General features: G+C 60.0%; 107 protein-coding genes, 3 tRNA genes and 1 pseudogene (2 of these 111 cut by a window edge). 58 read left to right on the top strand and 53 right to left on the bottom strand.

The window, feature by feature from the left end:
* On the top strand, positions 1-922 hold the 3' portion of the coding sequence (locus ACK3EW_RS08225) for a DUF6456 domain-containing protein (RefSeq protein WP_493809189.1). The gene continues 119 nt to the left of window position 1, outside the view; the window shows 922 of its 1041 coding nt (coding positions 120-1041); its start codon lies off the left edge, out of view; the stop codon is at positions 920-922.
* A 191-nt stretch (positions 923-1113) separates the two neighbouring features.
* The gene (gene lipA, locus ACK3EW_RS08230; RefSeq protein WP_085630037.1) at positions 1114-2064 is read left to right on the top strand and encodes a lipoyl synthase; all 951 of its coding nucleotides are present in this window, start codon (positions 1114-1116) and stop codon (positions 2062-2064) included.
* Between the two features lie 113 nt (positions 2065-2177).
* On the opposite strand, the gene ACK3EW_RS08235 is transcribed toward lipA, so the two are convergent.
* On the bottom strand, positions 2178-3062 hold the full coding sequence (locus ACK3EW_RS08235) for a cytochrome c (protein ID WP_493809190.1): 885 nt from the start codon (positions 3060-3062) through the stop codon (positions 2178-2180).
* 9 nt (positions 3063-3071) lie between these two features.
* Entirely contained in the window at positions 3072-3536 is a 465-nt protein-coding gene (locus tag ACK3EW_RS08240; protein ID WP_493809191.1) for a c-type cytochrome, read from the bottom strand.
* Between the two features lie 97 nt (positions 3537-3633).
* On the opposite strand from ACK3EW_RS08240, the gene ACK3EW_RS08245 reads away from it, so the two are divergent.
* Positions 3634-4530, top strand: coding sequence for a LysR family transcriptional regulator (locus ACK3EW_RS08245; protein WP_493809192.1), 897 nt, complete (start codon positions 3634-3636; stop codon positions 4528-4530).
* On the opposite strand, the gene ACK3EW_RS08250 is transcribed toward ACK3EW_RS08245, so the two are convergent.
* Together ACK3EW_RS08250 and hpt are read right to left on the bottom strand one after the other, a co-directional pair.
* Positions 4527-4712 (bottom strand): hypothetical protein, encoded by a 186-nt coding sequence (locus ACK3EW_RS08250; protein WP_493809193.1) that lies wholly within the window; start codon positions 4710-4712, stop codon positions 4527-4529. The genes ACK3EW_RS08245 and ACK3EW_RS08250 overlap by 4 nt on opposite strands.
* Entirely contained in the window at positions 4709-5251 is a 543-nt protein-coding gene (hpt, locus tag ACK3EW_RS08255; RefSeq protein WP_493809194.1) for a hypoxanthine phosphoribosyltransferase, read from the bottom strand. Before hpt ends, ACK3EW_RS08250 begins: the two co-directional genes overlap by 4 nt.
* Positions 5252-5323: 72 nt before the next feature.
* On the opposite strand from hpt, the gene ACK3EW_RS08260 reads away from it, so the two are divergent.
* The gene (locus ACK3EW_RS08260) at positions 5324-5767 is read left to right on the top strand and encodes a type II toxin-antitoxin system RatA family toxin (protein ID WP_493809195.1); all 444 of its coding nucleotides are present in this window, start codon (positions 5324-5326) and stop codon (positions 5765-5767) included.
* A gap of 81 nt (positions 5768-5848) precedes the next feature.
* On the opposite strand, the gene ACK3EW_RS08265 is transcribed toward ACK3EW_RS08260, so the two are convergent.
* The 4 genes and pseudogenes from ACK3EW_RS08265 to ispF form a co-directional block, all read right to left on the bottom strand.
* The gene (locus tag ACK3EW_RS08265; protein WP_493809196.1) at positions 5849-7027 is read right to left on the bottom strand and encodes an ammonium transporter; all 1179 of its coding nucleotides are present in this window, start codon (positions 7025-7027) and stop codon (positions 5849-5851) included.
* Positions 7028-7142: 115 nt separating this feature from the next.
* Positions 7143-7658 carry a CinA family protein gene (locus ACK3EW_RS08270; RefSeq protein ID WP_493809707.1) on the bottom strand — a complete coding sequence of 172 codons (516 nt, stop codon included), beginning with the start codon at positions 7656-7658 and terminating at the stop codon, positions 7143-7145.
* 2 nt (positions 7659-7660) lie between these two features.
* The gene (locus ACK3EW_RS08275) at positions 7661-8149 is read right to left on the bottom strand and encodes a phosphatidylglycerophosphatase A family protein (protein ID WP_493809197.1); all 489 of its coding nucleotides are present in this window, start codon (positions 8147-8149) and stop codon (positions 7661-7663) included.
* Positions 8146-8625: pseudogene (gene ispF, locus ACK3EW_RS08280) on the bottom strand (2-C-methyl-D-erythritol 2,4-cyclodiphosphate synthase); the annotation flags it as partial. The pseudogene ispF and the gene ACK3EW_RS08275, both read right to left, overlap by 4 nt.
* Positions 8626-8847: 222 nt before the next feature.
* Here ispF and dusB point away from each other — a divergent pair.
* The 6 genes from dusB to ACK3EW_RS08310 all read left to right on the top strand — a co-directional run bounded on the left by dusB (position 8848) and on the right by ACK3EW_RS08310 (position 17246).
* Complete coding sequence (gene dusB / locus ACK3EW_RS08285; RefSeq protein ID WP_493809708.1) at positions 8848-9789, top strand: tRNA dihydrouridine synthase DusB; 942 nt, start codon at positions 8848-8850, stop codon at positions 9787-9789.
* Positions 9786-10895 (top strand): two-component system sensor histidine kinase NtrB, encoded by a 1110-nt coding sequence (locus ACK3EW_RS08290; RefSeq protein WP_439121275.1) that lies wholly within the window; start codon positions 9786-9788, stop codon positions 10893-10895. Before dusB ends, ACK3EW_RS08290 begins: the two co-directional genes overlap by 4 nt.
* Positions 10895-12265 (top strand): response regulator, encoded by a 1371-nt coding sequence (locus tag ACK3EW_RS08295; RefSeq protein WP_493809198.1) that lies wholly within the window; start codon positions 10895-10897, stop codon positions 12263-12265. Before ACK3EW_RS08290 ends, ACK3EW_RS08295 begins: the two co-directional genes overlap by 1 nt.
* Before the next feature lie 144 nt (positions 12266-12409).
* On the top strand, positions 12410-14662 hold the full coding sequence (locus tag ACK3EW_RS08300) for a sensor histidine kinase NtrY-like (RefSeq protein ID WP_493809709.1): 2253 nt from the start codon (positions 12410-12412) through the stop codon (positions 14660-14662).
* Positions 14663-14687: 25 nt separating this feature from the next.
* Positions 14688-16103 (top strand): nitrogen assimilation response regulator NtrX, encoded by a 1416-nt coding sequence (gene ntrX, locus ACK3EW_RS08305; RefSeq protein WP_493809199.1) that lies wholly within the window; start codon positions 14688-14690, stop codon positions 16101-16103.
* 42 nt (positions 16104-16145) lie between these two features.
* Positions 16146-17246 (top strand): formylglycine-generating enzyme family protein, encoded by a 1101-nt coding sequence (locus tag ACK3EW_RS08310; protein ID WP_493809200.1) that lies wholly within the window; start codon positions 16146-16148, stop codon positions 17244-17246.
* Positions 17247-17691: 445 nt separating this feature from the next.
* On the opposite strand, the gene ACK3EW_RS08315 is transcribed toward ACK3EW_RS08310, so the two are convergent.
* Positions 17692-19626 (bottom strand): PAS domain S-box protein, encoded by a 1935-nt coding sequence (locus ACK3EW_RS08315; protein WP_493809201.1) that lies wholly within the window; start codon positions 19624-19626, stop codon positions 17692-17694.
* A 669-nt stretch (positions 19627-20295) separates the two neighbouring features.
* Between ACK3EW_RS08315 and trkA the strand changes: the two genes are divergently transcribed.
* The 4 genes from trkA to hflX all read left to right on the top strand — a co-directional run bounded on the left by trkA (position 20296) and on the right by hflX (position 24824).
* Positions 20296-21672, top strand: a complete 1377-nt coding sequence (gene trkA, locus ACK3EW_RS08320; protein ID WP_493809202.1) for a Trk system potassium transporter TrkA — start codon at positions 20296-20298, stop codon at positions 21670-21672.
* Between the two features lie 4 nt (positions 21673-21676).
* Positions 21677-23191, top strand: a complete 1515-nt coding sequence (locus ACK3EW_RS08325) for a potassium transporter TrkG (RefSeq protein ID WP_493809203.1) — start codon at positions 21677-21679, stop codon at positions 23189-23191.
* A 122-nt stretch (positions 23192-23313) separates the two neighbouring features.
* A complete protein-coding gene (gene hfq / locus ACK3EW_RS08330) occupies positions 23314-23553 on the top strand; it encodes an RNA chaperone Hfq (protein WP_085629992.1) in 240 nt (79 codons plus the stop codon).
* Positions 23550-24824: a GTPase HflX gene (gene hflX, locus ACK3EW_RS08335; RefSeq protein WP_493809204.1), complete on the top strand. Its 1275-nt coding sequence runs from the start codon at positions 23550-23552 to the stop codon at positions 24822-24824. The genes hfq and hflX overlap by 4 nt, the downstream gene beginning before the upstream one ends.
* Positions 24825-24964: 140 nt before the next feature.
* On the opposite strand, the gene ACK3EW_RS08340 is transcribed toward hflX, so the two are convergent.
* Positions 24965-27430: a penicillin acylase family protein gene (locus tag ACK3EW_RS08340; protein WP_493809205.1), complete on the bottom strand. Its 2466-nt coding sequence runs from the start codon at positions 27428-27430 to the stop codon at positions 24965-24967.
* Positions 27431-27588: 158 nt separating this feature from the next.
* Between ACK3EW_RS08340 and ACK3EW_RS08345 the strand changes: the two genes are divergently transcribed.
* Entirely contained in the window at positions 27589-28461 is an 873-nt protein-coding gene (locus ACK3EW_RS08345; RefSeq protein ID WP_439121520.1) for an NAD(P)-dependent oxidoreductase, read from the top strand.
* A gap of 190 nt (positions 28462-28651) precedes the next feature.
* Positions 28652-28891, top strand: coding sequence for an EF-hand domain-containing protein (locus tag ACK3EW_RS08350; protein ID WP_493809206.1), 240 nt, complete (start codon positions 28652-28654; stop codon positions 28889-28891).
* A gap of 61 nt (positions 28892-28952) precedes the next feature.
* Here ACK3EW_RS08350 and ACK3EW_RS08355 read toward each other — a convergent pair whose 3' ends face one another.
* From ACK3EW_RS08355 to ACK3EW_RS08365, 3 genes are all read right to left on the bottom strand, one after another.
* Positions 28953-29654 carry a TspO-related membrane protein gene (locus ACK3EW_RS08355; RefSeq protein WP_493809207.1) on the bottom strand — a complete coding sequence of 234 codons (702 nt, stop codon included), beginning with the start codon at positions 29652-29654 and terminating at the stop codon, positions 28953-28955.
* 2 nt (positions 29655-29656) lie between these two features.
* A complete protein-coding gene (gene serS / locus ACK3EW_RS08360) occupies positions 29657-30949 on the bottom strand; it encodes a serine--tRNA ligase (RefSeq protein ID WP_493809208.1) in 1293 nt (430 codons plus the stop codon).
* Positions 30950-31021: 72 nt separating this feature from the next.
* Complete coding sequence (locus ACK3EW_RS08365) at positions 31022-31687, bottom strand: trypsin-like serine peptidase (protein WP_493809209.1); 666 nt, start codon at positions 31685-31687, stop codon at positions 31022-31024.
* A 213-nt stretch (positions 31688-31900) separates the two neighbouring features.
* Here ACK3EW_RS08365 and yajC point away from each other — a divergent pair, with 213 nt between their 5' ends.
* The 14 genes from yajC (at position 31901) to tnpC (ending at position 42003) form a co-directional block, all read left to right on the top strand.
* Positions 31901-32188: a preprotein translocase subunit YajC gene (gene yajC, locus ACK3EW_RS08370; protein WP_085629983.1), complete on the top strand. Its 288-nt coding sequence runs from the start codon at positions 31901-31903 to the stop codon at positions 32186-32188.
* A 39-nt stretch (positions 32189-32227) separates the two neighbouring features.
* A complete protein-coding gene (gene secD / locus ACK3EW_RS08375; RefSeq protein WP_439120973.1) occupies positions 32228-33889 on the top strand; it encodes a protein translocase subunit SecD in 1662 nt (553 codons plus the stop codon).
* 1 nt (position 33890) lies between these two features.
* Positions 33891-34859 (top strand): protein translocase subunit SecF, encoded by a 969-nt coding sequence (gene secF / locus ACK3EW_RS08380; RefSeq protein WP_493809210.1) that lies wholly within the window; start codon positions 33891-33893, stop codon positions 34857-34859.
* Entirely contained in the window at positions 34852-35610 is a 759-nt protein-coding gene (locus tag ACK3EW_RS08385; protein WP_493809211.1) for a sulfite exporter TauE/SafE family protein, read from the top strand. The genes secF and ACK3EW_RS08385 overlap by 8 nt, the downstream gene beginning before the upstream one ends.
* A 15-nt stretch (positions 35611-35625) precedes the next feature.
* A complete protein-coding gene (locus ACK3EW_RS08390; RefSeq protein WP_493809212.1) occupies positions 35626-35991 on the top strand; it encodes an Mth938-like domain-containing protein in 366 nt (121 codons plus the stop codon).
* A 111-nt stretch (positions 35992-36102) separates the two neighbouring features.
* The gene (ccmA, locus tag ACK3EW_RS08395; protein ID WP_493809213.1) at positions 36103-36717 is read left to right on the top strand and encodes a heme ABC exporter ATP-binding protein CcmA; all 615 of its coding nucleotides are present in this window, start codon (positions 36103-36105) and stop codon (positions 36715-36717) included.
* Complete coding sequence (ccmB, locus tag ACK3EW_RS08400) at positions 36714-37370, top strand: heme exporter protein CcmB (RefSeq protein ID WP_085629969.1); 657 nt, start codon at positions 36714-36716, stop codon at positions 37368-37370. The genes ccmA and ccmB overlap by 4 nt, the downstream gene beginning before the upstream one ends.
* 58 nt (positions 37371-37428) lie before the next feature.
* On the top strand, positions 37429-38157 hold the full coding sequence (locus tag ACK3EW_RS08405) for a heme ABC transporter permease (RefSeq protein ID WP_085629966.1): 729 nt from the start codon (positions 37429-37431) through the stop codon (positions 38155-38157).
* Positions 38154-38306, top strand: a complete 153-nt coding sequence (gene ccmD / locus ACK3EW_RS08410; protein ID WP_439120978.1) for a heme exporter protein CcmD — start codon at positions 38154-38156, stop codon at positions 38304-38306. Before ACK3EW_RS08405 ends, ccmD begins: the two co-directional genes overlap by 4 nt.
* Positions 38306-38860, top strand: coding sequence for a DsbE family thiol:disulfide interchange protein (locus ACK3EW_RS08415; protein WP_493809214.1), 555 nt, complete (start codon positions 38306-38308; stop codon positions 38858-38860). The genes ccmD and ACK3EW_RS08415 overlap by 1 nt, the downstream gene beginning before the upstream one ends.
* A 408-nt stretch (positions 38861-39268) precedes the next feature.
* On the top strand, positions 39269-39571 hold the full coding sequence (locus ACK3EW_RS08420) for a hypothetical protein (protein WP_493809215.1): 303 nt from the start codon (positions 39269-39271) through the stop codon (positions 39569-39571).
* A gap of 53 nt (positions 39572-39624) precedes the next feature.
* Positions 39625-40029: an IS66-like element accessory protein TnpA gene (tnpA, locus tag ACK3EW_RS08425; RefSeq protein WP_301070753.1), complete on the top strand. Its 405-nt coding sequence runs from the start codon at positions 39625-39627 to the stop codon at positions 40027-40029.
* Positions 40026-40379 (top strand): IS66 family insertion sequence element accessory protein TnpB, encoded by a 354-nt coding sequence (tnpB, locus tag ACK3EW_RS08430; protein ID WP_301070749.1) that lies wholly within the window; start codon positions 40026-40028, stop codon positions 40377-40379. The genes tnpA and tnpB overlap by 4 nt, the downstream gene beginning before the upstream one ends.
* Positions 40380-40434: 55 nt before the next feature.
* On the top strand, positions 40435-42003 hold the full coding sequence (gene tnpC / locus ACK3EW_RS08435) for an IS66 family transposase (RefSeq protein WP_301070747.1): 1569 nt from the start codon (positions 40435-40437) through the stop codon (positions 42001-42003).
* Positions 42004-42402: 399 nt separating this feature from the next.
* On the opposite strand, the gene acnA is transcribed toward tnpC, so the two are convergent.
* The gene (gene acnA / locus ACK3EW_RS08440; protein ID WP_493809216.1) at positions 42403-45192 is read right to left on the bottom strand and encodes an aconitate hydratase AcnA; all 2790 of its coding nucleotides are present in this window, start codon (positions 45190-45192) and stop codon (positions 42403-42405) included.
* A gap of 216 nt (positions 45193-45408) precedes the next feature.
* Between acnA and ACK3EW_RS08445 the strand changes: the two genes are divergently transcribed.
* The gene (locus tag ACK3EW_RS08445; RefSeq protein ID WP_493809217.1) at positions 45409-46107 is read left to right on the top strand and encodes a DUF1223 domain-containing protein; all 699 of its coding nucleotides are present in this window, start codon (positions 45409-45411) and stop codon (positions 46105-46107) included.
* On the opposite strand, the gene ACK3EW_RS08450 is transcribed toward ACK3EW_RS08445, so the two are convergent.
* Complete coding sequence (locus tag ACK3EW_RS08450) at positions 46071-46997, bottom strand: lysophospholipid acyltransferase family protein (protein WP_493809218.1); 927 nt, start codon at positions 46995-46997, stop codon at positions 46071-46073. The genes ACK3EW_RS08445 and ACK3EW_RS08450 overlap by 37 nt on opposite strands.
* 210 nt (positions 46998-47207) lie before the next feature.
* On the opposite strand from ACK3EW_RS08450, the gene ACK3EW_RS08455 reads away from it, so the two are divergent.
* Entirely contained in the window at positions 47208-47975 is a 768-nt protein-coding gene (locus ACK3EW_RS08455; RefSeq protein WP_493809219.1) for an SDR family NAD(P)-dependent oxidoreductase, read from the top strand.
* Positions 47976-48005: 30 nt separating this feature from the next.
* Positions 48006-48725 (top strand): sirohydrochlorin chelatase, encoded by a 720-nt coding sequence (locus ACK3EW_RS08460; protein WP_493809220.1) that lies wholly within the window; start codon positions 48006-48008, stop codon positions 48723-48725.
* Between the two features lie 30 nt (positions 48726-48755).
* On the opposite strand, the gene ACK3EW_RS08465 is transcribed toward ACK3EW_RS08460, so the two are convergent.
* Positions 48756-48832: transfer RNA gene (locus tag ACK3EW_RS08465), tRNA-Ile, on the bottom strand.
* Between the two features lie 114 nt (positions 48833-48946).
* Between ACK3EW_RS08465 and purM the strand changes: the two genes are divergently transcribed.
* From purM to rnd, 3 genes are all read left to right on the top strand, one after another.
* Complete coding sequence (purM, locus tag ACK3EW_RS08470) at positions 48947-49993, top strand: phosphoribosylformylglycinamidine cyclo-ligase (RefSeq protein WP_493809221.1); 1047 nt, start codon at positions 48947-48949, stop codon at positions 49991-49993.
* A complete protein-coding gene (gene purN, locus ACK3EW_RS08475) occupies positions 49990-50583 on the top strand; it encodes a phosphoribosylglycinamide formyltransferase (RefSeq protein ID WP_493809222.1) in 594 nt (197 codons plus the stop codon). The genes purM and purN overlap by 4 nt, the downstream gene beginning before the upstream one ends.
* A gap of 94 nt (positions 50584-50677) precedes the next feature.
* Positions 50678-51835 carry a ribonuclease D gene (rnd, locus tag ACK3EW_RS08480; RefSeq protein WP_493809223.1) on the top strand — a complete coding sequence of 386 codons (1158 nt, stop codon included), beginning with the start codon at positions 50678-50680 and terminating at the stop codon, positions 51833-51835.
* A 12-nt stretch (positions 51836-51847) separates the two neighbouring features.
* Here the strand turns inward: rnd and ACK3EW_RS08485 are convergent, their stop codons facing one another.
* Positions 51848-52354, bottom strand: a complete 507-nt coding sequence (locus ACK3EW_RS08485) for a hypothetical protein (protein WP_439120554.1) — start codon at positions 52352-52354, stop codon at positions 51848-51850.
* Positions 52355-52488: 134 nt separating this feature from the next.
* On the opposite strand from ACK3EW_RS08485, the gene ACK3EW_RS08490 reads away from it, so the two are divergent.
* A complete protein-coding gene (locus ACK3EW_RS08490) occupies positions 52489-52902 on the top strand; it encodes a SufE family protein (RefSeq protein ID WP_439120553.1) in 414 nt (137 codons plus the stop codon).
* A 125-nt stretch (positions 52903-53027) separates the two neighbouring features.
* On the opposite strand, the gene trpE is transcribed toward ACK3EW_RS08490, so the two are convergent.
* The 6 genes from trpE to fabI all read right to left on the bottom strand — a co-directional run bounded on the left by trpE (position 53028) and on the right by fabI (position 59678).
* Positions 53028-54542: an anthranilate synthase component I gene (gene trpE / locus ACK3EW_RS08495; protein WP_439120552.1), complete on the bottom strand. Its 1515-nt coding sequence runs from the start codon at positions 54540-54542 to the stop codon at positions 53028-53030.
* 5 nt (positions 54543-54547) lie between these two features.
* Positions 54548-56392: a peptidyl-prolyl cis-trans isomerase gene (locus tag ACK3EW_RS08500; protein ID WP_493809224.1), complete on the bottom strand. Its 1845-nt coding sequence runs from the start codon at positions 56390-56392 to the stop codon at positions 54548-54550.
* Positions 56393-56434: 42 nt separating this feature from the next.
* Positions 56435-57631 carry an aminotransferase gene (locus tag ACK3EW_RS08505; protein ID WP_493809225.1) on the bottom strand — a complete coding sequence of 399 codons (1197 nt, stop codon included), beginning with the start codon at positions 57629-57631 and terminating at the stop codon, positions 56435-56437.
* A gap of 111 nt (positions 57632-57742) precedes the next feature.
* Positions 57743-58246 carry a xanthine phosphoribosyltransferase gene (gene gpt, locus ACK3EW_RS08510; RefSeq protein WP_085629931.1) on the bottom strand — a complete coding sequence of 168 codons (504 nt, stop codon included), beginning with the start codon at positions 58244-58246 and terminating at the stop codon, positions 57743-57745.
* Between the two features lie 19 nt (positions 58247-58265).
* Positions 58266-58868: a LysE family translocator gene (locus ACK3EW_RS08515; protein WP_493809226.1), complete on the bottom strand. Its 603-nt coding sequence runs from the start codon at positions 58866-58868 to the stop codon at positions 58266-58268.
* A gap of 3 nt (positions 58869-58871) precedes the next feature.
* Positions 58872-59678: an enoyl-ACP reductase FabI gene (fabI, locus tag ACK3EW_RS08520; RefSeq protein ID WP_493809227.1), complete on the bottom strand. Its 807-nt coding sequence runs from the start codon at positions 59676-59678 to the stop codon at positions 58872-58874.
* A 165-nt stretch (positions 59679-59843) separates the two neighbouring features.
* Between fabI and pdxH the strand changes: the two genes are divergently transcribed.
* The 5 genes from pdxH to ACK3EW_RS08545 all read left to right on the top strand — a co-directional run bounded on the left by pdxH (position 59844) and on the right by ACK3EW_RS08545 (position 65873).
* Positions 59844-60449, top strand: a complete 606-nt coding sequence (pdxH, locus tag ACK3EW_RS08525; RefSeq protein ID WP_493809228.1) for a pyridoxamine 5'-phosphate oxidase — start codon at positions 59844-59846, stop codon at positions 60447-60449.
* A gap of 99 nt (positions 60450-60548) precedes the next feature.
* The gene (locus ACK3EW_RS08530) at positions 60549-61085 is read left to right on the top strand and encodes a cold-shock protein (RefSeq protein ID WP_493809710.1); all 537 of its coding nucleotides are present in this window, start codon (positions 60549-60551) and stop codon (positions 61083-61085) included.
* Positions 61064-61543, top strand: a complete 480-nt coding sequence (locus tag ACK3EW_RS08535) for a DUF192 domain-containing protein (protein WP_493809229.1) — start codon at positions 61064-61066, stop codon at positions 61541-61543. The genes ACK3EW_RS08530 and ACK3EW_RS08535 overlap by 22 nt, the downstream gene beginning before the upstream one ends.
* 59 nt (positions 61544-61602) lie before the next feature.
* Positions 61603-61679 (top strand) — tRNA-Pro (locus ACK3EW_RS08540).
* A 522-nt stretch (positions 61680-62201) separates the two neighbouring features.
* A complete protein-coding gene (locus ACK3EW_RS08545; RefSeq protein ID WP_493809230.1) occupies positions 62202-65873 on the top strand; it encodes a vitamin B12-dependent ribonucleotide reductase in 3672 nt (1223 codons plus the stop codon).
* Between the two features lie 196 nt (positions 65874-66069).
* Here ACK3EW_RS08545 and ACK3EW_RS08550 read toward each other — a convergent pair whose 3' ends face one another.
* The 3 genes from ACK3EW_RS08550 to istA form a co-directional block, all read right to left on the bottom strand.
* The gene (locus tag ACK3EW_RS08550) at positions 66070-66528 is read right to left on the bottom strand and encodes an RNA polymerase sigma factor (RefSeq protein ID WP_493809231.1); all 459 of its coding nucleotides are present in this window, start codon (positions 66526-66528) and stop codon (positions 66070-66072) included.
* A gap of 216 nt (positions 66529-66744) precedes the next feature.
* Positions 66745-67509: an IS21-like element helper ATPase IstB gene (istB, locus tag ACK3EW_RS08555; RefSeq protein WP_493806661.1), complete on the bottom strand. Its 765-nt coding sequence runs from the start codon at positions 67507-67509 to the stop codon at positions 66745-66747.
* Positions 67506-68996: an IS21 family transposase gene (istA, locus tag ACK3EW_RS08560; protein ID WP_493806662.1), complete on the bottom strand. Its 1491-nt coding sequence runs from the start codon at positions 68994-68996 to the stop codon at positions 67506-67508. Before istA ends, istB begins: the two co-directional genes overlap by 4 nt.
* 305 nt (positions 68997-69301) lie before the next feature.
* On the opposite strand from istA, the gene ACK3EW_RS08565 reads away from it, so the two are divergent.
* Positions 69302-69553, top strand: a complete 252-nt coding sequence (locus ACK3EW_RS08565) for an EF-hand domain-containing protein (RefSeq protein WP_439120542.1) — start codon at positions 69302-69304, stop codon at positions 69551-69553.
* Between the two features lie 87 nt (positions 69554-69640).
* On the opposite strand, the gene ACK3EW_RS08570 is transcribed toward ACK3EW_RS08565, so the two are convergent.
* Positions 69641-72841, bottom strand: coding sequence for a 2Fe-2S iron-sulfur cluster-binding protein (locus tag ACK3EW_RS08570; protein WP_493809232.1), 3201 nt, complete (start codon positions 72839-72841; stop codon positions 69641-69643).
* 56 nt (positions 72842-72897) lie between these two features.
* On the bottom strand, positions 72898-73563 hold the full coding sequence (locus tag ACK3EW_RS08575; protein WP_493809233.1) for a helix-turn-helix transcriptional regulator: 666 nt from the start codon (positions 73561-73563) through the stop codon (positions 72898-72900).
* Positions 73564-73737: 174 nt separating this feature from the next.
* On the opposite strand from ACK3EW_RS08575, the gene ACK3EW_RS08580 reads away from it, so the two are divergent.
* The 4 genes from ACK3EW_RS08580 to ACK3EW_RS08595 are packed head-to-tail and all read left to right on the top strand — an operon-like array spanning position 73738 to position 76209.
* Positions 73738-73962 carry a twin-arginine translocase TatA/TatE family subunit gene (locus tag ACK3EW_RS08580; protein ID WP_439120539.1) on the top strand — a complete coding sequence of 75 codons (225 nt, stop codon included), beginning with the start codon at positions 73738-73740 and terminating at the stop codon, positions 73960-73962.
* 6 nt (positions 73963-73968) lie between these two features.
* On the top strand, positions 73969-74421 hold the full coding sequence (gene tatB, locus ACK3EW_RS08585; protein ID WP_493809234.1) for a Sec-independent protein translocase protein TatB: 453 nt from the start codon (positions 73969-73971) through the stop codon (positions 74419-74421).
* Between the two features lies 1 nt (position 74422).
* Positions 74423-75376, top strand: a complete 954-nt coding sequence (gene tatC / locus ACK3EW_RS08590) for a twin-arginine translocase subunit TatC (RefSeq protein WP_439120537.1) — start codon at positions 74423-74425, stop codon at positions 75374-75376.
* Between the two features lie 8 nt (positions 75377-75384).
* The gene (locus ACK3EW_RS08595; protein ID WP_238939506.1) at positions 75385-76209 is read left to right on the top strand and encodes an ATP-binding protein; all 825 of its coding nucleotides are present in this window, start codon (positions 75385-75387) and stop codon (positions 76207-76209) included.
* Positions 76210-76292: 83 nt separating this feature from the next.
* On the opposite strand, the gene ACK3EW_RS08600 is transcribed toward ACK3EW_RS08595, so the two are convergent.
* Genes ACK3EW_RS08600 through ACK3EW_RS08615 form a run of 4 tightly spaced genes read right to left on the bottom strand, consistent with a single transcriptional unit; the run spans position 76293 to position 79291 of the window.
* Positions 76293-77375, bottom strand: a complete 1083-nt coding sequence (locus ACK3EW_RS08600) for a methyltetrahydrofolate cobalamin methyltransferase (RefSeq protein WP_439121356.1) — start codon at positions 77373-77375, stop codon at positions 76293-76295.
* On the bottom strand, positions 77372-78031 hold the full coding sequence (locus tag ACK3EW_RS08605; RefSeq protein ID WP_300584082.1) for an HAD family hydrolase: 660 nt from the start codon (positions 78029-78031) through the stop codon (positions 77372-77374). Before ACK3EW_RS08605 ends, ACK3EW_RS08600 begins: the two co-directional genes overlap by 4 nt.
* Positions 78032-78040: 9 nt before the next feature.
* The gene (locus ACK3EW_RS08610) at positions 78041-78967 is read right to left on the bottom strand and encodes a methylenetetrahydrofolate reductase (protein WP_493809235.1); all 927 of its coding nucleotides are present in this window, start codon (positions 78965-78967) and stop codon (positions 78041-78043) included.
* A gap of 27 nt (positions 78968-78994) precedes the next feature.
* Complete coding sequence (locus tag ACK3EW_RS08615; protein ID WP_439121355.1) at positions 78995-79291, bottom strand: virulence factor; 297 nt, start codon at positions 79289-79291, stop codon at positions 78995-78997.
* Positions 79292-79557: 266 nt separating this feature from the next.
* On the opposite strand from ACK3EW_RS08615, the gene ACK3EW_RS08620 reads away from it, so the two are divergent.
* Positions 79558-80670: a Ppx/GppA phosphatase family protein gene (locus tag ACK3EW_RS08620; RefSeq protein WP_085629898.1), complete on the top strand. Its 1113-nt coding sequence runs from the start codon at positions 79558-79560 to the stop codon at positions 80668-80670.
* 3 nt (positions 80671-80673) lie between these two features.
* Here ACK3EW_RS08620 and aroQ read toward each other — a convergent pair whose 3' ends face one another.
* Positions 80674-81111: a type II 3-dehydroquinate dehydratase gene (gene aroQ / locus ACK3EW_RS08625; protein WP_493809236.1), complete on the bottom strand. Its 438-nt coding sequence runs from the start codon at positions 81109-81111 to the stop codon at positions 80674-80676.
* A 181-nt stretch (positions 81112-81292) separates the two neighbouring features.
* On the opposite strand from aroQ, the gene ACK3EW_RS08630 reads away from it, so the two are divergent.
* Genes ACK3EW_RS08630 through ACK3EW_RS08640 form a run of 3 tightly spaced genes read left to right on the top strand, consistent with a single transcriptional unit; the run spans position 81293 to position 84339 of the window.
* Positions 81293-82228, top strand: a complete 936-nt coding sequence (locus ACK3EW_RS08630) for a dihydrodipicolinate synthase family protein (protein WP_493809237.1) — start codon at positions 81293-81295, stop codon at positions 82226-82228.
* A 15-nt stretch (positions 82229-82243) separates the two neighbouring features.
* Complete coding sequence (gene hydA / locus ACK3EW_RS08635; protein WP_493809238.1) at positions 82244-83692, top strand: dihydropyrimidinase; 1449 nt, start codon at positions 82244-82246, stop codon at positions 83690-83692.
* A complete protein-coding gene (locus tag ACK3EW_RS08640) occupies positions 83689-84339 on the top strand; it encodes an aspartate/glutamate racemase family protein (protein ID WP_493809239.1) in 651 nt (216 codons plus the stop codon). The genes hydA and ACK3EW_RS08640 overlap by 4 nt, the downstream gene beginning before the upstream one ends.
* Before the next feature lie 13 nt (positions 84340-84352).
* Here ACK3EW_RS08640 and ACK3EW_RS08645 read toward each other — a convergent pair whose 3' ends face one another.
* From ACK3EW_RS08645 to ACK3EW_RS08655, 3 genes are all read right to left on the bottom strand, one after another.
* Complete coding sequence (locus tag ACK3EW_RS08645) at positions 84353-85438, bottom strand: FAD-binding oxidoreductase (protein ID WP_493809240.1); 1086 nt, start codon at positions 85436-85438, stop codon at positions 84353-84355.
* 4 nt (positions 85439-85442) lie between these two features.
* Positions 85443-86684 carry an aromatic ring-hydroxylating oxygenase subunit alpha gene (locus ACK3EW_RS08650; RefSeq protein ID WP_493809241.1) on the bottom strand — a complete coding sequence of 414 codons (1242 nt, stop codon included), beginning with the start codon at positions 86682-86684 and terminating at the stop codon, positions 85443-85445.
* 249 nt (positions 86685-86933) lie between these two features.
* Positions 86934-88979 carry an FAD-dependent oxidoreductase gene (locus ACK3EW_RS08655; protein ID WP_493809242.1) on the bottom strand — a complete coding sequence of 682 codons (2046 nt, stop codon included), beginning with the start codon at positions 88977-88979 and terminating at the stop codon, positions 86934-86936.
* Positions 88980-89094: 115 nt separating this feature from the next.
* Between ACK3EW_RS08655 and ACK3EW_RS08660 the strand changes: the two genes are divergently transcribed.
* Positions 89095-89730 carry a TetR/AcrR family transcriptional regulator gene (locus tag ACK3EW_RS08660; protein ID WP_493809243.1) on the top strand — a complete coding sequence of 212 codons (636 nt, stop codon included), beginning with the start codon at positions 89095-89097 and terminating at the stop codon, positions 89728-89730.
* A gap of 95 nt (positions 89731-89825) precedes the next feature.
* Here the strand turns inward: ACK3EW_RS08660 and ACK3EW_RS08665 are convergent.
* Positions 89826-89900: transfer RNA gene (locus ACK3EW_RS08665), tRNA-Asn, on the bottom strand.
* Positions 89901-89970: 70 nt separating this feature from the next.
* Entirely contained in the window at positions 89971-90882 is a 912-nt protein-coding gene (locus ACK3EW_RS08670) for an MBL fold metallo-hydrolase (RefSeq protein WP_493809711.1), read from the bottom strand.
* Positions 90883-90974: 92 nt separating this feature from the next.
* Between ACK3EW_RS08670 and ACK3EW_RS08675 the strand changes: the two genes are divergently transcribed.
* Together ACK3EW_RS08675 and ACK3EW_RS08680 are read left to right on the top strand one after the other, a co-directional pair.
* Positions 90975-92273 carry an ATP-binding protein gene (locus ACK3EW_RS08675; protein WP_493809244.1) on the top strand — a complete coding sequence of 433 codons (1299 nt, stop codon included), beginning with the start codon at positions 90975-90977 and terminating at the stop codon, positions 92271-92273.
* Positions 92274-92522: 249 nt separating this feature from the next.
* Complete coding sequence (locus ACK3EW_RS08680; RefSeq protein ID WP_493809245.1) at positions 92523-92885, top strand: acyl-CoA thioesterase; 363 nt, start codon at positions 92523-92525, stop codon at positions 92883-92885.
* Positions 92886-92888: 3 nt separating this feature from the next.
* Here ACK3EW_RS08680 and ACK3EW_RS08685 read toward each other — a convergent pair whose 3' ends face one another.
* The 9 genes from ACK3EW_RS08685 to ACK3EW_RS08725 all read right to left on the bottom strand — a co-directional run bounded on the left by ACK3EW_RS08685 (position 92889) and on the right by ACK3EW_RS08725 (position 102799).
* Complete coding sequence (locus ACK3EW_RS08685) at positions 92889-95099, bottom strand: PAS domain-containing hybrid sensor histidine kinase/response regulator (protein ID WP_493809246.1); 2211 nt, start codon at positions 95097-95099, stop codon at positions 92889-92891.
* On the bottom strand, positions 95086-96282 hold the full coding sequence (locus ACK3EW_RS08690) for an FIST N-terminal domain-containing protein (protein ID WP_493809247.1): 1197 nt from the start codon (positions 96280-96282) through the stop codon (positions 95086-95088). Before ACK3EW_RS08690 ends, ACK3EW_RS08685 begins: the two co-directional genes overlap by 14 nt.
* 42 nt (positions 96283-96324) lie before the next feature.
* Positions 96325-97008, bottom strand: a complete 684-nt coding sequence (locus ACK3EW_RS08695; protein ID WP_439120994.1) for a response regulator — start codon at positions 97006-97008, stop codon at positions 96325-96327.
* Positions 97009-97129: 121 nt separating this feature from the next.
* Positions 97130-98419, bottom strand: a complete 1290-nt coding sequence (locus ACK3EW_RS08700) for a branched-chain amino acid ABC transporter permease (protein ID WP_085630842.1) — start codon at positions 98417-98419, stop codon at positions 97130-97132.
* Positions 98416-99426 (bottom strand): branched-chain amino acid ABC transporter permease, encoded by a 1011-nt coding sequence (locus tag ACK3EW_RS08705; protein WP_493809248.1) that lies wholly within the window; start codon positions 99424-99426, stop codon positions 98416-98418. Before ACK3EW_RS08705 ends, ACK3EW_RS08700 begins: the two co-directional genes overlap by 4 nt.
* A 49-nt stretch (positions 99427-99475) precedes the next feature.
* Positions 99476-99874 (bottom strand): hypothetical protein, encoded by a 399-nt coding sequence (locus ACK3EW_RS08710; RefSeq protein WP_493809249.1) that lies wholly within the window; start codon positions 99872-99874, stop codon positions 99476-99478.
* Positions 99875-99899: 25 nt separating this feature from the next.
* On the bottom strand, positions 99900-100730 hold the full coding sequence (locus ACK3EW_RS08715) for an ABC transporter ATP-binding protein (protein WP_493809250.1): 831 nt from the start codon (positions 100728-100730) through the stop codon (positions 99900-99902).
* Positions 100727-101506 (bottom strand): ABC transporter ATP-binding protein, encoded by a 780-nt coding sequence (locus ACK3EW_RS08720; protein WP_439120989.1) that lies wholly within the window; start codon positions 101504-101506, stop codon positions 100727-100729. Before ACK3EW_RS08720 ends, ACK3EW_RS08715 begins: the two co-directional genes overlap by 4 nt.
* Before the next feature lie 96 nt (positions 101507-101602).
* Positions 101603-102799, bottom strand: a complete 1197-nt coding sequence (locus ACK3EW_RS08725; RefSeq protein ID WP_493809251.1) for an ABC transporter substrate-binding protein — start codon at positions 102797-102799, stop codon at positions 101603-101605.
* A gap of 254 nt (positions 102800-103053) precedes the next feature.
* On the opposite strand from ACK3EW_RS08725, the gene ACK3EW_RS08730 reads away from it, so the two are divergent.
* Complete coding sequence (locus ACK3EW_RS08730; protein WP_493809252.1) at positions 103054-104187, top strand: PQQ-dependent sugar dehydrogenase; 1134 nt, start codon at positions 103054-103056, stop codon at positions 104185-104187.
* Positions 104188-104243: 56 nt separating this feature from the next.
* Here ACK3EW_RS08730 and ACK3EW_RS08735 read toward each other — a convergent pair whose 3' ends face one another.
* The 5 genes from ACK3EW_RS08735 to ACK3EW_RS08755 all read right to left on the bottom strand — a co-directional run bounded on the left by ACK3EW_RS08735 (position 104244) and on the right by ACK3EW_RS08755 (position 109537).
* Complete coding sequence (locus ACK3EW_RS08735) at positions 104244-105305, bottom strand: Hint domain-containing protein (RefSeq protein ID WP_493809253.1); 1062 nt, start codon at positions 105303-105305, stop codon at positions 104244-104246.
* Between the two features lie 152 nt (positions 105306-105457).
* Positions 105458-106348 (bottom strand): cation diffusion facilitator family transporter, encoded by an 891-nt coding sequence (locus tag ACK3EW_RS08740; RefSeq protein WP_085630830.1) that lies wholly within the window; start codon positions 106346-106348, stop codon positions 105458-105460.
* Positions 106349-106493: 145 nt separating this feature from the next.
* On the bottom strand, positions 106494-106943 hold the full coding sequence (locus ACK3EW_RS08745; RefSeq protein WP_493809254.1) for a DMT family transporter: 450 nt from the start codon (positions 106941-106943) through the stop codon (positions 106494-106496).
* 205 nt (positions 106944-107148) lie between these two features.
* Positions 107149-108324, bottom strand: a complete 1176-nt coding sequence (locus ACK3EW_RS08750) for an ammonium transporter (RefSeq protein ID WP_493809255.1) — start codon at positions 108322-108324, stop codon at positions 107149-107151.
* Between the two features lie 208 nt (positions 108325-108532).
* Positions 108533-109537, bottom strand: coding sequence for a GlxA family transcriptional regulator (locus tag ACK3EW_RS08755; RefSeq protein ID WP_493809256.1), 1005 nt, complete (start codon positions 109535-109537; stop codon positions 108533-108535).
* A gap of 168 nt (positions 109538-109705) precedes the next feature.
* Here ACK3EW_RS08755 and ACK3EW_RS08760 point away from each other — a divergent pair, with 168 nt between their 5' ends.
* On the top strand, positions 109706-111076 hold the full coding sequence (locus ACK3EW_RS08760) for a class II 3-deoxy-7-phosphoheptulonate synthase (RefSeq protein WP_493809257.1): 1371 nt from the start codon (positions 109706-109708) through the stop codon (positions 111074-111076).
* A gap of 49 nt (positions 111077-111125) precedes the next feature.
* Here ACK3EW_RS08760 and ACK3EW_RS08765 read toward each other — a convergent pair whose 3' ends face one another.
* Positions 111126-111689: a PAS domain-containing protein gene (locus ACK3EW_RS08765; protein WP_493809258.1), complete on the bottom strand. Its 564-nt coding sequence runs from the start codon at positions 111687-111689 to the stop codon at positions 111126-111128.
* A 168-nt stretch (positions 111690-111857) separates the two neighbouring features.
* Between ACK3EW_RS08765 and ACK3EW_RS08770 the strand changes: the two genes are divergently transcribed.
* Both ACK3EW_RS08770 and gmk read left to right on the top strand, forming a co-directional pair.
* Positions 111858-112748 (top strand): YicC/YloC family endoribonuclease, encoded by an 891-nt coding sequence (locus tag ACK3EW_RS08770; protein WP_493809259.1) that lies wholly within the window; start codon positions 111858-111860, stop codon positions 112746-112748.
* 3 nt (positions 112749-112751) lie between these two features.
* Positions 112752-112787 carry the 5' end (the start) of a guanylate kinase gene (gene gmk, locus ACK3EW_RS08775; protein WP_493809260.1) on the top strand. Its footprint extends 606 nt past the window's final position, so only the first 36 of its 642 coding nucleotides appear in the window; the start codon lies at positions 112752-112754; its stop codon lies off the right edge, out of view.

Raw genomic sequence — 112787 nt, forward strand, 5'->3', positions numbered from 1 at the left:
AGCGGGATGCCATGCCTCGACCGTTCTCAGGCAGGTGCGCAAACTCGAAACGCTGAGGGACGATCCGCTTGTCGACCGCGTGCTCGCCGCGCATGGCGTAGAGCCATGCGACGACGCGCCCTCGCGGGAAGACCTTGATGCAGTCACGGAAGCGATGCGTCTCTTGTGTCAGCCGGGAGCATTGATGCTGTACCGCGCAGGCGTAGAACGGGCGGCCATTGTCAGAACGGTTGGCGACAGCGAGACGCTGGTGCTTGGAACGGTCTTGCTTGATGTGGCGGCGGCCCTGATCCTGCGCAACTGGATCGCGCTGATTGGCGGTTCCGATCTGAAACGCTATCGGATCACCGATGAAGGCCGCAGTCACCTTCCGAAACTGGTTGCAGGCCGGGATGCTCGGGCGGCAGACGCCAGCGATCACATGGTTCAGCTTTTCGCCAAGACAGGTTCAAGCTGTCACCCTAGGGATCGGTCTCAGCCCGGGGGACCAGGTGCTGACAGTCCGCTTACGGTTTTGGCGCGCCGTCGCGGGCCGGATGGCAAACCGTTCCTGTCGCCTGACTTCGTCGCGGCGGGTGACCGTCTGCACGAGGATTTTGCCATCGCGGGCTTTGCGATGTCCGAAATGTTGGGCTGGGAGAGGCCAGACGCGTTGCAGCCGCTGTATGACCGCACAAATGCCATGACCGATCGTCTGCGGCGCGAGGCCAGTGCCCGCACCCTTGACGCGGTTCGGGATCTTGGGCCGGGGCTAAGCGAAGTTGTCCTGCGGTGCTGCTGCTTGCGCGAAGGCTTGGAAGCCACGGAAAAACGGCTGGGCTGGTCGGCGCGGTCGGGCAAGGTGGTGCTTCGGATCGGATTGCAACGCCTCAACCTGTTCTACGCCAGAACCCGCGCTGCAGGTCCTGTCCTGATCGGATGATGCACCTTGACGTTGGGTCAGGCTGACGCACGGGGCTAAAACGGGCCGACTCTGGGCCGTTTAAGTGGTGGCAGGAGGAACTCGTTACCGTTGGGAATTTGAAGCTGCAACGCAGCTATGCAACACTGGTACTACCTCCTGCCATCTTCTATGTTAGAGGAAGCAGCACTTGAATAAGCGGGGAAAAACCGTTGCGCGACCTCAAGATCCCAGAACAGCGCCATCCTGAAAAGGCGCATCGACCGGACAACGCCCAGCCGAAGAAGCCAAGCTGGATCCGCGTGAAAGCACCGGGCGGCGAAGGCTATAACGAAACCCGCCGCATTATGCGCGAGCATAAACTGGTGACTGTCTGCGAAGAGGCGGGCTGCCCCAACGCCGGCGAATGCTGGAGCCAGGGCCACGCCACCATGATGATCATGGGTGACATCTGCACCCGTGGCTGCACTTTCTGCAACATCGCCACCGGGCGTCCTGACACACTGGATGCGTTCGAACCGGGCCGTGTTGCCGATGCGGTGCAAAAGTTGGGTCTGAACCACGTCGTGATCACGTCGGTAGATCGCGACGATCTTGATGATGGCGGGGCAGAACACTTTGCCCAAACCATTCGCGCCATCCGACATCGCGCGCCCAACACGACGATTGAGATTCTGACGCCGGATTTCCTCAAATGTGGGCCCGATGCGTTGGAAACCGTGGTGGCAGCCCATCCGGACGTGTTCAACCACAACCTTGAAACAGTGCCCGGCCTTTACCCCGAAGTGCGTCCCGGCGCGCGATATTTCCACAGCCTGCGTCTGTTGCAGCGCGTGAAAGAGATCGACCCGTCGATCTTTACCAAGTCGGGCATCATGGTTGGGCTTGGCGAAGACCGTCAGTCGGTCATGCAGGTCATGGATGACATGCGGGCTGCGGATGTGGATTTCCTGACCATAGGCCAGTACCTGCAACCGACCCCGAAACACCACGGCGTTGATCGTTTCGTGACCCCCGAGGAATTCGCAGGCTACGAAAAGGCGGCTTACGGCAAGGGCTTCCTCATGGTGTCGGCAACGCCGCTGACCCGATCTTCGTATCACGCGGGAGATGATTTTGCCCGCTTGCGCGCCAACCGCGAGGCGAAGCTGGCCAAGGTCTGAGCGAAAAAGCTTCGAAGCTTTTTGCCAAAGCCTTTCAAGGCTTTGGTGCGCCAGATGGAACGCTCGGCACGGATACTCTTAAAGAGTATCCAACTAGTTTTTGCAGATTTGGCTTACGGCAGCGCCTTGAGATAGGCCGCGACCGCTTCCCGATCACTGGCGGGAAGTTTGGCGAAATTCTCGATCACAGCCACCATATGCCCACCAGCGCTGTCGAAATCAGGCGTAAAGCCGGTTTCGAGATAGTAGACGATCTCGGTTGGACCCCATGTCAGATCAGCAGGCCGCAGCGACGGGATCATACCGCGACCAGTGGGGTTGGGCGCACCACCCAGCCAGTTCGCCCGGTTCATACCGCCCAAAGCGTCACGTGGAGTGTGGCATTCGCCGCAATGTGCCAACGCTTCAACCAGATATTGGCCCCGCTCCAGCTCGGGAGTGTCCGCGATCTGTACCGCCCAGTCGTCTTTGAGATACAAGAGTTTCCACACGCCGACTGACCGCCGGATGTTAAACGGAAAGCCAATCTCGTGCGGCTGACTTGGTGTGGCGTCGCGGGGCAGGGTTTGCCAATACGCCCAAAGATCGACCACGTCCTGATCGTCCATATGCAGGTACGCACCATAGGGAAAGGCCGGGTAATAATGCTGCCCGTCGGGCGAGACACCTTTCTTCACCGCGCTGGCAAAGTCTCCCAAAGTCCATGCGCCAATACCAGCATCGGGATCGGGGGAAATGTTTGGGGCGATAAAGGTGCCGAAATCGGACGGGAATCGCTGTCCTCCAGCGAGGATGAGCTTTGCATCGCCTTCGGCATCGGGTGCCGCATGGCAGGATGCACAGCCTGAAGCGTTGAAAACAGTCTCACCTTTGGCCGGATCGCTGTCGCGGCCGGCCAAAGGGCTGCTGTCGATGGGCGTGGCACGCGTTACGAACACCCCAACTGCTGCCGCAGCAACAGCCAGAATCAAGACACCTGGTATTAATCCACGCTGCATCTCTGCAGATCAGTTCGCCGGAGCGCGATATGTGTCGTGACAGGCTTTGCAAGTGCCCCCAACTTGGCCCATCACAGGTCCAACACCTTCGACACCACCCGCTGCGGCGGCCTGAATGGCCTGAGCGGCTGTGCCAAAATCGCTCCACTTGGAAAGGAAATCGTCGTTTGCGTCCCAAATGTTCGGTTGGGCCCGTGTGCTGTCCAGTGCCATGTTGTCCGACCCGGCTGGCCACATCGGCCCTTGTTGGATCATTGACACTGCGACCAGCGTGTCTGCTGCGGCTTGTGCTGCGTCAGCGTTATAGTCCATTTTGCCCTGCGCCATCCCGCCAAGGATACCAAGGTTGATCGCCATAATGCGGAACTGGCCCTGACGCGCTTTCAGCTCGGCTGAAAAGTCGTCCTGTGCCATGGCTGCGGTGCCGCAACCCAGTGCCGTGAAGGCGATTGCAAAAGCGAGATTTTTCTTCATCAATTCATACTCCCTGAAAATTGTATGATCTGTGACCTAGTATGCCTCGCCCTTTGCACAAATTAATTGTTAGAAAATGCAAAAAGGGTCCGCATCTATGCACAAGCTGAATTGGGACGACTTGCGGTTTGTATTGACCGTGGCCGACACCGGTTCGGTGAATGCGGCTGCAAAGGTGTTGGGCGTCAACCATGCCACGGTTCTGCGCCGCATCGCGTCCTTCGAAGAATCCTGCGGCGGACCGGTGTTCGAGCGCGACCGCAGCGGCTATCGGCTGCGTCCCAACCGGGCGCCCGTGATCGAAGCCGCCCGCCTTGCCGCCCAACATGTCAAATCCGCCGAGGCGCTGATGCAGGGCCGCCAGAATGTTGTGGGCAAAAATTTGCGCATCACCTCGACGGACTCGTTCTGTCAGACGGTGCTGGCTTGGATCTATCCCGCTTTGGCGCGGCGCGTGGCGCCTGACCGATTGACCTACCTGTCATCGAACCCGCATGTCGATATGGCGCGGCTACACGCCGATGTCGCTCTGCGCCCGGCGATGGTTTTGTCCGACGACCTCGTTGGTCGTAAAGTCGCCGATATGCGCTTTGCGGTATATGCGCGGGCCAAACGACGTGAAGCGCAGGGATGGCTTGGCATGACCGGCGCGTTGGAACGGTCAGGCCCCGCGCAATGGATGGCAACCGAGATCGACCCTTCCGACGTCATTGCCAGCGCAGACAGTTTTTGTCTGCTGACCCAGATGCTGAGCAAAAGTAACGCGCAAAGCATACTGCCATGTCTTCTTGGTGATGCGGCGCCCGAGCTGGAGCGGATTGCCTGCGATGTTCCGGGTTTTGTTGTCCCGGTCTGGGTCGCGTGCCACCGCGATCTTGCAGGCAGCGACCGCATCCAACGCCTCATGGAGTCCTTGGAGAAACTGCTGCAACCGCATCTTGCGGCGATTGCCGGCGAACAAAGCAGTCCCGTCAAATCATTGGCTCGATCTTAGCGAAGCACTAGATTGGGCACCTGTTCGGGTTTAAGGGACATCCAGTCTGGCCAACCCACCCAACGCTCGATGGCAACGATCGCCAGGCACAGGGCGATGACGGCCAAAACCAGTTTTACCCGCGCCGGGCTGGGCGGGTTGCGCGCCCATTGCGCCATACGCAGAAGCCAGAACCAGTTCACGCCTCGGGAAACCGGACCTTGCCGATATAGGGTAGGTTGCGGTTGCGCTGTGCGTAGTCGATGCCATAGCCGACCACAAATTCGTCCGGGATCGAAAACCCGATCCAATCCGCCGCCACATCCGTTTCGCGCCGAGACGGCTTGTCGAGCAGGGCAATCGTCCGAAGCCGCCCCGGATTGCGCGATTCGAGCAGGCCCACGACGTGTTTGAGCGTGTGTCCGGTGTCGACGATGTCTTCGACCACCAGCACGTCCCTGCCTTCGATCTGGCCGCGCAGGTCTTTCAGAATCCGCACCTCTCGGCTCGATTCCATCGCATCGCCGTAGGACGACGCCTCAAGGAAATCGACCTCGACCGGCAGATCCAGTTCGCGCACCAGATCGGCGATGAATACGAAACTGCCGCGCAGCAGGCCCACCACAACCAACTTGTTGGTATCGCGGAATTCTTCTTTGATCGCGTTCGACAATTCCTCGATCCGGGCGGCAATTGCCTTGGCCGAGATCATTTCGTCGATGACATAAGGACGCTCTGACATAGGTTTCCCTTGATTTTTCGCGCGCACAATACGACATCCCCCGCCACTGTCACGGTCAAAACAAAAGAGCAGATGCCCACACATTCCGAAACCCGCACCCTGCCGTACACGGCGCAACAGATGTATGATCTGGTCGCGGACGTGGCGAATTACCCCAAATTCCTGCCATGGACTGCGGCGGCGCGGATCCGATCGCGCGAAGACCGGGGCGATCATATGGAAATGCTGGCGGATCTGGTGATCAGCTTCAAAGTGTTTCGCGAACGCTTTGGCAGCCGTGTGGTTCTCTGGCCCGAACAACAGAAGATCGACACCGAATATCTGGATGGCCCGTTCCGGCACATGCATTCGAACTGGGCGTTCAAGGATGTGGACGACGGGGTCGAAGTGACTTTTTTTGTCGATTTCGAATTTAAGAACCGCATCCTGCAAGGGGCGGCGGGCATGTTCTTTTACGAAGCCATGCAGCGGATCGTCCGCGCCTTTGAACGCCGTGCGGCAGAATTGTACAGCTGACCCGTTCGCCAGCCGTGGCGCCAATATAAAAATGGGCGGACCGTTGGGCCCGCCCGGGTACTCGTAAACGCACTATCCGATTTATGACGCGTGGTCGTACGCCCGTTCGCCATGCACAATGATGTCGAGGCCCGAATTCTCGGTCTCTGCATCCACCCGTAGCGGCGTGATGGCCTTGACCACAAGCACGAGAACCACCGTCACCACCACGGTGAAGACGCCGACAATCGCCAGAGACCCCAACTGTGCTGCAAAGCTGCCCGCACCAAAGACGGCGATCATGATCGTGCCGAAGATGCCGCCTACGCCGTGGACTGCGAACACATCCAGCGTGTCGTCGATCTTGAGCATGTTGCGGATCACGTTCACGGCTTCCTGACACAGCACACCTGCAATGGCCCCGATGATCAGCGCCTCAATCGGGCCGACAAAGCCCGAAGCCGGTGTGATCGACGCAAGCCCCGCAATCGTGCCGGTGACCATGCCAACCAGCGATGCCTTGCCGAACTTGACCTTTTCCCACAGCGCCCATGTCAGCGACGCGGTTGCGGCCGAGATATGCGTGACGGTCAGCGCCATGGCGGCGCCTCCATCTGCGGCCAATTGCGATCCGCCATTAAAGCCGAACCAGCCGACCCAAAGCATTGCAGCCCCGATCATCACGAAGCCGGGGTTGTGCGGCGGTGTTGTGTGGTTCTTGCGCGGTCCAAGGAATACCGCGATGATCAGCGCCGCGATCCCGGCGGTTTCGTGCACAACGATGCCACCCGCAAAGTCACGCACGCCGGTTTCGCCAAAGATGCCGCCATCTGACAGGAATCCACCGCCCCAGACCCAATGCACCACCGGCGCATAGCAGAGTAGCATCCACAGACCTGAGAAGAGCAGGACAAAGCCAAAGCCCACACGTTCGACATAGGCACCAACGATCAGGGCAGGCGTGATGATGGCGAAAGTCATCTGGAACGCAAAGAACAGAACCTCGGGCAATGTGCCCGCCAGATCATCGGTTCCGACGCCCAACAGGAACATCTTGTCCAGACCGCCCCAATAGGCGTTGCCCTCGCCAAACGCGATGGAATAGCCGAAGGCCAACCACAGAACGCTCATCAAACAGGCAATTGCATAGCAATGCATGAACACGCTCAGCACATTTCGCGCGCGCACAAGCCCGCCGTAAAACAGGGCAAGCCCCGGTAGTGTCATGAACAACACAAGCGCTGTTGCCACGATAATCCAGGCCGTATCGGCTCCGTTCATCTGTCCCATCCTTTGATTTGACTATGTTTGGCGCGGTCAAAGCGGATCAGGTTCGCGGAAAAAAGAGGCAAAACAGGAATTTGCATGCCTTAAAATTTAGCAGACATGGTTTTGTTTAATTATTGTGCGAAATGATGGCTGGATGCGCAACAAAGCATCGCAATTTGCTTAGTGCCGCCACTAAGAGGGTCAGCGCCTCATCCCGTGCCGCCACCCGGACATTGGCCCGACCAAGTGCTCCGAACTCAATGGTCGTGGTTTGAACGTCCTGAGCGGTCGCCAGCCCGAAACACACGCGGCCTTCGGGCTTGAACTCTGACCCTCCCGGCCCGGCGATCCCGCTGATCGACACCGCCACGTCGGCTTGTGCCGCGGCAAGCGCTCCAAGCGCCATCTCCCTTGCAACCTCCTCGGACACCGCGCCATGTGCCTCCAGAGTGGCAGGTGACACGCCCAGCATCTCTACTTTGGCTTGGTTGGAGTAGGTTACGAACCCCCGCTCGAACACAGAAGACGATCCGGCGACATCGGTGATCGCGGCGGCCACCATGCCACCAGTACAGCTTTCGGCGGTCGTCACGGTTGCGCCCGCCGCAACGGCAAGGCGCAACAGCTCGTCCGCCAAAGGCAGCGTCACATTAGCACCAGATGAAACAGCGCTGCCAACGCCGCAACGCCAATGGCTGCAAACACACCTGCAATCACATCATCCAGCATCACGCCCAACGCATCGCCCCGTGCATCGGCGCGGCCCACCAGCCACGGCTTCCAGATGTCGAAGAGCCGGAACAGTACGAAGGCCGCGATCCAGCCGGGGTACAGCGCCAGGAGATCCGCCGACATGCGCGACGCCCCATAAGCTACTGGAAACAGGGCAATCCACTGGCCCACAACTTCGTCCACGACAATGTAAGACGGGTCATGATCCTCTTGCTCTTTGGTGATCTCGCGCGTTGCGATCCAACCGGACATGAAGACGAAAAAGGTTAGGTTCACCAGCAACCAGAACCCGCCAATCGAGAGCACCGCATAAGCTACGGGCAGGGCGGCCAATGACCCCCATGTGCCGGGCGCGGGCTTAAGGAAGCCGACGCCGAAGAATGTCGCGATAAGTCTATTCATGATGCCACCAATGCAGCCGTTGCGATGGCCGCGATCCCCTCACCGCGGCCCGTGAACCCCAGTTTCTCGGATGTGGTCGCCTTGACCGAGATATCCTCGACCGGTAGGTCCATGATGTCGGCCAAAGTGGCGCGCATCGCGTCGGCATGGGGCCCGATCTTGGGAAACTCGCAAACCAGTGTGCAATCCACGTTGCTGATGACGAATCCCGCGTCCCGCGCCAACTGAACTGCGTGTTTCAGGAAAATTTCGCTGGCCGCACCCTTCCACTGAGGGTCCGAAGGGGGGAAGTGCCGCCCGATATCACCCGCCGCCAAAGCGCCGTAGATCGCATCGGTGATCGCATGCATCCCGACATCCGCATCAGAATGACCAATAAGCGTCTGATCATGCGGCACTTTCACGCCGCACAGGACAACATGATCCCCCGGCCCGAACTTGTGAACGTCATAGCCATTGCCAAGCCGAACTTTCATCTGCACATCCCTTGAATTGCTATGGCTTGTCTAAGGTTAGTCCGGTGACTGTGCAATCTCCCCCGGCCGTTTGCACAATAATTAGGCATATGCGTTTTGTCGGTCTGTTTTTCAGGCTATTATCATTGAATGGGATGCGACCACAGCGTAGCTCAATCTCATCAATCAAGGATTGCAACGGTGACTCCGTCTGTTCCACTAGACCTGATTTCTCCCCCCGTGATGCTGGCCCCACTCGCCGGTATCACCGATCTGCCGTTTCGCACTTTGGTGTCGGGCTTTGGTGCGGGCCGTGTGGTGTCTGAAATGATCGCCAGCGGCGAATTCCTGACCGCGCGCCCCGGATCGCGCGAAAAGGCGGAACTGGGGGCAGGGATCGCCAATACCTCTGTTCAACTGGCAGGCCGCACCCCCGAGGCGATGGCCGAGGCGGCGCGTATGGTCGAAGGCATGGGCGCGCAGGTCATCGACATCAATATGGGGTGCCCGGCGAAAAAGGTCGTGGGCGGGTATTCCGGATCAGCGCTGCTGCGCGATCTCGACCACGCCTGTCGCCTGATCGACGCTGTGGTGGGTGCTGTGAATGTTCCTGTCACACTCAAGACCCGGTTGGGATGGGATGACGCGTCGCACAACGCAGCTGAACTGGCGCAGCGCGCCGAATCCCTCGGCATCGCGATGATCGTCATTCACGGGCGCACCCGCTGCCAATTCTACAAAGGCCGCGCCGACTGGAGTGCCATTCGCCAGATCAAGGACGCTGTGTCGATCCCGGTCATTGCCAATGGCGATATCGTGGACACAGCTACTGCCCGAACAGCGCTTGCGCAAAGCGGTGCCGACGGGGTGATGGTCGGGCGCGGCGCACAAGGGCGGCCTTGGGTGCTGGCACAGATCGCGGCCGATATCTACGGCACGCCGAAGCCCGACATCCCCAAGGGCCACAAGCTGGTGGATATGATCTCGGCACATTACGAGGCGATGCTCGACTTCTATGGCTCGGACCTTGGGAACCGCGTCGCGCGTAAACATCTGGGGTGGTACATGGACGAGGCCGGAACCGTGCCCGCCCTGCGCAAGTCGATCCTGACAGCCCAAAATTCGCAGGATGTTCTGTCAGCGTTGCCCAACGCGCTTTTGACCGATGTGAGGCAAGCCGCATGACCGATCACGAAACCGGTGAAGAGGCTGTGGTCGATGAACGGCTGATCTGGTCGTCGCTGCCTGTACCCGCCATCATCATCGACGGCGATGAGAACATCTTTGACATGAATCCCGCAGCTGAAGGGTTCATGAACAATTCGGCCAAATGGCTGCGCGGCCAACCGATCTGGGACCGTTTGACCGTCGATGCGCCGATGGAGAACAGCCTTGTCCGCGCCCGCGCGAACGGCACGCCGTTGTTCGTCAATGATGTGGATGTCGGCACGGGCAACCGTCCGCCGCTGGTCTGCAACCTGCAATTTGCGCCGGTTCAGGGCATGGAAGGCTGCATGATCCTGCTGATCAGCCCGCGCGAATTGGCGGGTCGCGTAAACCAAAGCCAGTCCGTCAAATCCGCGGCCAAGTCCGCCATCGGCATGGCGGAAATGCTGGCCCATGAAATCAAGAACCCGCTGGCTGGTATCACTGGCGCTGCGCAGCTTCTGAGCATGAACCTCAGCAATGGCGATCTTGAACTGACTGACCTGATCGTGGCCGAAACCCGCCGCATCGTGAAGCTGCTGGAACAGGTCGAGCAATTTGGCAACCTCTCGGCACCAGAACGCAAGCCGGTGAACCTGCACGATGTGCTCGATCGCGCCCGTCGCTCTGCGTTGCTGGGCTTTGGCGCGCATATGAAGATCATCGAGGATTACGACCCCTCGCTGCCGCTGGCTTTGGGGGACGCGGACCAATTGCTTCAGGTGGTCCTGAACCTCATCAAGAACGCGTCCGAGGCGTCGGATCCCAAGACGGGCGGCACGATCCGTCTGCACACTTATTATGAACACAGCTACAGCCTGCGCCGCGCCGATGGCACCGGCCAATCGCTGCCCTTGCAGGTCGAGGTCATTGACGATGGCCCCGGTTTGCCGCCCGAGATCAGGGGCGACGTGTTCGACCCCTTCGTGTCAGGGCGTGAGAACGGCACCGGCCTTGGCCTCGCACTGGTGAGCAAGATCATCTCGGATCACGATGGATGGGTCGCTGTCGATAGTGTTCCCGGAAAAACCCGCTTTCGCATTTCGCTGCCGCAGGCACCGCGAAAACAAAAGGAGTCTAACTGATGGATGGTACGGTACTTGTCGCGGATGATGATCGCACGATCCGCACGGTTCTGACACAGGCGCTGACACGAGCCGGGTGTAAGGTGCACGCAACCTCGTCGCTGACCACGCTGATGCGCTGGGTGGCCGAAGGCAAAGGCGACGTGGTGATCTCGGACGTGATCATGCCGGATGGCAACGGGCTCGAGATGCTACCCAAGATCAGCCAGGACCGCCCTGATCTTCCTGTGATCGTGATTTCGGCGCAGAACACGATCATGACCGCCATTCAGGCCGCCGAGGCCGAGGCCTATGACTACCTGCCCAAACCGTTCGATCTGCCGGATCTGATGAAGCGCACAGCCAAGGCGCTCGATTCCCGCAGCCGCGTGGCACGTCCAGCGCCCGACCGGGTGATCGACGATGCGCCTGACGACCTGCCGCTGATCGGCAAGACACCGGCGATGCAAGCGCTGTACCGTCTGGTCGCCAAGGTGATGAACACCGATCTGCCGGTTCTCATCTGCGGCGAATCCGGCACCGGGAAATCCCTGATCGCCCGCGCGCTGCACGACTTTTCCGATCGCCGATCGTTGCCCTTCGTCACTGTCAACGGCAGCGATCTGTCCGACATCGAAGGCCCGGCCCGTATTCTGGCCCGCGTGCGCGGCGGCACGCTTTTGATCGACGAACTGGCCGATGTGCCGGACGAGGTGCAGGCCCGCATCGTCCGCATGATGGACGGCCCCGGCGATAACGTGCCGCGCTTCATCGCCACCAGCCAGACCGACCCCGGACAGGGCATCTCGGACAGCGGCGTGCGCGAGGACCTCTATTACCGCATCAGCGGTGCCACCATTTCCGTGCCCTCCCTACGGGAGCGGGTGGACGATATCGCACTTCTCAGCGAACATTTTCTCGCCCGTGCCGAACGCGATGGCGGTGCCAAGCGGTGGCTGTCCGACGATGCCGCGGATCTGTTCCGGGCCTATAGCTGGCCGGGCAATGTGCGGCAGCTTGAAAACGTGGTGCGCCGCCTCAGCCTGACGTCCCGCGCCGACGAGATCACCCGCGCCGAAGTGGAAAACGTTCTCGGCAACCAGCCCGAAACTGGCCCGGTCCTGCGGGGCGGCGACAGCGAGAAACTCAGCACCTCGGTCGCCCGCCACCTGCGCCGCTATTTCGATCTGCACGGCACGATGCTGCCTCCACCCGGCCTTTACCCGCGAATCCTGCGCGAGATCGAGGCGCCGCTGATCGAAATCGCCCTAGAGGCAACAGGTGGAAATCAGGCCAAGTGTGCGGATTTACTCGGAATCAACCGCAATACGCTCAGAAAGAAGATCACCGACCTCGATATTCAGGTGACACGTCGCCGCAAATTGATGTAAAACTGCCACATAATAGTGTTCTGGCGGTGACGCAGTTGGTCGGAAACACAACATATGGCGGTAGCCGGGCTGCGCGGCACATCTAGGCGGGGGTTGGCTGTGGCCACCTGGGCACGCTCTTGGAATTGGACCCGGCTCAGCCGGATGCGCCGTCAACGGCGCTATCAGAATGCCATGACCCTTGGTCTGGTGCTGCTTGGTCCTGTTCTGGCCGTCGCTACGATTCTCGTTCTGGGGCCGCTCGACACCGGGGCAGGCGCGCAATTCAACCTGCGTTTGGTTTTGCTCGCTGACCTGATCTACGTATTGTTGCTGGCGGCGCTTGTGCTCAGCCGTGTGGGCAACCTGATCGCCGCCCGCCGCGCCAAATCGGCAGGATCGCGGCTGCACCTCCGGCTCACGGGTGCCTTCGCGCTGATGGCGCTGCTGCCGACGATCACCGTCGCTGTCTTTGCGGTGCTCACGATCAATATCGGGCTTGAGACTTGGTTCTCGGAAAGGGTGCGCAACGTGGTCGGCGCGTCGCTGTCGGCCGCCGAGGCGTATGAACAGGAACACCGCGACGGCCTGACCCAAGACGCCGAGGCGCTGGCGGCTTTTCTTGATGCCAACCGCCGGGCAACCTTCATCATGGATGATGGCGAATTGCGCCAAGCGCTCAGCCAAGGGCAGGCGCAAATCCAACGCGGTTTGCGCGAGGCCTATGTCATCGACGGAACAAGCGAAATTCGGGCGCGTGGCGAAGGGTCGTACCTTTTTGATTTTGAACGCCCCGCTGCCGATGTGATTGCAGAGGCAAATGAAATCGGCTTTGCCCTCGTGCAGGATTGGGACAACAACGAACTGCGCGCCCTGATCCCGCTGCGCGCCTTCACCGACCGCTATCTTTACATCACGCGCGAGGTGGACGGGCAGATCCTCAACCTTCTGGACGACACGCAGGAAACCGCACGGTTTTACCAGCAACAGGAAAATGACCGGGGCCGCGTGTTGTTTGATTTCGCGCTTCTGTATCTGGGATTCGCCTTTTTGCTGATCCTCGCCGCTGTCTGGCTTGGCCTGTGGTTCGCCGAACGGCTCAGCCGCCCCGTGGGACGTCTGACAGGTGCTGCGCAACGGGTTGGGGCGGGTGACCTTGATGTAAAAGTGCAGGAAGAGGACGGCGATGACGAAATCGCCATGTTGGGCCGGTACTTCAACCAGATGACGCGGCAACTCAAAGGCCAGCGCGAAACCCTGCTCGACAACACCCGCCAGATCGAACGGCGCCAGCGCCTGTTCGATTCTGTGCTGACATCGGTCACCTCGGGTGTGGTCGGGCTGGACGCCGATGGGCGTGTGACCTTTGTGAACAGGTCAGCCGAACGCCTTCTGGCGTGGCAAGAGAACCAGCGCAGCGTGGAAATCACAATGGCTGTTCCGGAATTCGGTCCTTTGTTCGAACGGCTGCGCGAACAAGGTATCGAAACCGCACAAGAGGAAATCAAGGTCAGCCGCGAAAGCCGATTGGAAAACCTGCTGGTCCGCTTGTCCACACGTCGGCGCGAGGATGGCGGGCTTGAAGGGTATGTGGTTGCTTTTGACGACGTGACCGATCTGGTCAGCGCGCAACGGATGGCGGCTTGGGGTGATGTGGCCCGCCGCATTGCACATGAGATCAAGAACCCGCTGACCCCGATCCAGCTGTCCGCGGAACGCATCCGACGCAAATTCCGCCGCCAGTTGGGCGAAGAGGATGCGCAACGCCTTGAGCAGCTTACCGAAGTTATTGTGCGCCAAACCAACGACTTGCGACGCATTGTTGATGAGTTTTCGAAATTCGCCCGGATGCCCGAGCCAGAGCGCAAGCCAGATGACATCGTCGACATCCTGCGCAGCGTGATCCTGTTGCAAGAGGCCGGGCAGCCCAATGTCGGCTTTGTGACGGACCTGCCGACGCAAGGTATCCCGGCCGAAATCGACGCGACGATGATCGGACGGGCATTTACGAACCTGATCAAGAACGCCGGAGAAGCGATTGAAAGCTATAATGAAACCGAGCCAGAGCAGCCTGCGGTACCGCAGGTGCGGGTGTCGTGTGTTGTGGACGAGGACATGGCTGTGGTTCGCATTTCCGACAACGGAATCGGCTTGCCCGAGGACCCGTCGCGACTGTTCGAGCCTTACGTGACAACGCGCGAAAAAGGCACCGGTCTGGGCCTGCCGATCGTCAAGAAGATCATCGAAGAACATGGCGGTACGCTGACGCTTGAAAAGGCCGAAGCGTTTGACGACACCGGACGTCACGGAGCGATGGCTGTGATCCGACTGCCGGTGCTGACTCTCTTGCAAACAGAGAGCGATATCAATGAGCTGGAGGCTGATGCAGCCCCAGACGAAACCACTTTCAAGATGTGATAGTCAGAAAGACAAGGGTGAGGTTATGAGCGATATTCTGATTGTAGACGATGAACGCGACATCCGCGAATTGATCGGTGATATCCTTGAAGACGAAGGGTACACCACTCGACTTGCCGGGAACTCGTCCGAGGCAATGGCCGAAATCAATACCGAAGAACCGTCGCTTCTGATCCTCGATATCTGGCTCAAAGACAGCAAGATGGATGGGATCGACATCCTTAAGACCGTCAAACGCGACAATCCGGACGTGCCGGTGGTGATCATTTCGGGCCACGGAAACATCGAGATCGCCGTCGCCGCGATCAAGCAGGGCGCGTATGATTTCATCGAAAAGCCGTTCAATATCGACCAGTTGCTGGTGGTCATCCGGCGTGCGATGGAAACCAGCCGGTTGCGCCGCGAGAACAACAAGCTCAAGCGCCGCGAGACCGATGTGGCGCAGATGGTCGGCGAATGCGGCGCATATCGCGGGCTTTTGTCGAACCTGGACAAGGTGACGAAATCCAATGGCAGGGTGCTTTTGTCTGGTCCGGCAGGCAGCGGCAAGGAAGTCGCCGCGCGCTACATCCATGCCAATTCGAACCGCGCCGGTGCACCTTTCGTGACGGTGAACTGTGCGGGCGTTGCGCCCGAGACCATGGAAGAGGTGCTGTTCGGGCGCGAAACGCCCGAACGCGGGGTAGAGCCAGGTTTGCTCGAACAGGCGCATGGTGGGGTCGTCTATTTCGACGAAGTGGCCGATATGCCCATTGGCACGCAATCCAAGATCCTGCGCGTGCTGGTGGATCAGCAGTTTCAGCGCGTCGGCGGGGCAGACAAAGTGCGGGTGGATCTGCGGGTGATCTCGTCAACCAACCGCGATCTGCAGGCGGAAATCGCTGCGGGCACCTTCCGCGAGGAACTGTATCACCGTTTGAATGTCGTGCCGATCTCGGTGCCGAGCCTTGAGGACCGGCGCGAGGACATTCCGATGCTGGCGGGGCATTTCATCGACCTTTTCAACCAGACGCAGGGCCTGCCAAAGCGCGGTTTGAGCCCGGATGCGGTGGCGCTGTTGCAGACGATGATCTGGCCGGGCAACGTACGGCAGCTCAAGAACCTGATCGAACGTGTGCTGATCCTTGGCGACGGCACCGGCGACATCGCGGCGCGGGAATTGCCGCAGGACACCGCGCAGGCCGAGGACGAAGAGGGCCGGGTTGTGCTGTCGGGCACGCTCGCCACGATGCCGCTGCGCGAGGCGCGCGAGGCGTTCGAGCGCGAATACCTGCTCACCCAGATCAACCGCTTTGGCGGCAATATCAGCCGCACCGCCAGCTTTGTGGGCATGGAGCGCAGCGCGTTGCACCGCAAGCTGAAATCGCTCGGGGTGGTGACCGGCTCTAAATCCGGGGGCCGGGTGGCCTATCTCGAGGATGAGGTGGAAGAGGCGTCTTAAGGGATTACCTTTTTGGATGTCGGAACGAAACGGGTCACCAAGATGCGACATCTGATTATGGCATCCGCCGTGGCTCTGATGACGACCGCCGGGATGGCGGCGGCGCAGGGCACGCGGGAAATCGACCGCTCGGGGGTAGACCGGGCGGCTTGGGAATTTGCGCAGGAGCTGAACACGGCGGATGCGTTTCAGGCCTATCTCGAAGCGTTTCCCGAAGGCGTGTTTCGCGACGAAGCGCAGGCGCAGTTGTTTGCGCTTCGGCCAGATCTGAAGCCCGCGCCGGAACCTGAACCGGAACGACTGCGCACATCGCTGGTGCTGGTGAACCCGCCGCAGGAGACCTGTACGGTCTGTCCGCGCGTGGTGCGGGTTCCCGGTGGGGACACGGTGCTGGGGTCGGATCAGGGCGGGGCCGAGGGGCCGCGCACAAACCAGACCATTGCGGCGTTCGAAATTGCGGCGACCGAGATCACCGTGGGCGACATGCGCGCCTTCGAGGAGGCGACGGGGACGCGGATCGGGCGGTCCTGCTTTGTCTGGACACCAGAGGGGCGGCTGCGGTCGCGGGACGGGGCCTTTTGGGGCGCGCCGGGGTTTGACGTGACCGACGATCATCCGGCGGCCTGCATCAACTGGGATGATGCGATGGCTTATGTGGACTGGCTCAACGACGAAGACCCGCGCGGCGGGTGGCGGCTGCCGTCGGAGGCGGAGTTCGAATATGCGGCCAGAGGCACGCTGGATCAGCAATACCCGTGGCCCGGCGGGCTGGGGGCGATCTGCCAGCGCGTGAACGGGGCAGGGGCGGAAAGCCGGTTCCGGCACCGCAACAACGCCTGCAACGACGGGACCGAGGCGCCTGTGCCGGCGGGGGTGTTCCCGGTCAACCCGTACGGGCTGTCGCACATGATTGGGAACCTGTGGGAATGGACGGCGGATTGCTGGAACGGATCACATCGCGGGGCGACGTCGGACGGAGCGGCACGCACGGGTGGCACGTGCAGCAGCCGGGTGCTACGGGGCGGGTCGTGGGACGATCCACCGGAGAACCTCCGGGCCAGCTACCGGGTGGGCATCCCCAAGACCCGCCGCCAGGCCAATGTCGGCTTCCGCGTGGCGCGGGATCTGGCACCGGGCGGATAGGTCCGTTCTGGCCCTATTGTTTCGCGCGCGAAACATTGGGTCCGTAGTGGACCTTTTAAGGGTTTGGTAAGGTTTTGAAGGCCCGCGATTTGGGCGGATTCCAGTCATTCGCTGCAATCGTGAGCCCGCCATTCGGAAAGGATGGAAGCAGTGATTCAGAGCGGGGCAATCGGGAATATCCCGCCAGCCGAGGCCGAAGAGAACTTCTATGCACTGCGTGACGTGCTCGATATGGTCGCGCGAAATGAAGCCATAGGCCTCTGATAAAACCGGGGCGATTTATTGTGGCATTATCCCCACATTTATCCCAATGAAATCAAAGACTAGTACCGACATGTTCAATGCAATTTCCGAGATCTGTGACCTCTACTCATCCAAAGAATGCTGGAACTACTTCACGGCTGCTGGATATGTCTCAAGTTAAAGGCGGGACGCTTTAAACCGACTACTTCATATCTTTGTCTAGCACCGCACGCACCTTCGCGGCCAACTTAAGGCGAGTATAGGGTTTGCTTAGCAATTCTGCGTCTTGATCCAGACGACCGTGATGCACGATAGCATTCTCAGTGTAGCCGGATGTGAACAGCACTCTAAGCGAGGGGAAAGTTTTCCGCGTCCGATCGGCAAGTTCGCGCCCATTCATGCCGCCAGGCATAACGACATCTGTCAGCAAAAGGTCAAAATCGCTTTGTTTTTCCAAGACGCTCAGCGCATCCAGCCCGGACTTAGCGGTTACAACCCTGTAACCCAGCGACAGCAATTGCCCCTCAAGGTGTTTGAGCACTAGTTCGTCATCTTCAACAACCAGAATATGCTCGGTTCCGCCTTGCAGCGGCACTTTGTCTGCTGGCCAATCGCTCGGTTGTGTCTCCGCCGCAATCCTGGGAAAATACAGCTTCACCGAAGTTCCTTCGCCGAGTTCGGAATAGATTTTGATATGGCCACCCGACTGCTTGGTGAAGCCGAACACCATGCTCAGACCAAGGCCAGTACCCTCACCCATTTTCTTGGTTGAAAAAAATGGTTCGAAGGCACGACTGGCCGTCTCTGGATTCATGCCCATGCCAGTATCTGAGACACATATCATCACATATTCGCCCGGGACGACTTCAGAGTGGCGGCGGGCGTAATCGTTGTCCAACACGGTGTTGATAGTCTCGATAGTCAGCTTGCCACCCTCGGGCATGGCATCACGTGCATTGATCACCAGATTCAGAACTGCATTATCCAGTTCAGCGGCATCAATCTCGACGACGCCAAGATCCGAATCCGGCAGAAATTCAATTTCAATGTTTTCCGGCATGGTACGGTGAACGAGGTCCCGCATCCCTTCTAACAGATGATTGATCTGCGTTGGTTTCGGGTTGAGGGGTTTGCGCCTGGCAAACGCCAGCAGGCGATTGGTCAATTCAGCGCCCCGTTCCGCAGCGAACAGGGTCATTTCTGCCATATGACGGAGCTTGGGGTCAGTAACTGACTCAGACAGCATTTCTGCATTGCCTAGGATAATCGTCAGCAGGTTATTAAAATCGTGGGCGACGCCGCCTGTCAGGTGGCCGATCGTTTCCAGCTTCTGTGCTTCCCGTAGACGCTCTTCCGTTTTGCGAGCTTCGAGTTCAGTTGCGATGTTGCGAGCCTCAATGATGGTGCCAATCGGCGTACCTCGTTTGTCCTTGAGGGGCGAGGCGGTGAAACCGACTGGGTAGAAACTACCGTCCTTGTGAACGAACATTGCCTCGCCCTGCGTCTGGTCGTTATCCGGAAATGCACGATCAATCACGCATACTTCGATTGGGAAATGGCGGCCGTCAGGATGCGTGTGGTGAATGACTTCGTGCAACGTCTTTCCTTGCGTTTCCGGCAGCGTGAAACCCGTCATCTGCTCGGCTGCAGCATTCATGTACGCGCAGTGATGGCGCTCATCCATTATGAAGACGGCCATCGTGGTATTGCTCAGTATTGCATCCAGACGACTGTTGCTTTCCAGCAAGGCCTCCTGAGTTTGCCTGAGCTCGCTTATGTCCCGGACAGCCGCATAATATACGGACTTGACCTCCGTCTGCATCAGTTGGAGCCGGACCGAGACATCGTATCGCGTGCCATCGCTCCGTTCATGGACCGTTTCGAAATCGAGCAGGTCGGTTTCTCCGGAAGCAAGAGGCCCGATCAGTTCCAGGAATTGCTCCCTCGTAAATTCAGGCTTTATGTCCCAAGGCGCGAGCCGGCCGAGGTATTCCATGGAAAAACCTAGGTTTTTCCGAGCGCCTCGGTTGACCATCAAGAAGCGAAAATCGTCAGCGCAAAACAAGTAAACTTCGCTTGAAGCTTCTTCGACGATTCGACCAAGCTGTGTGGTCGTTATCTCGGTAGAGATGGTCATTGCGCTGCGCTCCTGTCAATTTGCATCCATATTTCTTGTTTTTTAAATATTGCGCTTGTTTTAACCCAAATATCCCAGATAACCCAAATAGCATACCATAGTGAGGCGAGGTTGCCCGATTTCGCCTACTGATCAAGCGGTTTGGGCCATGGGTGGCGCTTGTATGGGGCAAAACGCTCGAATGCGGGCTGGTTCCGATGAATTTCGAAGGAGTCAATGACCGGTTCCGAGAAGCTGCAACGCAACACGGCGGCACTCGGCCAATGGCAGGACTGGGCCGTTTCCCCTAACCTGCGCGGAACAGCGGGCAAAGCCCGCCGCGCATCGTCATGCCGGAGGCATGCCTTTGGCATGACGCGCCCCCACGCGGCGGCGATTTGGTGGGGCCAGTGCTCCGCTTTGAACTTCTTCGGACGTGGCCGGGATACATCGTGGGAGTCGACGGTCGGATCGCCCCCGCGCGCGTCGGTAATGCGCGGCGGGGAGGCGTTATGCGGGGTGGCAGCGATTTGGGGTAGGGTGCGTGATTTCACGCACCTTGGTTGGCGGTAGTGGTGCGTGCGAGCACGCACCACTACGGCATGGCCCTGTGCCAATTGACCCCACCCCGGACCTCTGCCACACAGAAGACTGCGTTACAGCCAAGGGGCCCAACTGCGGGCGCGGGATATGAAAGTTATCATCTGCGGAGCGGGACAGGTCGGCTGGCAAATCGCGCGGCACCTTTCGGGTGAGCGCAATGACGTCACGGTTGTCGACAACAACCCCGATCTGGTGCGCCGCGCGACGGATGCGCTGGATGTGCAGGGGATCGCGGGCTTCGCGTCTTATCCGGATGTGCTGGATCAGGCGGGCGCGCGGGACGCGGATATGATCATCGCGGCGACCCATTCGGACGAGGTCAACATGGTGACCTGTCAGGTGGCGCATTCGGTGTTCTCGATCCCGCGCAAGATCGCGCGGCTGCGGTCGAAATCCTATCTGACGGCAATCTATTCAGACCTGTATCGCCGCGATCACATGCCCATCGACGTGGTGATCAGCCCCGAGATGGAGGTCGCCGAGGCGGCGTTGCAGCGTCTGAACGCGCCTGCGGCCTTCGATACGGAAAAGTTTCTGGATGGTGATGCGGCGCTGATGGGTTTGACCATCGACGACGATTGCCCGATCGTGAACACGCCTCTCAAGCAGCTGACGGATCTGTTCTCGACCCTGCGGAGCATCGTGGTGGGCATTCGCCGCGAGGGCACGTTGTTTGCGCCGGAATCGAACGACCAGATTTTCGCGGGCGATTCCTGTTACGTGATGTCTCACAACGAGGATGTGCGGCGGACGCTCGAGATTTTCGGCAAGACCCATCACAAACAAGAGCGGGTTGTGATCATCGGCGGTGGCAATGTCGGGCTGATGGTCGCGCGCGTTCTCGAACAGCGGGCAGACCGGGTGCGGGTCAAGGTCATCGAACGCAACCGCAAGATCGCGGAACGGGCGGCCGAGGCGTTGGAGCGGACGATTGTTCTGAATGGCGACGGTTTGGATGTGGCGCTTTTGGCCGAGGCCAATATCGAACGCGCGGATGCGGTATTGTGTGTGACCGATGACGATAAGACCAACATGCTGGCCGCCGTGCGTGCCAAGTCCGAAGGCTGCCGGATGGCGATTGCGCTGATCAATGACCCGACCTTGGAGCCGTTGATGGAGCCGCTGGGGATCGACGCCTATATCAACCCGCGCTCGGTCACAGTGAGTTCGATCCTGCGCCATTTCCGACACGGGCGGGTGCGCGCGGTTTATTCCATTGGCGATGCCGAGGCCGAGGTGATCGAGGCGGAGGTCTTGTCGACCTCACCCATGGCGGGGCAGAAGCTGCGCGAAATCGACTTCCCCGAAGGTGTGCTGGTCGGTGCGGTGCGGAAGGCCGGCAAGGTCAAGCGCCCGACCGGGTCGATGGTGATCGAGGAAGGGGACCAGGTGGTGCTCTTCACGCTGGCCAAGGACGTGCCGGAGGTCGAACGCCTGCTTCAGGTCTCGATCGACTTCTTCTGATCCGATGGCGCTGCTCTATCGCCTGCCGTTGCTATTGCTGCTGACCGGACTGGCGTCGGTGTCTATGATCGTCCCGGCGTCGGTGGCGCTTTGGGCTGAGGCGTATCAGGATGCGCGGTCTTTCTTCTATTCCGGGTTGGTGGGGCTCATCCTGTGCAGTCTGATCGGGGTTGCGCTGGCCAACCGACCGCACAACCGCAATGCGATCCGTCAATTGATGGCTCTGTTGGGCAGCTTCCTGATCCTTCCCGCCGTAATGGCGGTGCCGTATTACGAATCGATCCAGACTACGAATTTCCTCAACGCCTATCTCGACATGGTGTCGAGCTTGTCGACCACGGGTTTGCCTTTGTTCGAGGCACAACGCCTGTCGATGGCCGAACATCTGTGGCGGGCACAGGTGGCGTGGATGGGCGGTTTGCTGATGTGGGTGGCGGCTGCGGCCATTCTTGCACCGTTGAACCTTGGCGGGTTCGAAGTGACGTCCCTGGGAGAGCCGGGGCAGGATGTTGTCGTGGGGGCCGCGCGGCGGGACACGTCCAACCCGGCCAGCCGGTTGGCGCGAAGCGCCGCAGTCTTGGTGCCGACCTATGCACTTCTGACGCTGGCATTGTGGGTGTTGCTGCTGGTGGCCGGGGACACGCCGTTCATTGCCCTGACCCATGCGATGAGCGTGATGTCGACATCGGGCATTTCACCTGTTGGTGGTCCAACAGGCGCCAGCAGTGGCCTCGCCGGGGAGGCCATCATGGCGGTTTTCCTGCTTTTTGCCCTGTCGCGGGTCACGTTCTCGCGCGACACCAGCACGGCACAGAAAGCCGGGTTGCTGTTCGACCCCGAGTTCCGTTTGGGGCTGGCCATCGTCTTGACCATTCCGACCGTGCTTGTGCTGCGCCATTTCGTGGCCGCGTTGGATATCGGCGACCAGAACAACGTGGTGGCGGCCTTGCGGGCCTTTTGGGGGGCGGCCTTTACTGTGCTGTCATTCCTGACGACCCATGGTCACGCCAGCGTGGACTGGGTCGACGCGCAGGCTTGGTCGGGGTTGGAGACGCCCGGGCTGATCCTGATGGGGCTTGCGCTGATCGGCGGCGGCGTTGCGACAACGGCTGGCGGGGTCAAGCTGATGCGGGTCTTCGCGCTGACCCTCAATGGCATGCGCGAGGTGGACCGGTTGGTGCACCCGTCCTCGGTTGGGCGGGCAGGCCTCGTGTCACGGCGCACACGGCGCGAGGGCGCGTTCATCGCCTGGGTGTTTTTCATGATCTTCGCCATCACGCTGGCGGCCACCACCGTCGCGCTGGCCGCGTTAGGCATCCCTTTCGAGCAGTCATTGGTGCTTGCAGTCGCCAGCCTGTCGAACTGTGGCCCTTTGATCGAGGTGGTCGAGGCCGGACGGCTGACGTTGATCGAACTTGGCCCCGGACCCAAAGTCATAGCGGCGATCGCGATGATCATGGGGCGTCTTGAAATGCTGGCACTTGTGGTCATTTTGACGCCGGATCTCTGGCGCGATTGAGCCTTGGCGGCACTCTTGCCGAAATTCCTTGTTTTTCCACTGGAATTTACGTGAGTGCCAAGACATAGTGGCCTCAAATCACGACCGTCGGCGCGACAAAAGCAAGAATAAAGGCTAATTTTATGGCATCTGATAAGCAGAACCTTCAGGACGCGTTTCTCAATCACGTCCGCAAGACGAAGGTGCCGGTAACTGTTTTCTTGATCAACGGCGTCAAATTGCAGGGCGTGATTACTTGGTTCGACAACTTTTGTGTGCTCCTGCGCCGCGATGGCCAATCCCAGCTTGTCTACAAGCACGCCATTTCGACCATCATGCCGGCACAGCCGATCAATCTGTATGATGGCGAAGGCGACAATTGAAAGAACATAAGGCGCATGTGACCCCAGCGTGGGTTCTGCATCCTGACATCACCAGCGACCGGTCCCGCCGGGCAGCTGGTCCTGCTCTGGAAGAGGCTGTGGCACTTGCCGCTGCCTTGCCGGGGCTTGAGGTTCTGGGCAGCAGCGTCGTGCGTCTGCCCAAGCCACATCCCGGCGCTTTGTTCGGTTCAGGCAAGATCGAGGAACTCAAGACGCTGTTCAAGGAACAGGACGTCGAATTGGTGCTTGTGGATGGACCAGTGTCGCCGGTGCAGCAGCGGAACCTTGAAAAAGCGTGGGGCGTCAAGCTGCTGGATCGCACCGGGCTGATCCTTGAGATTTTCAGCGATCGGGCGGCCACCCGCGAAGGTGTGCTGCAGGTCGAGATGGCAGCACTCAGCTACCAGCGTACGCGACTGGTGCGGGCCTGGACCCACCTGGAACGCCAGCGCGGTGGGCTGGGGTTCGTGGGGGGGCCGGGTGAAACCCAGATCGAGGCTGACCGTCGTGCGATTGACGACCAGTTGGTCAACCTGCGACGGCAACTGGACAAAGTGGTCAAAACCCGCAGCCTGCATCGCGCGGCGCGGGCCAAGGTGCCGTACCCGATCGTGGCCCTTGTTGGATACACCAACGCGGGCAAGTCCACGCTCTTCAACCGACTGACCGGGGCTGAGGTGATGGCCAAGGACATGCTCTTTGCCACGCTCGATCCGACCATGCGCGCGGTCAAGCTGCCCAATGGGCCGGATGTGATCCTGTCTGACACGGTGGGCTTTATCAGTGATCTGCCAACGGAACTGGTTGCGGCGTTCCGCGCCACGCTGGAAGAGGTGCTGGCGGCAGACCTGATCCTGCATGTGCGCGACATCAGCCACAGCGCCACCGAGGAACAGGCACAGGATGTGCGCGATATCCTGAACTCGCTTGGAGTGACCGAAACCACGCCGCTGCTTGAGGTCTGGAACAAGATCGACGCGATGGACGACGAAGTGCGCGAGGCCACGCAGGCGCGTGCCGAGCGCAGCGCCGATGTCTTTGCAACCTCTGCACTGACCGGCGATGGGCTTGATGCGCTGCTTGGGGCGGTCAACCGCATCCTCGAAGGCGACCGCCGCGAAGAGACCCTGCATCTGGGCTTTGACGAAGGCCGCAAGCGCGCCTGGCTTTTCGACAAGGCGCTGGTCGAGGACGAAATCCAGGACGAGACCGGCTATACGGTGCGCGTGCGCTGGTCCGCAAAAGACGCCCGTCAGTTCGAAACGCTCTAGCGTCGCTTCATCTGGTTTCTTTGGGCCAAAAATACCTCGGGGGAGTCGCCTTTGGGCGACGGGGGCAGCGCCCCCACGGCGCGCGCAGCGCGCCTCTGTCGGCGGGCTTCAGGCCCGTCGAAACTATATGTCTGCACCAACTATTCCCGAACCAACCGCGTTGCCCCCACCGACGCCGCGCGTGCAAGGTCCACATCCAGCGACATCGGGATGTATTCTCCGCGCCGCCAAAGCGTTCCCAGATCATCGTAGTGACGCGACAGAAAGTGGCCCGACTGTCCCGTCGACAGGATAAAGACCGAACTGTCGGGATCGGCGAAGTCGTACACACCGCGATAGGCTGCGCCGTGCACGTTGAGGAACGGATTGGGGCCTTCTCCCGCACCGCGTCCACGCATCAGCGTGTGATCGCCGCCCGACGTGCTTTGGCGGATGTTGGTGAAGTACCGCAGGATCGGCACTTCGCCCAGAACCGGATGGTCATGGGTTGCCTGATGGGCATCGCCCCAGCGCAGGGATTCGAGCGACGTGCCCCAGTTCTCGGAAATCCAGACCAGCGCATCATCCAGCGCCAGACGGGCGATGTCGGTGCAGGTTTCGTCGATCGCTGACCGGATGACGTTGCACCACGCGCTGGCGCCGTCCACATCCCGGTACACCCGTTCAATGAAAAGCGGCTCCACACGGGTGAATTCGGATGCGAGTGGACCAAGGTCGTCGCGGATCAGCCGTTCCTGCAACGCCCGCAGCCAAGCTGAATAAATCAGGGGCTCGGGCATATGCTCGTTCATCTCGCCATTCCAATTGGCCAAGAGGTCGAGCGCGCGCTGGCGAAGCCGCTCTGGTGTGCCGTCCGGGGCGGCTTCTCCGGTGAACCACAGGTCTGCGCCGATCAATGGCAGCAAGGCACGGGCGGTGACCGACACGGTGTCGAGCTGCGCTTCGATAAAGCTGTCGCGGGTGTGCACTTCGCGGCCCTGCATCAGGCCCTGCCACCGCATCACGCGTTGGCTGTCGCCCCAATCAAAGCTGACATGGAGCGGGAAGGGGCGGTCGACGGTCTTGTTGTTGGTGTTGCCGACGATTCCGCCCGTGGGGTTCAGGAAAACTGGGTTGGAGTCGTCGGGAAACACGCCTTGCCAGCGGTTCTCGGAGCGCCAGCCCAGCGACGGAAGGCGGCCCTGACTCTGATGCGCCGCGTCTCGTCGGGGCATGGCGCCGACCAGCTTCATCGCGATGCTGTCGCCGTCGATCACGGTGAGGTTTTGCGATGGCGCAACAAACGCCTTTGAGACCGCCAGCGCGTCTTCGACAGAGGTTGCATACATCAGCGCGATTGCAGCGGACATTGAGGTGTCCCGCGGGCTGAGAGCGGTCCAGCTGAGCGCCGTGACGTGATCCGGCGGCGTGATGGTCGCAAGATCGAACTGCGTTCCGGGAAGAACAGGGCCATTGTCGGTCCAACGCAGGGTCAGGGTGACCGGTTCGGAATCCTTGATTTCGATGATGGAACGGCGGGTCACGAAATCCTTGAAGCCGTCGGGTGTGCGGTATTGCTCGCGGTTGTCGGGGTTCAGCTCTTCAATGAAGAGGTCCTGATCGTCGAGGTAGGACGAGGTGAGCCCCCATGCGATGGCATCAGACCGTCCGGCCATGACCGCGGGGATGCCGGGAATTGTGGCACCGATCACGCCGCCAGAGGACAGTTGCAGACGCGCCAGATACCATGTTGCGGGCGCGGTGAACTGTAAATGCGGGTCGTTTGCCATCAGCGTCGATCCGGTGGCGGACCGGGTTTCGTCGGCCGCCCATGCGTTCGACGCGCCGGCCAACCCCCGAGGTGCCACTGGCCAGAACATCGGGTCGGGGCCGCCTTGGGCAAACTGCGTGCCGCCGGAGGTGCCGGGGACAAGTTGGGCGTATTCTGGCAGGGCGGCGACGCCGGCACCGGGAATGTCGGGCAGAATGTCCGCCAGCCGGTTTTCATCGGGCAGAAGCAAAGAGGTGCGGGCGCGCAGCACTTCCTCGCGCAGATGGCTGGAGAGTTGCAGCGCCATCAACTTGACCAATGCCAATGAATCCGCCGGTTGCCACGGGGCGAGGGGTGCGTTGAAGACAAAAAACTCAGGCGCGCCCCGGCCAAGGCTGTCGCGGTTGATTTCACTGATCCGGGCGTTGACGCCGGCGGCATAGGAGTCCAGCGCATCGAGGGTGCGGGCATCCTGCGCAGCCACCGACTGTACCGCGCGGGGATAGATGTCCAGCCGTCGCAGAAGTTTGTCGGTTTCGACGGTGCGCGTGCCGAACAGTTCGGACAGGCGCCCCTGAGCGGTGCGTCGCATCAAGGTCATTTGCCACAGACGGTCCTGAGCATGGGCGTATCCAAGCGCGAAAAACGCGTCCCGATCCGAGGTCGAAAAGATGTGCGGCACGCCGGAATTGTCGCGCAAGATCTCGACATCAGCGGTCAGCCCGGACACGGGAACGGTGTTGTCGTAGTCCGGCAGTGACCGCGAGGCGAGGTAATACACGATCAGAACTCCGATCGTCACCAGAACGAGAGAGGCCGTGGTCAGCCACACCAGAGTTCTGAAGATCAGCGCCACGCGTCGTTCACCTTTCAAACCGGGTTTTGCCCCCATCCTTTGGGCTCAAAACGGATACTTGCGTTGCCCTAACGAACACGCAAGCCCTTGCCAAGGGGGCGGTGCAGCGTCAGGTAAAGGCAGCAGAAAATTACCACAGAAGATAGGGAGCACGCGGCATGGCGAAAGTGGCATTCTTGGGTTTGGGGGTCATGGGTTACCCGATGGCGGGACATCTGGTCAAAGCCGGGCACGAGGTGACCGTGTATAACCGCACGGCGGCTAAAGCCGAGGCATGGGCCAAGGAACACGGCGGTTCGCATGCATCCACCCCGCGCGAGGCAGCGGCGGGCTGTGACTTCGTGATGTCCTGCGTCGGCAATGACGACGACCTGCGCAGCGTGTGTCTTGGCGAGGATGGCGCGTTTGCGGGCATGGCCGAGGGCAGCATCTTTGTCGATCACACCACCGTGTCGGCCAAGGTCACCCGCGAGCTATACGAGGCGGGTGCGGCGCGCGGCATCGCCTTTGTCGATGCACCGATCTCGGGCGGGCAGGCCGGTGCCGAAAATGGCGTCCTGTCGGTGATGTGTGGTGGGGACGAGGCGGTGTATGCCAAGGCTGAGCCGGTGATCGACGCCTATGCGCGCATCTGCCGCCGCATCGGTGAGAGCGGTGCAGGTCAGATGACCAAAATGTGCAACCAGATCGCAATTGCGGGGCTCGTGCAGGGTCTGAGCGAGGCGCTGCATTTCGCCGAGAAGGCGGGCCTTGATGGTCGCGCGGTGGTCGAGGTGATCAGTCAAGGCGCGGCCGGGTCTTGGCAGATGTCGAACCGCTACGAGACGATGATCGACGACAAGTTCAATCACGGTTTTGCGGTGGATTGGATGCGCAAGGATCTTGGGATTTGCCTCGATACCGCGGACGAAGTTGGGGCGTCGCTGCCTGTGACGGCGCTGGTCGATCAGTTCTACAAGGATGTGCAGAAGCTGGGTGGTGGGCGTTGGGATACATCGAGCCTTATCAAACGTCTGCGTGCGATGGGCTAAGATACCGGGGTGGATGCGTCGACGCATCCACCGTTTCCGTTGACGGAAACGACCATCGGCGCTTTGGTGCCTATCCGAGATCACGGTTTTATTTCAGTATCTTGTGGCGCGAATTGGCGATGATATCTGACTCCACGACGACACTGAGTCGTTGTTTGCGGCACAGACCGCAATGGAGATCAAACCTATCATGAAGAACGCAATTGTAACCCTTGGAACCGTGGTCGCTCTGACAGCCGGTTTGGCGCACGCGCAGGTTGCTGTGGAAGATATGGATGGCAATGGCAGCTATTCGATGGAAGAACTGATGGTGTCCTATCCCGACCTGACAGAAGACGTGTTCGCTGCGGTCGATGTGGATGGCGACGGTGCTGTCAGTGCCGATGAGCTGGCCGCTGCACAAGACGCGGAGATCCTTGTCGCCAATTGATTGGTGGATCGGACCTCATGTGGGGCTTCGGGAAACCGAAGCCCTTTTGTTTTGTGCGGCTCTATTCGGTGTCCGTCGCGCGCAGCGACAAGACCGCGATGATCCCGATCACGCAGAGTCCGAGGACAGCCACGTTCACCGGTCCTGTATTCGCCACGATCACACCGACCAGCGCCCAGATCACGGTGATGCCGTATTCGGGTGCGCGATGCAGGCGGTATTGCACGACCAGCGCAAGCACCAATCCCAATGATAGGGCGATGATGGCGGCCCATGTGGCGCTCAGTATGCCGTACCCGCCCAGCAGCAGTCCGATGGACACCGACGAGGCAGCAGTCAGCCACCCGGCGTAGATCGCAACCGGGGCCTGCTGATACCAGCGGTCGGTGTCACCGACCCGGAACAGGCTAAACAGGGCGGTTCCCAGCATGGCAAGGATCAGAACTGTTGCCGCCACAGGCGACAGATTCGCCACGGGAAGCCACGTGGCTCCGATGGCAAGGCTGAGCACCAGCGGCGGTCGCATCGCCGTCCAATCGGGATCGTCGCTGCGCTTGAGCAGGCCAAAGCCTGCACCAACGATCAGCCAAAGATAGATCAGACCCCAAATCGAAAACGCATAGCCCGCAGGCTGCACCGGCGGGTCGTTCTGCGGCACTGGGAATTGGTCAGGTTCGAACCCGTTGAACCCTTGGGTGAACAAGGGGGACGCGGCAAAGAGAAGTGCCGCGCCAAGAACCAAAGCTGCCCAAACCCGTGTCATGACTATGCCATCACCCCGTCTGCTGCGATCCGTGTCTTGCCGCCCAGCCATGGGTGCAGCGCCTCGGGCAGGGTGACCGAACCGTCAGCCTCTTGTCCGTTTTCCAGAACCGCGATCAGGCAGCGTCCAACGGCGAGGCCCGACCCGTTGAGCGTGTGCAGGTATTCCGGTTTTCCACCGCTTGCCGGTTTGAACCGGGCGTTCATCCGGCGGGCCTGAAAATCGCCACAGACCGACACCGAACTGATTTCGCGGTAGGTGTTCTGACCAGGCAGCCAAACTTCGATGTCATGGGTGCGGCGCGCGCCAAAGCCCATGTCGCCAGTGCAAAGCACAACTGTGCGATAGGGCAGGCCCAGCTTTTCAAGGATGCCTTGGGCGCAGCCTGTCATGCGGTCCAGCTCGTCGCGGCTGTGATCGGGATGCGTGATCGACACCATTTCGACCTTTTCGAACTGGTGCTGGCGCAGCATGCCCGCGGTGTCGCGCCCGGCACTGCCCGCCTCAGACCGGAAGCACTGCGTGTGGGCGACATAGCGGCGGGGAAGATAATCTTCGTCCACCGTTTCGCCGTTGACGATGTTGGTGAGCGGCACCTCGGCGGTGGGCACCAGCCACCAGCCATTGGTGGTCTGGTAGCTGTCTTCGCCGAATTTCGGCAATTGGCCGGTGCCGTACATCATGTCATCGCGCACAAGGACCGGGGTCCATGTCTCGGTCAGGCCGTTCTCGGTGATGTGCGTGTCCAGCATGAATTGCGCCAAAGCCCGGTGTACCCGCGCCACAGCACCCGACATCACGACAAAGCGCGAGCCAGAGAGTTTGGCGGCGGTTTCAAAGTCCAACCCGGTTTGAACACTCGCGATTTCGTAATGTTCCTTGGGCTGGAAATCGAATTGGCGCGGTGTGCCCCAACGGTGGACCTCGACATTGTCGGCTTCGTCCGCGCCATCGGGCACGTCCTCGAACGGCAGATTTGGCAAACCTTCGAGCAGCTTGGTCAACTGGTCGTCCAATTCCTTGGCACGGGTCTGCATTTCGGCCACTGCGGCCTTCTTTGCGGCGACCTCGTCCCGTAGACGGGCAAAGAGGTCCTCGTCGCCCGACGCCTTCGCCTTGCCGATGTCCTTGGCAGCCTTGTTCTGATCGGCTTGCGCGGTTTCGGCCTCGAGGATGGCGGCGCGGCGGGCTTCGTCGATGCGCAGAACTTCGGACGAGACCGGCTCCAACCCACGGCGCGACAGGGCTGCGTCGAACGCAGCGGGGTTCTCGCGGATGGCTCGGATGTCATGCATGGGTCTTGTCCTTCTGACTCGCAACTGTGATGGGCGGCCTTATGCACCGGAATGCGGGGCTTTGGTAGGGGGTCAGGGCTGGGGCACGCGCGACACAGGGACCGCCAATGCGCCGGTCTGTCCCATGGCGCTGATCACACCTGCGACTTCCCAGTGTGCGCCGACCCGCGCCAACACCGGGCCGCCGGAATTGCCTGGGGTCACTGGGCAGTCCAGACGCAACAATGCCGAGGTGACCTGCCCATCACAGCCGAACGACGCCCCCAGCATGTGCGGACGACGCGTGGAATAGCCCAGGATGCCATAGGGGGCGCTGGTTTCGGTTGCGACAAGGGGCAGCGGGGTGATCTTGGACACCCGCTCCAGCGTGAGGATTGCCACATCGAACCGCACATCCAGCTGGCCTTCCGAATAAGCGCGAGGATGTATCCAGACCGCGCGCCCCGGTACGCTGTCGGCCGCCGTGCCACGCAACCAGCCCGCGACAAAGGTGAATTCATGCGGCAAGGGACCAAGTCCATCGGTGCCAGCCACGCAATGCGCCGCCGTCAGCACCTTGTCCGGTGCGATCAATGTGCCCGTGCACATTTCTCGTGTGCGGTAGCCTGCGGCATTGATCCGCCCCACCGCTTGCCAAAGCGCATGATCCTGTGCGGGCAGCACCGGGAGACCCTGCGCCGCCAGCGCGCTGGACAAGAAAAGCAGGACAAGGGGTAAGATCGCTTTCATAGCATACATGTAAGGCGCAAAACCCGAACCGCTACAATGCGGCAGGACAAACGCTGCAGACAAATTCAGTGTGAAGGCCAGCGTCGGTTTGCGTCTGCGTGCACGCGGCGTCAAAGACAACCGAACCCGCCTTGCAAAGCCCGACCCGGCAACATAGGTTCCGCCCAAATTTATGGCCAGATATCGCGGGGGTGTGCCCCGCCATCTTCAAGGAGCACGCCCATGGAAGGCAACGCAATTGCCCAGTTCGTCCCGCTTATCCTGATCTTCGCGATCATGTATTTCCTGCTGATCCGTCCGCAGCAGAAAAAGATGAAAGAGCATCAGAAAATGGTCGAAGGCCTGCGTCGTGGTGATGTTGTCATCACTCAGGGTGGCCTGATCGGTAAGGTTGTGAAGGTCAAGGAAAACAACGAATTAGACGTTGAGATCGCCGAAGGCGTCAAGGTCCGCGTTGTGCAGAACACAGTCGCCACTGTGGTGTCCAAGACCGAACCCGCAAACACGTGATCCCCTCCTGATTAACAGACCGCATCGGACCGTTCGCTCATGCTTCAGATCGACCTATGGAAGCGCCTCCTGATCTGGACCACCGTTGCGGTGGGGCTTGTTCTGGCGTTGCCCAACCTGTTTTATCCGCGTGTCGAGCAACACAACGACGCGGTCGCCGCGATCGAGTTGTCGGGCGAGTCCCCTGAACTTCTCACACAGGCCGAGAGCTGGCCATCGTTTCTGCCATCTGGTCTCGTGAACCTTGGACTTGATCTGCGGGGCGGCGCGCATCTTTTGGCAGAGGTTCAGGTGCAGGACGTCTACGCGGCCCGGCTCGAGGCGCTCTGGCCCGAGGTGCGCGATGTACTGCGTCCCGAGCGGGACACGGTGGGCACGATCCGGTTGCAGCCTTCGGCAGCAGGAGAGCTGCGCGTCCGTATCTCGCAGCCTGAGGGCATGACGCGGGCGCTTGAATTGGTGCGGGGATTGGCGCAGCCGGTGGTCTCAGTGACAGGGGCGCTCAGCAACGATCTGGAAGTGGTGTCAGATGGGGCCGACATCGTTGTGACTTTGTCGGAGGCCGAACAGATCGCCACTGATGAACGCACGATGCAGCAGAGCCTCGAAATCATCCGCCGCCGGATCGACGAGGTTGGTACCCGCGAGCCGACGATTCAGCGTCAGGGCAGCGACCGTATCCTGATCCAGGTGCCGGGCATCGGATCGGCGGCCGAACTGAAGGAAATCATCGGCACAACGGCGCAATTGACGTTCCAGCCCGTGATCGGCCGCAGCGACGACGCCAACACCTCGCCGGGTGTGGGCAACGAGCTGCTGCCGTCTCTGGATGAGACCGGCGTGTTCTATATCCTTGAACAAGCCCCGGTCGTCACCGGAGAAGAGCTTGTCGACGCGCAGCCTGCGTTCGACCAGAATGGGCGCCCGGCTGTGAATTTCCGGTTCAATCCCACGGGCGCACGCAAATTCGGTGATTACACCGCCGCCAATATCGGCAATCCCTTTGCCATCGTGCTGGACGAAGAGGTGATCAGCGCCCCGGTGATCCAAAGCCATATTCCCGGCGGGTCCGGGATCATCACGGGCAGTTTCTCGGTCGAGGAAAGCACACAGCTTGCCGTGCTTTTACGGGCAGGGGCCCTGCCTGCCGGGTTGGAGTTTCTCGAAGAGCGCACCATTGGCCCGGAGCTTGGGCAAGACAGTATCGACGCCGGGCGCATCGCAACCTTGGTGGCCTTTGGCGGAGTGCTGATCTTCATGGCACTGAGCTATGGCCTTTTCGGGATTTTCGCGAATGTCGCGCTCATCATCAATATCGGACTGATCTTTGGCCTGTTGAGCATGATCGGCGCAACACTGACCCTTCCCGGCATCGCGGGAATCGTGCTGACCGTCGGTATGGCGGTGGATGCGAACGTTCTGATTTTCGAGCGTATCCGGGAAGAGCTGAGAACAGCCAAAGGCCCGGCGCGCGCCATTGAGCTGGGCTATGAAAAGGCACTGTCGGCCATTCTGGACGCCAACATAACGACCTTCATCACGGCTGTGATCCTGTTTGTCATGGGCTCTGGCCCGGTGCGTGGTTTTGCGATCACGCTTGGGCTGGGCATCCTGACTTCGGTCTTCACCGCCATTTTTGTCACCCGGCTTCTGATCGTGATTTGGTTCGAACGCCGTCGCCCCAAGACGATCGAGGTCTGATATGCGTTTGCGACTGGTCAAACAGAACACGAATTTCGACTTCTTCAACCGCTGGAAGCTTTGGTTTGGCATTTCCGCGTTCTTGGTGGTCTTGTCTTTTGGATCGTTCATCCTTCAGGGTTTGAACTACGGCATCGACTTCCGGGGTGGGACCACGATCCGCACGGAAAGCCCGCTTCCGGTGGATGTCGGCGTCTACCGCGATGCTATCGGCGCGCTGGAGCTGGGCGACATCACGATCTCGGAAGTCTTCGATCCAACCTTCGGCCCAGAGCAGAACGTCGCCATGGTGCGCATTCAGGCACAGGACGGCGAGGAAGCGGTGAGCACTGCGGTGATCGAAGCGGTCGAAGCGGCATTGGTCGAAGTGCGCCCGGATATCAAGTTTGTCTCGGTCGAATCGGTCGGCCCGAAAGTGTCGGGCGAACTGATCCAAACGGCCGCGATTGCTGTGGTCCTCGCGATTGGTGCCGTTCTGATCTACATCTGGCTGCGGTTCGAATGGCAGTTCGCCTTGGGGGCGGTGCTTGCACTCGTGCATGACGTGATCCTGACCATCGGCATCTTCTCGGAGCTTCAGATCAAGTTTGATCTGGCGATCATCGCGGCTTTGCTGACCATCGTCGGCTATTCGCTCAACGACACTGTGGTGGTGTTCGACCGGGTGCGCGAAAACCTGATCAAGTATAAGAAAAAGGACCTCAAGGAGGTTCTGAACATCTCGATCAACGAAACTCTGAGCCGAACGTTCATGACCTCGGCCACCACGCTGGTGGCGTTGATCGCGCTGTTCGTATTGGGCGGTGACGTGATCCGCGGCTTCGTCTTTGCGATGATCTGGGGTGTGATCGTGGGCACCTATTCGTCGATCTTCGTGGCCTCGGCGATTCTGCTTTGGCTGGGCGTGAAACGCGACTGGACCAAACCGACGGACACAACGGGAAACCAGTTCTCCAACGTCGATGCCTGAGGTCGTTCTGGCTGCGCTGGAGACAGCGGGGCTGGGCTGGCTGATCCTGATCACCATCGTTGCCGGAATCGTCTATGGTTTTGCCGGATTTGGTGCGGCCCTGATCTATATGCCGGTTGCGGTGATATTTCTGGCACCCGTCATGGCCATCGCGGCGTTTTCGGTGTCGGCCATGTCGTCTGTTGTGACGGTGTTTCCCACAGCTTTGCCGCTGGTCAATCGCAAGGCTGTGACGGTTCTCATATTGTCGGCAACAGTATCGGCGTCGTTCGGGATATGGGTGCTGCGAATGACGGATGTCATCGTGATCCGCTGGGCGGTCGTGATCTTCTGCGGTTTGACGCTTGTCGCGTTGATTGCGGGATGGCGCTACCGCGTGGAGCCAACCACGGGCACGCGGGTGTTGATTGGTGGCGCCGCTGGCTTTGTCGGCGGGTTGAGCGGATTGATGGGACCGATCATGGTGCTGTTCCAATTGGCTGGGCGCGACAGCATCTCCACGACCCGAGCGACCACCGTGGTGTTCCTCACGGTGACCAGCATACTGATGCTGCCTTTGATGGCGGTGCAGGGGGTACTCACCGCGCAGGCGGTGGCGCTTGGGATCGTATTGCTGGTGCCGTATGGTATCGGCGCGTTGATTGGGCAGGCTTTGTTCCGCCCCGAGCGCGAACGGTTTTATCGCGCAGTGGCCTATGCCATTATCGGACTTGCCACGCTGGCCGGAGTGCCGATCTGGAACGGAATGTAACGGAAAGGGAAAGAGATGCGTTTGAACGAAGTGGTCTATACCGACGCGCACCCGATCGAGGGTTATGGTCCGGGGTTTTTCCGAATTGGTGGTATAAGACACGCCGCTCCGCTGGTGACTGGCCCGTCGGGTACGGCCCCTTGGGGCGGGTATGATGATGCCGAAACGCTTTTGCCCTTTGAGGGAAACTTGGATGTGCTGTTCATCGGCACAGGCGACGACATTGCACATATTCCAGCCGGGCTGCGCGATGTGTTGGAAGCGCGCGGGATCGGTGTTGAGGTCATGAGTTCGCCCGCCGCGTGCCGGACGTACAATGTTCTGCTCTCCGAGGGGCGCAGGGTCGCTTTGGCATTGCTTCCGGTTGGAGCAGAGAGCTGATGCGTCGATGCATCGCTGCTTTTCGTTGACGGAAAGCACGCGCGTCTGCGAATTCGGAAAAGCGACACTTTCGCGCTTTTGCCTGCGACAGGCTTGGTCTAAGCCGGACCCATGGTTCTGACTGTACGCGATCTGGCTGTCACCCGTGGCGGCCTTGCCATTCTCGAAGGGGTGTCGTTCGAGCTGAACGCAGGTGAAGCGTTGGTGCTTCGCGGCCCTAACGGCGTTGGCAAAACAACCCTGTTGCGCAGCATTGCCGGGTTACAACCACCCGAGATTGGCACCGTCACCGGAGCCGAAGACCAGATCGCCTATGCCGCGCATTCCGATGGCCTCAAGGCCATGCTGAGTGTCACAGAAAACCTGACGTTCTGGGCCTCGGTCTTTGGTCTGTCGGACATCGAACCCGCGATCAAGGCCTTCGATCTGACGGACCTGCGCAACCGCATGGCAGGCACGCTGTCGGCGGGGCAGAAACGGCGTCTGGGGCTGGCCCGACTGATGGTGACCGGCCGTCCGATCTGGGTCTTGGACGAACCGACTGTGTCACTTGATGTGGCGTCAGTCGCGCTCTTTGCGGATGCGGTGCGCGGGCATCTCCATAGTGGTGGCAGCGCATTGATGGCCACGCATATCGACCTTGGCTTGGCCGAGGCCCGTGTTCTTGACCTGACACCCTTCAAAGCTGCCCCCCGCACGCGCCAAATGGACGAGGCCTTCCTGTGAGGGCGCTCTTGGCTCGCGACCTGATGCTTGCGATCCGCGCAGGCGGTGGCTTCGGCCTTGGTCTGGCATTTTTCCTGATCGTCACCGTTCTGGTGCCCTTTGGTGTCGGACCGCAGACAGACCTCCTGTCGCGCATCGCCCCAGGTATCCTGTGGATCGGAGCGTTGCTGGCTTGCCTCTTGTCGCTTGATCGCATCCTTGCGCTTGATTGGGAGGATGGCTCGCTTGATCTGCTCGCTACGGCGCCTCTGCCGATGGAAGGCATCGTGTCGGTCAAGGCGCTGGCGCATTGGATCACCACAGGTCTGCCTTTGGTGCTGGCCGCGCCGGTATTGGGCGTGCTGCTCAGCCTGCCTCTGCCCGCATACCAATGGGTGGTGATCAGCCTCGCGGTAGGTACACCCGCGCTTAGCGTGATCGGCACCTTCGGCGCGGCGCTGACCGTGGGGATCAAACGCGGTGGTCTGCTCATGTCGCTGCTGGTTTTGCCGCTTTACGTGCCGACACTGATTTTCGGGGCCGAGGTTGCGCGGCGCGGGGCCGAGGGGCTGACCGTGCAGGCGCCATTGCTGCTTTTGGCGGGGATCAGCTTTGGTGTGATCGCGCTTTTGCCCTTTGCCAGCGCGGCCGTGCTGCGGATCAATCTGCGGTAACACGTCCCATGCGTTTTTTTGAATTGAAGACGTCCCCAAAACCGCCTACCTGACTGTCATGTCATTGTGGGAATACGCAAATCCGGTCAAATTCATCCGCACCACCGATAAGGTGTTGCCGTGGGTATGGGCGTTGACAGGCATCTGTCTTGTGACAGGCTTGGTCTGGGGCTTTTTCTTCACGCCGGATGACTTCCGGCAGGGATCAACTGTCAAGATCATCTATATCCACGTGCCGTCGGCGCTGATGGCGATCAATGCGTGGCTGATGATGCTGGTCGCGTCCCTGATTTGGATCGTGCGCAGACACCATGTCTCTGCACTGGCCGCGCGCGCGGCTGCCCCGGTGGGGGCTGTGATGACCATGATCGCGCTGGCAACCGGCGCGTTCTGGGGACAGCCGATGTGGGGCACTTGGTGGGCATGGGATCCGCGCCTGACCTCGTTCCTGATCCTGTTCTTGTTCTACCTGGGCTACATGGCCCTGTGGGAAGCGATCGAGAACGACGACACTGCTGCTGATCTGACGTCGATCCTCTGTCTGGTGGGATCTGTGTTTGCGGTGCTCAGCCGCTATGCCGTGAACTTCTGGAATCAGGGCCTGCATCAGGGTGCGACGCTCAGCCTTGATAAAGAAGAGAATATCTCTGACGTGTTCTGGTTCCCGCTCCTGGTCTGTATCGCTGGCTTTGTGCTGTTGTTCATTGCGTTGGTGTTCCTGCGCACCCAGACCGAGATTCGCGCCCGCCGAACAAGGGCGCTCTTGGCGCGCGAGGGGCAGGCATGATGCCCGATCTTGGTAAATACGCCTTTGCGGTTCTCAGCTCGTATGGTGTGACCATCGTTCTGCTGTCGGTGATCGTGCTGGTCAGTTTTTGGCGTGCCCGCAAGGTACGGGCCGCATTGGATGAGATCGAAAACCGGCGGGGCAACTGATGGCGAAAATCTCTCCGCTGATGATTTTGCCGCCCGTGATTTTCGGAGCCTTTGCCGTTATGGCCTATGTCGGCATGTTCCGCGAAGACCCTCAAGGTTTGCCATCGACGCGCATCGGCCAGCCGGCACCGCCCATCACTGAGGTGTCTTTGACCGGCTACACAGCTTTTTCGCCCGAGATGCTGACCACGGGCGAAGTCACTTTGGTGAATTTCTGGGCCAGTTGGTGCCCGCCATGCCGCGTTGAACATCCCAAGCTGCTGGAAATGCAGGCCGAGGGGATGCAGATCATTGGCGTGAACATCCGCGATCAAGAAGGCAATGCCAGCAAGTATCTCGAAGAGGACGGCAACCCGTTTGTCGCCGTGCCGTTTGATCCAGCCGGGCGCACGTCTATTGATTGGGGCGTGACCGCGCCGCCTGAGACCTTCATCGTGGATGGGGATGGTACGGTGCTGTTCCGGTTCGCAGGCCCGTTGGTCGGCTCGGACTATGAACAGCGGTTCGCGCCAGCGCTTGAACGGGCGCTGGCGAACTACCTCTTACGGAAGTAGCGACGGACCCGCATCGGGGATTCCCGCGAACACGCTTGCACCTGCGATTAAAAGCAGGGCTGCGGTCTGAATGATCGTCAAAATCTTCATCGTAGAACTCATCAGTATGTGTGCCTGTGTCGACGATAGATGGGGCATTCGATTGGAATTTGTAGGGTCCAAGCTGTCACATGCGACAACTTGGACCAATTTCTGAATATCTTTTTCATTTTTGTGCGGATTTCTGCCGATGATGTTTGAAAAATAGTCAATGCGCATCTGGAGCGGGTATTGCCCCTGTTCTCAGGCGGTTCTGGGCACGGCAAAGACTGTGAAACGCCCCTTGTAAAATTTGCGCTTGGACGGAATAGGGGCCGCGAATTATCGTAAGCGATATTGATTGCATTTTCGAGTTTTTGGAGAATTTTTATGTACCGTTTGCCCAGACCCAATATGGCCGTCAACGATCCTCGCGTGAGTGATGGCACGCGGTCCCGCAGATTCCAGATGTGGAACACGTGGGACATTGCGACAACGGAAACGCCGGAACATATCGTAGAGTGGATTGCAGAAGTCGCCCGCAGCGCAAGTGGGGGGCGGCTCAAGAACCTTGTTTTAAGCTGTCACGGGACCGCCGGTCGTTTGGAGCTCGGGCAAGGATTTTCCGCTGAAAACGCGTATCTGTTCAACCAGTTGAACGGTAAGCGCTGTGTGGCGCCCACCTTCTCTTGATCCTTGTGATTTGAGACTCACGCCCTGTTGGATAACAGGAGGTGAGTTTCGCCATGGAGACTACGAACGAGTTTCTCACGCGTTTGGGCGTTGAGGTCTCACGGACCGGGAGCCGACGGTGGCCAGATCGTGTGAAAGCGCGGATCGTGGCAGAAACGCTGGTGCCTGGAGCAACGGTGAATGACGTTGCGCGCAAGTATAACCTTCGCCCGAACCACCTGTCGGGATGGCGGCGGCTGGCCAAGGATGGTGAACTTGTTTTGCCCGCGCCAGAGGCTGACACGGACTTCGCCCCGTTGGTGATGTTCGATGTCGAAAGTTCGCCATCGGCGGAAGATACGGGTTCGGCGAGTAGGGCAATCGAGATCGTAGCTGGATCGGTTTCTGTCCGGCTGGACGGTGCCACGCCTGCAGCCCGGATTGGGGACATCGTGCGTGCGCTTGGGGGTGGCGCATGATCTTCCCTTCGAACCGTGTGCGCATTTTGGTGGCAACGCAGCCGGTTGACTTCAGAAAAGGACACGACGGGCTGACAGCCATGGTGCAGACCGTGCTCCGCAAAGATCCGTTCACCGGGACAGTGTTCCTGTTTCGGGCCAAGCGCTTGGACCGGCTGAAGCTTCTCTATTGGGACGGCAGCGGTCTGGTCATGGCCTACAAACGGCTCGAGGACACGACCTTCACCTGGCCCACGATCAAGGACGGAATGATGGCGCTGAACCACGCACAGTTCGAGGCGCTTTTTTCCGGGCTGGACTGGCGCAAGGTCAAGGCGCTGGAGACCCGCCCACCAGCTGCGGCGGAGTGACTCGGGGCGACGAATGCAGGGATCATGGCTTTGATCCCAGTGTATAATACTGATCATGAGCGCCGCTGCCAAAGACCTCGATCTGTCCGTCCTGCCACCGGAATACCGCGTAGCTTTTGAGGCCTTGAAGGCAAAAGCTGCGCGGGCCGCGGAGCTGGAGGACATCGTCAAACGTCTTGAGCATCTGGTGGCCGAGCTGAACCAGGTGGTCCACGGCAAGAAGTCCGAGAAGCTCAGCGAAGATGATCGCCAGCTGACCTTCGAGGATCTTGAAGCTGCCGTCGCCGAGGCCCGTGAACAAAAGAAGGTGCAGACGCCCGGAGACGACAAGCCCAAGCGAAAGCGAGTGGCCAGGCGCAACCGCGGCAACCTGCCCGCCGGTTTGCCACGCATCGAGCAGGTAGTCGAACCCGACAGCCTGATGTGCCCCTGTGGTTGCGGGCAGATGCACAGGATCGGCGAGGACCGCAACGAGCGGCTCGACATCGTCCCGGCACAGTGCCGTGTGATCGTGACGGTCCGCCCAAAATATGCCTGCCGCACCTGCACCGATGGGGTCACACAAGCACCGACGCCCGCATGGCTGATCGAGGGCGGGCTCCCAACCGAAGGCGCCATCGCGCATGTTCTGGTCAGCAAATATGCGGACCATGCCCCGCTCTACCGACAATCACAGATCCTCGCCCGCTCTGGCATCGACATTCACCGCTCGACGCTGGCTGATTGGGTCGGTGTGGCAGCTTTCCACCTTGGACCCATCGTGGACCGGCTGGCCGAGCACCTGAAGACATCCACGAAGCTGTTCATGGACGAAACCACGGCGCCGGTCCTCGATCCGGGCCGCGGGCGGACAAAAACAGGCTACCTCTGGGCTCTGGCGCGCGATGATCGGTCATGGGGCGGCGATGATCCCCCCGGGGTCGTCTTTTTCTATGCTCCCGATCGCCGCGGGGAGAATGCCGAGAAATTCCTGACCGGCTTCAACGGCACGCTGCAACTCGATGGCTACCAGGGCTACAACCGGCTGACGCGCCCTGACCGCAAGGGCGGTGATCCGATCGTTGTCGCCCATTGCTGGGCGCATGCGCGTCGCAAGCTCAAGGAAATCTTCGATCGCGATGGTTCCGAGATCGCCGCCGAGGGCCTGCGCCAGATCGCAGGAATCTATGCCGTCGAGAAAGACATCCGCGACACGTCCCCGGGCCAGCGCCTGTCAGCGCGCCAGGCACGATCCGCGCCACTGGTCGAAGCCTTCGGCATCTGGCTACAAGCGCAGCGCCTGCGCATCTCGGCCAAATCGCGCCTCGGAGAGAAGCTTGCCTACATCCACCGACACTGGGATGGTTTGCAGACCTTCCTGACGGACGGACGCGTCGAGATCGACTCCAACAAGGTCGAAAATCTGGTCAGGCCGATTGCTTTGAACAGGAAAAACGCATTGTTCGCCGGTCATGACGAGGGGGGCAAGGCATGGGGCCGCATCGCATCCCTGATCGAGACCGCCAAGATCAACGCCATCGAGCCTTTCGCCTATCTCAAGGCTACGCTCGAAGCCATTGCGGCCGGACATCCGCAACACCGCATCGACGAGTTGCTTCCTTGGAACTTCCAGCCGTCAAGCTGAAACCCAAGTGCCCTTCAGACACCGCTTACGTTGAACGGTCTGGTTCAAAAAGTCTGGCTGCCAGGCTGTTTGGTGGCCAAAGGGCACAAAGGACAGGTTTTCTGTGCGGCAATGGCAATCGGGATCGGCGGTTACGTGGTGGCTCCGACAGAAAAACAATGTGATCGTGCCAGTGATGTCCCCTACGACATGATGACCAGCTTCGAGGGCGAGATCCTGTGCTTTGGGCCTGATGGAGACATCAGTTGGCGGGGGCAAAACCCATCCCTGCAGGTCGAAGGGGGGGGCGTGCATCCCGGTTCCGGACTGAGGTTCCGAAACGCGGCTTGCCAGAAAAAAACGGCGCGCCATTGGCGCGCCGTTTTGGTGTTCATTTTGCGTGCCCGCAAGGGCTAGGCGTTATTCCGCAGCCACTGCATCGCGGCTGGCGAGGTCGCGAAGCACGTAGTGCAGGACGCCGCCGTTTTCGATGTATTCGATCTCGATCCCGGTATCGATCCGACACTTGAGCGTGATCGATTTTTCAGTCCCGTCCGCATAGGTGATGGTGCAAGGCACTTCGGCCAGCGGCGTGATCGTGTCGAGGCCGTGGATGGCGACGGTTTCTTCACCTGTCAGCTTCAGCGACTTGCGGCTGTCACCACCGGTGAATTCGAACGGGATCACACCCATGCCCACAAGGTTGGAGCGGTGGATACGTTCAAAGCTTTCCGCGATGACGGCTTTCACACCCAGAAGCGCTGTGCCTTTGGCCGCCCAGTCACGGGATGAGCCCGCGCCGTACTGTTCGCCGCCAAAGATGACCAGCGGTGTGCCAGCCTCTTGATACGCCATCGCCGCGTCAAAGATCGCCATCTGTTCGCCGTTCGGCCCCTTGGTGTAGCCGCCTTCAACGCCGTCCAGCATCTCGTTCTTGATGCGGATATTGGCAAAGGTGCCGCGCATCATGATCTCGTGGTTGCCACGACGCGACCCGTAAGAGTTGAATTCGCGCTGGGGCACTTGACGTTCGATCAGGTATTTGCCTGCCGGGGTGGTGTCCTTGAACGATCCGGCGGGGCTGATGTGGTCGGTGGTGATCATGTCACCCAAGAGCGCCAGAACCTTGGCGCCTTCGATGTTCTCGATTTTCTTGGTGTCCATCGTGATGCCCTGGAAATAGGGCGGGTTCTGCACATAGGTCGAACTGGGCGGCCAATCATAGGTCTTGGCGTCGGTGGTTTCGACACCTTGCCATTTTTCGTCGCCTTTGAACACGTCGGCATATTTCGACTGGAACGCCTCGCGGGTCACGGTCTGCTCGACCAGTTCAGCCACTTCCTTGGAGGTCGGCCAGATGTCCTTGAGGTAGACATCATTACCATCCTGATCCTGACCAAGCGGTTCGCGGGAGATATCGACGTTCATGTCACCGACCAGCGCATAGGCCACCACGAGGGGCGGAGAGGCAAGGTAGTTGGCGCGCACATCCGGGGAAATCCGGCCTTCGAAGTTGCGGTTGCCCGACAGGACCGATGTGGCAATCAGATCGTTGTCGTTGATGCACTTGCTGATCTCTTCGGCCAGGGGGCCGGAGTTGCCGATACAAGTGGTGCAGCCATAGCCGACAAGGTTGAAGCCGATGGCGTCGAGGTCTTCCTGAAGGTTGGCCGCTTCAAGATAGGCGGATACGACCTGCGAACCGGGGGCCAGCGATGTCTTGACCCAAGGCTTGCGGGTCAGGCCCTTTTCGCGCGCCTTGCGGGCTACAAGGCCAGCACCGATCATTACATAAGGGTTTGACGTGTTGGTGCAGGATGTGATCGACGCGATCACAACTGACCCGTCATGCAGCTGGTAGTTGCCGTCCTTGCTGGCGACATAGCCCCGCTTGTGGTGGCCTTCGTCACCCGGAATGTCGGTTGGTTCCGGCGCGCCGCCTTCACCTTCCCAGCGAATTTCCTCTTTCGGGCTGGCGTCTTTGCCCGAGCGCACACCCTTGACGTATTCGCCGAATGCGGTGCCGGCCGAGGTCAGCGCGATGTAATCCTGCGGACGCTTGGGGCCCGAGATCGCGGGCACAATTGTGCCCATGTCGAGGTGCAGCGTGTCAGTGTATATCGGTGCGTAATCCGCGTCGCGCCAGAAGCCGTTTTCCTTGGCATAGGCTTCGACCAGCGCGATCCGGTCCATGTCGCGGCCGGTTGTCTTGAGATAGCGCAGGGTCTCGTCGTCGATCGGGAAGAAACCGCAGGTCGCGCCGTATTCAGGCGCCATATTGGCGATGGTCGCGCGATCTGCCAACGGCAGAGTGTCGAGGCCGGAGCCGTAGAATTCCACGAATTTGCTGACCACGCCCTTTTCGCGCAGCATTTCCACGACTTTTAGCACGAGATCGGTGCCTGTTGTGCCTTCCATCATCGCGCCGGTCAGCTCGAAGCCCACAACTTCGGGGATGAGCATGGAGATCGGCTGACCCAGCATCGCGGCCTCGGCCTCGATCCCGCCAACACCCCAGCCCAGAACGGCAGCCCCGTTGACCATGGTGGTGTGGCTGTCGGTGCCGACAAGCGTGTCGGGGTAGGCGACTTGTTCGCCATTCTGGTCCGCATCGGTCCAGACGGTTTGCGCAAGGTATTCAAGGTTCACCTGGTGGCAGATGCCGGTGCCCGGCGGTACAACACGGAAGTTGTTGAACGCGTTCTGGCCCCACTTGAGGAAGGTGTAGCGCTCCATGTTGCGCTCGTATTCGCGGTCGACGTTCATCTGGAACGCGCGCGGGTTGCCGAATTCATCAATCATGACCGAGTGGTCGATAACCAGATCAACAGGGTTCAGCGGGTTGATCTTTTCCGGATCACCGCCCAGTGCCACGATGCCGTCGCGCATTGCAGCAAGGTCGACAACGGCGGGAACGCCGGTGAAGTCCTGCATCAGAACGCGCGCCGGACGATACGCGATCTCGCGCGGGTTCTGGCCGCCGTTCTCGCCCCATGTGCCGAACGCCTTGATATCGTCCACGCTGACGGTCTTGCCGTCCTCGAAGCGCAGCATGTTCTCAAGCACCACCTTGAGACAGGCGGGGAGGTTGGAAAACGTCCCGAGCCCGGCAGCTTCCGCCGCGGGGATCGAGTAATAGGCGATGGACTGACCATTGACCGTAAGTGTCTTACGCGTCTTGGCTGTATCCTGACCAACGATGATGGACATGACGTGGCTCCTCAGAAGGGGGAATTCGGGTCTTTGTGCTGCTATTTGCATGATGCCACAGAGTCGATCAAGGGGGGTGCGTCAATTTTGGTATACTATTGTGCACAATAACGCGATGCCGGACAGATCGCGGGCTCTCGCAAAACCTTGATTGGTTATTTCAGTCCTCTGTGGCTAAGTGTCATCAGACATCAACAAGCATGGGACACCACTGGAATGAACAGGCTTTTCGCTTTGGTGACGGCAATGATCGTCGGCGTGACCGCAACGGCCTCAACGGCTCAGGACACACCGGTCGTGGTCGAGCTGTTTACATCGCAAGGCTGTTCCTCGTGTCCCGCTGCCGATGAAATGCTGGCCCGGTTGGGTGAGCGTGACAACATCATCGCGTTGGCCCTGCACGTGGATTACTGGGACTATATCGGCTGGAAAGACAAGTTCGCCCATGCCGCCTTTACCAAGCGCCAGAAAGGCTATGCCCGAAGCTTTGGCAATCGGTCGATCTATACCCCGCAGATGGTGATCAATGGTGCGGCGGATGTGGTCGGCAATCGCCCGATGGATGTCACCGATATGGTGCAGGACCATGCTGCCAAAGGCTTGCGGGTTGCGTTGACTCTCAGGCGTTCGGGAGATCGGCTGACAATAACCGCGCCGGCGTCCTCCGGTCTTGCCGAGGCCGACGTGATCCTTGTGCGCTACACACCGTCGGAAACGGTGAGTATTCCGCGCGGCGAAAACGCCGGCAAGAAGCTCGACTATACCCATGTTGTCACCGAATGGTCCGACATCGGTGACTGGAATGGGCGGACACCCTTGTCGTCGTCGGTTCCCGTGTCGGGCGCTGCCCCGATCGTCGTGCTGGTGCAACAGAAAGGCTACGGCCCCATCTTCGCAGCCGCGCGCTTGCGCTGACGTTTGGGCTTCCACCGGCGGTGAATCCAGAACCATTGCTCTGGATGCGCGTGAATGCGTGCCTCAAGGCGTGACGTGACCTCGCGCATCATCTCGACCGGATCGCCATGCGCAACGGGTTCTTCGAACACGACATCGAAACTGATCCCGTCTTCCTTACGGATGCCAAAGAAAGGCACCAGCAGTGCCCCCGTCTTAAGCGCGATGTCTGCAGCCGAGGTCAGGGTCGGGGCAGGTTGCCCCATAAAGTCGATGGGCACGCCGGCACTGTCATAAACATCGAAAAGCAGCACACCCATGCCACCCTCGCGGATGTGCCGGATCAATCCCATTGTGCCGCGCCGCCCCTGTTCGAACACAGGGTCCGACAGGGCGTGCATATTGGCCGCGTAATGCGCGTTGAAGAACGGGTTGGACATCGGGCGATAGAGCCCACCGATCTGATACCCGCGCGCGACCAGAGCGGCGCGGGGGGCTTCGAAATTGCCGAAATGCCCGGTGACGAACAGAACCGGACGGCCTTCGGCACGGGCCTGTTCCACGGCGGTCAAACCATCGCCCCTGATCGCGGCCTTGGCCATACGCCGCATCAGACCTTTGACGTCGTAATTGTCGATCATCGTGCGGCCGGCATTATCGGCCACCAGATCGGCGAGGCGGCGGCGGTCGAGCACGCCCATCTCGGGCCAGACATGGGCAAGGTTGTCCATCGCGCGATCGCGGTAACCGGCCAATGGGGCCACGACATGGCGGATCAGCCGACCCATCAGCCACAGTCGGGCGCGCAAGGGCAGGCGCAAAGCGCACCAGATCGCGCCGCGCAGCACGCGGTCGGTCATCCAGTCCTGCCAGCCACCGGGGATGTGTTTGCGCTTCTTCGTCTTTGCCAAAAGGAAAACCTGTTATGGTGCCGGCGGGAAGCGCCTTCGAAGGCGCTTGATACGCGATTTCGAAATCGCGTGTCAAAGCCCGTTGCAACGGGCTTGCACCGCTTTTGACATCCGGTGCAACGGGCGGGCTTGTTTTTCCACCTCGAAACACTTCTGTAAGGATCGCATTGCATCACCACCGCTGACTGCAAAGGCCAAGAGGACGCGCATATGATCATCACTGAAAACACCGTCGCCATCGTATCCGGAGGCGCATCTGGCCTCGGGGCCGCTGCCGCCACCACGTTGGCCGAGGCCGGGGCAAAGCTTGTGATCCTCGATATGAATGACAGCGCCGGAACTGCTCGTGCCGGTGCCCTCGGTGGGATTTTCATCAAGACCGATGTCAGCGACCCCGCCAGCGTTGCGGCGGCTATGCAGACCGTGAAATCCACCTATGGCACTGCTCATGTCGCCGTAAACTGTGCTGGTATCGCCCCTGCCGCCAAGACCGTGTCAAAGGGGGCTGCACATGACCCGAAACCTTTTATCGCCACGATCAACGTCAACCTGATCGGCACCTTCAACGTCGCGTCGCAGGCGGCTGCGCTGATGGCGGCGAACGACCCGCTGGACCAAGACGGCGCACGGGGCGTGATCGTCAACACCGCGTCTGTCGCAGCGTTCGAGGGGCAGGTGGGGCAGGTGGCCTATGCCGCCTCCAAGGGCGGCGTGGTGGGCATGACTCTGCCGATGGCCCGCGATCTGGCGCAGCTGGGCATCCGCGTCTGCGCGATTGCGCCGGGCCTGTTCAAGACGCCGATGCTCGAAGGCCTGCCGCAAGAGGTGCAGGACTCGCTTGGTGCTCAGGTTCCGTTCCCGTCGCGTTTGGGTGGGCCTTCGGAATATGCCCAGCTTGTCCGCCACATCGTCGAGAATCAGATGCTCAACGGCGAAGTGATCCGATTGGATGGTGCCATTCGCATGGCCCCGCGCTAGGTCGGTCGGGAAACCAACGAGGAGCATTGCATGTCCTTTGACGCGCTCATCGTCAGCCACGGCCAACCCTCGGACCCCGCCGTAGGTGAGGCAGAAATCGCAGCTCTTGCCGCTGCCGTGGCAACTCATCTGCCCGAGGCGCGGATCGAAGGCGTGACGCTGGCTGCCGAAGGCCGGATCGAGGCGCTGTCGGCGGACCGTCCCGGTGCGCTCATTTACCCGATGTTCATGGCCGATGGCTGGTTCACGCAGGTGCAACTGCCCAAACGGCTGGCCGAGGGCGCGGGGCCGCAACTGGTCAGCTTCGGTCTGGACTGCACCTTGCCGATGCTTGCCGCCAGCTGGCTGCGGCGGGTCTGTACGGATCACGGGTTTGAACCGTACGCTACGGACCTGATCATCGCCGGTCACGGATCGGGCAAATCCCGCCGCGTGTCCGATGCCACCCGCGCCTTTGCCGACCGCGTGGCCAATGATTTCGGTCCCCGCTCGGTCCGCTGTGGCTTTGTTGAGGAAGATCCCTCGCTGACCGACGCGCTGTCGGGTCTGGGGACAAACGCCATCTGCCTGCCGTTCTTTGCTGCCAAGCGCGGGCATGTCTTGGATGATTTGCCCGAGGCAGTTGCTGAATCAGGGTTCTCGGGGATCGTGCTGGACCCTATCGGCCTTCACCCCGACGTGCCCAAGTTGATTGCTGACGCGCTGCGCTGGCGAGCAACGACGCCGGATGTGAGTAAATGTCTTTTCTGAGAGCGGCGTTTTTTACCAAACGGTAAAATATGGTAGGCCCGGCAGGACTTGAACCCGCAACCAAAGCGTTATGAGCGCTCTGCTCTAACCAATTGAGCTACAGGCCCGCCATGTGTGTTTCAGTACCAGACAACCGGGGCGCGTCAAGAGGTGCAGCACACGGATGATGGACTCGTGTTCGTCGCTGCGCTAAGGCACGCGCGACCTTCGGAGGGTGCAGCATGACAGACGGCAAGAACGGCATCACCTACGCGGATGCGGGTGTGGATATCGACGCAGGGAACGCGCTGGTGGAGCGGATCAAACCGGCGGCCAAGCGCACGGCGCGGCCGGGTGTGATGTCGGGGCTGGGTGGTTTTGGCGCTTTGTTTGACCTCAAAGGTGCCGGGTTCACCGATCCGGTTCTGGTGGCCGCGACCGATGGCGTTGGCACCAAGCTGCGGATTGCCATTGATACAGGCCATGTGGACGGCGTGGGCATCGACCTTGTGGCGATGTGTGTGAACGATCTGGTCTGTCAGGGCGCGGAGCCTCTGTTTTTCCTTGATTATTTCGCGACAGGCAAGCTCGACACCGACACGGCGGCGCGGGTGATCGAAGGCATTGCCGAAGGCTGCGCGCGGTCCGGCTGTGCGTTGATCGGTGGCGAGACGGCCGAAATGCCGGGCATGTACCCCGCGGGTGATTTCGACCTGGCGGGCTTTGCCGTGGGCGCGATGGAGCGGAGCACGGACCTGCCGTCGGGTGTGGCCGAAGGTGATGTGCTGCTGGGGCTGGCGTCGGATGGCGTGCATTCCAACGGCTACAGCCTTGTGCGTAAGTTGGTGGAGGTTTCCGGCCTTGGCTGGGATGCGGACTGCCCTTGGACCGACGGGTCGCTGGGCGAGGTGCTGCTGACACCGACGCGGCTCTACGTGACGCAGGCCTTGGCGGCGGTGAAGGCGGGCGGTGTGCATGCGCTGGCCCACATCACTGGGGGTGGCCTGACCGAGAACCTGCCGCGCGTTTTGCCAGAAGGCATGGGCGCCCAGATCGACCTGTCGGCATGGGATTTGCCGCCCGTGTTCAAATGGCTGGCGGCCACCGGCGGGATGGCTGAGGCAGAGTTGCTCAAGACCTTCAACTGCGGCATCGGAATGATCGTCGTGGTGGCAGCAGACCAAGCCGATGCGGTAACGGCAGTGTTGGAAGAGGCGGGTGAAACCGTGTCACGGATCGGCTCTGTCACCGGGACGCCGGGTGTCGCGTACACTGGCGCCCTGCTTTGACCAAACGGGTTGCGATCCTGATCTCGGGCGGCGGCTCCAACATGGTGTCGCTGGCCCAAGACATGATGGGTGATCACCCGGCGCGGCCCGTTCTGGTGCTCTCTAACCGCGCGGATGCGGGTGGGTTGGAGAAAGCAAAGGCAAGGAGCATTCCCACAGCGGTTGTGGATCATCGCCCACTCGGGTCTGACCGTTCGGCCTTTGAGGACGCATTGAACCATGTGCTGGATCAGGCGCGGCCTGACATCATCTGCCTTGCAGGGTTCATGCGGGTGCTGACCGAGAGCTTCGTGACACGTTGGCAGGGCAGAATGCTTAACATTCACCCGTCGCTTTTGCCGAAATACAAAGGTCTGCACACCCATCAGAGGGCCATCGACGCGGGCGATACCGAGGCGGGCTGTTCCGTACACGAGGTTACGGCAGAGCTTGACGGCGGGCAGGTGCTTGGACAGGTCCGCGTGCCCATCGACCCGGACGACACCGCAGACAGCCTCGCTGCCAAGGTTCTGGTGCAGGAGCACATGCTTTACCCGCTGATCCTGCGCCGCTTTGCAGAGGGCAACCGGGCACGTATCGACTTGCCCTGACGACACGGGGCACCCCCGCTAGGCAAAGCATGGTTTTTGGTCTATACGCGGGTTTTGGGGGCCGACAGAACAAGAATAACGAACGACCCGGATTATGCACATCATCACGACCACAACCGATCTTGCCGCGTTCTGCGAGCGTGCCGCACAGACGCCTTATGTCACTGTCGACACCGAGTTCCTGCGCGAACGGACCTACTATTCCAAGCTGTGTCTGATCCAATTGGCATACCGAGGCGATGGCAAGACCGACGCTGTTCTGGTGGACCCCTTGGTCGAAGGTCTGTCGCTTGAGCCGCTGCTTGAGCTGTTCCGCAACCGGGATGTGGTCAAGGTGTTCCATGCTGCGCGGCAGGATCTCGAAATCTTCTATATCGACCACGGAGTCATCCCCGAACCGTTGTTCGACAGCCAGGTGGCTGCCATGGTCGCCGGTTTTGGTGAACAGGTGGGGTACGAGACACTTGTGCGCAAGATCGCCAAGCAGGCGCTGGACAAATCCTCGCGCTTTACCGATTGGTCGCGGCGGCCCCTGTCAGACAACCAGACGGCCTATGCTCTGGCCGACGTGACACATCTGCGTCTGATTTATGAATTCCTACGCAAGAAGCTGGCCGAGACCGGGCGCGACCGTTGGGTCGAAGAGGAAATCGCCACGCTGCTTGCCCCAGAGACTTATGTCACCCGTCCCGAGGACGCGTGGATGCGGATCAAGACACGGTCCAATGCGCCACGTTTTCTAGCGCTGGTGAAAGAGCTGGCGCGGTTCCGTGAAAGCTATGCGCAGGAGCGCAACATTCCGCGCAGCCGTGTCTACAAAGACGATGCACTGGTCGAGCTGGCTTCGACCAAACCCAAGGATATGGCCGATCTGGGTCGGTCGCGGCTATTGCTTCGAGAGGCGCGTAAGGGCGAGATTGCCAATGGTATCCTCGAGGCGGTTCACCGGGCGCAAAGCATGCCCAAGGAACAGTTGCCATCGCAGGACGACGCACGTCCTTCGCCGCAGGTGAACCCGGCGCTGGCTGACCTGCTGCGCGTGTTGCTCAAGGCCAAGACAGAAGCCTCTGGCGTGGCCTCAAAACTGATCGCCACATCGGCGGAACTGGACGCGCTGGCGTCCGGGGAACGGAACGTGCCAGCGCTTCAAGGCTGGCGCCGTGAAGTGTTCGGGCATGACGCGCTGCGTCTGTGCGAAGGACGCGTCGCACTTGCTGCTAAGGGCAAGCAAGTTCAGATCATCGAATTGTAACGCTTGATCGCCTTAGCGGCGGACGCTGCGCGCGTTATCGGCACCGCGCACCGTGACAGTGCGAATGCCTGCCAAATCCTGATCGGTGATCCAGCGTCCCACTGTGACCTGCCGCGCCCGCGGGTTGGTGCTGCGCGGACCAGCCTGCTGCAACGCTTTGAGGTCAAACACCAGCGTGCCGTCAACGCTTGCGGCCTCGTCTGCGATCAGCCTGACATCAAACGGCCCGACACGGTTGGCCTGTCCTGTGGCGCGGATAATGGCCCCGCCGGGGCGGCGTTCGACCAGCACTTCGGTGATTTCCGCAATCGGGCGCCCTGCAAAGGCTTCGGGCTGGTTGTTGATGAAGAACGACACGCGACGGCGTGGGATCAGCGGGTTGACCTCGGCATTCGCGACATCCATCGCGGCGGGGTCAGGCTGGCTCGACCCAAACCAGTTGAGCGGGTTGAAACGCGACTCGTTTATCGCGGCGCAGCCTGTCAGCGCGACGGTTGCGAGGATCAGAAGCTTGCGCATGGTCGGTTCCTTCGGCTCTGGTATCTTCGACGTAACCGATTGCGCAGCCGTTGAAAAGCGTCAAGCCCGGGCTGGACCTTTGCGCTGTCCCTGCCTAGGTGTGCAGGGAACACGAACCACATCCGGAGACCGCCATGGCGAGCGCCGCTTTTGAAGAGATTGTCGAGGACTTCGAATTTCTGGACGATTGGGAAGATCGCTACCGGATGGTGATCGAACTGGGCCGCGCGATGGACCCTTTGCCCGACGCTCTCAAGGTGCCGGCCACCAAGGTCGATGGCTGTGCCAGCCAAGTCTGGCTGCACCCGCAGATCGACGGCGGTGTAATCCGGTTCGAGGGCGAGTCGGATGCGATGATCGTCAACGGTCTGATCGCGGTGTTGCGCAAGCTTTACAACGACCTGCCACCTGCCGAAGTTGCGGCGATCGACGCGCGTGCAGAGTTGGGGCGGCTGGGTTTGAATGACCATCTGTCGGCGCAACGATCAAATGGGTTGCGGGCAATGATCGAGCGTTTGCAAGGGTTTGCACAGGCATCTTCAAGCTGAGATGAATGCCTGCGGCATGCAGGTTTGCGCTTTTTGACCCTTCGGGTCGCAAAGCCGTTTTGGGGACGCTGCCCCCAAACCCCCGAGGTATTTACAGCCCAAAGAAGCCAGGATGCGGCAGCGGGTCAGGAATTGCCGTTGCCGGTGAAACGCGCGGCGTCGGCGGCAGCGCGGCGGATGGCGTTCGATTTGTGGATGGTTTCCTGATATTCGGCCTCGGGGTCGCTGTCGTAGACGACGCCACCACCGGCCTGAATATACAGCTTTTTGTCCTTCACCAGTGCGGTGCGCAGGGCGATGCACATGTCCATGTCGCCACCGGCACTGAAATAGCCGACGCCGCCACCATAGATGCCACGCTTTTCGGGCTCCAGTTCGTCGATGATCTCCATCGCGCGGACTTTGGGTGCGCCCGAGACTGTGCCTGCGGGCAGGCCTGCCAGGAGTGCTGAAAGCGCATCGTGTTCGGGGCTGAGTTCGCCCACGACGTTCGAGACGATATGCATGACGTGGCTGTAGCGTTCGATGATGAATTTTTCGGTCGGGTGCACGGTGCCGATTTTGGCAACACGGCCCACATCGTTGCGGCCCAGATCAAGCAGCATCAGGTGTTCGGCGCATTCCTTGGCATCTGCCAGAAGATCGGCTTCGAGCGCGTCGTCCTCGGCAGGTGTTGCGCCGCGTGGGCGGGTGCCGGCGATGGGGCGGATGGTGACTTCGCCGCCGAAGACGCGGACGAGGATTTCCGGGCTTGCGCCGATCACCTGAAAGCCACCGAAATTGAAGTAGAACATGAAGGGCGACGGGTTGGTCCGGCGCAGGGATCGGTAAAGCGCGAAGGGCGGCAGGGGGAAATCCTGCGTCCAGCGCTGTGCGGGGACAACTTGAAAGATGTCGCCGGCACGGATGTAGTCCTTGGCCTTTTCGACGGCCTGTTTGTAGCCATCATGGGTGAAGTTCGACACCGGGGCCGGGATGTCGGCGGCGTCGCCTATTTCGCGGGCCTGTTGCGGCAGGGCGCGTTCGAGGTCGCGCACGGCGTCCATAACCCGTTCAGCGGCCTGAGCGTACGCGGCACGGGCGGACAGCCCATCCGTGACCCATGCGGGAGAGACGACCGTTACCTCGCCTTTGACGCCGTCGAGGACGGCGACCACCGAGGGCCGCATCATCACCGCATCGGGCAGGCCCAGCGGATCGGGGTTGATGTTGGGCAGGTGTTCGACCAGCCGGATCATATCATAGCCGAGATAGCCGAAGAGGCCTGCCGCGGCCTGTGGCAGGTCGTCGGGCAGGCCGATCCTGGACTCTGCGATCAGTGCACGCAACGTGGTCAGCGGATCGCCGTCCTGCGGCTCGAACGCGTCAGGATCGTAGCGCGCGGCGCGGTTGATGCGGCTTTGCGTGCCATGGCACTGCCAGATCACATCGGGTTTCATGCCGATGATCGAATAGCGTCCGCGCACCTCTCCGCCTGTGACGCTTTCCAACACGAAGGCGTCTTTGGCCGCGCCCGTAAGTTTCAGCATCAGTGACACCGGAGTGTCTAGATCAGCGGCAAGGCGGGCATAGACAACCTGGTTCTCCCCGGCCTCGAAGGCGCGGGCGAAGCTGTCGAAATCGGGTGTCAGGATGGCCATCAGTCTTACTGGATCAAGGCGTGGACCGCGTTGATCGCGGGTTGGTTGATTTCGACCCCGGCGCGTTGCTGCACGTCCGTGGCAAAGGCGCGGAACAGATCTTCGGCGATGCTGTTTGAGGCCTGATTGCGCAGGGCTTGTGCGAGCATCTCGATATCGCCATCGCTGCGATCGACCGGAGTGATGGCGTCAAGGCGCATCAGGACCACCTCTCCGATACCGGCCACAGCACGTGTGTCGCCGACGCCCATTTCGAACACGGCTGTCAAAAGTCCCGGCGGCAGATCGGCGATCTGGGCGTTGCGACCCAGCCCGGTTTCGGACTGCGGCGCAAGGTTCAGATCTTCGAAGCTGCTGCCATTGGCGACAGATGCAGCCAGATCTTCGGCCTGCGCCATGAGTTGCGCGGTTTGTTCGCGAGTGTCCCAACCTTGGCGTACTTGGTCGATCACATCTTCGATGGGCTGTGGTGCAGGTGGCTGGATGCGGTTGAGGCGCATTGCAAACACACCACCATCGCCAAGCTGGAAGACTTCGGGGAAGTCGCCTTCGCCAAGCTGACCAGCGGCGTCACGGAACGCGTCATAAGCCGCTATGTCGCCATCGGCGCCGGGGAACCAGTCGATCTGGCCCAATTGCGCCTCAGTAGTTTCGGCGACCTCTTCCAGTGTGGCCCCTGCGGCAAGTTCATCATCGATGGTCTGTGCCAGGGTTTCGATCACGCGTCGGGCGCGATCAAGTGCGAGTTCGCCGCGCAGGTCGGGTCGGGCCTCTTCGAACGACGTGGTCTGGGCGTCGAGCACGGCGTTGATGCGGAAGAGGGCAGGTCCAAGATTGGAGGGAAGCGGGCCCACCACCTCTCCGGTTTCGGCGGTGAATACGCCGTCGGCGGCCGCGCCCAGAGTGTCTCGGGTGACATCGCCCATATCCACATCGGGGAGCGTCAGGCCGCGTTCGGCAACAAGATCTTCGAAGCTGAAATCATCGCCCAGCCGTGCCAGCGCGTCGTTGGCAGCCTCTTCGGTGCTGAAAACCAGACGTTCGGTCAGACGGCGTTCCGGCAAATTGAACTCGTCGAACCGTTCATCATAGGACGCGCGCAACGTTGCTTCATCGACCTCGACGGTGTCTACGATCATCTCTGGGGTGATCCACGCGTATGTGATGTCGCGCAGTTCGGGGAGGGTGTAGCGGTCTATATTGTCGTCATAATACGCTTGCAGATCGGCCTCTGACGGTTCCGGTAAGCCGGTTTGCAGGTTTGATCCGGTCAGGCGCGCCCATGTGAAATCGCGGGTTTCGCCTGTATAGGACAGCAGCGTGTCGATATACGTGTCGGGCAAAGTGTTGCCCGCAATTAGCGCGCTTTGCAGGATGGTGCGAGCTGTGTCGTCGCGCAGCTGATCCTCGAACTCGGATTCGGACAGGCCTTGGTTGCGCAGGGCAAAGCTGTAGGCTTCGCGGTTAAAGCTGCCGTCTGCCCCCTGAAAGGACGGCACTTGCAGCAATTGCTCGGCTACCAGTTCGTCGCCGACAGACAGGCCAATGCGGGCCGCTTCGTTGTTGAGGCCGCGGGCGGTGACCAGTTGTGCCAGCACCTGACGGTCGATCCCCAGCATTTGCGCTTCGGACATCGGAACAGCGCGGCCGGCTTGAGCCGCAAAAGCATTGATTTCGGTGCGCAGGCTGCGCAGGTAGGCGTCGGTCGAGACTTCCTTTTCGCCAACGCTGGCGACACTGCGCGCGGTGCCCGACAGGCTGGTCGCGCCAAAGCCCGCGAGGCCGACGATGAGAAGCCCCATCAGAATCCAGATGAAGGTCTTCGACAGCTTGCCTTTGCCCATGGCCATGCAGGTGTGCCCCTTGCTTAGGTGTGATTTCGTGCGACGTGTCTACGCGGCAGAGACTGGGGTCGCAAGGGGCCAGTCGAGGCTGGCCAGACGGTTGAACAACGCTTCGATCCCGGCCCGGTCCACATTGGCAAAGGCGACACGGAACTGGCGTTGTCCGCTGGGGTCGCTGTCGGGGGTGAACATGGTGCCGGGCAGGGCGAGAACGCCGATCTCCTGCACCAGTTTCGGGGCCAGTGTGGCGCTGCTTTCGGCAAAGGGATGTTCAAGATAGGCGAAATAGGCACCGCATCCCATGAGCCGCCAGCCCTTGGCTGCGATCAGAGGCATGTGGTCATGGATCGCGGCCCGACGGTCGAGGATTTCGTCACGTTCGCCAGCCAGCCAGTCGCGGAGGTTCTGCAAGCCGCAGAGCGCGGCACGTTGGCCAAGCTGTGACGGGCAGATGGCGACGGTGTCGAGGAATTTCTCGACCTCGGCCAGAAGTGCGGGATCGGCGATGATCGCGCCCACGCGGTGGCCGGTGAGACGGTACGCCTTGGAAAAGGAGTAGAGCTGGATCAGCGTGTCGTCCCAGTTCCGGTCGGACAGAAGGCTATGCGGCGGATTGGGGCGGCTGTCGAAATCGCGATAGGTTTCGTCGACGATCAGCCTGATGCCAGTCTCGCGGGCAAGGTTCAAGAACGCGGTCAGAGTCTCGGCCGGGTATTCGACGCCACCGGGGTTGTTCGGCGAAACAAGCGCGATGGCGCGGGTGCGGGGGGTGATCAGCGCGCGGGCAGCTTCGGCATCGGGGATCAGGTCGGGGCCGGTAGGCAGGGCCACGGCGGTGACACCTGACATGTCGAGCCACATTTTATGGTTGAAGTACCAAGGGGTTGGCAGGATAACCTCATCCCCTTCGTTGCAGATCGCCGTAACGATCGCAGCAAAGGCTTGGTTGCAGCCAGAGGTTATGGCGACCTGATCCGGGCGTGCGGTGCCATTGTAATGCGCCGACCATTGCGCGCTGAGTTCGGCGCGCAGGGCGGGTAGGCCCAGTACGGGGCCGTAAAGATGGGTTTCCGGAAGCTCCAGCGCGTCGACCATGGCAGCGCGCAGGGGGGCGGGTGGCGGTTCAACGGGCGCGGCTTGGCTTACGTTGATCAGCGGCTGGTTGTCGGGGAACGTGACACCGTCAAGCCAGCGGCGGGCTTCCATCACCGGAGGGGCGAATGTGGTCTGGGTGCGTGAGGTCATGCGTGTCTTTCCACATTGAGCGCCTGCGGCGCGCTTATTTGTTATCTTTAGGGGCGCTGCCCCTCGGCCTTCGGCCTCACCCCGAGGTGTTTGGAGCCCAAAGAAGCAGGGTCAGTCTTTCCCGCGATAGGGTTCGACATATTGCAGCGCCATGTCCCACGGGAAGAAAATCCAGGTGTCCTGGCTGACTTCGGTGATGAAGGTGTTGACCTGCGGGCGGCCCATTGGTTTTGCGTAGACAGTGGCGATATGGGCTTTGGGCATGTGTTTGCGCACCACTTCGAGTGTGCGGCCGGTATCGACCAGATCGTCTACCACCAGCACGCCAGTGCCATCGCCGACCACGTCCATATCGGGGGATTTGATGACCTTTGGTTCGGCCTGTGTCTGATGATTGTAGCTTTTGACGCTGATCGTATCGACCATCCGGATGTCGAGTTCGCGGGCGACGATCATCGCGGGCGCCATGCCGCCGCGGGTGATGGCGACCACGGCGCGCCAGCCGCCTTCGTCTGGGCCTTCGCCTTGAAGCCGCCACGCGAGGGCGCGGGCATCGCGGTGGAGTTGATCCCAGCTGACGTGGAATCCTTTTTCGTGGGGCAGGCGGTCGGTCATGGTTGGCTCCTTTGTGGGGTCAGCGGCCGAAGAGCAGACGCAGGCCGAGCGCGCCAAGGATGACAGAAGCGGCGCGGTCGACAATGGGTTTCAGGCGCAGATATCCGGCGCGAGCGGGGGCGCTGGAGAGGCAGGCGGCGAAGAGGGTGTAGACAATAAGTTCGACAATGAAATGGTTGGCGACGATCAGCGCCTTTGTGCCTAGGCTCAGGTCAGGTGGGAAGATCACCACCAGAACAGCACCGGCGAACAGCACGGATTTGGGATTGGCAAGGTTGACGAGCATCCCCCCGAGAAAAGCGCGCGCTCCTGGGTGGGCGCTGTCCGAGACGGGTTGGCGAGCGTTGCGCCAGAGTTGGATCGCGACCCAGATCAGGTAGAGCGCGCCAGCGGTCTTGAGCACAAGGTACGCCCAAGGCACCAGCGCAAAGACGGCGTTAAGGCCGAGAAGCGCGGCGGCGGTCCAGAGGGCCGCCATCAGGCCGAGGCCCGCGCCGGTGGCAACACCTGCAACAAACCCACCCGCCACCGACTGGCGCAGCGCATAAAGCAGGGCTGGGCCGGGAGCCGCCATTACGGCCAGCAGGGTCAGGTTGAACGCAATGAGCTGGGCCGTGGTCATCCGTTACTCTTTGCTCATGTCCGGTGCATCGACCGCCTTCATTCCGACGACGTGGTAACCTGCATCGACATGGTGGGTTTCGCCGGTCACGCCGGATCCGAGATCGGACAGCAGGTAGAGTGCGGATTTGCCCACATCGTCGATGGTCACGTTGCGGCGCAGCGGCGAGTTGTATTCGTTCCATTTCATGATGTAGCGGAAGTCGCCAATGCCAGAGGCGGCCAGTGTCTTGATCGGGCCTGCGCTGATGGCATTGACGCGGATGCCGTCTTTGCCGAGGTCTTCGGCCAAGTAGCGGACCGACGATTCCAGCGCCGCTTTGGCCACGCCCATCACATTATAATGGGGCATGATGCGCTCAGCGCCATAATAGGTCATCGTCAGAGCCGCGCCGCCGTTGGTCATCATCTTTTCTGCGCGCTGCATCACGGCGGTGAAGGAGTAGACCGAGATGTCCATTGTCATCATGAAATTGTCACGGCTGGTGTCGACATAGCGGCCACGCAGTTCGGACTTGTCGGAAAAGCCGATGGCATGCACCACGAAGTCGAGGGTGTCCCATTGCTTTTTCAAGTCGTTGAATAGCGAATCAATCGACGCACCGTCGCTGACGTCGCAGGGCAGAACGATGTCCGAGCCAAGTTGGGCGGCCAGCGGATCAACGCGTTTCTTGAGCGCTTCGCCCTGATAAGAGAAGGCAAGCTGTGCACCCGCGTCAGCGAGATTTCGCGCAATCCCCCATGCGATGGATTTGTCATTGGCCAGGCCCATGATAAGTCCGCGCTTTCCCGCCATTATTTCGCTTTTCATGATGCCCCGCCCTCTGCTGTTTGTGTTCTTTCGTTTAGGCGATGGACGCTGGCCCGGCAAGGCTGTGAATCCAAGAGTGGTGCGCGGGTGTTTGCCTGACACGAAATGGTTGTGGACATTATTGGGCGTTCTTCGTAGGCGCGCGGCAGCTAGTGGGAGATAATGATGAGTGATCGTACGGGAATTTTCGCGGGCGACGATCCTTTCGAGATCGCGCGCCGCTGGTTGTCTGAAGCTGAGGTGTCCGAGATCAATGATCCGAATGCTATTGCCTTGTCGACTGTGGATGCCGGTGGCATGCCAAATGTCCGTATGGTGCTTCTGAAAGAGATCGAGGCGGATGCGTTCGTGTTCTATACGAATTATGACAGCCGCAAAGGGCAGGAGATTCAGGCTGCCGGGAAGGCTGCATTTGTCCTGCACTGGAAATCTTTGCATCGGCAGATCCGGGTTCGTGGACTGGTGAGCCGTGAGGACGGAGAGAAAGCGGATGCCTATTACGCGTCACGGTCGCTCAAAAGTCGGCTTGGCGCATGGGCCTCGCAGCAATCGCAGCCACTTGGATCGCGCACCGAGCTTATGGCCGAAGTCGCAAAGACCACAGCCAAGCTTGGTCCAAATCCGCCCAGGCCGCCGTTCTGGGGAGGCTTTCGCATCCGCCCAACCGAAATTGAATTTTGGGCAGATGGTGCATTTCGATTACATGACCGTTTCCGCTGGGAACGGGCCGATGAAAAAGTTTCTTGGAAAATCAGCAGGTTAAATCCTTGACATTCACGTCACGTGAATTGTGGGGGTGAAATAACCTCAGTTTTTCTTATACTTGCAACATCGGTCGGGGCGTCGCAAACTATTGGTGGGAATTTGAAGTTGGATACGATCGTGGAACAGTCACAGCAACCTGACTCGCGCATAGGCGGTCACGTGAAGTGGTTTGATCCAGCAAAGGGTTTTGGTTTTCTGGTCTCTGATGAGGGCGGCCCCGATATCCTGCTGCATGCAAACGTTCTTCGCAATTATGGGCAGGGCTCAGTCGCGGATGGCGCGCGGATTGAAGTGGTCGTTCAGACCACGGGCCGTGGTCTGCAGGCCGTTGAAGTCTTGAACATCACACCGCCAGCGCAATCGGGAATTGCGCCTCTGGAAGATTTCAGCGGCGTCACACCCGAAGAGATCGCGTCAACTGAACTGCAGCCGGCACGGGTCAAGTGGTTCGACAAGGCAAAAGGGTTTGGCTTTGCCAATGTCTTTGGCCGCTCGGAAGATATTTTCATTCACGTGGAGGTCTTGCGCCGTTCGGGGCTTTCGGATTTGTTTCCGGGAGAAGCTTTGGCGCTGCGTTCGATCGAAAGCAGCCGAGGGCGTATGGCGGTCGAGGTTCTTCCATGGGAAAGTGGTGTGTCCTAAGCGTCGCGTTTGTCTGCGCGCTTGCATCATCGGGTACGGCAGAGACGCCGTGCCAGAACGATGTGGTTTATCTGCGCGGTGATTGGGGAAGTGCAAGGTTTGCGGTGGACGTCGTGGACACGCCCGAGTCACGCGGACGGGGATTGATGTTCGTGGAGAGCATGCCAACGATGAGCGGCATGCTTTTTGTGTATGACCGCGAACAAGTAGCTTCATTTTGGATGAAGAATACCATGATCCCGCTGGACATGATCTTTGCGGATTCGACAGGCTTAGTACAATATGTTCATGAAAATGCGATACCGGGTGATTTGACCACAATATTGGGCGGATCAAACATCCAGTTTGTGCTCGAAATCAACGGTGGAATGGCCGATCGGCTGGGCATTGATGCCGGGACAGAGATGAGACATCCCTCAATTTCGGATGACACTGCCGCTTGGCCCTGCGCTTCCTGAAGTGAGTTGGAAAAAACCGCTTTTCAAATCAGGCGTCGGTCGCTAAACGACCCTTCAGTCGGGGCGTAGCGCAGCCTGGTAGCGCGACGGTTTTGGGTACCGTAGGTCGCAAGTTCGAATCTTGCCGTCCCGACCATTTACCTTTCTTACCTTGGACACGACCGTCCGCCATTTGGGTGCGAGTGGTCAATGTGCCTTGTCCGTGGGATCTGGGCAACAGCAGCGCGGGGGCCAGAATCGGATCAGGGCGTGTGGTGTCGCGCGCGATGCGAGAGTCCGCGTTGAACCGGCTTCTGAATGGCTGTGGATAACTTTCTGGCAGCGTTGGCTTTTCAGTCCCTGACTTATCCACAGACCTATACACCGGACATCCACAGTTGAATCGCTACCAGTTGTGTCCTCTGGGTTGGTCAACCCAAAATCTATGATGAAAAGTGTAAAAAACGTGTTGACGACTCTGTGAGATATCCGTCAGTTTGTGCGGGTCGGTGCGATCAACCACAACATATAGTGTCTGGGCCGACAACAGGGACGGGAATACCGGTTAACAGCTTTTGAGGCGGTTGCCTGCGCGGACAGCGCGCGGGACTGGAAAACTCGTGCCTATCGCGGCCTGAACAGGGCCTTGGGGTACACACAGATAAAAGAGACCGGTGCGATGAAAATCGAAAGAAAATTTACCAAGTCTGGGCAGGATGCATATGCGGGGCTCGAGTTCGTCTCGACCACATCTGAAATTCGAAACCCTGATGGGTCCGTGGTGTTCAAACTCGACAATGTCGAAGTTCCCAACAGCTGGAGCCAGGTGGCCAGCGATGTCATCGCACAAAAATACTTCCGCAAGGCAGGCGTTCCGGTCGCGCTGAAAAAGGTAAAGGAAAAGGACGTCCCCAGCTTCCTGTGGCGGTCTGTTCCGGAAAGCGACGACACACCGCGCACTGGTGAAACCTCGTCCAAGCAGGTCTTCGACCGTCTGGCGGGCGCATGGGCCTATTGGGGTTGGAAGGGCGGCTACTTCACCACCGAAGAAGACGCACAATCCTATTATGATGAAATGCGTTTCATGCTGGCCACGCAAAAGGCCGCGCCGAACAGCCCCCAGTGGTTCAACACCGGTCTTCACTGGGCCTATGGCATCGACGGCCCCAGTCAGGGTCACTATTATGTCGACTACAAGACAGGCGAGTTGACCAAATCCTCCTCGGCCTATGAGCACCCGCAGCCCCATGCGTGCTTCATTCAGTCCGTGGCTGATGATCTGGTCGGCGATGGCGGCATCATGGACCTCTGGGTCCGCGAGGCGCGTCTGTTCAAGTATGGCTCCGGCACCGGGACCAACTTCTCGTCACTCCGCGCAGCCAACGAGCCGCTGTCGGGTGGTGGCAAGTCCTCGGGTCTCATGGGCTTCCTCAAAATCGGTGACCGTGCTGCGGGTGCCATCAAGTCAGGCGGCACCACACGCCGTGCGGCCAAGATGGTGATCTGCGATGCCGACCACCCGGATATCGAAGAATTCATCAACTGGAAGGTCAAGGAAGAGCAGAAGGTCGCATCCATCGTCGCGGGATCGAAGATGCACGAGAAGATGCTCAACGCGATCTTCAAGGCGATTGGTGCATGGGACGGGCTGGAAGAAGATGCCTATGATCCCAAGAAAAACAACGGCTTGAAAGACGCAATTCGCGCAGCGAAGAACGTCATGATCCCCGAGACCTACATCAAGCGCGTGCTGGATTACGCACGGCAGGGCTACAGCAGTATCGAATTCCCGACCTACGACACAGATTGGGATTCCGAAGCCTACGCATCTGTGTCCGGCCAGAACTCCAACAACTCCATCCGTGTGACCAATGCGTTCTTGCAAGCGGTCAAAGATGACGCCGATTGGGAACTGATCCGCCGCACCGATGGCAGCGTCGCCAAGACCATCAAAGCGCGCGACCTTTGGGAAGACGTGGGCCACGCCGCTTGGGCCTGTGCCGATCCGGGCATCCAGTTCCACACCACCGTGAACGAATGGCACACCTGCCCTGCGGATGGCGAGATTCGCGGGTCGAACCCGTGTTCGGAATATATGTTCCTTGATGACACCGCGTGTAACCTTGCGTCGATGAACCTGCTGACCTTCCTCAAAGACGGTGAGTTCCAGTCCGAAGACTACATGCACGCCACACGTCTGTGGACTCTGACGCTGGAAATCTCGGTGATGATGGCGCAGTTCCCGTCCAAGGAAATCGCGCAGCGCTCTTATGACTTCCGCACGCTGGGTCTGGGCTACGCCAATATCGGCGGCCTGCTGATGAACCTCGGTTTCAGCTATGACAGCGACGAAGGCCGCGCGCTCTGTGGTGCCCTGACCGCGATCATGACTGGCGTGTCCTATGCCACGTCGGCCGAGATCGCCGGAGAGTTGGGTCCGTTCCCGGGCTACAAGAAGAACGCCGATCACATGCTGCGGGTCATCCGCAACCACCGCAATGCCGCCTATGGTGCGACGGACGGGTACGAAGAGCTTTCGGTTAAGCCCGTCGCATTGGACCATGCCAACTGCCCGGACAGCCGTCTGGTCGATCTGGCAATGGCAAGCTGGGACGAGGCGCTGCGCCTTGGTGAAAAGCACGGCTACCGCAACGCGCAATCCACTGTGATCGCACCGACCGGCACAATCGGTCTGGTGATGGATTGCGACACCACAGGGATTGAGCCGGACTTCGCTTTGGTGAAGTTCAAGAAACTTGCGGGTGGCGGTTACTTCAAGATCATCAACCAGTCGGTTCCGGCCGCCCTTGAAAAGCTGGGTTACGGTTCTGCACAGATCGAAGAGATCGTGTCCTACGCGGTGGGCCACGGCACCATCGGCAATGCACCGGGGATCAACCATACCTCGCTCGCAGGCCACGGCTTTGGCCCGGCACAGCTGGAAAAGGTCGACAAGGCGCTGGCCTCGGCCTTCGACATCCGGTTTGTGTTCAACCAGTGGACGCTGGGCGAAGAGTTCTGCCGCGAAGTGCTGGGCATCCCGGCAGACAAGCTAAACGACCCGACCTTCGACCTGCTGCGCCACCTCGGTTTCACCAAGTCGGACATCGACGCGGCAAACGACCATGTCTGCGGGACGATGACGCTGGAAGGGGCTCCGCACCTGAAGGTGGAACACTACCCGGTCTTCGACTGCGCCAACCCGTGCGGCAAGAAGGGCAAGCGTTTCTTGTCGGTGCAATCGCACATCACCATGATGGCGGCGGCTCAGTCGTTCATCTCGGGGGCGATCTCCAAGACGATCAACATGCCGAATGACGCCACCATCGAAGACTGCCAGAAGGCCTACGAGCTGAGCTGGTCGCTGGGCACCAAGGCCAACGCGCTGTACCGTGACGGCTCCAAACTGTCCCAGCCTTTGGCGGCGGCGCTGGTCGAAGACGATGACGACGCAGCGGAAATCCTCGAATCCGGTTCCATGCCCGAAAAGGCGCAGGTGCTGGCCGAGAAGATCGTCGAAAAGGTGATCATCAAGGAAATCCAGAAGTCGCACCGCGAAAAGATGCCGGAGCGTCGCAAGGGCTACACTCAAAAGGCGGTTGTCGGTGGGCACAAGGTCTATCTGCGCACAGGTGAATATCAGGACGGCAGCCTTGGCGAGATCTTCATCGACATGCACAAGGAAGGTGCGGGTTTCCGCGCCATGATGAACAACTTTGCCATAGCTGTCAGCGTTGGTCTTCAGTACGGCGTGCCGCTGGAAGAGTTTGTCGATGCCTTCACCTTCACCAAGTTCGAACCGGCGGGCATGGTGCAGGGCAATGACAGCATCAAAAACGCGACCTCGATCCTCGACTATATCTTCCGCGAATTGGCCGTGTCCTATCTGGACCGCACCGATCTGGCACATGTAAAGCCGGAAGGCGCGTCCTTTGACGATCTGGGCCGTGGCGAGGAAGAGGGCGTGTCCAACGTCAAGGAACTCTCTGACACGGCAGCGTCCCGGTCGCTCGAAGTGCTCAAGCAGATCAGCTCTACCGGTTATCTGCGCAAGCGTCTGCCGCAGGAACTGATCGTGCTGCAAGGTGGCCAGACCGGGGCTGTGGCCTTTGGTGGCGGTGTGGATGCGGTGGCCGCACTGAACACGCTGGTTCCCGAGACCGGCGGCGTGGCGACAGCGGTGGCAACGGCCAGAGCAAGCACATCGGTGCCCGCCATGACAGCGGTCACACGGGCCAAGATGCAGGGCTACGAAGGCGAGGCCTGCGGCGATTGCGGCAACTACACGCTGGTGCGCAACGGCACCTGCATGAAGTGCAACACTTGCGGCGGGACATCTGGCTGTAGCTAAGCCCTAACCAGTCACGGGGCGGGTGCGCCCGCCTCTGACGCGCGTCGGGCCGCAGGCAAGATTATTCCGAGCGGTGTACAACTTGAGAGCTTGACGAGCGAAACTTCAAAGGGGGCCACTGCGGCCCCCTTTTTTTGTGCTTCTTTGGGCCTCAAATACCTCGGGGGAGGCCGAAGGCCGGGGGCAGAGCCCCCAATCAAAACACCGATGCAATGCCGACCGCTTCCCGTAACCGCGCTCGGGCGCGGGCAAGGCGGGACATGATTGTGCCGACAGGCAGGTCCATCTCCACGGCCAACTCTGATGGGGTGACGCCCTCGAACGCCACCCGCCGCAACAAGGCGCGGTCCGGGGCAGGCAGGTCGTCCATATGCGCCAGAACCTGCGAGCAAAGACAGGCCAGTGCCGCATCCTCGACCTGTGGCTCGTGCTCCACCTCCAGCGGGGTTTCGCGTGCCATCCTGCGGGACCGTGCGCTGGCAGCATGGCGCAAGGCGGTCATCATATAGGGCAATGGGCGCGCAATCCGTGCGCCCAATGCCTCTTGTTCCAGAATGGCCAGGCAGACCTCATGACAGAGATCCTCGGCATCCTGCGGGCTGCGCGTCAGACGCCGGGCGCGCGCGCGCAATCGGGTAAGGTGTGTTGTGTCCATGGCGCAAAGTATGACAGCGGGAAAATCCCCGACCATCCCGGGGGTGTCAACGGCAGAGTAAAAGTGAGCCAAAGGGCAGCGCAAAATGTTGCCACTTTGGGTTTGGGATAATCAGCGTGAAGACGAGCGCCAGCATCCGGGCAGCCGCGCTTGTTATATAGCGGGCGGTTGTCCGGATGCTTTGGACCGTCAGGGCCAATCTGTGCTGATTGAGGTTTAGGTTTTGGGCGCTGCTTGACGCGCCTTGCTCTGGCCAAGGCGGTAGCTTTCGCCATTCATCTCCAGGATGTTGACGTGGTGGGTCAGGCGATCGAGCAGTGCGCCTGTCAGGCGTTCTGACCCAAATGTTTCTGTCCATTCGTCGAATGGCAGGTTGCTTGTGATCAGCGTGGAGCCGCGCTCGTAGCGTTGGGAGATCAATTCAAACAGCAGCTCAGCCCCGGTTTTGCTCAGTGGCACAAAGCCCAGCTCGTCGATGATCAGCAGCTTGTAACCAACCATCTGTTTTTGAAGCCGCAGGAGCCTGCGTTCGTCTCTGGCCTCCATCAGTTCATGAACAAGCGCTGCGGCGGTGACAAAACCGACAGACAGGCCTTTCTGGCATGCCGACAACCCGAGGCCGAGGGCAATGTGGGTTTTGCCGGTGCCGGAAGGCCCAAGCGCGATGACATTCTCGCGCCGTTCGATCCATTCGCAACGCGCCAACTCCAGCACCTGCATCTTGTTCAGGGCGGGGATCGCCTTGAAGTCGAAGCTATCCAGGCTTTTGACGGCTGGGAACTTTGCGGCTTTGATCCTGCGCTCGATCATCCTGCGTTCCCGGTCAATCATCTCCAGTTCGATCAGACGTGCAAGAAATTGTACATGGTCCAGTCCCTCGGCTGCGGCCTGCTTGGCCAGTTTGCTGTATTCCCGCAGAACGGTCGGCAGCCGCAGCGATTTGAGGCGGTAGTTCAGCAGGATTTGGGGAGCGTCGCTCATGCTGCCTGCCCCCGCTTCATCAGGGACATATAACTGGCCGCCGACGTCGTGCCGACATTGGCCTTTGGCAGATACGGATAGACATCCAGATCCAGCTTGGGCGGCCGCTTCTCGACCTGGCACAGCACGAGGTGTTTCACGGCGTCAAACCCAATGGCACCCATGCGAAGTGCGTTTTTGACGGCAACCTGCAGGTCTGCCATCTCGAATGTCTCCAAGAGCCGCAAGACCTGCACATACTCACGCCGCCCCGCCTTGATCATGCGGGCTTCCATCAAGCGGCGCAGGGTCACAAATTCCTCTGGCAGCTCCCATTCCACCAATGGGGCCGCCTGATCCAGCGCGCCGGTCTTTTGCTCCAGCAGCGGCAGATAGTGAACGGGATCAAAGACCATATCCTCCCGGTCCCAGCACCGGCTGTGGCGGGCAATCACCTCTCCACCACAGCCAATGACCACCTGATCGACATAGCCACGAAGCCAGACATCGCGGTGCCCGTAGGCGACAGGAACCGAATAATCGTTGGTTTTGTAGCGCACCAGGGATTGTGAGTTCACCTGACCATTGGCCTGGTCACAGGCATCAAACGGTGACGCCGGCAAATCCATCATCGCATCAAGATCGCGGACCAGTCGTTGCCCGATGCTGTCGCTGTGACCGCGCAAGACATCGCTCTGGCGCTTGCGGCATTGTTCTTCCAGCCAGGTATTGAACGCCTCCCATGTCGCAAAATGTGGGATAGGCACCATGAAGTTGCGCCGGGCATATCCGACCAGACCCTCAACAGCGCCTTTATCGTTGCCCTTACCCGGTCGGCCATAACGATCTTGGATGAAGTAATGCGACAGGAACCCACTGAACAGCTTGGTCCGCTTGCGCGAGCCGTCCGGCAGGATCTTCGCGACCAGGCATCGATCGTTGTCATAAAGAACCGACTGCGGAACCCGGCCGAAGAATGCAAAAGCATGAACATGGCCATCAACCCAAGCCTCGGAGACCGCCGCAGGATAAGCACGCACAAAGCAGGCATCGCTGTAGGGCAGATCCAGTGCAAAGAAATATGCCTTCTGCTCGACCCCGCCAATCACGACCATCGCCTCGCCAAAATCCGCTTGGGCATGGCCGGGGGCATGTGCCAGAGGGACAAACATCTCTCGGCTGCGCCGCCCTTGTTCCCGGACATAGTTCTTGACCGTCGTATAGCCGCCTTGAAACTGGTGCTCGTCGCAAAGCCGTTCAAAAATGCGCTTGGCGGTGTGGCGCTGTTTACGGGGACGGTTCAGATCGTCTTGCATCCATTCGTCGATGAAGCCGGTGAACCCGTCCAGCTTGGGCCGCTTGATCTGCGCCGTTCGCTGATAACCCGGCGGGACCGAAAACATCATCATCTTCTTCACGCTCGCACGCGAGATCCCGAAATGGCCGGCGGCCTCCCGTTCGCTCATACCGCCCCGACGCGCGAGGCGGACCTTCAAATATAAATCCACGACTAAAATCTCCCGCCCTCCCTGCAAACAGAAAGGGCCAAAGTGGCAACATTTTACGCTGCCCGCAGCGAGATTATCACGCCACTTCCGTGGCCAACTTTTGCACTGCCGTTCTCACGGGGGTTTCCGCCGATGGCGGAACGCAGCCCAAATTGCGCGGCGGATTGCGCAGTCCGTAAGCGGGTTTGGGCAGGTCTGTGCCGCAGGGATTGGTGGGCGGGACGCCAGCATCGGTTTCGCGCTCATACCTCGTGAAGGCCGCAAAACGCGGTGCTTCACAAAACAGGACCAAATGGGAGACCAACATGACACTGACATTGACCCGACTGATCGCTGCAAGCCTGATCACGTTGCCAGGGGTGGCGATGGCCGCAGATTACATGGCCGCTGATGCCAATCAGGATGGGATGCTGTCCTATGAAGAGGTGCAGGCCATCCTGCCCGAAGTGACGACAGACACATTCATGGCGGTGGATGCCGATGGCGACGGTCTTATCAATGCCGATGAACTGGCAATGGCCCAGACCGAGGGGCTGATGCCCGAAGCCGACAGCTAATGCCACATGGCTGCGCGGTCCATTGGTGGGTCGCGCAGCCAAACTCTTCGAAGAGTTTGACGAAATCCTTTATAGGATTTCAGCCGCTTACAAGTCGATCGTGAGTTCTCCATCCGGCTCGGCCGCGCGCGATTGGCACAGGATGATTTGATCTTTGCGCTGAGCTTTGGACAGTACAAAATCCCGGTGTTCGACTGCACCGCTGACGATCCGTGCCTTGCACACACCGCAGATGCCATCCGAGCATTTCACATCCACCGATACGCCGTTTTCATTCAGCACATCCGTGGCGGTCTTGTCAGCTGGTACGTGAAAGCGGCGCCCATCTGTCATTTTAAGCGTGAAGGCGTGATTTTCGTACTCCGGCACTTCGGGCACCGCAAAGTATTCGAGATGCTTTGAGTCTTCTGGAAACCTTTTTTGTTCAGCAGCTTCCATGACGGAATTCATGTAACGTTCAGGTCCACAAGTGTAAATATGCTGTCCGTCCGCATAGTCGGGGAACAACCCACCCAGATCGACGCGCGTGCCTTCATCGCTGACATGAATGTGTACCTTATCGGCCCAGGGCATGTTAGCCAGATCGTCCAGATACCCCGCCTCGGCGCGGGTTTTTAGCGAATAATGCAGCGCAAAGGGCCGTCCCAAAGCGTGCAAGCGGTGCGCCATTGCAATCATCGGAGTGACGCCGATGCCACCTCCCATGAGCCATGTGAACGTTGCATCCTCGACCAGCGGGAAGTGGTTGATGGGTTTGGACACGAAGACGCGCCGCCCCTCGGCAAAGATGCGATGCAGCAGCGCCGACCCACCGCGCCCCTGATCCTCGCGCAGGACACCGATCTGGTAGACGGACCTGTCCGCCGGATCGCCCGACATGGAGTATTGGCGCAGGAATTCCGGCGCGACGACCAGATCGAGATGTCCGCCTGCCGTCCATTCGGGCAGGTCATGTCCGTCGACATGGCGGAATTCGTATTTGGTGACAGAGGGTGACATTTTCTCGACCTTGCTCACCACCACTGGCACGACCGGGCTTTCGGTGGCGTCTTTGCGGCGGTGCAGATGGGACGTATCGCCTTTTGCGAGCCGGGCTTTGTGGGCCTCAGCGCTGACCATCTTGGTATAGGCCTCGATCCCGGCTTCGCGGTCCATCGGATCGGGGTAGGGGTAGGGATGGGGGGCCAGCGGGGCCGGGTAGACGGCCAGCGTTTGGTCTTCGTATTTGAGGTCGAGATCTTTTTGCAGATCGCGCGCATTGACCGGATGGTTGGTGGGCGCGTAGCTGCCGTTTGCCTGCAACTCCAGGTCCCACCACCATTTCTTGACCGGGTTCAGGCCACCGCGACCCGCCGCATCGTCCAGCTTGGCCAGCAAGGGTGCTGCTTTGGGGACATTCATCGCCGCCCAGCGGAATGGCTTTTCGGCGAACAGCCCTTCGAGGTTCCACGGGCAGGTCTTCATACAGCGTCCGCACATTGCGCCGCCTTCGGTGGTGATGCGATAGGTGGCGCATTTCTGGCTGTCGGATTTCCAGATCTCGTAGCCGTTGAACATGAGCTTCGGTCCGGCGGTGATCGCGCCAGACGGGCATTCACGGGCGCATTTGTTGCAGCTTTCGCAGAAGGTCTGCAGGCCGAAGTCGATGGGTTTGTCATGCGCAAGCGGCATGTTGGTCGTGACGACGCCGGACTTGAGGCGCGGCCCAAGGAACGGGTTGAGGATAACCTCGCCGATGCGGCTGACTTCGCCAAGGCCAGAGAGCAGTAGGAGCGGCGGTTGCAGCACTTCACCATCCAGCACGGTATGCGCCTTAGCTGAATAGCCCAGATTGCGGATCTGCTTGGCCAGAACACCGCCCAGCAGTGAAAAGCGCAGGTAGGCCCGCATGGATTGCGCCACGCTGATCCAGTCGTCGCCTGATGCACCGTCCATCGTCTCGTAGCCTTGGTCGATGATGATGCTGATGGCCTGATCATGCGGTGGGTCGATCACGTCGCCGCGCGCGTCGTGGCTGTACCATGTCCAGTCGGGGCACCTGCTGATCCCCAAAGCATCGACACCAAGCCAGTATCCTGTCGCCTTGATTGCGTCGGCATGGGCCTTGGGGTCCGGCTTAACGGGATCGGTGGATGGTGGGCCGTCTTGCAAAAGCACAAACGCGCCCAGCATCCGGCGCTGCGCAGAAGAAGGCGCGGCCTTGCGGGCATAATAGCCGCCTTTCGCGCCGTCTTGCAGCTTTTTGCCCATATCTCCGAATTGCGCACGAGCGAACATATCGGTGCGTTTCGGCACGCGCGCAACGTTGGCTTCGTCGATATAGGTCGTCGGTGTTTCGACGCGCTTGAGCGTTTCGAACGGATGTGGGCCATCGACATAGCGGCGGTTGTCGAACGGGTTGGTGTTCAGCCCTGACCGCGCCGATGTTGTGCCCAGCTTCCACGCCAGACCGGTTGTCAGGGAGTTCGGCTGCACGACTGCTAATGGGGCATCATGCGCAAGCTCCAGCGCGGTAGTGACCACCGCCACCCCAAATCGGGTCCCAAGCCACGGGTTTTCCAAGCGTCCGTTCTTTGGCGCGGCTAAACCTGCCGCGACAGTGCAGAGATTGAGGTCCACATCGGTGCTGGTGGCGGAATGTGCCTTGGCGTCCCATCCCAGCAGGCGGATGTAATTGGCGATGACAACAGCGGTTTCGGTGGCACGTAGGCAGGCACGGTGGGCTTGTGCGTCATTGATCCACTCGGTCCCGGTTTCGCCAGCTTTCGGGTCGCGTGGAATTTCATAGAGAAACACCAGCGCGGTGTGATGGCCGTCGATGGTGCTGGGTGGGGCCTCCATCGACTCTTTGAGGTCGGCCATGATCATATCGATGCCTGACGCCAATGTCTTGGTCTGGCGGGTCTTCAGATCGTTGGACAACCTGCCGATATCAGGATTTTGACGTGGTTCATTCAGGTGGGCGTCGGGCAATAAAGGGCCGATCCCAACCATTGTCGCGTCTGAGAAATATCCAAACGCTTTCAGATGGTTGGCGCGCTCTGTTAAATTTTGTGGGCAGGTGGAGCGCTCCTTGTTCACAAACCCGTCGCGGATGGCGTCCATCATCGCCTGATATTCGCCCATGGCATTGACGATCGAGGCCGGGTTTTTGGGTCGGTGAAAGCTGAGGCCGGGATGAGAGGGGATTGACGCAGGGTCCGGCATTGGCCCGCGTGCCGCGCGTTCGAGCGGGAATGGCCCCATGTGAACAGGCCGATTTTTATCGGAAAAGAACCGCAAACCCATGATGTCCTCCCATCAGCGCGGTCTTCCGCGTCCGGACCGAGTGCAGCATTCTGCGCTTAAGACTGCAAGGCATGAAAATCCTTCAGGGTTTTGCCCACCTCATCGACGAACAAGCCGGGCAGCGGCGTGAGGTCGGTCACGCGATCCATGCGGAAGGTTGCGAAGGTTTCGTCGGTCTCGTCCCAGACCACGCAGGTCCAGATGCGTCCCCAGTAATCAAGGTGCAGCGGGCGGACGGTGTGGGTTTGGGTCTCACCCTCGAGTCGCAACCGCAACTTCTGGCGGGCCCGTATCGCCTTGCGGAAGGCGGGCATGTGGCGAAAGCCCTGCGCAGCCTCGGCAAAGGGGTAGGTGGCAAAGCCGAATTTCCCAGCGGGTGTGCCCACATCTTCGGGAAGTACCGCGTCGATTTTGTCTGCAAGGGCGCGGGCGGCACTGGCAAGGTCTTCGGTTTCAGAAGCACCGATAGCGGCAAGACCGATATGGAGCGCTTCGAGTTCTGTTTGGGTCAGGTTCAGAGGCGGCAGGGTGATCATCTCTTGCGCGGTGTAGCCAGATCCGCGCGCCCCTTCGACGGGAACGCCAGAGGCCGCGAGCGTGTCCATGTCGCGATAGATCGTGCGCACCGACACACCGAGATCCTGCGCCATTGCCTCGGCCGTGTGCAGGCGGCCATCCTTGAGGCGCTGCATCAATGCATAGAGCCGGTCGCTGCGTTTCATGTGATTCTCCGTGCTGCGCTGCAATGATACTGACAAAAACCTGTCAACTGACAAGCTCTTGACAAATACGGCCTGAATTGGAGTGTTTTCATCCTTTCGCAGCGCGGCGCGAGTCATTACATAACCGCAATGGAATGCAACGCAGGCTGCGGCCTGCCGGTAAGGAGACACTTCATGGGTATCGGAAATATCGGTCTGCCGGGCCTCTTGCTCATCGCCGTTGTGGTGCTGGTGCTGTTTGGTCGTGGCAAGATCTCGTCGCTGATGGGCGAAGTCGGCAAAGGCATCACCGCGTTCAAGAAGGGCGTGGACGAAGGCAAGAGCGAGCTTGAAGAGCAGAAAGCCGAGAGCGCCAAGGACGTGACGCCCGAGGATCAGAAAGACAAGGACAAGGTCTAAACGATTATGTTCGATCTTGGCTTTGCCGAGCTTTTGGTGATCGGGGTGGTGGCGTTGATCGTCGTCGGCCCCAAGGATTTGCCTGTGCTCTTTCGGAAGGTGGGGAGTTTCATGGGCAAGGCCCGTGGTATGGCCCGCGATTTCTCTCGCGCGATGAATGACGCTGCGGACGAGTCCGGTGTGCGCGACGTTCAAAAAACCTTCAAATCGGCGACCAATCCGCTGGGTAGTGCCATGGACGGGGTCAAGGACGCGGCGAAGTCGATGACCAATATCAATCCCGAGAGCAACACCGGGAAGTTGTCTGCCGAACGCGAGGCCGCCAAGAAAAAGATCGAAGCAAGTGCCGCACGTGCGGCCGCGGATCGCAAGAAACGTGAAGCCGACGAGGCGTTGAAAAAGGCCGAGGAAATGGAATCGGCGTTGAAAGCCGATGCCGCTCCGGAAAAGGACGCCTGAGATGAGTGCCCGGGATGACGATATCGAGGACAGCAGCGCGCCGCTGATCGAACATTTGGCAGAGCTGCGCACTCGGTTGATCCGATCCGTGCTGGCACTGTTTGCTGGCATCTGTGTGCTGTTCATCCCGGTCCAAGGCGATTTTCTGGCCGAGCATGTGCTGCGCTTCCTGCTGGTCCCGATCGAAGAAACACTGCGTGCCTTGGGTGATCCCGCGCCGACGCTGCAATATACCAGCCCGCAGGAATACCTGTTTGTGCTGTTCCGCATCGGGCTTGTGTTCGGCTTTGCCTTGGCGTTCCCGGTGATTGCGCACCAGATGTGGCGGTTTATTGCGCCGGGTCTGTATAAATCCGAGAAATCCGCATTCCTGCCGTTCATCATCGCGTCGCCGGTGATGTTCATGGCTGGTGCCGCGTTCGCGCATTATGTCGTGACGCCGCTGGCGATGGCATTCTTCCTAGGCTTTACCGACGCGCCGTCGCTGTTTGCCAACGTGCTATCCGGCGCGGTCGATGTCGATCCGACCGCTGTTGCGCCGGTGGCCGATCAGGGATTGAAGATCACCTTCTTCGGCAAGGTTAACGAAAGCCTGCAAACGTCTTTGGTGTTCATCATGGCATTCGGGCTGTGTTTTCAATTGCCGGTGTTGTTGACGCTGATGGGCAAGGCAGGCCTTGTGTCTGCCGCTGGTCTGGGGGCTGTGCGCAAATACGCGATGGTCGGTATTCTGGTGCTGGCCGCGTTGGTGACACCGCCCGACGTGGTGACCCAGTTGATCCTCTTTACCGTGGTCTACGGGCTTTACGAGGTGTCGATCATTCTCGTCCGCCGCGTTGAGAAAAAGCGTGAGAAAGAGCTGAAGGCGCAGGGCCTGTGGTTCGAAGACGATCCCGCCGAGGGTATGGACGACGACCCGCTCATGCGTGAATTCGACGAGGACGCGAAGAAGTGACCGACCCGATGGAGCGGATTGCCGCCGCGCTGGAGCGACTTGCTCCGGCACCGCAGCCAGCCCCGGATTACGACGTGGCAGACGCGTTCGTGTGGCATGTCGATCCCGATCATTTACAGCCCGTGCCCAAGGTCAGCCGTGTTCCGGTGGAGCTTTTGGTGGGTGTGGATCGCAGCCGCGACACGCTTCTGGCCAATACCCGCCAATTCGCGCGGGGTCTGCCTGCCAACAATGCGCTGCTTTGGGGCGCACGGGGCATGGGCAAGTCGAGCCTTGTAAAAGCAGTTCATGCCGCTGTGCTGGCCGAGGATATCCCGGTCAAGCTGGTCGAATTGCAGCGCGAGGATTTGCCCAGCGTGGCGCGGCTTTTGAACCTGCTGCGGGTGTCGGATCACCGCTTTTTGCTGTTCTGCGACGACCTGAGCTTCAGCCATGATGATCAGCATTACAAATCGCTGAAAGCGGTGCTCGATGGGGGCGTCGAAGGCCGGCCAGACAATGTGGTCTTTTACGCCACATCGAACCGTCGCCACCTGATGCCGCGCGATATGATCGAAAATGAACGATCTTCGGGGATCAATCCGTCTGAGGCGGTCGAGGAGAAGGTTTCTTTGTCGGACCGGTTCGGGCTTTGGCTTGGGTTCCACCCGTGCAATCAGGACGACTACCTTGCCATGATCCGGGGCTACTGTGACGCTTACGGGGTGGATGTCGATGATGCGACCCTGAGAGCCGAAGCGATCGAATGGCAGGCCACCCGCGGGGCGCGGTCAGGCCGTGTAGCGTGGCAGTATTTCACCGATCTGGCAGGACGGCGCGGCGTCGCGCTGTAGACTGGGTTCGGACCGCTTGCGCGGTCCGACCGATGGGGGGCCAGCCCCCCAAACCCCCCGGCATATTTTGAAAAAGAAGAAGATCAGGCGCGGCGGCGGCGGCCACCGGTGCGTGCATCGCGACCCCGACCTTCTTGACCGGCTTTCGGCGGCTGACGGTTGAATGCGATCCACGCGCCACCGCCTTCATCATTGTTGGTGAGGAAGTTGGCGGCACGGATGGCTTCCATTTCCTTGCCCGGGCGCGGCTTGGTCGATCCGAGTCCGAACAGGATGCAGAAGGTCTCATCATCCATGTCTTCGGGCAGTACGATCCCCGACGCAGCCACTTCGGCTTTCTTTTCGGCAATCTTGGTGGGACCGACAGGCAGGGCGACGGGGTTCATGATGGCGGAGGTCATGCCTGCGGTCATGGCCATGGGCAGGAACGCGTTGTTGATGCCATGTCGGTTGGGCAGACCAAAGCTGATGTTGGACGCGCCACAGGTGGTGTTCACGCCCAGTTCCTCGCGCAAACGGCGGACCAGGGTGAAAACCTGAAGCCCGGCAGTGCCCATGGCGCCAATCGGCATGACCAGTGGATCGACCACGATGTCATGCGCCGGGATGCCGAAATCAGCGGCGCGTTCGACGATTTTCTTGGCGACAGCAAAGCGGACATCGGGGTCTTCGGAGATGCCGGTGTCGTCGTTCGAGATCGCCACAACAGGCACGTTGTATTTCTTGACCAGTGGCAACACCAGCTCCAGCCGCTCTTCCTCGCCGGTGACGGAGTTCAGCAGTGGGCGGCCTTCAGCGGCGGCAAGGCCGTTTTCCAATGCGCCGGGAACGGACGAGTCGATGCAAAGCGGGCAATCGGTGATCGCCTGCACCCGCTGGACCAGTTCGCGCATCAGCGTCGGTTCGACAAAATTGTTGTCAGCGTAGCGCGGGTCTTCGGCCATCTTGTTCGAGAACACCGCTCCCGAGTTGATGTCGAGGATGTTGGCACCGGCTGCAACCTGCGCCAGCGCGTCGGCTTCGACCCGGCTGAAATCGCCGCGTTCCAGTTCTTCGTTCAGGATCTTGCGGCCCGTAGGGTTGATCCGCTCACCGATGACGCAGAACGGCTGATCGAACCCGATTATGGCGGTTTTGGTCTTGGACTCGACAATCGTGCGGGTCATGCGGCTACTCCTTCAATGCGGGCCAGGATATCTGGCAGCGCGGGGTCTGTGAAATCCTCAATGGTCATCTTTGCGCCGACGGCGCGCAATTGGTCGTCAGTCAGCGCGGACCGGACGCCGATGCTGTAGGCTCCGGAGGCGGCAGCGGCGCGCATTCCTGACGGGCTGTCCTCAAACGCGATGCAGGTCTTTGGTGTTTCGCCCAATTGCTCCATCGCGGTCAGGTATGGCAGTGGGTGTGGCTTGCCATGGGCGCACTCCTCGCCGATGACGATCACCTCGAACCGGTCGCGCAGGCCAATGGCGCCGAGCATCGCTTCGGCGTTCAGGCGCATGGCGTTGGTCACCACGGCCAGTTGCCAGCCTTGCGCCTGCGCGTGGTCCAGAAACGTCGTAAGTCCCGGTGTTTCGGGATAGGGGGTCGGCAAACGGTCGCGGAACTGCGCCTCTTTCCACTCGCTCAGCGCTTGCGGATCGGGCTCGTCCGGCAGGTGGTCGGCGAAGACATCGACGTTCAGGCGGCCATGTACCTGCTCGATATAAAAACCGTGCGGGGTTGGAAGCCCCCGCGAGGCCCACAGCTCGGTGAACACAGCCTCGTGGATCGGGTCCGAATTCAGCATGGTGCCGTCGAGATCAAAAAGCAGGGCAGGCATCAGGTCGGATCAGTTCGTGACGGCGGGGGCTGTGCCGGCACCACCGTTTTCGATGGCCCAGGTTGCGTTGGTCTTGATGCCGCCCAGCGGGAAGAAATGCACCTGTTCGATGTTGAACTCGGGGTTCTTTGCCTTGTGCGCGGCCAGCTTGGTGAGCACCTCTGTCGGCTCATACGGCAGAAGCAGCTTTGAGACGTCCATGGCGCGTTTTTGCAGTACCTTGAGCGACGGGCCGACACCGCAGGCGATGGCGAATTTGATCAGGGTTTGCAGTTTGGCGGGGCCAGCGATGCCGATATGCACCGGCAGCTTGATACCTGCTGCTGACAGGTCGTCCACCCATTTGATGATAGGGTCGGCGTCGAACGCGAACTGGGTGGCCAGCGCCATCTTGGCATCGGTGCGTTCCGAAAACGCCTGTTTCCAGCGCAGCGCGTCTTCGACGTTTTTCATGCCGCCGTTCGGATCGATGTCTTTGTTCCCTTCGGGGTGACCGGCGACATGCAGGCGCTTGAAACCCGCCTTGTCGAAAAGGCCAGTTTCCATGAGCTGCATAGAGCTGTCGAAGTCGCCGTGGGGCTTGGCCACACCTCCGGCCAGCAGCAGCGCCTGATCGACACCGGCTTCGCCCTGATAGCGCGCGATCCAATCTGCCAGCGTGGCTGCGTCTTTGATGATACGGGCCGGAAAATGCGGCATGACCGGGTAGCCATCGTCAGCAAGTCGCTTCGCGGTTGCCACCATGTCTTCGATCGGTGTGCCTTCGATATGGGCGATGTAGACGCGGGTGCCGGGGGCCAGCAATTCGCGGAAATCCTCGACCTTTTCGGCGGTGCGCGGCATCACCTCGATGGAATAGCCCTTAAGGAACGCCTCCATCTCGGGCGTGGTGCCGTTTTCGACGGTTTCGCGCTTGCGGAAATTCAACAATGCCATGATGGCCTCCCTCAGGGTCATGCGGGTTTACGCCCAGCCTTCGTTATCAATCAGCGTTTTTAGGCGCTCTTTGTCGTATTCCGCATCAATGCGGGCCGCCTCGGCAGAGCAGACCTCTTCGGGGTCGCCTTCGAGCTCGTAGGGCGCGGCCTTGCGCCATTCGGCAAGATAGCTGTCGGTGTCCGACGCGCCGATTTTCATTGCGGCGCGGTCGATGGCCTGTTCGAACCGTTCGGGCAGTTGGGCTTTGGCACCACGACGGCCTTTGCCTACGATCACCTGAGCCGGGATATCCCGCCAATAGACAATTGTGACGTCCGGCATGTTCGTGATTCCTTTGCTCTGCTTGCGTCTTCGTAATTGAGGCCATGCACGACATAAGTGCAAATTTCGACTTGTCCGCTTCCGTCTGCGACCCACGGCGACAATAGGACTGCCCGGCGGGTATTACGATGCCATATCAGGTCCAAAATTCTCAGGCTTTGCATGAAGGGGCTTCATAACTGTGCGGCAAGTGATCACGAAACTTGCGCCGCATTCAAAGCGGGCTTAGGGTCGGGGTAACTTACATATTCGGAAGGCGCGAAGTCATGGCGCCAAAGCGTCCCAAAGGTGCGGGCGCATTCCCGAAACCGGTAGAGAGCCCCGCGCCGTCACGGCCCGATCCATCAGAGCTTTATGCCGCGCTGGATCTGGGCACAAACAGTTGTCGCATGTTGATTGCCCAGCCCAAGGGCAACCAATTTCATGTGGTCGACAGCTTTTCCAAATCGGTCCAACTGGGTGCCGGGCTTGAAAAGTCCGGACGGCTCAGCCGTGCGTCGATGAACCGGACGATTTCCGCGCTGCGGGTGTGCCAGCAGAAGATCCGCCGCCACGAGGTGACACGGATGCGGCTGGTTGCGACCGAGGCGTGCCGTCGTGCGCACAACGCTCGCGACTTTATCCGTCAGGTCAAACGCGAGACCGGGCTGAACCTTGAGATCATCCAGCCCGAAGAAGAGGCGCGTCTTGCCGTCATCTCTTGTGCGCCTCTGGTCAGCACAAAGACCGAACAATTGCTGGTGGTGGATATCGGCGGTGGGTCGACCGAGCTGGTCTGGATTGATCTGACAGCCGTGCCCGCCTTTGAACGTCCCCGCGCGATCATGCGGCTGCATGCGGGATTCCACACCAAGGACAGCCCGTTTCCCGCCGCCCGCGTGGTGGACTGGATCAGCGTGCCGTTGGGTGTTGCGACTTTGCGTGACCAGTTTTCCGACGTGGAAAGCGATTCCGCGCGGTACGCCTTGATGAGCTGGTATTTTGAGGAAAACCTTGCCGAGTTTGCGCCTTACAAGGACGAACAGACGCGTGAAGGATTCCAGATCGTCGGCACCAGCGGGACGGTGACGACTGTGGCCGCCAGCCATCTGGGCCTCAAGCGCTATGACCGGACCAAGGTGGATGGTCTGCGTATGACCTCGGATCAGATCGAAAAGGTGATCTCGGGGTATCTGGAGCTTGGTCCGGAAGGCCGCCGTGCCGATCCACGCATTGGTTTGGACCGTCAGGCGTTGATCATGTCCGGGGCCGCGATCCTTCAGGCGCTGCTGCGCTGCTGGCCGACAGACCGTTTGTCTGTCGCGGATCGTGGGTTGCGCGAAGGTTTGCTTTACGCACAGATGTCGGCGGATGGCGTTTTGGAGGATGGGCCGTTCTAGGGCTTAGCCCAAGAGGCTGATCACCCGTCGCAGAGCCAGTTCATAGCCTTCCACGCCAAACCCGGCGATCACGCCTTCGGCGCGGGGGGACACGTACGAATGATGCCGAAACGCCTCGCGTTTGTGGACATTCGAGATGTGGACTTCGAACACCAGCCCTTCATAGGCTTGCAGCGCGTCATAAATCGCGACCGAGGTGTGTGTGAAGGCACCAGGATTGATGATGATCGCTTGGGCCTCGTCGCGCGCCTGATGAATCCAGTCGATGATCTGGCCTTCGTGGTTCGACTGCATGGACTTCAGATCGAACTTCGCAGGTTTCGCCAGCGCTTCGCAGCGGTTCGCCACATCTTCAAGCGTGTCCGCGCCATAGATCGCGGGTTCCCGCTTGCCCAGAAGGTTCAGGTTGGGGCCGTTGATCAGAAAGACGGTCTTGGACATGAGGTGCTCCGCAGTGAATGCACATAGCTGTGCCAGCTTGCAGCCATCCGTGCAACCCGCAGCACGTTGAAGATCATGGCCGTAGGTGCTGGTGTGTCGAAACAGGATAGGTATTCTGGCCCTACCGGATCGCCCGGCGCAGCAACGACCGGGGCGACAAGATTTCAGGGAGTACGGGACGATGACACAGCGGATCGACAGGAATTCTGCGGGCGTCTTCATCATTGCCGCAACGCCGTTTGCGGAGGATGGGGCGCTGGATTTGGACAGCACGGACAGGATGGTGGATTTCTACCTCGACTGCGGTGTGACGGGCATGACCATCCTTGGCATTATGGGCGAAGCGCCGAAACTGTTGGGCGAGGAATCCGCGCAATTTGCACGCCATGTGCTGGACCGGGTTGCGGGCCGCGTTCCGGTTGTCGTTGGCGTGTCCGGAGCCGGTTTGGACAACATGGCGCGGTTGTCGCACAGCGTGATGGACGCGGGTGCGGCGGGCGTCATGGTGGCGCCGATGCCGGGGCTGGGGACCGAGGTCAAACTGCAGAGTTATTTCGCGCAGGTCTGCAAGGCGCTTGGGCCGGATGTGCCGGTCTGTGTGCAGGACTATCCGCAGACCACAGGTGTTCAGTTCAGCGTTGAAACCATCCTGCAGCTGACCCGCGATCACGACCAGATCGTCATGCTCAAACACGAGGATTGGCCGGGGCTGAACAAGTTGTCCCGCGTGCGGTCTGAGAGCGGCACTTCCGACACACCGCGCCTGTCGATCCTGACGGGCAACGCCGCGCTTTTCCTGCCTCAGGAATTGGCGCGCGGCGCAGATGGTGCAATGACCGGGTTCGCGTATCCCGAGATGCTGGTGCAAGTGGTCGAACGGCACAAGTCGGGGGATGTGGACGGGGCGGAAGATCTGTTCGACGCCTATCTGCCGATGGTGCGATACGAGCAGCAGTTGGGCATCGGCCTCGCCATTCGCAAGGAAATCCTGCACCGTCGGGGTGTGCTGGCGTCCCCTAAGGTGCGCGCGCCGGGGCCGTCGATGACCAAGGCCGATCACGACGAACTGACGCGGCTGATGGACAGGCTGGATCGCAAGCTGGCGGCATTGGGCTAGAAGGGAAACGACATCATGCAGCATGATCTGGTGATCAAGGGTGGCACGCTTGCCACTGCGTCCGAAACGTTCAGCGCCGATATCGGCATCCGCGACGGCAAGATCGCGACCTTGGGCCATGACCTGAGCGGTGAAGACGTGATCGACGCCACGGGTAAGCTGGTCCTGCCCGGCGGGATCGAAACGCATTGCCATATCGCGCAGGAAAGCGGCATGGGGCTGATGACGTCGGACGATTACGAGTCCGGGTCGATCTCGGCTGCGTTCGGGGGCAATTCCTGTTTCGTGCCCTTCGCGGCACAGAAACCGGGGCAGAGCGTGGCCGATACGCTGGCCACCTATGATGGTCGGGCGGCCCCCAAGTCGGTGATCGACTATTCCTACCATCTGATCCTGACCGACCCGAACCCGTCGGTTCTTGAGGAACTGCCGGGCGTATTCGACCGAGGCATCACGTCCTTCAAGGTTTTCATGACCTACGCAACCCGTGTCAGCGATGCGCAGTTTCTGGACATCCTGACCGTTGCGCGACGGCATGGCGGGCTGACAATGGTGCATGCGGAAAACCATGACATGCTGACATGGATGGCGACCGCCTTTGCCGAGAACGGCTACACTGAACCGAAATACCACGCCCCTGCGCGCCCCGGTCTGGCCGAGGAAGAGGCGATCAATCGCGCGATCAGCCTGTCCAAGCTGACCAATGCGCCGCTGATGATCGTGCATGTGTCGACACCCAAGGGGGCGGAACTGGTGGCGCAGGCCCGCGCTGACGGGGCCTATGTCTTTGGCGAAACCTGCCCGCAATACCTGTTCCTGACAAAACACGATCTGGACCGTCCGGGCATGGAGGGCGCGAAATACATCTGTTCGCCGCCTCTGCGCGACACCCATACGCAAGAGGTGCTTTGGCGGCATATCGCGCGGGGGACGTTTAGCGTCGTGTCCTCGGACCATGCGCCGTTCCGGTTCGACGACACCGGCAAGTTTTCCAACGGGCGCGACGTGGATTTCCGCAAGATCGCCAATGGTATGCCGGGGATCGAGATGCGGCTTCCGATGATGTTTTCGGAAGGTGTGGTCAAAGGCAGGATCAACCTTAACCAGTTTGTCGCGCTGTCCTCGACCAACGCTGCGCGGCTTTACGGGATGCACCCGACCAAGGGCACGCTGGCGATTGGCGCGGATGCCGATATCGCGATCTGGGATCCGACCGAGACCCGCATCGTGGGCGACATGCATGACGCTATGGACTACAACCCGTTCGAGGGGATGGAAGTGACCGGCTGGCCGGTAACCGTGCTCACACGTGGGCGGCGGATTGTGGATCAGGGTGAACTGGTTGCGAAGCCGGGCGACGGCGCCTTTGTCAAACGCGGGCGCAGCGATCTGTCGGGGCTGACGGGAACACGCTTGCCGGAAACCGACCCGGCCGCCAATTTCGGAGCGGAGATCCTCAAGTGACCGGACCCATCGTGGTCATCAATCCGAACTCCAATCAGGCTGTGACCGATGGTCTGCGCGACGCGCTGGCCGCGTTCAGCCTGCAAAGCGGTCCAGCCATCGAATGCCTGACATTGAAGGAAGGCCCGTTCGGCATCGAAAGTCAGCGCGATTCCGACAGTGTGGTCCTGCCGCTGGCCGCGCTCATGCAATCGCGCCCCGATGCAGCCGCCTTTGTGATCGCCTGCTATTCAGATCCCGGCATCGACACCTGCCGGTCGGTGGTGCCGCAGCCGGTGTTCGGCATTCAGGAAAGCGGCGTGCTGACCGCGATGGCCCGTGCGGATCGGTTCGGGATCATTGCGTTGGCTGATGGGTCAATCCCGCGCCATCGCCGCTATATGGCGCGCATGCAGGTTCTGGACAGGTTGGCAGGCGAGATTGCTTTGAATATGAGCGTCGATGACAGCGCGCGCGGGGAGGGCACCTATGCCCGGTTGGTCGAGGCGGGCACCACGCTCAGGGCGCATGGTGCAGGCGTTGTGATCTTGGGCTGTGCCGGGATGGCCCGGCATCGCCGCCCACTTGAGGCAGAGCTGGGCCTCCCTGTCATCGACCCTGTTCAGGCAGCGGTGACGATGGCGCTTGGTGCTCTGCTTGCGGGTTGACCTGCACGCAGCATCAGACGTCGATCTCGACCGCGCCGATGGGCTTCGAACAGCAGGCCAGAATATAGCCGTTGTCGATGTCCTCTTCCGAGATGCCTCCATTGTGGACCATGTGCACCTCGCCGGCGGTTTTGCGGATCTTGCAGGTGCCGCAGACGCCAAAGGTGCAGCCAGACGGTATGACGATCCCGGCGCTGCGGGCGACGGCCAGAACCGTATCTGTCTCAAGACACTCTGTCGTGACATCCGACCGGGCAAAGGCGACACTGGCGGTGGCGCTGTCATCGGGGATGACGTCGTCATGTTCTGGAAGCTGCTCTTCCTTCTTGACGGGTGCGACAAAGCTTTCCTGGTTATAGCGCTCCATGTCGTAGCCCAGACCAATGAGCATGTCGCGCACCGCGTCCATGAAGAGTTCCGGCCCACAACAGTAAATCTCGCGTTCCAGATAGTCGCCTGCGATGAGACCGATCATCAACTGGTTCAACCGCCCGCGAAGCCCTGTCCAAACGCGGTAGGGGTCATCCTCTTCGACAATGAAGAACAGTTTGATCGACGGCACCCGGCTTGCCATCTGTTCCAGCCGCTGGCGGCAGATGATGTCTTGCGGGCGCTGCGCACAGTTGACGAACACGATGTCGATATCGGTGCCCCGGTCGTAGAGGTACGTGGTCATCGACAACGACGGTGTGATGCCCGACCCGGCGGATATAAAGAGATACTTTTTCTTGGTCGCGCGGGGCAAGGTGAAGATACCCGCTGGTCCCGTCGCTTTGATCTGCATCCCCGGCTTGAGGTGGTCCAGCATCCAGCGCGTGCCGACGCTGCCCGGCTGGGCTTTGACCGTCACGGCGATGGTCAGCGGCCGCGAGGGCGAGGAGGAGATTGTGTAAGTCTTCCACAACGTCCCGCCTGGAACGGGCAATTCCAGTGTCAGGAACTGTCCCGGCTCATAGCGAAACTGCTTTCCCGAGGGCGAGACAAAGCTGAAGGTCGCCGTGTTCGGCGCTTCGGGGACCACTGCGCAGCACACCAGCGGTTCGCCATCGGTCCAGATGCCCGCATCGGAAGTGACGGTCAGATCGACGTCCAAGGCCATCGGTTCACTCCGCCGCAATCGGGGTGACGCCACCGGTGATCCCGCGGATCATCGTTGCTGCGTACCAGTTGGTAAACTGAATATTGCCGCCTTCATGCGTCGGCGAATAGGGACCGGGGGTGTAGGCTGGCGATTGGATGCCGCGCTGGTTGTTCTCGACCACCTCGCGGTCTTCGTCATTGGTGGCCAGCCACACTTCTGTCAGGCGTTTGAGATCGTAATCCTGCCCCTCGACGGCATCCTTGTGCACGATCCACTTGGTGCATACTTCGGTTTCCATCGCGCTGATCGGGGTCACGCGGAACAGCAGGATGTGGTCCGACAGAAAGTGGTTCCAACAGCCGGGGTATTTGTACTTGAGCAGCGATCCAGCGTCCTTGAACGGGATCGAGGAGTTCGGCTTGGTCACCGCAATCTTGCCATCCATCGTATAGCTTTCCGCCTTATCCAACAGCGGCGTGCGCACGTACCGCCAATCGCCCAGCGCGGATTCAAGGAAAGCGGATGGTGCACCAACCGCCTCGCAGCGGGTCACGTGGTTTGATGCCACCTCGGACAGAACGCCCGAATTGTCCGACCCGATATAGCGCGGGTCTTCGGGAAAGGTGCGGCAGAGCGACGGGTGATTGCCCGAACAATGATAGCACTCGCGATTGTTTTCCCACACCAGCTTCCAATTGCCATGCTCGACAATGGTGCTTTCAAACGCGACCTTGGAATTCTCCAGATCATGCGGGGCCAGATAGCGCGCGGTCTGTTGGGCAAATTCCGTGATGTCAGGCGCTTCGTCGGCCAAACAGATATAGACCATTCCCGACAGGTTGCGGCAATGCACCTGCGTCAGACCATGTTTCGAAGGGTCAAAGTCCGGGCCCATATCGCGCGCCCAAAGCAGCTTGCCGTCCAGTTCGTAAGTCCACTGGTGATAGGGGCAGACCAGCTTGGGATTCGATCCCTTCTTCGACTTGCACAGAACCGACCCGCGATGGCGGCAGGAATTGTGGAAGGCGCGGATCTCGTTGTCGTGGCCGCGCACGATTACGACCGAATAGGCGCCGATGTCGTGGACGATATAATTGCCCGCTTTTGGGATCTCACAGGACGGCAGCACGAACAGCCATTCCTTGTACCAGATCCGCTCCATATCGGCCTGAAACACACCGGGGTCGCAATACAGATCTTGTGCAAGGGAATGCGCCGGTTTGCGACGCATCAACGTGGACAGGACATCGGCTTCACGCAGCATGGGACACCTATGAATATGGTCTTTCGCCCAAAGGCGATGGGGTGGAAGGAAAATGATCCAAGGCCGTGGCCTCTGATCGCGCAATCGCATGCAAATCGCGGCGCGACGTCGTGGATTGCGACGCAGCGAAATCGGTTTGCGACCCACGTTTCAAAGCAGTTTCCACGGCGTCGGTTTCGGGTGGCAACAGGGCGCAAACACTGCGCGTGACCAGCAGAAAATTGCCTGAATATGTGGCATGTGCATGCCTCAGATGTCCTTGACCAAGCGCAGCGCGTCATAGATCGCGGCGTGTGTGTTGCGCGCGCTGACCGCGTCACCGATGCGGAACAGTTGGAACGTGCCAGCCTCGTTACGCGCCATGTCCTGCGGCGCGCCTGCGATCAAGGCGTCGTAGTCGACCGCGCCGCCGTTCGATGACAGCGGCTTAAGCGCAAAATACAGATCATCGAGCGGCATCGTGCCGTAGTTGACCACGATCTGGTCATAGGTCTTTTCGCTGGTGTGATTGCTGTAATCCGTCCCGATCACGGCCTTCAGGCGATTGCCATCGCGCTGCACGTCCTTGAGACGCCGGGTGACGGTGAAGGTGACATCCTTGTCCTGAAGCGCGCGCATATACGGCACGAGGTTCATCGCCATCACATCGGGCGCAAACGTGCGGTCAGGTGTCATGATCTCGACTGTGCTGCCTGAATTGGCCGCGACTTCGGCCGCCATGAGGGCAGGGTGGTCGCCACTTTCATCATAGACCAGCACCGATTGTCCCGGTTTCACATCCCCCGCGATGATGTCCCAGGATGAGGTGACGAGGTCATTCTCGCGACCGCTCTCGAAGAGTTCGGTATTGGGCAAACCGCCAGTGGCGACGATCACAACATCGGGGTTCAGTGCGGTCACATCCTCGACCTCGGCCCAAGTGTTGAAACGGAAGTCCACATCGCGCGCCGCGCATTGTGCCATGCGCCAGTCGATGATGCTGATCATCTCGCGGCGGCGCGGGTTCTGCGCGGTCAGGCGCACCTGACCCCCGGGATCGGGCTGGGCCTCGAACACGGTCACGTCGTGCCCCCGCTCTGCCGCGACACGCGCCGCTTCCAGTCCAGCGGGACCGGCGCCGACGATCACCACTTTCTTGCGGGTCTCGGACAGCGTGATCTCGTGCGGCATGGTCAGCTCGCGGCCCGTCGCTGCGTTGTGGATGCACAGCGCCTCACCCGCGGCATAGATGCGATCCAGACAGTAGGTCGCGCCGACGCAGGGGCGGATGTCATCCTCGCGGCCTTCGATGATCTTTTTCACAATATGCGGATCGGCCATGTGCGCGCGAGTCATACCCACCATGTCCAACAGACCCGCCTGCACCGCATGGCGCGCGGTGGCCACGTCGGGGATGCGCGAGGCGTGAAAGGTTGGCATGCCCGTCGCTGCGCGGACGGCGCCCGCGAAATCCAGATGCGGCGCGCTTTTCATACCCTGCACCGGGATCACGTCTGTCATTGCCGGATCGGTGTGGATGCGGCCCCGGATCACGTTCAGGAAATCCACCATACCGGTCGCGGCCAGCCGTTTCGAGATTTCGATCCCGTCTTCGGGCGAAATCCCGCCCGCCTCGGCCTCGTCGGCGGTGTAACGAATGCCGATGATGAATTCATCACCCACACGCTTGCGGACACCTGTCAGCACGTCGAGCAACAGCTTCATCCGACTGTCGAGCGTCTGACCGCCATATGGCCCGTCCAGATCATTGGTCAGCGGTGACCAGAACTGATCAAGCAGGTGGCCGTAGACCTGCAATTCGATCCCGTCCATGCCCCCTTCCTTCATCCGCTCAGTGGCATCCGCGAAATCGGTGATGATGCGTTCGATGTCCCAATCCTCGGCCAGCTTGGGAAACGCCCGATGCGCTGGTTCGCGGTGCTTGGAGGAAGAAACTGACGGCAGCCAGTTGCCCTTGTTCCATGTTGTGCGCCGCCCCAGATGCGTGAGCTGGATCATCACCGCACAGCCGTGATCGTGGCAGGCATCAGTCAGTTGCCGGATATGGGGCACAACCTCGTCCTTGTAGGCGAGGATGTTGTTGAAGACGGGCGGGCTGTCCTTGGACACAGCCGCCGATCCTGCTGTCATCGCCAGCGCGACACCGGCCTTGGCACGTTCCGCGTGATAGGCGGCATAACGCGCCTTAGGCATGCCGTCTTCGGGATAGGCCGGTTCGTGGCTGGTGGTCATGATGCGGTTGCGCAGCGTCAGATGCTTGAGCTGATAGGGCTGCAGAAGGGGGTCGTTGGACATGGTCACTCCGCGCGTTTTGAGCCAGCGTTGCTCTAAATGTTCATACCTGTCAAGTTTGTGTTCATAGCTGACCATTTTGCTTGTCGCCGCCGACATCTACGCATAGATTTGCGACATGGCGGACGCATTGGAGATCGACCCTAAAGCAAAAGGATGGCGCGGATCCCGCGAGGTCTGGCTGGCCGCGGCCCGCGAGGCGTTTCTCGATTCGGGGATCGACGCGGTGAAGATTCAGCCATTGGCCAGTCGCCTTGGCCTGTCGCGCACCAGCTTCTACTGGTTTTTCGAGGATCGAGACGCGGTGCTGCAGGCGCTGCTTGAGGACTGGGACGAAACCAACACCAGACGTCTGGTTCAAGCGTCAGAGGCGTTTGCCGAAACCATCGCCGAAGCGGCGTTGAACATGATCGCCGTGTTTTTGCCGGGGGGTGGGTTTGAAAACAAACTCGACCTCGCCATTCGGGGCTGGGCACACCAGTCCGATGCAGTCGCGGCAACAGTCAACGCCACGGACGAGCTGCGCCTGTCTGCTTTGCGCGCAATGTTCGAACGGTTCGGCTATCCGGTGAACGAATCCGATGTCCGTGCGCGCACCATGTATCTGGTGCAGATCGGCTATATCTCGATGCAGGTGCAGGAAGATCTCGACCTGCGCCTTACGCGAATTCCCAACTACGTCAAAACCTTCACCGGCCACGCGCCCACGCAAAGTGAGCTGGACAGGTTTCATGCGCGGGTCGGGAAGCTCTGACGGCTCCGCCAGACGATAAGCGCGAACCAATATGCCAAAATCGTCCAAGCCTGCAGGGTGCAGGATAAGCTAAATCATTGCTTTCTTGGAAGTTTTGGCTCCGGCGGTAGGGATCGAACCTACGACCAATTGATTAACAGTCAACTGCTCTACCGCTGAGCTACGCCGGAACACGAGGCGGGGTGTAGCAACAGTGTCGGACCACGTCCAGAGGGTTTTATGAAAAAAATGAAATCGCCGTCACGTCAGGGAAAAAAGCGCCTCGGCGTGGAGTGATCCTATCGGGGACACGATGTTTTTCCCATGCAGATCAATGAGATGCGCAAGGACGTTTCGTGTGGCCGCAGGAAGCAGTGCCGCCGGAGTGTCGGTGTAGATGCGCTTGGCGAGGGTGGCGCTCGTGGCGGGGCCGTCCTGTAGCGCCTCAAGCACGGCCGTTTCGCGCGACAGTCGGTGGCTGATCAACCAGTCCAGCCGCTCCGCAGGATCAAGGATCGGCGCACCATGCCCGGAATGAAACACGGACCAGTCTTGCGACCGCAACCGCCGACAGGATGCCATGAAGTCAGTCAGATCCCCATCTGGGGGAGACACCAAAGAACTGGCCCATCCCATCACCAGATCGCCGCAGAACAGTACGTCATTCCATGCAAAGCTGAGGTGGTTGCCGAAATGGCCGGGCGTGTGCAAGGCGCGCAGGGTCCATCCGTCGCCCGACACGGTTTCACCATCCGTAAGTTGGATGTCCGGGCTAAAATCGTGATCCACACCTTCACCACCGCCCATCAGGCCGGTTGCAGCGAGTTGCTGCATCACAGCGCTGCGTCCACCTGTGGCGTCCGAGAACGCGTAGATCGGCGCGTTTACTCTGTCCGCAAGAGCGCGGGCCACCGGCGAGTGATCAACATGAGCATGAGTGACAAGAATGGCGGAAACGCGTTCTTTCCCAATGGATTGCACAAGGGCGTTCAAGTGGTTTTCGTCGGATGGACCAGGATCGATGATCGCAAGATCGCCGTCACCGACCAAATATGTGTTGGTGCCTCGAAAGGTCATGGGCGACGGGTTCGGCGCCAGCACGCGGCGTAGACCGGGGGCAAGCCACTCGGCAATGCCCGGTTCGGGCTGAAAGTCGGGTTGGGGATCCTGCATCATGACCTGACAGCATCAGGGCGCACCGGGAAATGCAATCCCTGTCGCGCCCGGACATTCCGTTTTGCCCATAGCTGGAGTAGCGTCGCAGCATGACATTCGATTGGCTCAAACGCTACATGCCCCGAGGCCTTTACGGGCGCGCCGCTCTGATCCTGCTGCTGCCCGTCGTGGCGTTGCAGCTGGTGGTCTCTGTGGTGTTTGTCCAACGGCATTTCGAAGGCGTCACCGAACAGATGACCCGCGAGGTCGCCCGGCAGATAAACACCTCGCTTGATCCACAATGGGTGGATGATCCGGGGATCGCCAGAGCGCTGCGTCTCGATTTTCTGCCGACGGAACCGGACGCCTTGCCTTCGCAGGATCTGCGGCGGTGGTATGACTTTTCGGGGATCGTGGTGATCCGCACGCTGCGCTCCTATGTGATCGGGTTCGAACGGGCGCATTTGGTCGATGATTGGACGGTTCTGGTCTGGGTGCAGCGCGGCGACGATCCTCTGGTTCTGATCGAATTCGACCGAGAACGGGCGTCTGCGTCCAATCCGCACCAGCTTTTGGTGAACATGGTCGTCTTTGGCGCGGTGCTGACGGTCATCGCTTACCTCTACCTGCGCAATCAGTTGCGGCCGATCACCCGGCTTGCCGGCGCCGCCGAGGCGTTCGGGCGCGGGCGGCATGTACCGTATTCACCGTCCGGTGCGGTCGAGGTTCGGGCGGCGGGGCATGCATTTTTAGACATGCGCGCTCGCATTGAACGGCAGATCGAACAGCGCACCATGATGCTGTCGGGGATCAGTCACGATCTGCGCACGCCGCTCACCCGCTTGCGACTGGCGGTGTCGATGCTCGATGACGAAGATCGCGAGCCGCTTGAGCGCGATATCGACGACATGCAGCGCTTGATTGACGCGTTTCTGGATTTCGCGCGCGGCAATGCAGACAGCGCCCAGCCCGAACCCACTGACATTCCTGATTTTGTTCAGCAAGTCGTTGAGGATTGCGGGCGCAGCGGCGTGCCGGTGAAACTGGTCGAAGCGACGGGAACCGGGCAGGTGATGCTGCGTCAGATGGCGATCCGGCGTGCGGTGGAAAACCTCATAAATAATGCCGAGCGTTATGGATCGCGTTGCGAAGTGTCCGTGGCCTTGACCGACAAGTCTTTGCGCATCCGGATCGAAGATGATGGCCCCGGTATCGCCACCGACCAGCGCGATGTGGCACTGCGCCCTTTCGTACGGCTGGACCCGGCCCGCAATCAGGACAAGGGATCAGGTGTCGGGCTGGGTCTGGCAATCGCCGCTGACATTGCGCGTGCGCATGGTGGTGTGCTGCGTTTAGGTGAAAGCGAGACGATGGGCGGCTTGAGGGCGGATATCGTCATCGGTCGTTGAAACGGGCCAGAGCAGGCCGGTCTACGACCTTAGTCGCGCCATCAAATTGAGCGGCAGTGACAAAAAAAGTTGAAAAGTTCATCGTTGTTCTGGAATACAGTGGGATACCGTATGCGCAGTTTGCCCGAAACGGACCCAAAAAGACGAACACAGGACGCCCCCGGAATGCCGGCTTATCAGTATGTTCACGATGTCATGCTTCGCGATTGCGAGCCTTCAGGCATCGTTTTTCTGCCCAGATACTTCGACATGGTTCATACCGTTATCGAAAATTGGCTCGATGAAGCGCTGGATTGGCCAATGAGCCAAATTCAGGGTAGCGATGGTCTGTCCTTGCCGTTTGTCAACATCAGCGCCGAATTCCCCGCGCCCAGCCGTCTGGGGGATCGACTGACATGGCGCCTGTCGGTGCGGGAACTGCGTCGGAGCAGCATGTGGCTGGAACTGAGCGCCACCACTGGTGCGGAAACACGTGTCACCATCACTGGCACTTTGGTCTTGTCCGAAGCCGTGGCCTTGCGCACCCGACGGTGGCCGGATGCAATTGCCGAACGGGTCAAGGATTACCTTGTCTCGCCCGACGCCAAGTCCGGAAAGAAAGTGGCAGAGTGACGGTCAGCTTGCGATTTCGCGGGCGGTACTGTGCAGAAAGTCGATCAGCTTGGTTCTGTCCAGCGGCTTGAGCAGAAGGTCGATCTCGAGTCGTTTCGTCTCTTGCCGCAATGTCGCAGAGCGCTCCGCAGATACGATAGCACAGGGCAGGCGACCCAGTCGGCGTGTCAGTTCTTCGAAAAGCTCGGTGCCGGATGCGCCGTCGCCCAACTGGTAATCCAGAAGTAACCCATCCGGGGTAATCTGCAGATCCTCCATCAGGTCCAGCGCGCTTTCCGCGTCTTCACTTTCGATCACGCTCACGCCCCAGCTTTCGATCAGGATCGACATGGCGCGTCGCAGTTGCGGGTCGTTTTCGACCAGCAGAATGATCAACCCGGATTTCAGCAGGCTCATCGCCGATGAATTGCGTGACTTCACTGGCATGTGCAACTGTGCCTGTCGGGCCAGCGGCACGTTCAGCATGAAACACGACCCGCGCCCGGGTTCTGACCACAGCCCCAGCGGATGACCCAGCCTTGCACAGGCACGCTCCACGATGGCCAGCCCAAGGCCCAGCCCGTCATTGTTGCTGGCCTTGGTATCAAGCCTGCGGAACTCTTCGAAAATTGTGTTTTGGTTTTCTTCGGCAATCCCCGGCCCGGTGTCCCAGACCTCGATCCGGACAGAGTCGCCGTTGCGCCGGGCGCCGACGATCACGCGACCCGTTTCGGTATAGCGTATGGCGTTGGTTAGCAGGTTCTGAACAATCCGGCGCAGGTAGGACGGATCGGATTCGACCACGTGCGAGCTGTCGACGATGCGCAGCACCAAACCTTTCTGGGCCGCCAGCATTTCCATCTCGTCGCGAAGGGGATCGAAAATCTCGCGTAGAGCGACCGGACGAATGTCGAAACTCAACCCGTCAGTTTCCAGTTTCGAGATGTTGAGCAATGCGTCGATGATCTGTTCGGCCGCGCCTAACGCGGTCTCGGCCTTGGCAAGCACGGCCTGTTCGTTTGGGGTTTCGATCTTGTCGGACAAGGACGCCATGAACAGTTTTGCCGCCGACAGGGGTTGCAACAGGTCATGGCTGGCTGCCGCCACAAAGCGCGACTTCGAAGCATTGGCCCGCTCTGCAGCACTCAGCGCGTCTTCCAACTCAAGTGTGCGCTCCATCACGCGCTGTTCGAGGATCTCGTTCAACTCGTAGAGTTTTTGCGCGGCCTCGCGTTCGGCCGTCACATCGGTGCACGAGATCACGAACCCCCGATCCGGCATGGCGCGCCCAAAGATGTGCAGAACGATGCTGTCTCCGCGCTGCACCTCAAAGGACACAGGCTGTCGCAGCCCATCTGACGTGGCCCAACGCCGGAACGACGACCGGTCGATGCCGCGCGTGAACTGGAATGTGTCATCCAGATCATCCAACAGCCCGGTAAATGACGCACCGATCCGCAATCGCCGCGCGGGGATCGATAGCAGGCTGCCCAGCTTTTGGTTCCATCCCACAAGCCGCGCGTTTTCGTCAAAGATGCACACGCCCTGGTTCAGGTGATCCAGCGTCGCACGGATCATCCGCGTCTGCTTGTCCCGCAGCTTGGCCTGTTCCTGACGTTCTACCCGCATGATGTCGGTGATGTCTGTCTGAAGCACCACGGTGCCGCCATTCGCGGTGCGGTGTTCCGAGACTTGCAGCCAACGATCATGCGTCAGTTGCACGTTGAACATCACCCGCCGGTCCTTGTGGCGCTGACGGCGCATCTTGGCCCAAGTGTTGCGGTCCTGATGATCTGGCAGATGCAGATATGCAGACCGGCTGACCCGGTCGACATAGCTGTCAAAAGCAAGACCGGGCTTGAGATCATCTGCCGTATCGCGGAAATCCCGGCAAAAGCGCGAGTTGCACATGACAAGGTCGTCATGTGGATCGAAAAGTGCGAAGCCTTCGGAAATGGTCTCGATCGCGTCGGCAAGGTTGCGCCGCGCCGCTTCGGTTTCCTGATTGGCGCGAGCAAGCTGGCCATTGGCGTCGTGCAGCAGGTCCAGCGTGCGTTCCAGCTCGAGCGTCCGCTCGCGCACACGCTTTTCGAGCAGGGCCGCACGTTCGAACTGTGCATAAGCCGCGCCGGAATGCGACACACCGTATTCGACGCGCCGCATCAGGCTGTCAGCGATCTTGAGCAATTTTTCGTTCTGTCGTTCCAGACTGTCTGTGGGATCAATCAGGGACACGGGTCGCCTCGTCGCTGGGGGGCGGGTAGATGGCCACACCCGTCAGGGTCTGGTTCACATGCAAGCCGCCGATCTGTTCTCCATAGGTCGAAAACCCAACGACATGGTGCGCGCTCAGAACATCTGACACCGCCCGGGTTTTCTGCAAACGCCCGGCTTCGATCCGGCGCAAGATACAATCGCAGCCAAGAATGAACTCGGGCTTGTCGTGTTTGCCCAAGTCGCTCAACCCACGGTCCAGATGGGCGACGATGTCATCATGGGTCGCCAGCGTCAGAACCATGCCTTCGTTGATGGCCGAAAAGAACACCAGATCGTGGTTTTCCTTGACCTGCTGGATTGCACGCACGTGATGGACATCGCCCAGCCGCACCACCACCGGGTGTTCGGCAAAGGTGAATTGGTCCAACTGGTGCGAATCCAGCCCGAGAAGTCGCGCGTATTCCAATGCTGCAGGCTCTGCGTTGATTTCATGCACAACGCGATCCTCGGGCGAGGCCGAGGTCACCACCATCCGCTGCTCGGTCGGAACCAGGTGATCCAGGCTGAACACACGTACGGGGCGGTCACAGCGCACCACCACCACGATCGCCGCGTTGCGCATCACTTCGCCATTTCGGGCAAGCCATGTCTGGCCGAACCGCGTACCATCGCCGGAGGAGCCCCCGAACAGCGGCGTCGGACCAAGGCCTGCCGACAGGAATGCGGTCAACTGCTCTTCCCGAAGGCTCAACCCGTCGACCATGAGGAACGCGAATTCCGACGTCCAGTCAGGGGTCTTCTGCGTCAGCGACAGCCGGGCTTCGATCAATGCATCGGCGACCGATTGCTCTTCGATTTCGTCAAGCTTTTCAATAGAGTATGTGATTGTTTTAAAGTGATTTTTGCGAAACGCTACGGCAATGATCTGATCGTCTTCGTACCCGGCACGGCCAATTTCCCCCGCCGTGGTGCATGCCAAAACATCTGCGCCCCCAAAGAGGTGCGCAGTGGTGGCCACCAGTTCTGCGAAATCCGCCTCCGGAGACACAAACAGACAAACAAGCTCGAAAGGTCCCGGTCCGAGTTGTTTGGCTATTTGGTCTGCGGGGTCGGGATCATCACAGCGCACTTGCGCGACTGAAATGACCTCTTTGGTGGTCTCAGAACGTTCGGCCTCAGGAAATACCCGGCTTCCTTCCACTCTTTGGTTCCCAAGTGTTGGCTATCGGGGATGATAGAAGGATCAGACGTCGCTTGGCAAGACTCGGTTAAAGCGCGCCTCTTGGGCGATCAGCACAGCTTGGGTCCGGCTGTGCACGCCCAGCTTGCGCATGATCGCTGTGACATGGGCTTTGACGGTGGTCTCGGCAATGGACAGATCAAAGGCGATCTGCTTGTTCAGCTTGCCTTCGCAGATCAGGTTAAGGATGCGCGCCTGCTGATTGGTCAGTGACGCCAGCCGCGACAACGCCTCTTCCGGGGCGTCGCGATTGCTGTCCTGTCCTTGCGGATCAATATAGCCATCTGGCACAAACGACTGACCTTCGCGCACTGCGTCAAAGGCCCTTCGGAACACCGCGCGCTGCGAATGCTTGGGGACAAACCCGTTTGCGCCAGCCTTGAGTGCGTGGCTGATCATCCGGTTGTCGGCCATCGACGACACGATCAGGATTGTCGATTTCGGTGCCGCTGTCCGCAGCCGGACCAGCCCATCAAGGCCGTTCACGTCGGGCAGGTTCAGATCCAACAGGATCAGATCGAAATCCGCATCAGCAGCAACTTTGGCGAGGGCCGCATCCATTGTCCCGGCCGTCTGGATTTCAGAGAAGTCGGCGATGGAGCGCAGGGTGAGCATGAGTGCGTCGCAGAACAGGGGATGGTCATCCACCACCAATGCGTTCAGCTCGGCTATCGGAATATCTCGCATGGTTCTGCTCTCTTCTGTCGTCCTTTCGGCAGACGCGGCGACCCTCTGCCTGTCACATCAGAGTAAGGACTTCTGCCCGCGCCGTCTCTTGCCGAAAGGTCTCATACGGCGCGGGTCGATTTCAACGTTCCGGCAACAGGCCTCTGGGGTTCAGTCGCAGCACCAAAAGCAGGATGATCCCCATGGTCAGCAGGCGCATATGCTGCACGCTGTCAAGAAGATGTGCCTTAAGCCAGGACCCATCCGCCATACCCGCCGTGATCAGCGACATCAGAAGATGCCCCATCGGTTCTACCTGCACCCAAAGGAACCAGATCAGGAACCCACCCAAGACCGCACCAAGGTTGTTGCCGGAACCGCCAACAATCACCATCACCCAGATCAGGAACGTATAGCGCAATGGTTGGTAGCTGCCCGGCGTCAACTGCCCGTCCAGCGTGGTCATCATTGCGCCTGCCACGCCGCAGATGGCCGAGCCGAGAATGAACACCTGCAAATGGCGCGCGGTCACATCCTTGCCCATAGCGCGAGCGGCGGTCTCGTTGTCGCGGATCGCGCGCATCATCCGGCCCCACGGGCTGTTCAACGCAAGCTGCGACAGCACAAGCAGCACGATCAGGACGGCGGCAAACAGCAAGCCGTACTCGATCTTCACGTAGATCGTCGATGCTGTGGTCGCATCCAGCCCGAAACCGGCGGCGCGCTCCACAAAGGCGGGATCGTTCTGCAGATCCACTTCGTAAGGCACCGGGCGGGGCAGGCCGATGACGTTCTTCACACCCCGCGCCAGCCAATCTTCGTTCTTCAGGATTGCGATGACGATCTCGGCAATCCCCAGTGTCGCGATGGCGAGGTAGTCAGACCGCAAGCCCAGCGCCGTCTTGCCGATCACATAGGCGGCGCCCGCCGCCAGAACTCCGCCCACAGGCCACGCCAGCAACACCGGCAGACCTAACCCGCCCAAGTATCCCGCCAACGCCGGATCAACCGCCTCGACCGCCTCGACCGAAGGGTCGAGTACCATTCGGTAGATCACCATCCCGATCAGCAATACGCCCGCCGTGCCCCAGCCGCGCAGTTTGCCCGATGTGCGCGCCCAGACCAGCACCGCCGCCACGATGGTTGCCGCACCCAACACGAGGCCCAACAAGATACCACCGCCACCGGCTTGCCATGCCGCACCCACTGGCGGCATTGAAATCAGCACAACCGCCAAGCCGCCAAGCGCCACAAATCCCATGACACCTACGTTGAACAGCCCCGCCAGACCCCATTGCAGGTTCACCCCCAGCGCCATCACGGCGCTGATCAGCCCCATGTTCAGGATCAGCAGTGCCGAGTTCCAGCTTTGCAAAAATCCGGTTCCCAAAATGAGACAGGCCACAGCCCCGAAAAGCAGAACGGTTCTCATATCGATTTCCCCCGGAACAGACCGGTCGGTCGGAACAGCAACACGATCACAAGGATCACAAAGCTGACTGCGAACTTGTATTCGGTGCTCAGGATCTGCACCAAGCCTTCGGGCTCAAGGGCAGGGAGCATCATATACACCAGCACCTTTTTCCAAGCATAGGTGATCCCCACCTCGGAAAAGGCGATCACGAAGCCGCCGGCGATGGCCCCCAGCGGATTGCCAAGCCCTCCGACGATGGCGGCGGCAAAGATCGGCAACAATAGCTGGAAATAGGTGAACGCCTTGAACGACTTGTCGAGGCCGTAAAGCACGCCCGCCACCGTCGCCAATGACGCCACGATCAGCCATGTCACCAGCACCACGCGCTCGGGGTTGATGCCCGACAGGAGCGCCAGATCCTCGTTGTCGGAAAACGCGCGCATCGACTTGCCCGTGCGCGTCTTGTTCAAAAACCAGAACAGCGCCGCCACCACGGCAATCGCGGTGATAACAGTGATCACCTGCGTTGTGCGCAGTGCCAGACCTTCCTCAAGCCCCGTCATGTCACGGAAGGTTCGGGCAGAAATCACGAACCGCTCGCCATCCGCAAAACGGTAATCGTCAGGGCCAATAATGATGCGCGTCAGACCGTTGTAGATAAACATCACGCCCATAGACACGATGACCAAGATCACCGGTTTGGCCTTCTGCGCGCGGTAGAATTTATAGACATACTTGTCCGTCAACAGCACCAGTGCCGTCGCCCCCAAGATGCCGACCGGAATCGCAAGCAGGGCTGTGGGCAACGGCCTCAGACTGACCCCCATGGCTTGCAATCCCCAAGTCGCGAGCACCGTGACCATAGTGCCCACAGCCATCGTGTCGCCATGAGCGAAGTTCGAGAACCTCAGGATGCCGTAGATCAGCGTCACCCCCAACGCCCCCAGCGCCAACTGGCTGCCATAAGCAATCGCCGGGATCAGCACGAAATTGGCCAGCGCCACAAAGCCGTTCAGCAGGTCCATGAGGTGGTCTCCTTGCGGGGTATGTCGTGGAATGCCATATCACCCGGCTTCATTGCGATGCGCCCCCGGTGACCGCTTCACGAAAAGCGTCGTCGCAGTCAGCGGCTTCTTCGGCGCTTTCTTTGCCCAGCGGCTGTACTCTGATCATCTCGTCTCCGCTGGCGCGGAGCACGACGTTCAGCACAAACCCTGCTTCGGGCGACACCGCGACCAGTGCGTGATCTCCGAAAGCCTGCTGGATTTGCGCGAGCAGCACCACATCCACCCCGTCCATCCGCAGTACCGCCTGACCGGTTTCGGTTATAGAGGTCAGGGTAATCTCCCAACTCTCTGACTTGCAGGTCTGAGCGGCGTCTGTCGATTGTGCGGCCACCGGCAGGGCAAGCATCATGCTGATGCATATCGCGGCGCTCAGACGTCCAGACTTCTTCTTTTCAAAAATATGCAAATTCCACATCTCCAAGCGCGCCCCGTCAGCCACCAAGGAACGACCGGCGCACATCGGGATCTGCAAGCAAATCCTTGCCGGTCCCCGAATAGCCGTTCGCGCCTTGCACCAAGACATAACTTTTATCAGCAATTTCAAGTGCTTGTCGGGCATTCTGTTCCACCATCAAGATCGAGATCCCGGTGCGGGCGACCTCGATAATGCGGTCAAACAATTCGTCCATCACGATGGGCGACACACCCGCTGTTGGCTCGTCCAGCATCAGCACTTTGGGTTGGGTCATCAACGCTCGTCCCACGGCAACCTGCTGGCGCTGACCGCCGGACAATTCGCCCGCCGCCTGATGACGCTTTTCGTGCAGGATCGGGAACAGCTCGTAGACCTGCTCCATCGTTCTGCGGAAATCGTCCTCGCGGATAAAGGCTCCCATCTCGAGATTCTCTTCCACCGTCATCGACGTGAAGATGTTGGATGTCTGCGGCACAAAGCCCATGCCATAGCGCACCCGCGCCTGTGGTGTGAGTTGGGTGATGTCCTCGCCATCCAGCAGGACGCGACCTTCGCGCAGGTCCAGCATTCCAAACACCGCCTTCATCGCGGTCGATTTGCCGGCACCATTAGGGCCAACGATCACCGCGATCTCGCCTTTCTCCACCGCGATGGTGCAGCCGTGTAGGATGTCGGGGCCAGTCTTGCCGTATCCACCGGTCATGTTCTCGCCGATCAGGAAGGGCCCGCCGCCACCCGGCATGGCGCGCACCTGCGTGCCCGAAGCGGTTAAAGTGCCAGCCCCGTGCGGATTGGTGATCGACGCGTCCTTGTTTCCGCGGTCGTCCTGATACGGGTTGCCGCTCATCCGACCGCTTCCTTGTTTTTCAGACCGGTGCCCAGATAGGCTTCGATCACGCGTTCGTCCGCTTTGATCTCGTCAATTGTGCCCTTCGACAGCACCTTGCCCTCGGCCATGACGATCACCGGATCACACAGCCGACCGATGAAATCCATGTCGTGTTCGATCATGCAGAACGTATAGCCGCGTTCCTTGTTAAGCCGGATGATCGCGTCTCCAATGGTATTGAGCAGGGTGCGGTTCACACCTGCACCGACCTCGTCCAGAAAGACGATGCGCGCATCCACCATCATGGTGCGGCCCAGCTCCAGCAGTTTCTTCTGACCGCCAGACACCTGACCCGCCTTGTGGTCGGCCAGATGTTCGATGGTCAGGAATTCAAGCACCTCGTCTGCCTTGGCCCGCAGCGCGCGTTCTTCATCCGCGATCCGCTTGCGCCCGAACCATGTGTTCCAGAGCGTTTCACCCGTCTGTCCGCCCGGCACCATCATAAGGTTCTCGCGGCAGGACATGGAACTGAACTCATGCGCGATCTGGAACGTGCGCAGCAGCCCTTTGTGAAACAGCGTGTGCGGCGGCAGTCCGGTGATGTCCTCACCGGCCATGAAAACCTGCCCGGAGGTTGGTGGAAGAACGCCCGCCACCACGTTGAAAAGCGTGGTTTTTCCCGCTCCGTTTGGGCCGACAAGGCCAGTGATGGAGCCGGTCTCGATTTCGAGAGTAGCGCCATCAACGGCTCGGAAACCGCCGAAATGGCGGTGAAGGTTTTTCACCTCGATCATCGTCAATCCCTGTGGCGGTGTTGTCGGGCCCGCCTTTTATAGTGAAACGGCGCGAGATAACTCCCGCGCCGCTTGGTGTTGGTTGCCAAAGACGGCTTAGCGGTAGCCGACAACCGTCAACGCGCCGCCTTCGACAGTGAATTCCGCATAGGAACCCGCCGCTTCACCCGGCTCGACCAGTTCGACGCCTGTGGCGCCTTGGTAGTCGACGTCGCCGCCCGCCGCGAGGATGTCGATCGCCTTGCCCAACTCACCCGGCAGGATCTGCTCGCCCGGTGCGTTTGCGATGTCGAAGATTTTGGACTGGTAGTCGCCCGGCTCTTTCGATCCTGCGGCGGCCATCGCCAGAAGCATCAGCGCGGCTGCATCGTAGGATTCACCCGCATAGACCGATGTACCATCGATCCCGGCAGCCGTTGCCATTTCTGCGAAAATCGCAGCGCCCGCATTGTCTGAACCCGGCGCTGTGCCGATCATGCCGGCGATATCGTCACCAAACCGTTCGACCAGCGAGTCGCCGATCATGCCGTCGCCCATGGCGAACATGTCGAATGCACCCGTGTCGAGCGCGCCTTGAATGACGCCTGCGCCACCCTGATCGACATACCCCAGCACGACAAGAGCGTCGCCACCGGCAGACGCCAAAGCACCGACTTCAGCCGAGTAATCCGCCTTGCCGTCTTCATGCGGCGCGGACAAGGTCACCGACCCGCCAGCCGCTTCGTAGGCGGCCTGAAACGCGTCGGCAAAGCCCTTGCCATAGTCGTTGTTGGTGTAGGTTACAGCGGCACTTGTGATGCCCTTTTCGATCATGATCCCGGCCAGCACGGCACCTTGACGCGCATCTGAGGGTGCGGTGCGGAAGAACAGACCATTGTCCTCGGCTGCCGACAGCGCGGGCGAGGTGGCGGAGGGCGAAATCATGACCATGCCGTTGGGCACAGACACGTTGGCCAGAACCGCGCCGGTCACACCGGAGCAATCGGGGCCCATCATCGCGCTGATGCCGTCGGACGTGATCAAACGCTCGGCGGCTGCAGTTGCGGCGGCGCTGTCGACGCAGGTCGAATCCGCACGCACGGCGGACACGGTTGCACCGCCCAGCAGCTTGCCGCTTTCGGACACTTCGGTAATCGCCATTTCGGCACCGGCCGCCATAGCAGGTGTCAGGGATTCAATCGGGCCAGTGAAGCCCAGGATGATACCCATCTTGATTTCATTGGAATGGCTCGCTGCAAAGGCCGAACCCGCCATCAACGCGCCAGCCGCTGTGGCTGTCAGAAACTTTTTCATAATTATTCTCCCGTGTTGGAACATCGCTGTGTTCTCGCAAAGACGATATTCAGATGCTGTGGAAAAGAAAAGGCCTCACGCATTGCAAGGTGCTCGGTGCGCCGCCCACGTTTTCAACAACTTAGGGTTTGAGGTTGGGACATTTCGAATCTTTTTCCGCCATCCAGCATCCGCTCACGACTTCGTAAGTGCAGTTGCCGCAAGGGCAGATGCACTTATTTCAGACGATAGATGTGACGAATGGAGTTCTGCCCATGACCGCCCTGCGCCGCCTTACACTTTCAGTGTCTTTGTTGATGTCGTCCGCAGCACTTGCCCCGGCCATGGCGCAAGTCACGTCGGAAACGATCCAGACCAGTGCCGGCCAGATGCAGGTCTCGGCAGTGGTGACCGGGCTCGACGAGCCTTGGGCGTTTGGCTTTTTGCCAGAGGGTAAAATCGTTGTGACCGAACGCGACGGTCGCGTTTTGCTCGTCACGCCGGGTGCGGGTGTCGTGACGCTGCGCACGCCGCCCGAAGTGGATGTGGACGGGCAGGGCGGCTTGCTTGACGTGCTTGTGCCCCGTGATTTCGCGCAAAGCCGCACGCTGTTCTTCACCCATGCCAAACGGCAAGGTCGTGGCAGCGGCACGGCGGTGACCAAGGCAGTGCTCAATTCCGATGGCACGGCACTTACTGATCACGAGACGATTTTCGAAATCGCGCCCGGGTCGAGCGGGGGGCGACATTTCGGCTCGCGCATCGTGGAGGCGCGAGACGGGACATTGTTCATCACGGTCGGCGATCGTGGGTCTGATGACACAGCACAGGATCGCAGCCTGCACAACGGATCGGTCTTACGCATTACAAAGACCGGTGCGGTGCCTTCGGACAATCCGTTCGTGAACACGGCAGGCGTTCAGCCCGAGATCTGGTCCTACGGTCATCGCAACCCGCAGGGCGCGGCGATGGACAGTAACGGTCAGCTTTGGGTCACCGAACATGGCGCACGCGGCGGGGATGAAGTGAACCGCATCCAGAAAGGCGCGAATTTCGGCTGGCCGGTGATCTCTTATGGCACGCATTACTCGGGCCGCAGCATCGGCGAGGGCACGTCCATGCCCGGTATGGAGCAGCCAGTGACCTACTGGGATCCATCCATGGCGCCGTCTGGGCTGACCTTCTACAACGATGGTCCGATCCGGGGATGGTCAGGCGACATGTTCGCAGGATCACTAAAGTTCGACTACATTTCCCGCCTCGAAGGCGCGCCGCTACAGGAGGTCGAACAGATCCAAGGGGACAGCACCCAGCGCGTCCGCGATGTCCGCCAAGGCCCGGATGGGGCACTCTGGTTCCTGAGCGTGGGCAACGGTGCCCTGTATCGGATGTCATCTTTCGGGACATAAGCGTCCCAACCAGTCAAGCACGATAAGAACTTCGCGGCTCAGTCGCGTTTAAAGTTCTATTTTCGGGTCTTAGACGTATTAAGGTCTCTGTTGTTCTTATTGTGCCGCCGCGCAAGGCTTCGACCTTTTGAGCCGGTCGCAAAGGGGCGGACTTTAGGGAAAGCAAAGGACTGCTCTGGATCGTCGGCAATCGGCACTTCAGGCGACATTGCGATTTGTCGTAATGTCTTCAGCGCTTCGGGACCTGGGTAAAGGCTTTCGCACAACGCGCCATTTGCATAGATGATATCATGCTTGTCGAGCATGAGGTGATGATAGGTCAACGGGATGAAAGAGGTACTTACACTGATCCCATCGAGGCCGACCAACTCCTTGGCCGGAACCAGCACTTCCTTGGTTCCAAACATGCGTTCGGCAATGCGCGACCTGACAAACACGCGATGTTGCTGAGAAACGTAAAGGTCACTCTCTGGCGTGCCATCACCAAGAGCGTCCTGTGCAATGCGCACGGGCCTTAGGTGTGGCTGGCCCATAAGTTGTGCTGATCCAACAGATCGGAACCCGGTCCAGACAATCTTTTGCGTGCCGCGATCCAGGGTGGAAATCAGGTCACCAATTTGCAGGTCTTCGATCCGCGTGGCCCCACCATCCGGGCGTCCGATCAGAGTGCCATTGGCAAAACACACCACGGAGACATTATTGTCTGTTGTGGATTGTATGGCCGAGTCGTTCCCCGCGACATCTTCCAGGCTGCCCGTCCGGATTTCGGCGATATCCATGTCGCCATAGCTATCATTGGGAACGATGAAGTACCTGGTTTCTGTCCCGTTCGCGAGAGTCAGGAATGTAGCCGAAAGGTTGGCTTCGCTTTGCGGATTAAAGCTTCGGTTGGTGCCATCGGTCAGAGTAAAACGGCCGCTGCTCAACGGTTCCTGAATCAGCGTGATCGTGTAATTCACACCTCCAATGGTGACGAGATCGCCCTCGTCGAATTCACCATCGTCCAGCGAGGTGCCGACCATACCATCAACAACGCCGATGTAATTGCCCGCCGCCGCAGAATAGGTCGTGTCCGGACTAATGTTGGTAACCTCAATGAGGTCATAGATTGTGGCCATTGGCTATGTCTCATTATCGGAGTAATAGCTTGCGCGGGTATGCTCGCAAGACCTTCCGGATAACGACAAAAATTGACAGGAGTTTAGCGAATTCGCGGCAGTTTCGCCTCAGGTATAAATTGTTGGAGGCAATGGCGGCGATGCAGCTGGCTTCAGTCGAGAACGACAATCCCGGTGTGTTTCTGTTTGTGCTCCGGCTCAACATGGATCGTCACCCGGCTGTCGGGCACGGCCTTGCCAATGGCTGCTTCGATCCGGTCGCAAATCTCGTGCGCGTCGAACACGGTCATGTCCCCCGGCACCACAAGGTGAAACTCGACAAAAGTCACCTTTCCGGCATGGCGTGTGCGCAGATCATGCGCCTCGACCGCACCATGGGCCTTGTCAGAGATCGCCTCGCGGATCCGCGCCAACGTGGTTTCGGGCACCGCCTCGTCCATCAGGCCACTCAGCGACTCTTTCACCACCCGCGAGCCTGACCACAGGATGTTGACTGCCACAAGCGCTGCCATGATCGGGTCGAACAGCCACCAGCCAGTGGCGAAGGCGGCCAACACCCCCACGGCGACTCCGACCGAGGTCAGCACATCTGTCCACAGATGTTTGCCGTCTGCGACAAGGGCAGGGGATTTCAACCGTCGTCCCTGACGCACCAGCACCATGGCCCAAATCGCATTCAACGCGGTGGCTGCACCATTGATCAAAAGCCCCTCGATTGGAGCATCAAGCGCGCGCGGGGACAAGAAGCCCGCATAGGCTTCGCGCAGGATAAAGAGGGCTGCGATGATAATCATCACCCCCTCCAAGACCGCGCTGAAGAATTCGGCCTTGTGATGTCCGAACGGGTGATTTGCATCCGCAGGGCGCTGCGCCACACGGATGGCGATCAACGCAGCAAAGGCAGTGGTCAGGTTGACAGTGCTTTCCAACGCGTCGGACAAGAGCGCCACAGACCCGGTGATCCACCACGCCAGCGTCTTGAGCCCAAGCACAATAACTCCCACCAGCAAGCTTCCTACAGCGAGTTTGAGCGCGGTGGACATGGCGTTCCCCTTTGGATGGGGGCGCTTTACAGGGGGATGGCGGACCGCTCAACCCTCTGAATTTGCGGTTGATACTGACTTGCAATTGGAGCGCTGGAACATGCGTCGACGCATGTCCCGCTTTTCGTCGACGAAAAGCGTGGGGCTACTGGTTGGACAGAATGACCCCAGCCCCAACCAGACCTACGGCCAACAGGCGCGTGGGGTTGAGGTCGCGGGGTTGCAGGCCAAACCCACCGACCGCATCGATCATCAGTGCCGCAATGAGTTGTCCAAGGATCATGGCTGAAAACATCGTCACAACGCCCAAACGCGGCACTGCGAGGATCGCAGCAAGCACCCAAAGTGCGCCCAATGCGCCGCCGGAAAGCGCCCACCACGGGATCGAGTTCAGGGCGCTGAAATTTGGAGTCTCGGCTCCGCGTAGGACCGCGATGGCAGTCAAAATGATGAAACCAATCCCGAAAGATAAGGCTGCCGCAGCAACCGGATCGCCCAAGGCGCGCGCCAGAGCCGCGTTTGCCGGGGCCTGCATGGCCAAAGTGGCGCCAACAAGAATGATAGACAAAACAATATAAATTACAGCAAAAGACATTGAAAACCTCACAACAAAAACAGTGAAAAAACAGTCGGAAGAATAAATTTTTAATTCGCCTAAAATATCAGCGACGTGTCTCATCTTCAATCTCAAAATGTCTCAGCGTCAGTTTTTGAGCTGGATTTTCCTGAATATCCTTGTGCGAAATCCCGCGAAGAGAGGCATGGGCTGGCCTCTGCAGCCCATGCCTTTTGTGAGTCGGTCAGGTCAGAAGTTCGTATCCGCGTTGACCATGCAGCACCTTGTCGAGGCCCGAGTTCTCATGTTCCTCGGACACACGAATGCCCACGACACCTTTGCAGAAGAAGATCAGAACCAGTGTGACGCAGATCGTATAGGCTCCGACAATGGCGATACCACCGATCTGAGCCGTCCAATTCGCAATGCCCAAGGGAGCGATCATCATCGACCCGTAGACACCACCAACACCATGGACAGCGAACACATCCAGCGTGTCGTCGATACCGAACCGACGCAACAGATAGACCGCTTCTTGGCACATCATCCCGGCAATCGCTCCGATCAGCAACGCATAGGCCGGATCGACAAACCCGGCGGCCGGGGTAATTGCGGCAAGACCGGACAGGGTGCCTGTGACCATCCCAACCAGTGTGAACTTCCCGAATTTCACATATTCCCAGGCAAGCCATGAAAGTGATGATGCGGCACCGGCGATCAGGGTGACTGTCATTGCCATGGCCGCTGTCGGATCCGCAGCAAGTGCCGAGCCTCCGTTGAAGCCAAGCCATCCAACCCAGAGCATCGCAGCCCCCATCATCACGAGACCCGGGCTATGCGGGTTGCTTTTGGTGTTGAGCCGGGGCCCGATGACCATGGTAAGAACCAGCGCGGCCAATCCGGCGGTTTGATGCACGACCAGTCCTCCCGCGTAATCACGCACGCCAAGGTCGCCGAAAATGCCGCCGTCCGACAAAAATCCGCCACCCCACACCCAATGGGCCACAGGCGCATAGACCAGAAGCATCCAGAGACCTGAGAACAGCAAAACGAAACCGAATTTCACCCGTTCGGCGCAGGCGCCAAGAATGATAACCGGCGTGATGATCGCAAATGTCATCTGGAACGCGAAAAACAGGATCTCCGGCAAGGTGCCGACCATCGTGTCCAGCGTCACTCCATTCAGGAACAGCTTACCAAAGCCGCCCCAATAGCCATTGCCGTCGCCGTAAGCGATCGAATAGCCCGCAGCATACCACAAGACCACCATAAGGCAGGCCGTGGCAAAGCATTGCATGAACATGTTGACGACATTTCGTGCGCGCACCATTCCGCCGTAAAACAGCGTTAACCCCGGAATGGCCATGAAGAATACGAGTGTCGTAGCGACCAGAATCCAAACCATATCAGCCGAATTCATATTACACCTCCCAAATCGATAACAAACAACTACATCTGGTAGAATAATGGGCGGTGCTGCCTAGGGATATGGCAAATTGACCTTGGGTCAGCGTTATCCACAGATATTTCACATGTGGTTAAAGAGCCACCCGCAGGAGTCGGAACGACACTGTTGTGCCGCGCAGCTCTGCCGCAGTGATTGTCTCGTCAATGTCAGATCCGATGCTTCAGACGGATAGGCGCGAGGCATGCGCCCCACGTTCGCGGTAGGGCGTTGTTTCGTAATGTGCCCGGTAGCATTTCGAGAAATGCGAAGGCGATGCAAACCCGCAGGCAAGCGCGACGTTGATCACGCTCATGTCCGTTTGCATCAGCAGGTTGCGCGCCTTTTGCAGGCGCAGTTCCATGTAATAGCGCTTGGGGCTGCGGCTGAGGTAGCGGCGGAACAGACGCTCCAACTGACGTGTCGACATGCCGACCTGCTGCGCCAGAACCGACGGGCTGATCGGCTCTTCGATGTTCTGCTCCATCATCTGGATGACTTTGGACAGCTTCGGGTGGCGCACGCCGATGCGGGTCGGCACGGACAGACGTTGGGTATCCTGATCGGTACGGATTGAGTTGTAGATCAGCTGATCGGCCACAGCACCTGCCAGTTCTTCGCCGTGATCGTCGGCAATGATCTTGAGCATCAGGTCCACCGACGCTGTGCCGCCTGCGGTGGTGATGCGGCTGCCATCGACCACGAAGATCGACTTGGTCAGCATCACTTCGGGGAATTCCTCGGTAAAGCTGTCCTGATTTTCCCAATGGATCGTCGCGCGTTTGCCGTCCAGCAACCCAGCCAGCGCCAGAGAGTAGGCGGCGGTGCACAGACCACCGATCGACAGCCCGCGCCGGGCTTCGCGGCGCAGCCAGTTGATGACACGCTTGGTGGTGGCCTTCTGTACGTCGATCCCACCGCAGACGATGACGACATCGTCACGGTTCATTTCGATGAGGTCAGAATCCAGTCGGAACGACACACCCGCCGAACAAGTGATTTCTTCACCGCCTTCGCCGATAATGGTCCAATCGTAAAGTTTGCGGTTCGCCATCCGGTTTGCGATCCGTAACGACTCTACGGCTGCCGCAAAACACAGCATGGTGAATTCGGGCAGCAAGACAAAAGCAAACCGGCGCGGCCGGCTCGGGACGTGATCAAGTTCAACGGTCTGGCGTGTCGGTAGCATATTTCTCGGACCTTGGGCAGTGCTCTGCGGCACGTTGCAGGTCACAAGGTCAGAAGTGACGCCCGGGGTCAAGCGTTCGGGGGCGATTCCTTGCTGGTCAGACCGGGGCGGTTTCTGTATAGCGGGGCCGCTAACGCTAACTTACTTGGATTGACCGGAGTAGAGACGATGACCGAGTGGCAAAAATCAGGCTGGCGCGCGAAACCGCGGGTGCAGATGCCTGACTATACGGATGAGGCAAAGCTTGAGGCTGTCGAGGCCCAGCTGTCGAAGTATCCGCCGCTCGTATTTGCGGGCGAAGCGCGGAAGCTTAAAAAAGCTCTGGGTGCGGCGTCGCGCGGCGATGCGTTTTTGCTTCAGGGCGGAGATTGCGCCGAGGCGTTCGACCAGTTCAGCGCAAATGCGATCCGTGACACCTTCAAGGTGATGTTGCAGATGGCAATGGTTCTGACCTTCGGTGCCAAGGTGCCCGTGGTCAAGGTGGGCCGCATGGCGGGCCAGTTCGCCAAACCGCGTTCTGCGCCGACCGAGGTGGTGAACGGTCTGGAACTGCCCAGCTACCGTGGTGACATCATCAACGAGCTGGCGTTCACGCCCGAGGCGCGGATTCCCGATCCGGCCAAGATGCTGCAAGCGTATACACAGGCGGCAGCAACGCTGAACCTGCTTCGCGCCTTTTCGACCGGGGGCTATGCGGACGTGCATCAGGTGCACCAGTGGACCTTGGGCTTCACCGACCGTGAGGAATCTGAAAAGTACCGCGATATGGCCAACCGCATCAGCGATACGCTGGATTTCATGCGAGCTGCAGGGGTCGATAGCGATCGGGCGCACACTTTGGCGACTGTCGATTTCTACACCAGCCATGAATCACTTCTGCTGGAATACGAAGAGGCTCTGACCCGTCAGGATTCAACCTCTGGAAAATGGCTGGCTGGCTCGGGTCACATGATCTGGATCGGGGACCGCACCCGTCAGCCGGACGGCGCGCATGTGGAATTCGCACGCGGCGTATTGAACCCGGTGGGTCTCAAGTGTGGTCCCACGACCACCGCAGAAGATCTCAAGGTGCTGATGGCCAAGCTGAACCCCGAGAATGAGGCGGGCAAGCTGACCCTGATCGCGCGCTTTGGTGCGGGCAAAGTGGGCGAACATCTGCCGCGTCTGATCAAGACCGTGGCCGAAGAGGGTGCCAACGTCACTTGGGTCTGCGATCCGATGCATGGCAACACCATCAAGTCGTCCACCGGCTACAAGACCCGACCGTTCGATCTGGTCCTGCGCGAAGTGCGCGAGTTCTTCGCCATCCACAATGCCGAAGGCACCGTTCCCGGTGGTGTGCATTTCGAGATGACCGGTCAAGATGTGACCGAATGCACCGGAGGTGTCCGGGCGGTGAGCGAGGAAAACCTGAGCGACCGCTACCACACAGCCTGCGACCCGCGCCTTAACGCGTCTCAGTCGCTTGAACTGGCGTTCCTTGTGGCCGAAGAGCTGACATCACGTCGCGAGGCACAATTGGCCGCCAAAGCTGGCTGATCGGGTTTACCGATTTCAATAAGGGGCGGCTCTTCGGGGCCGCCCTTTTTCATGTGTTGTCCACCACCAAACGCAGCCTGGACCGACACGCCAGGGCAGGGCGCGCACGTACCTTGCCCACGCCGAACGGCCCTGCGGCGGGCGCAGGTGCATCCCCGATAGCCGCCACTCCCCCCAAGAGTTGCGTGACGCGTCCTGTCGTGTCTCTGAGCGGATAGAGAACCATCCGCGCGGACACATCGCGATTGGCAGCATTAGCGCCAGTCGTCAGGTCAATGTCGACAGCACCGCCTGTGTGGCAAAGGCGTACTGCCTCGTTGAACGCCGTCCGATCCTCAGGACGGATCAAAAGGCTGAGGGGGAGGCCCGAGCACGGTGTGCCTGCCATGTCAGAAACCGAACCTCCTGCCACGCGGATGCGGGCATGAGAGCGTCCAAAGCTCTCGGCCAGAAAAGCGTGATCCAAGGCGTCCTGAAACTGACCGGGATCAACATCAGACCAAAGTGGCAGATCTCCCTGCACTGCGAAGCCTGACCAATAGGTGTCCAGTATTTCAAGTGCACGCGCCCCGTGCCGGGTCAGTGCATGGTGTGTCATCGACGTGATGATCATTGCGTGTCGTCCCATCCCAAGTGTCGACCCAAGAGGTACCACATTCCTGCCGCAATTTGGTCTTGGATCTTAACAAATGGTTAACTTCTCACGGCTCGCCATCGGCTTGCATCACATCGGCGCACAGCGTAACCCAACGCCTGACATCGGGGGAACGAGGACAAAGACATGCGTCAATCCATGACGGGTTTTGCGTCGGGGCAGGGAGAGGCTTTGGGCCTCACCTGGACTTGGGATCTGCGCAGCGTGAACGCTCGCGGCCTCGACATCCGGGTGCGGGTGCCGGATTGGGTCGACGGTCTGGAACAGACGCTGCGCGCGCTGGTCACCAAACGCGTGGCACGGGGCAGCGTGACGGTCTCGCTCCGGCTGCAATCCAACGGCACCGAACCTGCACAGGAACTGAACGAGGCGCAGCTTGACCGCGTCCTGACCGCCATGATGCACATCGAAGCAGAGGCCATGGCGCGGGGCTTGTCGCTGACTGCATCATCCGCCGCCGATCTGATCACAGTGCGCGGCGTCATGGACATTGCGCATCAGCAATCCGACCCAGCGGAAGTGCGTGCTGCACTGGTTGCGGATTTCGCCCCTGTTCTCGACAGCTTTATCGACTCCCGGAACTCCGAAGGGGCGGCGCTTGAGGATGTGCTGAATGGGCAGGTGGACCAGATCGCGGCTCTGGTATCACAAGCCGATACTGTCGCTGAAGCCCGAAAAAACGAACAGGCGGACCGGATGCGCGCCGCTATGGCGCGTGTGGTAGACGCGCATGACGGCTTTGACGAACAGCGCGTCGCGCAGGAACTGGCATTGATCGCCGTCAAAGCTGACGTGACCGAAGAAATTGACCGACTGCGCACCCATGTCGATGCGGCGCGAGCCCTTCTTGGAGCCGGTGGCGCTGTAGGGCGCAAGCTGGATTTCCTGATGCAGGAATTCAACCGCGAGGCCAACACTCTGTGTTCCAAGGCTCAATCGGCGCCATTGACGGCTGTGGGGCTGGAATTGAAAACCGTCATCGAACAGATGCGCGAACAGGTCCAGAATGTGGAGTAAGCCATGATCAACCGACGTGGATTGCTGGTGATCTTGTCC

It is taken from the genome of Marivita sp. NO-S04 (assembly GCF_059070475.1).

What these genes read in the sequence shown, in the direction of transcription:
- ACK3EW_RS08235 (WP_493809190.1), bottom strand. Translation starts at nt 3,062, where the DNA reads ATGCAGCGTGGATTAATACCAGGTGTCTTGATTCTGGCTGTTGCTGCG.
- ACK3EW_RS08240 (WP_493809191.1), bottom strand. Translation starts at nt 3,536, where the DNA reads ATGAAGAAAAATCTCGCTTTTGCAATCGCCTTCACGGCACTGGGTTGC.
- ACK3EW_RS08245 (WP_493809192.1), top strand. Translation starts at nt 3,634, where the DNA reads ATGCACAAGCTGAATTGGGACGACTTGCGGTTTGTATTGACCGTGGCC.
- hpt (WP_493809194.1), bottom strand. Translation starts at nt 5,251, where the DNA reads ATGTCAGAGCGTCCTTATGTCATCGACGAAATGATCTCGGCCAAGGCA.
- ACK3EW_RS08260 (WP_493809195.1), top strand. Translation starts at nt 5,324, where the DNA reads ATGCCCACACATTCCGAAACCCGCACCCTGCCGTACACGGCGCAACAG.
- ACK3EW_RS08265 (WP_493809196.1), bottom strand. Translation starts at nt 7,027, where the DNA reads ATGAACGGAGCCGATACGGCCTGGATTATCGTGGCAACAGCGCTTGTG.
- ACK3EW_RS08275 (WP_493809197.1), bottom strand. Translation starts at nt 8,149, where the DNA reads ATGAATAGACTTATCGCGACATTCTTCGGCGTCGGCTTCCTTAAGCCC.
- dusB (WP_493809708.1), top strand. Translation starts at nt 8,848, where the DNA reads ATGCTGGCCCCACTCGCCGGTATCACCGATCTGCCGTTTCGCACTTTG.
- ACK3EW_RS08290 (WP_439121275.1), top strand. Translation starts at nt 9,786, where the DNA reads ATGACCGATCACGAAACCGGTGAAGAGGCTGTGGTCGATGAACGGCTG.
- ACK3EW_RS08295 (WP_493809198.1), top strand. Translation starts at nt 10,895, where the DNA reads ATGGATGGTACGGTACTTGTCGCGGATGATGATCGCACGATCCGCACG.
- ACK3EW_RS08300 (WP_493809709.1), top strand. Translation starts at nt 12,410, where the DNA reads ATGCGCCGTCAACGGCGCTATCAGAATGCCATGACCCTTGGTCTGGTG.
- ntrX (WP_493809199.1), top strand. Translation starts at nt 14,688, where the DNA reads ATGAGCGATATTCTGATTGTAGACGATGAACGCGACATCCGCGAATTG.
- ACK3EW_RS08310 (WP_493809200.1), top strand. Translation starts at nt 16,146, where the DNA reads ATGCGACATCTGATTATGGCATCCGCCGTGGCTCTGATGACGACCGCC.
- ACK3EW_RS08315 (WP_493809201.1), bottom strand. Translation starts at nt 19,626, where the DNA reads ATGACCATCTCTACCGAGATAACGACCACACAGCTTGGTCGAATCGTC.
- trkA (WP_493809202.1), top strand. Translation starts at nt 20,296, where the DNA reads ATGAAAGTTATCATCTGCGGAGCGGGACAGGTCGGCTGGCAAATCGCG.
- ACK3EW_RS08325 (WP_493809203.1), top strand. Translation starts at nt 21,677, where the DNA reads ATGGCGCTGCTCTATCGCCTGCCGTTGCTATTGCTGCTGACCGGACTG.
- hfq (WP_085629992.1), top strand. Translation starts at nt 23,314, where the DNA reads ATGGCATCTGATAAGCAGAACCTTCAGGACGCGTTTCTCAATCACGTC.
- ACK3EW_RS08345 (WP_439121520.1), top strand. Translation starts at nt 27,589, where the DNA reads ATGGCGAAAGTGGCATTCTTGGGTTTGGGGGTCATGGGTTACCCGATG.
- ACK3EW_RS08350 (WP_493809206.1), top strand. Translation starts at nt 28,652, where the DNA reads ATGAAGAACGCAATTGTAACCCTTGGAACCGTGGTCGCTCTGACAGCC.
- ACK3EW_RS08355 (WP_493809207.1), bottom strand. Translation starts at nt 29,654, where the DNA reads ATGACACGGGTTTGGGCAGCTTTGGTTCTTGGCGCGGCACTTCTCTTT.
- serS (WP_493809208.1), bottom strand. Translation starts at nt 30,949, where the DNA reads ATGCATGACATCCGAGCCATCCGCGAGAACCCCGCTGCGTTCGACGCA.
- ACK3EW_RS08365 (WP_493809209.1), bottom strand. Translation starts at nt 31,687, where the DNA reads ATGTATGCTATGAAAGCGATCTTACCCCTTGTCCTGCTTTTCTTGTCC.
- yajC (WP_085629983.1), top strand. Translation starts at nt 31,901, where the DNA reads ATGGAAGGCAACGCAATTGCCCAGTTCGTCCCGCTTATCCTGATCTTC.
- secD (WP_439120973.1), top strand. Translation starts at nt 32,228, where the DNA reads ATGCTTCAGATCGACCTATGGAAGCGCCTCCTGATCTGGACCACCGTT.
- secF (WP_493809210.1), top strand. Translation starts at nt 33,891, where the DNA reads ATGCGTTTGCGACTGGTCAAACAGAACACGAATTTCGACTTCTTCAAC.
- ACK3EW_RS08385 (WP_493809211.1), top strand. Translation starts at nt 34,852, where the DNA reads ATGCCTGAGGTCGTTCTGGCTGCGCTGGAGACAGCGGGGCTGGGCTGG.
- ACK3EW_RS08390 (WP_493809212.1), top strand. Translation starts at nt 35,626, where the DNA reads ATGCGTTTGAACGAAGTGGTCTATACCGACGCGCACCCGATCGAGGGT.
- ccmA (WP_493809213.1), top strand. Translation starts at nt 36,103, where the DNA reads ATGGTTCTGACTGTACGCGATCTGGCTGTCACCCGTGGCGGCCTTGCC.
- ACK3EW_RS08405 (WP_085629966.1), top strand. Translation starts at nt 37,429, where the DNA reads ATGTCATTGTGGGAATACGCAAATCCGGTCAAATTCATCCGCACCACC.
- ccmD (WP_439120978.1), top strand. Translation starts at nt 38,154, where the DNA reads ATGATGCCCGATCTTGGTAAATACGCCTTTGCGGTTCTCAGCTCGTAT.
- ACK3EW_RS08415 (WP_493809214.1), top strand. Translation starts at nt 38,306, where the DNA reads ATGGCGAAAATCTCTCCGCTGATGATTTTGCCGCCCGTGATTTTCGGA.
- ACK3EW_RS08420 (WP_493809215.1), top strand. Translation starts at nt 39,269, where the DNA reads ATGTACCGTTTGCCCAGACCCAATATGGCCGTCAACGATCCTCGCGTG.
- tnpA (WP_301070753.1), top strand. Translation starts at nt 39,625, where the DNA reads ATGGAGACTACGAACGAGTTTCTCACGCGTTTGGGCGTTGAGGTCTCA.
- tnpB (WP_301070749.1), top strand. Translation starts at nt 40,026, where the DNA reads ATGATCTTCCCTTCGAACCGTGTGCGCATTTTGGTGGCAACGCAGCCG.
- tnpC (WP_301070747.1), top strand. Translation starts at nt 40,435, where the DNA reads ATGAGCGCCGCTGCCAAAGACCTCGATCTGTCCGTCCTGCCACCGGAA.
- acnA (WP_493809216.1), bottom strand. Translation starts at nt 45,192, where the DNA reads ATGTCCATCATCGTTGGTCAGGATACAGCCAAGACGCGTAAGACACTT.
- ACK3EW_RS08445 (WP_493809217.1), top strand. Translation starts at nt 45,409, where the DNA reads ATGAACAGGCTTTTCGCTTTGGTGACGGCAATGATCGTCGGCGTGACC.
- ACK3EW_RS08455 (WP_493809219.1), top strand. Translation starts at nt 47,208, where the DNA reads ATGATCATCACTGAAAACACCGTCGCCATCGTATCCGGAGGCGCATCT.
- ACK3EW_RS08460 (WP_493809220.1), top strand. Translation starts at nt 48,006, where the DNA reads ATGTCCTTTGACGCGCTCATCGTCAGCCACGGCCAACCCTCGGACCCC.
- purM (WP_493809221.1), top strand. Translation starts at nt 48,947, where the DNA reads ATGACAGACGGCAAGAACGGCATCACCTACGCGGATGCGGGTGTGGAT.
- rnd (WP_493809223.1), top strand. Translation starts at nt 50,678, where the DNA reads ATGCACATCATCACGACCACAACCGATCTTGCCGCGTTCTGCGAGCGT.
- ACK3EW_RS08485 (WP_439120554.1), bottom strand. Translation starts at nt 52,354, where the DNA reads ATGCGCAAGCTTCTGATCCTCGCAACCGTCGCGCTGACAGGCTGCGCC.
- ACK3EW_RS08490 (WP_439120553.1), top strand. Translation starts at nt 52,489, where the DNA reads ATGGCGAGCGCCGCTTTTGAAGAGATTGTCGAGGACTTCGAATTTCTG.
- trpE (WP_439120552.1), bottom strand. Translation starts at nt 54,542, where the DNA reads ATGGCCATCCTGACACCCGATTTCGACAGCTTCGCCCGCGCCTTCGAG.
- ACK3EW_RS08500 (WP_493809224.1), bottom strand. Translation starts at nt 56,392, where the DNA reads ATGGCCATGGGCAAAGGCAAGCTGTCGAAGACCTTCATCTGGATTCTG.
- ACK3EW_RS08505 (WP_493809225.1), bottom strand. Translation starts at nt 57,631, where the DNA reads ATGACCTCACGCACCCAGACCACATTCGCCCCTCCGGTGATGGAAGCC.
- gpt (WP_085629931.1), bottom strand. Translation starts at nt 58,246, where the DNA reads ATGACCGACCGCCTGCCCCACGAAAAAGGATTCCACGTCAGCTGGGAT.
- ACK3EW_RS08515 (WP_493809226.1), bottom strand. Translation starts at nt 58,868, where the DNA reads ATGACCACGGCCCAGCTCATTGCGTTCAACCTGACCCTGCTGGCCGTA.
- fabI (WP_493809227.1), bottom strand. Translation starts at nt 59,678, where the DNA reads ATGAAAAGCGAAATAATGGCGGGAAAGCGCGGACTTATCATGGGCCTG.
- pdxH (WP_493809228.1), top strand. Translation starts at nt 59,844, where the DNA reads ATGAGTGATCGTACGGGAATTTTCGCGGGCGACGATCCTTTCGAGATC.
- ACK3EW_RS08535 (WP_493809229.1), top strand. Translation starts at nt 61,064, where the DNA reads ATGGGAAAGTGGTGTGTCCTAAGCGTCGCGTTTGTCTGCGCGCTTGCA.
- ACK3EW_RS08545 (WP_493809230.1), top strand. Translation starts at nt 62,202, where the DNA reads ATGAAAATCGAAAGAAAATTTACCAAGTCTGGGCAGGATGCATATGCG.
- ACK3EW_RS08550 (WP_493809231.1), bottom strand. Translation starts at nt 66,528, where the DNA reads ATGGACACAACACACCTTACCCGATTGCGCGCGCGCGCCCGGCGTCTG.
- istB (WP_493806661.1), bottom strand. Translation starts at nt 67,509, where the DNA reads ATGAGCGACGCTCCCCAAATCCTGCTGAACTACCGCCTCAAATCGCTG.
- ACK3EW_RS08565 (WP_439120542.1), top strand. Translation starts at nt 69,302, where the DNA reads ATGACACTGACATTGACCCGACTGATCGCTGCAAGCCTGATCACGTTG.
- ACK3EW_RS08570 (WP_493809232.1), bottom strand. Translation starts at nt 72,841, where the DNA reads ATGGGTTTGCGGTTCTTTTCCGATAAAAATCGGCCTGTTCACATGGGG.
- ACK3EW_RS08575 (WP_493809233.1), bottom strand. Translation starts at nt 73,563, where the DNA reads ATGAAACGCAGCGACCGGCTCTATGCATTGATGCAGCGCCTCAAGGAT.
- ACK3EW_RS08580 (WP_439120539.1), top strand. Translation starts at nt 73,738, where the DNA reads ATGGGTATCGGAAATATCGGTCTGCCGGGCCTCTTGCTCATCGCCGTT.
- tatB (WP_493809234.1), top strand. Translation starts at nt 73,969, where the DNA reads ATGTTCGATCTTGGCTTTGCCGAGCTTTTGGTGATCGGGGTGGTGGCG.
- tatC (WP_439120537.1), top strand. Translation starts at nt 74,423, where the DNA reads ATGAGTGCCCGGGATGACGATATCGAGGACAGCAGCGCGCCGCTGATC.
- ACK3EW_RS08595 (WP_238939506.1), top strand. Translation starts at nt 75,385, where the DNA reads ATGGAGCGGATTGCCGCCGCGCTGGAGCGACTTGCTCCGGCACCGCAG.
- ACK3EW_RS08600 (WP_439121356.1), bottom strand. Translation starts at nt 77,375, where the DNA reads ATGACCCGCACGATTGTCGAGTCCAAGACCAAAACCGCCATAATCGGG.
- ACK3EW_RS08605 (WP_300584082.1), bottom strand. Translation starts at nt 78,031, where the DNA reads ATGCCTGCCCTGCTTTTTGATCTCGACGGCACCATGCTGAATTCGGAC.
- ACK3EW_RS08610 (WP_493809235.1), bottom strand. Translation starts at nt 78,967, where the DNA reads ATGGCATTGTTGAATTTCCGCAAGCGCGAAACCGTCGAAAACGGCACC.
- ACK3EW_RS08615 (WP_439121355.1), bottom strand. Translation starts at nt 79,291, where the DNA reads ATGCCGGACGTCACAATTGTCTATTGGCGGGATATCCCGGCTCAGGTG.
- ACK3EW_RS08620 (WP_085629898.1), top strand. Translation starts at nt 79,558, where the DNA reads ATGGCGCCAAAGCGTCCCAAAGGTGCGGGCGCATTCCCGAAACCGGTA.
- aroQ (WP_493809236.1), bottom strand. Translation starts at nt 81,111, where the DNA reads ATGTCCAAGACCGTCTTTCTGATCAACGGCCCCAACCTGAACCTTCTG.
- ACK3EW_RS08630 (WP_493809237.1), top strand. Translation starts at nt 81,293, where the DNA reads ATGACACAGCGGATCGACAGGAATTCTGCGGGCGTCTTCATCATTGCC.
- hydA (WP_493809238.1), top strand. Translation starts at nt 82,244, where the DNA reads ATGCAGCATGATCTGGTGATCAAGGGTGGCACGCTTGCCACTGCGTCC.
- ACK3EW_RS08645 (WP_493809240.1), bottom strand. Translation starts at nt 85,438, where the DNA reads ATGGCCTTGGACGTCGATCTGACCGTCACTTCCGATGCGGGCATCTGG.
- ACK3EW_RS08650 (WP_493809241.1), bottom strand. Translation starts at nt 86,684, where the DNA reads ATGCTGCGTGAAGCCGATGTCCTGTCCACGTTGATGCGTCGCAAACCG.
- ACK3EW_RS08655 (WP_493809242.1), bottom strand. Translation starts at nt 88,979, where the DNA reads ATGTCCAACGACCCCCTTCTGCAGCCCTATCAGCTCAAGCATCTGACG.
- ACK3EW_RS08660 (WP_493809243.1), top strand. Translation starts at nt 89,095, where the DNA reads ATGGCGGACGCATTGGAGATCGACCCTAAAGCAAAAGGATGGCGCGGA.
- ACK3EW_RS08670 (WP_493809711.1), bottom strand. Translation starts at nt 90,882, where the DNA reads ATGCAGGATCCCCAACCCGACTTTCAGCCCGAACCGGGCATTGCCGAG.
- ACK3EW_RS08675 (WP_493809244.1), top strand. Translation starts at nt 90,975, where the DNA reads ATGACATTCGATTGGCTCAAACGCTACATGCCCCGAGGCCTTTACGGG.
- ACK3EW_RS08680 (WP_493809245.1), top strand. Translation starts at nt 92,523, where the DNA reads ATGGTTCATACCGTTATCGAAAATTGGCTCGATGAAGCGCTGGATTGG.
- ACK3EW_RS08695 (WP_439120994.1), bottom strand. Translation starts at nt 97,008, where the DNA reads ATGCGAGATATTCCGATAGCCGAGCTGAACGCATTGGTGGTGGATGAC.
- ACK3EW_RS08700 (WP_085630842.1), bottom strand. Translation starts at nt 98,419, where the DNA reads ATGAGAACCGTTCTGCTTTTCGGGGCTGTGGCCTGTCTCATTTTGGGA.
- ACK3EW_RS08705 (WP_493809248.1), bottom strand. Translation starts at nt 99,426, where the DNA reads ATGGACCTGCTGAACGGCTTTGTGGCGCTGGCCAATTTCGTGCTGATC.
- ACK3EW_RS08715 (WP_493809250.1), bottom strand. Translation starts at nt 100,730, where the DNA reads ATGAGCGGCAACCCGTATCAGGACGACCGCGGAAACAAGGACGCGTCG.
- ACK3EW_RS08720 (WP_439120989.1), bottom strand. Translation starts at nt 101,506, where the DNA reads ATGATCGAGGTGAAAAACCTTCACCGCCATTTCGGCGGTTTCCGAGCC.
- ACK3EW_RS08725 (WP_493809251.1), bottom strand. Translation starts at nt 102,799, where the DNA reads ATGAAAAAGTTTCTGACAGCCACAGCGGCTGGCGCGTTGATGGCGGGT.
- ACK3EW_RS08730 (WP_493809252.1), top strand. Translation starts at nt 103,054, where the DNA reads ATGACCGCCCTGCGCCGCCTTACACTTTCAGTGTCTTTGTTGATGTCG.
- ACK3EW_RS08735 (WP_493809253.1), bottom strand. Translation starts at nt 105,305, where the DNA reads ATGGCCACAATCTATGACCTCATTGAGGTTACCAACATTAGTCCGGAC.
- ACK3EW_RS08740 (WP_085630830.1), bottom strand. Translation starts at nt 106,348, where the DNA reads ATGTCCACCGCGCTCAAACTCGCTGTAGGAAGCTTGCTGGTGGGAGTT.
- ACK3EW_RS08745 (WP_493809254.1), bottom strand. Translation starts at nt 106,943, where the DNA reads ATGTCTTTTGCTGTAATTTATATTGTTTTGTCTATCATTCTTGTTGGC.
- ACK3EW_RS08750 (WP_493809255.1), bottom strand. Translation starts at nt 108,324, where the DNA reads ATGAATTCGGCTGATATGGTTTGGATTCTGGTCGCTACGACACTCGTA.
- ACK3EW_RS08755 (WP_493809256.1), bottom strand. Translation starts at nt 109,537, where the DNA reads ATGCTACCGACACGCCAGACCGTTGAACTTGATCACGTCCCGAGCCGG.
- ACK3EW_RS08760 (WP_493809257.1), top strand. Translation starts at nt 109,706, where the DNA reads ATGACCGAGTGGCAAAAATCAGGCTGGCGCGCGAAACCGCGGGTGCAG.
- ACK3EW_RS08765 (WP_493809258.1), bottom strand. Translation starts at nt 111,689, where the DNA reads ATGATCATCACGTCGATGACACACCATGCACTGACCCGGCACGGGGCG.
- ACK3EW_RS08770 (WP_493809259.1), top strand. Translation starts at nt 111,858, where the DNA reads ATGCGTCAATCCATGACGGGTTTTGCGTCGGGGCAGGGAGAGGCTTTG.